General features: G+C 43.2%; 73 protein-coding genes. 39 read left to right on the top strand and 34 right to left on the bottom strand.

The features are described 5' to 3' along the window. The coding region (locus OD355_RS10495) for a TlpA family protein disulfide reductase (protein WP_263038430.1) at positions 1-789 on the top strand (789 nt) is incomplete at its 5' end. A gap of 39 nt (positions 790-828) precedes the next feature. Here OD355_RS10495 and OD355_RS10490 read toward each other — a convergent pair. Beyond that, positions 829-1,104 (bottom strand): hypothetical protein, encoded by a 276-nt coding sequence (locus OD355_RS10490; RefSeq protein ID WP_263038429.1) that lies wholly within the window; start codon positions 1,102-1,104, stop codon positions 829-831. A gap of 214 nt (positions 1,105-1,318) precedes the next feature. Between OD355_RS10490 and OD355_RS10485 the strand changes: the two genes are divergently transcribed. The 3 genes from OD355_RS10485 to mdh all read left to right on the top strand — a co-directional run bounded on the left by OD355_RS10485 (position 1,319) and on the right by mdh (position 3,212). Further along, on the top strand, positions 1,319-1,525 hold the full coding sequence (locus OD355_RS10485; RefSeq protein ID WP_263038428.1) for a hypothetical protein: 207 nt from the start codon (positions 1,319-1,321) through the stop codon (positions 1,523-1,525). A 90-nt stretch (positions 1,526-1,615) separates the two neighbouring features. Further along, positions 1,616-2,077: a DUF4268 domain-containing protein gene (locus tag OD355_RS10480; protein ID WP_263038427.1), complete on the top strand. Its 462-nt coding sequence runs from the start codon at positions 1,616-1,618 to the stop codon at positions 2,075-2,077. Positions 2,078-2,264: 187 nt separating this feature from the next. Then, positions 2,265-3,212 carry a malate dehydrogenase gene (gene mdh / locus OD355_RS10475; protein ID WP_263038426.1) on the top strand — a complete coding sequence of 316 codons (948 nt, stop codon included), beginning with the start codon at positions 2,265-2,267 and terminating at the stop codon, positions 3,210-3,212. Between the two features lie 68 nt (positions 3,213-3,280). Here mdh and OD355_RS10470 read toward each other — a convergent pair whose 3' ends face one another. From OD355_RS10470 to OD355_RS10430, 9 genes are all read right to left on the bottom strand, one after another. Further along, positions 3,281-3,607: a cupin domain-containing protein gene (locus tag OD355_RS10470; RefSeq protein WP_263038425.1), complete on the bottom strand. Its 327-nt coding sequence runs from the start codon at positions 3,605-3,607 to the stop codon at positions 3,281-3,283. A gap of 5 nt (positions 3,608-3,612) precedes the next feature. Continuing rightward, entirely contained in the window at positions 3,613-4,926 is a 1,314-nt protein-coding gene (locus OD355_RS10465) for a PSP1 domain-containing protein (RefSeq protein ID WP_263038424.1), read from the bottom strand. A 74-nt stretch (positions 4,927-5,000) separates the two neighbouring features. Then, entirely contained in the window at positions 5,001-6,200 is a 1,200-nt protein-coding gene (locus tag OD355_RS10460) for a DNA polymerase III subunit (protein ID WP_263038423.1), read from the bottom strand. 2 nt (positions 6,201-6,202) lie between these two features. Then, the gene (locus OD355_RS10455) at positions 6,203-6,784 is read right to left on the bottom strand and encodes a glutathione peroxidase (RefSeq protein WP_263038422.1); all 582 of its coding nucleotides are present in this window, start codon (positions 6,782-6,784) and stop codon (positions 6,203-6,205) included. 172 nt (positions 6,785-6,956) lie between these two features. Then, positions 6,957-7,655 (bottom strand): ComF family protein, encoded by a 699-nt coding sequence (locus OD355_RS10450; protein ID WP_263038421.1) that lies wholly within the window; start codon positions 7,653-7,655, stop codon positions 6,957-6,959. Continuing rightward, on the bottom strand, positions 7,639-7,959 hold the full coding sequence (locus OD355_RS10445) for a hypothetical protein (RefSeq protein WP_263038420.1): 321 nt from the start codon (positions 7,957-7,959) through the stop codon (positions 7,639-7,641). Before OD355_RS10445 ends, OD355_RS10450 begins: the two co-directional genes overlap by 17 nt. Further along, positions 7,952-8,482, bottom strand: a complete 531-nt coding sequence (locus tag OD355_RS10440; protein WP_263038419.1) for an NADPH-dependent FMN reductase — start codon at positions 8,480-8,482, stop codon at positions 7,952-7,954. The genes OD355_RS10445 and OD355_RS10440 overlap by 8 nt, the downstream gene beginning before the upstream one ends. A gap of 29 nt (positions 8,483-8,511) precedes the next feature. After that, on the bottom strand, positions 8,512-9,234 hold the full coding sequence (locus OD355_RS10435) for a pirin family protein (protein ID WP_263038418.1): 723 nt from the start codon (positions 9,232-9,234) through the stop codon (positions 8,512-8,514). Between the two features lie 71 nt (positions 9,235-9,305). Further along, entirely contained in the window at positions 9,306-9,899 is a 594-nt protein-coding gene (locus tag OD355_RS10430) for a Crp/Fnr family transcriptional regulator (protein ID WP_263038417.1), read from the bottom strand. 80 nt (positions 9,900-9,979) lie between these two features. Here OD355_RS10430 and OD355_RS10425 point away from each other — a divergent pair, with 80 nt between their 5' ends. Together OD355_RS10425 and OD355_RS10420 are read left to right on the top strand one after the other, a co-directional pair. Then, the gene (locus tag OD355_RS10425; RefSeq protein ID WP_263038416.1) at positions 9,980-10,702 is read left to right on the top strand and encodes a pyridoxine 5'-phosphate synthase; all 723 of its coding nucleotides are present in this window, start codon (positions 9,980-9,982) and stop codon (positions 10,700-10,702) included. Between the two features lie 2 nt (positions 10,703-10,704). Beyond that, positions 10,705-11,067 (top strand): ArsC family reductase, encoded by a 363-nt coding sequence (locus OD355_RS10420; protein ID WP_263038415.1) that lies wholly within the window; start codon positions 10,705-10,707, stop codon positions 11,065-11,067. Positions 11,068-11,203: 136 nt separating this feature from the next. On the opposite strand, the gene OD355_RS10415 is transcribed toward OD355_RS10420, so the two are convergent. Beyond that, positions 11,204-12,097: a class I SAM-dependent methyltransferase gene (locus tag OD355_RS10415; protein ID WP_263038414.1), complete on the bottom strand. Its 894-nt coding sequence runs from the start codon at positions 12,095-12,097 to the stop codon at positions 11,204-11,206. A 121-nt stretch (positions 12,098-12,218) separates the two neighbouring features. Here OD355_RS10415 and OD355_RS10410 point away from each other — a divergent pair, with 121 nt between their 5' ends. Genes OD355_RS10410 through OD355_RS10395 form a run of 4 tightly spaced genes read left to right on the top strand, consistent with a single transcriptional unit; the run spans position 12,219 to position 19,170 of the window. After that, the gene (locus tag OD355_RS10410; RefSeq protein ID WP_263038413.1) at positions 12,219-13,562 is read left to right on the top strand and encodes a DUF58 domain-containing protein; all 1,344 of its coding nucleotides are present in this window, start codon (positions 12,219-12,221) and stop codon (positions 13,560-13,562) included. Position 13,563: 1 nt separating this feature from the next. Next, positions 13,564-16,158, top strand: coding sequence for a transglutaminase-like domain-containing protein (locus OD355_RS10405; protein ID WP_263038412.1), 2,595 nt, complete (start codon positions 13,564-13,566; stop codon positions 16,156-16,158). A gap of 4 nt (positions 16,159-16,162) precedes the next feature. Further along, on the top strand, positions 16,163-17,152 hold the full coding sequence (locus OD355_RS10400) for an AAA family ATPase (protein WP_263038411.1): 990 nt from the start codon (positions 16,163-16,165) through the stop codon (positions 17,150-17,152). Beyond that, a complete protein-coding gene (locus tag OD355_RS10395; protein WP_263038410.1) occupies positions 17,149-19,170 on the top strand; it encodes a hypothetical protein in 2,022 nt (673 codons plus the stop codon). Before OD355_RS10400 ends, OD355_RS10395 begins: the two co-directional genes overlap by 4 nt. Here the strand turns inward: OD355_RS10395 and OD355_RS10390 are convergent. Then, positions 19,167-20,114 (bottom strand): endonuclease/exonuclease/phosphatase family protein, encoded by a 948-nt coding sequence (locus OD355_RS10390; protein ID WP_263038409.1) that lies wholly within the window; start codon positions 20,112-20,114, stop codon positions 19,167-19,169. The genes OD355_RS10395 and OD355_RS10390 overlap by 4 nt on opposite strands. Positions 20,115-20,552: 438 nt before the next feature. On the opposite strand from OD355_RS10390, the gene htpG reads away from it, so the two are divergent. Then, on the top strand, positions 20,553-22,361 hold the full coding sequence (gene htpG, locus OD355_RS10385) for a molecular chaperone HtpG (protein ID WP_263038408.1): 1,809 nt from the start codon (positions 20,553-20,555) through the stop codon (positions 22,359-22,361). 78 nt (positions 22,362-22,439) lie between these two features. Here htpG and guaB read toward each other — a convergent pair whose 3' ends face one another. Together guaB and OD355_RS10375 are read right to left on the bottom strand one after the other, a co-directional pair. Further along, positions 22,440-23,927 (bottom strand): IMP dehydrogenase, encoded by a 1,488-nt coding sequence (gene guaB, locus OD355_RS10380; RefSeq protein ID WP_263038407.1) that lies wholly within the window; start codon positions 23,925-23,927, stop codon positions 22,440-22,442. A 269-nt stretch (positions 23,928-24,196) separates the two neighbouring features. Next, positions 24,197-24,634, bottom strand: coding sequence for a hypothetical protein (locus OD355_RS10375; protein WP_263038406.1), 438 nt, complete (start codon positions 24,632-24,634; stop codon positions 24,197-24,199). Positions 24,635-24,935: 301 nt separating this feature from the next. Between OD355_RS10375 and dnaK the strand changes: the two genes are divergently transcribed. The 3 genes from dnaK (at position 24,936) to OD355_RS10360 (ending at position 27,694) form a co-directional block, all read left to right on the top strand. Next, the gene (gene dnaK / locus OD355_RS10370) at positions 24,936-26,846 is read left to right on the top strand and encodes a molecular chaperone DnaK (RefSeq protein WP_263038405.1); all 1,911 of its coding nucleotides are present in this window, start codon (positions 24,936-24,938) and stop codon (positions 26,844-26,846) included. 88 nt (positions 26,847-26,934) lie between these two features. Further along, positions 26,935-27,342: a nucleotidyltransferase substrate binding protein gene (locus OD355_RS10365; protein ID WP_263038404.1), complete on the top strand. Its 408-nt coding sequence runs from the start codon at positions 26,935-26,937 to the stop codon at positions 27,340-27,342. Positions 27,343-27,367: 25 nt separating this feature from the next. Continuing rightward, on the top strand, positions 27,368-27,694 hold the full coding sequence (locus tag OD355_RS10360; RefSeq protein WP_263038403.1) for a nucleotidyltransferase domain-containing protein: 327 nt from the start codon (positions 27,368-27,370) through the stop codon (positions 27,692-27,694). 291 nt (positions 27,695-27,985) lie between these two features. On the opposite strand, the gene OD355_RS10355 is transcribed toward OD355_RS10360, so the two are convergent. Beyond that, entirely contained in the window at positions 27,986-28,384 is a 399-nt protein-coding gene (locus OD355_RS10355; RefSeq protein WP_263038402.1) for a cupin domain-containing protein, read from the bottom strand. 239 nt (positions 28,385-28,623) lie between these two features. On the opposite strand from OD355_RS10355, the gene OD355_RS10350 reads away from it, so the two are divergent. Genes OD355_RS10350 through OD355_RS10340 form a run of 3 tightly spaced genes read left to right on the top strand, consistent with a single transcriptional unit; the run spans position 28,624 to position 31,172 of the window. Further along, positions 28,624-29,805, top strand: coding sequence for an aspartate aminotransferase family protein (locus OD355_RS10350; RefSeq protein WP_263038401.1), 1,182 nt, complete (start codon positions 28,624-28,626; stop codon positions 29,803-29,805). Between the two features lie 3 nt (positions 29,806-29,808). Next, positions 29,809-30,330, top strand: a complete 522-nt coding sequence (locus tag OD355_RS10345) for a GNAT family N-acetyltransferase (RefSeq protein ID WP_263038400.1) — start codon at positions 29,809-29,811, stop codon at positions 30,328-30,330. A 47-nt stretch (positions 30,331-30,377) separates the two neighbouring features. Then, a complete protein-coding gene (locus OD355_RS10340) occupies positions 30,378-31,172 on the top strand; it encodes a thymidylate synthase (protein ID WP_263038399.1) in 795 nt (264 codons plus the stop codon). Position 31,173: 1 nt separating this feature from the next. On the opposite strand, the gene folB is transcribed toward OD355_RS10340, so the two are convergent. From folB to arfB, 3 genes are all read right to left on the bottom strand, one after another. Beyond that, positions 31,174-31,527, bottom strand: coding sequence for a dihydroneopterin aldolase (folB, locus tag OD355_RS10335; protein WP_263038398.1), 354 nt, complete (start codon positions 31,525-31,527; stop codon positions 31,174-31,176). Between the two features lies 1 nt (position 31,528). After that, positions 31,529-32,479 carry a thioredoxin-disulfide reductase gene (gene trxB, locus OD355_RS10330; RefSeq protein ID WP_263038397.1) on the bottom strand — a complete coding sequence of 317 codons (951 nt, stop codon included), beginning with the start codon at positions 32,477-32,479 and terminating at the stop codon, positions 31,529-31,531. A 69-nt stretch (positions 32,480-32,548) separates the two neighbouring features. Then, positions 32,549-32,944: an alternative ribosome rescue aminoacyl-tRNA hydrolase ArfB gene (arfB, locus tag OD355_RS10325; protein WP_263038396.1), complete on the bottom strand. Its 396-nt coding sequence runs from the start codon at positions 32,942-32,944 to the stop codon at positions 32,549-32,551. Between the two features lie 30 nt (positions 32,945-32,974). Between arfB and dtd the strand changes: the two genes are divergently transcribed. Genes dtd through OD355_RS10310 form a run of 3 tightly spaced genes read left to right on the top strand, consistent with a single transcriptional unit; the run spans position 32,975 to position 34,725 of the window. Continuing rightward, on the top strand, positions 32,975-33,427 hold the full coding sequence (dtd, locus tag OD355_RS10320; RefSeq protein WP_263038395.1) for a D-aminoacyl-tRNA deacylase: 453 nt from the start codon (positions 32,975-32,977) through the stop codon (positions 33,425-33,427). A gap of 13 nt (positions 33,428-33,440) precedes the next feature. Then, positions 33,441-33,767, top strand: a complete 327-nt coding sequence (locus OD355_RS10315; protein WP_263038394.1) for a nucleotide pyrophosphohydrolase — start codon at positions 33,441-33,443, stop codon at positions 33,765-33,767. Next, on the top strand, positions 33,751-34,725 hold the full coding sequence (locus OD355_RS10310) for a YihY/virulence factor BrkB family protein (protein WP_263038393.1): 975 nt from the start codon (positions 33,751-33,753) through the stop codon (positions 34,723-34,725). The genes OD355_RS10315 and OD355_RS10310 overlap by 17 nt, the downstream gene beginning before the upstream one ends. Here OD355_RS10310 and OD355_RS10305 read toward each other — a convergent pair whose 3' ends face one another. The 3 genes from OD355_RS10305 to dnaB form a co-directional block, all read right to left on the bottom strand. Continuing rightward, on the bottom strand, positions 34,726-35,487 hold the full coding sequence (locus tag OD355_RS10305; RefSeq protein WP_263038392.1) for an ABC transporter ATP-binding protein: 762 nt from the start codon (positions 35,485-35,487) through the stop codon (positions 34,726-34,728). 35 nt (positions 35,488-35,522) lie between these two features. Then, positions 35,523-37,949 carry a hypothetical protein gene (locus OD355_RS10300; protein WP_263038391.1) on the bottom strand — a complete coding sequence of 809 codons (2,427 nt, stop codon included), beginning with the start codon at positions 37,947-37,949 and terminating at the stop codon, positions 35,523-35,525. Positions 37,950-38,019: 70 nt separating this feature from the next. Beyond that, positions 38,020-39,567, bottom strand: a complete 1,548-nt coding sequence (gene dnaB / locus OD355_RS10295) for a replicative DNA helicase (protein ID WP_263038390.1) — start codon at positions 39,565-39,567, stop codon at positions 38,020-38,022. 577 nt (positions 39,568-40,144) lie between these two features. Here dnaB and gyrB point away from each other — a divergent pair. After that, positions 40,145-42,127, top strand: coding sequence for a DNA topoisomerase (ATP-hydrolyzing) subunit B (gene gyrB / locus OD355_RS10290; RefSeq protein ID WP_263038389.1), 1,983 nt, complete (start codon positions 40,145-40,147; stop codon positions 42,125-42,127). A 326-nt stretch (positions 42,128-42,453) separates the two neighbouring features. Here gyrB and OD355_RS10285 read toward each other — a convergent pair whose 3' ends face one another. Both OD355_RS10285 and OD355_RS10280 read right to left on the bottom strand, forming a co-directional pair. Continuing rightward, positions 42,454-42,618 carry a S41 family peptidase gene (locus OD355_RS10285; protein WP_263038388.1) on the bottom strand — a complete coding sequence of 55 codons (165 nt, stop codon included), beginning with the start codon at positions 42,616-42,618 and terminating at the stop codon, positions 42,454-42,456. Between the two features lie 85 nt (positions 42,619-42,703). Continuing rightward, positions 42,704-43,078 (bottom strand): hypothetical protein, encoded by a 375-nt coding sequence (locus OD355_RS10280; RefSeq protein ID WP_263038387.1) that lies wholly within the window; start codon positions 43,076-43,078, stop codon positions 42,704-42,706. Positions 43,079-43,222: 144 nt separating this feature from the next. Between OD355_RS10280 and queG the strand changes: the two genes are divergently transcribed. After that, on the top strand, positions 43,223-44,149 hold the full coding sequence (gene queG, locus OD355_RS10275; RefSeq protein ID WP_263038386.1) for a tRNA epoxyqueuosine(34) reductase QueG: 927 nt from the start codon (positions 43,223-43,225) through the stop codon (positions 44,147-44,149). On the opposite strand, the gene OD355_RS10270 is transcribed toward queG, so the two are convergent. Next, complete coding sequence (locus OD355_RS10270) at positions 44,146-44,814, bottom strand: phosphatase PAP2 family protein (RefSeq protein WP_263038385.1); 669 nt, start codon at positions 44,812-44,814, stop codon at positions 44,146-44,148. The two genes, queG and OD355_RS10270, sit on opposite strands and share 4 nt — an antisense overlap. A gap of 11 nt (positions 44,815-44,825) precedes the next feature. After that, a complete protein-coding gene (gene mutS, locus OD355_RS10265; protein ID WP_263038384.1) occupies positions 44,826-47,453 on the bottom strand; it encodes a DNA mismatch repair protein MutS in 2,628 nt (875 codons plus the stop codon). Between the two features lie 150 nt (positions 47,454-47,603). Here mutS and OD355_RS10260 point away from each other — a divergent pair, with 150 nt between their 5' ends. Both OD355_RS10260 and fusA read left to right on the top strand, forming a co-directional pair. Beyond that, positions 47,604-50,249 carry a family 20 glycosylhydrolase gene (locus OD355_RS10260; protein WP_263038383.1) on the top strand — a complete coding sequence of 882 codons (2,646 nt, stop codon included), beginning with the start codon at positions 47,604-47,606 and terminating at the stop codon, positions 50,247-50,249. A 296-nt stretch (positions 50,250-50,545) separates the two neighbouring features. Next, positions 50,546-52,702, top strand: a complete 2,157-nt coding sequence (gene fusA / locus OD355_RS10255) for an elongation factor G (protein ID WP_263038382.1) — start codon at positions 50,546-50,548, stop codon at positions 52,700-52,702. Between the two features lie 360 nt (positions 52,703-53,062). Here fusA and OD355_RS10250 read toward each other — a convergent pair whose 3' ends face one another. Then, positions 53,063-53,605 (bottom strand): thioredoxin family protein, encoded by a 543-nt coding sequence (locus tag OD355_RS10250; protein ID WP_263038381.1) that lies wholly within the window; start codon positions 53,603-53,605, stop codon positions 53,063-53,065. A 5-nt stretch (positions 53,606-53,610) separates the two neighbouring features. Continuing rightward, positions 53,611-55,944, bottom strand: a complete 2,334-nt coding sequence (locus tag OD355_RS10245) for a TonB-dependent receptor plug domain-containing protein (protein WP_263038380.1) — start codon at positions 55,942-55,944, stop codon at positions 53,611-53,613. Between the two features lie 127 nt (positions 55,945-56,071). Between OD355_RS10245 and OD355_RS10240 the strand changes: the two genes are divergently transcribed. The 5 genes from OD355_RS10240 (at position 56,072) to OD355_RS10220 (ending at position 61,360) form a co-directional block, all read left to right on the top strand. Further along, positions 56,072-56,734: a metal-dependent transcriptional regulator gene (locus OD355_RS10240; RefSeq protein ID WP_263038379.1), complete on the top strand. Its 663-nt coding sequence runs from the start codon at positions 56,072-56,074 to the stop codon at positions 56,732-56,734. A 469-nt stretch (positions 56,735-57,203) separates the two neighbouring features. After that, positions 57,204-59,525 carry a TonB-dependent receptor gene (locus OD355_RS10235; protein ID WP_263038378.1) on the top strand — a complete coding sequence of 774 codons (2,322 nt, stop codon included), beginning with the start codon at positions 57,204-57,206 and terminating at the stop codon, positions 59,523-59,525. Between the two features lie 206 nt (positions 59,526-59,731). Further along, positions 59,732-60,394, top strand: coding sequence for a metal-dependent transcriptional regulator (locus OD355_RS10230; RefSeq protein WP_263038377.1), 663 nt, complete (start codon positions 59,732-59,734; stop codon positions 60,392-60,394). Between the two features lie 406 nt (positions 60,395-60,800). Continuing rightward, a complete protein-coding gene (locus OD355_RS10225; protein WP_263038376.1) occupies positions 60,801-61,046 on the top strand; it encodes an AbrB/MazE/SpoVT family DNA-binding domain-containing protein in 246 nt (81 codons plus the stop codon). Further along, the gene (locus OD355_RS10220; protein WP_263038375.1) at positions 61,037-61,360 is read left to right on the top strand and encodes a type II toxin-antitoxin system PemK/MazF family toxin; all 324 of its coding nucleotides are present in this window, start codon (positions 61,037-61,039) and stop codon (positions 61,358-61,360) included. Before OD355_RS10225 ends, OD355_RS10220 begins: the two co-directional genes overlap by 10 nt. Positions 61,361-61,762: 402 nt before the next feature. Here the strand turns inward: OD355_RS10220 and OD355_RS10215 are convergent, their stop codons facing one another. Beyond that, positions 61,763-62,962, bottom strand: coding sequence for a bifunctional 3,4-dihydroxy-2-butanone-4-phosphate synthase/GTP cyclohydrolase II (locus OD355_RS10215; RefSeq protein ID WP_263038374.1), 1,200 nt, complete (start codon positions 62,960-62,962; stop codon positions 61,763-61,765). A 72-nt stretch (positions 62,963-63,034) separates the two neighbouring features. Beyond that, a complete protein-coding gene (locus OD355_RS10210) occupies positions 63,035-65,833 on the bottom strand; it encodes a TolB family protein (RefSeq protein WP_263038373.1) in 2,799 nt (932 codons plus the stop codon). 124 nt (positions 65,834-65,957) lie between these two features. Between OD355_RS10210 and OD355_RS10205 the strand changes: the two genes are divergently transcribed. Then, positions 65,958-67,415: an NADP-dependent isocitrate dehydrogenase gene (locus tag OD355_RS10205; RefSeq protein ID WP_263038372.1), complete on the top strand. Its 1,458-nt coding sequence runs from the start codon at positions 65,958-65,960 to the stop codon at positions 67,413-67,415. Between the two features lie 128 nt (positions 67,416-67,543). Here the strand turns inward: OD355_RS10205 and rpe are convergent, their stop codons facing one another. Next, positions 67,544-68,206 carry a ribulose-phosphate 3-epimerase gene (rpe, locus tag OD355_RS10200; protein WP_263038371.1) on the bottom strand — a complete coding sequence of 221 codons (663 nt, stop codon included), beginning with the start codon at positions 68,204-68,206 and terminating at the stop codon, positions 67,544-67,546. Between the two features lie 74 nt (positions 68,207-68,280). Between rpe and OD355_RS10195 the strand changes: the two genes are divergently transcribed. Genes OD355_RS10195 through metH form a run of 4 tightly spaced genes read left to right on the top strand, consistent with a single transcriptional unit; the run spans position 68,281 to position 72,994 of the window. Next, the gene (locus OD355_RS10195) at positions 68,281-68,874 is read left to right on the top strand and encodes a MarC family protein (protein WP_263038370.1); all 594 of its coding nucleotides are present in this window, start codon (positions 68,281-68,283) and stop codon (positions 68,872-68,874) included. A gap of 2 nt (positions 68,875-68,876) precedes the next feature. Continuing rightward, positions 68,877-69,875, top strand: a complete 999-nt coding sequence (locus OD355_RS10190) for a homocysteine S-methyltransferase family protein (RefSeq protein ID WP_263038369.1) — start codon at positions 68,877-68,879, stop codon at positions 69,873-69,875. Between the two features lie 30 nt (positions 69,876-69,905). Next, a complete protein-coding gene (locus tag OD355_RS10185) occupies positions 69,906-70,286 on the top strand; it encodes a GxxExxY protein (protein ID WP_263038368.1) in 381 nt (126 codons plus the stop codon). Positions 70,287-70,324: 38 nt separating this feature from the next. Beyond that, positions 70,325-72,994 (top strand): methionine synthase, encoded by a 2,670-nt coding sequence (gene metH, locus OD355_RS10180; protein ID WP_263038367.1) that lies wholly within the window; start codon positions 70,325-70,327, stop codon positions 72,992-72,994. Between the two features lie 73 nt (positions 72,995-73,067). Here metH and OD355_RS10175 read toward each other — a convergent pair whose 3' ends face one another. Together OD355_RS10175 and OD355_RS13970 are read right to left on the bottom strand one after the other, a co-directional pair. After that, positions 73,068-73,748 carry a YceI family protein gene (locus tag OD355_RS10175; RefSeq protein WP_263038366.1) on the bottom strand — a complete coding sequence of 227 codons (681 nt, stop codon included), beginning with the start codon at positions 73,746-73,748 and terminating at the stop codon, positions 73,068-73,070. A gap of 515 nt (positions 73,749-74,263) precedes the next feature. After that, positions 74,264-74,359, bottom strand: coding sequence for a sortase B protein-sorting domain-containing protein (locus OD355_RS13970; RefSeq protein ID WP_382303484.1), 96 nt, complete (start codon positions 74,357-74,359; stop codon positions 74,264-74,266). Between the two features lie 49 nt (positions 74,360-74,408). Here OD355_RS13970 and OD355_RS10170 point away from each other — a divergent pair, with 49 nt between their 5' ends. The 3 genes from OD355_RS10170 (at position 74,409) to OD355_RS10160 (ending at position 76,917) form a co-directional block, all read left to right on the top strand. Then, positions 74,409-74,996, top strand: coding sequence for a porin family protein (locus OD355_RS10170; protein WP_263038365.1), 588 nt, complete (start codon positions 74,409-74,411; stop codon positions 74,994-74,996). 106 nt (positions 74,997-75,102) lie between these two features. Continuing rightward, entirely contained in the window at positions 75,103-75,513 is a 411-nt protein-coding gene (locus tag OD355_RS10165) for a single-stranded DNA-binding protein (protein ID WP_263038364.1), read from the top strand. A gap of 111 nt (positions 75,514-75,624) precedes the next feature. Further along, the gene (locus OD355_RS10160; protein ID WP_263038363.1) at positions 75,625-76,917 is read left to right on the top strand and encodes a hemolysin family protein; all 1,293 of its coding nucleotides are present in this window, start codon (positions 75,625-75,627) and stop codon (positions 76,915-76,917) included. A gap of 45 nt (positions 76,918-76,962) precedes the next feature. On the opposite strand, the gene OD355_RS10155 is transcribed toward OD355_RS10160, so the two are convergent. Together OD355_RS10155 and OD355_RS10150 are read right to left on the bottom strand one after the other, a co-directional pair. After that, positions 76,963-78,630: a putative transporter gene (locus OD355_RS10155; RefSeq protein WP_263038362.1), complete on the bottom strand. Its 1,668-nt coding sequence runs from the start codon at positions 78,628-78,630 to the stop codon at positions 76,963-76,965. Positions 78,631-78,711: 81 nt separating this feature from the next. After that, positions 78,712-79,482, bottom strand: a complete 771-nt coding sequence (locus OD355_RS10150) for a TIGR02757 family protein (protein WP_263038361.1) — start codon at positions 79,480-79,482, stop codon at positions 78,712-78,714. 76 nt (positions 79,483-79,558) lie between these two features. Here OD355_RS10150 and OD355_RS10145 point away from each other — a divergent pair, with 76 nt between their 5' ends. Together OD355_RS10145 and OD355_RS10140 are read left to right on the top strand one after the other, a co-directional pair. Then, a complete protein-coding gene (locus tag OD355_RS10145) occupies positions 79,559-81,064 on the top strand; it encodes a lipopolysaccharide biosynthesis protein (RefSeq protein WP_263038360.1) in 1,506 nt (501 codons plus the stop codon). Positions 81,065-81,164: 100 nt separating this feature from the next. Then, positions 81,165-82,361 carry a nucleoside permease gene (locus OD355_RS10140; RefSeq protein ID WP_317619115.1) on the top strand — a complete coding sequence of 399 codons (1,197 nt, stop codon included), beginning with the start codon at positions 81,165-81,167 and terminating at the stop codon, positions 82,359-82,361. Positions 82,362-82,552: the final 191 nt, after the last annotated feature.

The raw sequence follows: 82,552 nt of genomic DNA, 5'->3' as shown, positions 1-82,552 counted from the left end.
AAAGCAGTTCACTATTTTTTGTTTGCCATATTGATTGCCTGTAATAGTACAGGCGAACAGCATTATGCCTTAAAGCCACCACAGGCACAAGCTGTATTTACTGATACTGACAGTATCCTGAAAGATTTCAGCAGCTGGTATAATTATACCTATTATAATATACTGCTTACAAGCGATTTTATTGCTTTGAACAGTGATTCTGTACAAATATCAAAACCGGATTTCTTAACAACAATGCAAACCGGGAATTTTGTTGCCATCAAATTAAAAAACGATGATATTCCGCCTGTTTATAAACTTGTAGAAAAAAATATTGATGATCAAATGATTATAGCCACTATGCGTCAAATGGCGAAAGATGCTTTAAATAATTATCAGCAGGAAGGAACTGATCTGCCTTCTTTCAGTTTTACAGATATAGACAACAATCATTTCACAACCAACAATACCAAAGGAAAAGCAATATTACTGAAGGCCTGGTTTATCAAATGCACGGCTTGTGTAAAAGAATTTCCTGAACTCAATAAACTGGCTGATCAATACAGCAACCGAACAGACATACTTTTCATCAGTATTGCCTTAGATAAAAGAGAAGATTTAAAAAAGTTTCTGGCTACCAATGAATTTAAATACAAAGTAGTTCCTGAGCAGGAAGATTATTTGCAAAATCGGCTTCATATACAATCTTATCCTACGCACATACTGGTAAATACCCGGGGAAAAATAGTAAAAATAGCAAACCGGATTGAAGAAGTTGCTCCGTTTATAGAGATAGCTTTGAAAAATTAAACAAGCACTCCATACTTCCAGAGTGCTTGTGAACGAAGCTTATCCGGCAGAATCCGGCTCTTCTAATTTATTGTCTTTGGCAAATTTATCCCGCACTTCCGTAAACTCCTGGAACAAGGCATCCATCTTTTCTACAGCATCGTCCATTTCGGCAAATACATCAGGGATCTTTTCTTCCAGCAGTTTATTGCCAAGCTCAATATTATCTACCTCTATTTGCGCAACTTTCTTCAGCACCGAAGTCTGGCTGTTCTTTAAATCATCCAGTTGACGCAAAATCTTGTCCATTAAGTCCAGCTTTCCTCTGTTGTTCATAATCTATATTTTTGTTGACTATAACTATAGCCACAAATAACATGCAAAGTTTTTTATACTACACATTTCAAACTTATCTAATGATATATGTAAATGAAAATATTATGCATTATATAATTAATACATACATTTAAAATACTAAATTTTAATTATTTCTTCATTACCTTGCGGCGGTTTGGCATAATCTTAGTTTTAAAGAATTTAAACAACTAACATGAACAGAACTAAAAAAATATATCAACTGCTAATGGTTACACTGCCGCTATTATCACTGGCACTGACTTTTTTGATTATACAGCCCGCCAGCATTATAGGTTATGTACTGTGCGCGCTGATAGGGTTTACGGTATACTTTTTCCTATGGCTGATAGTGGGAAAAATAATTCCTGACTATGTAAAGAACCTAAGAAAAAATAAATAACCATTTTAAATCAAAGAGTTTCACGGAAGCTCTTTTTTTATGCTCTTTAATGGGTAATAGCTATTTTTACGGGAACTAAAGCACCACATTTTGTACAGCAAAGAAGAAGCAGCACAGATCAAAAAAGAGTTCTGGACCAGTTACGGCCGCTATATGGCGCCTGTACTTTCGGCTGAAGGCATTACTCAAAACTGGATCAACTACAGCACAGGTATTAAACATGTATTTTTCAGAACGCAATTTGAAAGAAAGTATGCCTACGCGGGCATCCATATAATGCACCCGGATGCATCCCTGAGGTCTCTGCTGTTTCTGCAATTTACCCGGCTCAAAAACATATTAGATGAGGCGCTCCAGGAAGAATGGGTTTGGGAAGAACAAGCTATTGATGGTTTCGGGAAGCCTTACAGCAGGATATACATTGAACTGAAAAATGTAAGCCTTTACCGTAAAGATGATTGGCCTGCCGTGATCTCCTTTTTGAAATCGCGCATCATAGCCCTCGATACATTCTGGAATGAGGTAAAGGATAGTTTTGATGCTTTCAGGTGATAATTAATCTCTTTCCGTTGAATTATTTTATTGTAATGCAAGCATTAATACTATTGCATTTCTACAAAATATGACTTTTGTCATTATTGCAGATTTTACACATATTTTAGAGCCGGTTACAAGCGGATTTTATTAACTTTGAACGGATAGACCTCATCATATTTGAAATCTTAAAACTAAAAATTTTATGTCAAAAGTAACAGTTGTAGGCGCCGGAAACGTAGGTGCCAGTTGTGCAGAATATATTGCAATTAAGAACTTCGCCTCTGAAGTTGTATTAATTGATATCAAAGAAGGTTTTGCAGAAGGTAAAGCTATGGATTTGATGCAAACCGCCTCCCTAAACGGTTTCGATACAAGAATAACAGGCGTAACCAATGATTATAGTAAAACAGCCGGTTCTAAAGTAGCTGTTATTACTTCGGGTGTTCCCCGCAAACCAGGCATGACAAGAGAAGATCTGATTGGTATAAATGCAGGCATTGTAAAAGACGTGACCACAAAAATTTTAGAGCACTCTCCCGAGGCTATTATTATAGTAGTAAGCAACCCGATGGATACCATGACTTACCTGTCTCATAAAGCATCTGGCTTACCTAAAAACAGGATCATAGGTATGGGCGGCGCGTTGGATAGCGCTCGCTTTAAATACAGGCTGGCAGAAGCTTTGGAATGCCCTGCTTCCGATATTGACGGCATGGTAATAGGCGCACACTCAGATACGGGAATGGTGCCTTTAATGAGCAAAGCCACCAGGAACGGTGTACCTGTTGTAAATTTTATTGACGAGGAAAAACAAAGTTATGTAATTGAAGAAACTAAAATTGGCGGTGCTACACTTACCAAACTTTTAGGCACTTCCGCCTGGTATGCTCCCGGGGCTGCAGTAAGTGTACTGGTACACTCCATCCTGGCTGATCAAAAGAAAATGGTTCCCTGCTCGCTGATGCTTGACGGTGAGTACGGCCTCAGCGATATCTGCTTTGGCGTGCCTGCGATCATTGGTAAAAACGGCGTAGAGAAAATTGTGGAAGTAGAATTAACTGAAGACGAAAAAGCTAAGTTTAATGAGGCTGCCGATGCAGTACGCAAAACAAACGATGTGTTGTACGAAATTAACGTGCTGAATAAATAAAGTGGATACAGATAAAAAAAACCGGTTGGCAAATACTGTCAACCGGTTTTTTATTAATACTGCTATCGCTATCCTTTGATCATGGTAAGCAGCATTTTAAATTTTTCTATTGCCAGCAACGCATGTGGTATATTGGCCGGAAGTATAATGGATTCACCTGCTTTCACAAGATGCTTCTCGTCTTTTATAGCTATTTCTGCCACCCCGTCGATCACTGAAACCAAGGCATCATAGGGAGAAGTATGTTCAGTAAGGCCTTGTTCTTTATCAAAAGAAAATAAGGTAATATTGCCTGCATCGTTTTTTAATACCTGCTTGCTTACAACTCCGTCGGCAGAATAATCTACCAGTGCATCAAAATTCAGCACGACTCCTTTATCGAATGTTTTTGCCATAATAATTAGTTTTTGGTGGGCGGATTGTTTTTCTTTTGTTTAAAATTGTTTCTTCCGTTGTTGCGTTGTTGCTGGTTATTGACTGCAGCCTGCCTGTTATTGTTTTTGTTGCTGTTATTACTATTACTGTTATTGCTTTTATTAGTATTATTGCTATCATTGCTTCTGGCTTCGTTGCGGTTGCCTGCATTGCTTTTATTCTTCTGTTTGTGTTTTTTATTTTTATTCCTGTCGGGCCTTTCGAGCGACTTCAGCGTGATCTGACCTACCACATCTACAAATGAGGGTTCCACGTCTTTAAGTTTTCCCTCAAGTTCAATGGGTTGCAAGCTTTCCGGCTTTTCGCCTTTTTTGTTTTGTTGTTGTATTTCTTTTACACGGTCAATCGTCAGCGGGTATTGCTTGCTGCTGTCTGGCAATGTGTACCACATCAGGTCTCTGAAAATATCTTTTTTTACCAGGATGGCCCTGCCTCGCTGCACTTCCAGGCTTTCTGCATTGGTAGGAAAATGCTGCAAAGCATCGAGGTAGGTATCTAATTCATAGTTAAGGCAGCATTTCAGCCTTCCACACTGCCCGCTAAGTTTTGTCTGGTTAATGCTCAGGTTCTGATAACGTGCAGCCGTTGTGTTCACGCTCTTGAAGTCGGTAAGCCAGGTACTGCAACACAATTCCCGGCCGCAGCTTCCGAGGCCGCCAACTTTTCCGGCTTCCTGCCGTATGCCTATCTGGCGCATCTCTACTTTTACCCTGAACTCTGCTGCAAATATGCGGATCATTTCGCGGAAATCCACCCGGTCTTCCGCAGAATAAAAGAAGGTAGCCTTTTTACCATCGGCTTGCAGCTCAATTTCAGAAAGCTTCATATTGAGCCTGAGATCACGGGCTACCTCACGCGAACGCATCAGCATGCCTGCCTCCCGCGCCTTGCTTGCATGGTAGGCTTCTATATCCCTGTCAGAACTTTTGCGGAGAATACTCTTCATGTCAGCGCTCGTTTCGGATACACCTTTTTTCTTCATTTGCAATCGCACCAACTCGCCTGTAAGGCTCACCTCGCCTACATCGTAGCCGCTGACGCCTTCCAGCGTAACGTAGTCTCCTTTCTCAAAAAAATGCAGCGTCCTGTTTTTGAAAAAGTCTTTTCGCGAGCCGTTCTTAAAGCTCACTTCTACAATATCGCAGGCAGCAGAAGTGTCTGCCATTGGCATATTTAAAAGCCAGTCGTGTACATTCAGCCTGTTGCAGCTTCCTGTACTACATCCGCCATTACTTTTACATCCTTTTACACTTCCTGTGCCACAATTTCCACAACCCATCTTTATAACAGAGATTAAAAAAATTAAAAATTAAATACAACCCGGATCCTTATCCGCAACGCTTACCCTGCGGGTTATTCTGCCAAAATTAATGTTTTATTTTTAATTATATATTTCAGCTTGATCGTAAGTGCATGGAAGAGCATCTTTGCATTGGCATTGCGCTCAATGTAATAAATAGCATTATCCAGCTCTTTGGAGATCACTTCCTGCTGTCCAAACGAAGCAATTTTATTAAGACGCAGCACAAAATCTTTTTCATTATCCGGCATCAGCACGTTTGCTGCGCCCAGCACGCTCAGCCTGAGGCTTTGCTCCAGCAGGTGGGAAAAATAGTGCAGGAATTTCTTCTGCTTTTCACGGCCCAGCTTATTTACCTCTTCTATCCAGTCGATTTGTTTAGCCGGCAAATTCTGCAAAGTCACATTCAGCCAGTTGCGCAGCAGTTCTTCCCAATCATCATCGGCATTATTGAGCAACTCAATAGCCTTGCGGTAATTGCCTTCAGACAGGCTTGCCAACTGCAGGGCTTTTTGTGGCTCCAGCCCGTTTTGCTGCAATGCTGCAGAAATAGTTTCCGTTTTTAAAGCCGGTATTTTTATAAGCTGGCAACGGCTTAAAATGGTGGGCAGTATCTGGTCTTCATTTTCTGCCACAAGAATAAACAGTGTTTTGGCAGGAGGCTCTTCTATCAGCTTCAGCAGCTTATTGCCTTCCTTGCGCAGGTATTCAGGCATCCATACAATAAGGATCTTATATTCGCTTTCAAAGCTTTTTAAGCTCAGCTTCCTGATGATGTCATTACACTCTTCGGCAGTGATATTACCCTGTTTATTTTCTGCGCCGATGGACTGCAGCCAGTCAAATACATTGCCATAAGGAAAGTTGGTAATAAATTCCCGGAAATCTTTGATGTACTCGCTGCTGAGTGGCTTATCACCGCTTTTCTTAGGGATCACGGGGAATGAGAAATGAATGTCGGGATGGATCAGCTGCTGCGACTTGATACAGGCAGCGCATACACCGCATGCATCTTCCGGAGATACAGCCTGTGCAGGTTCCGGGTCGCCAAACAATGATGCGCCGGCATCCGGTTGTGACTGCTGTTGAATTTTTTCACAGGTAATGTACTGCGCAAATGCTATGGCTAACTGCAAGGCACCGCTACCCTCTTTTCCTAAAAACAATAAAGCATGGCTCAGCCGGTTCTGCGCAACCATGTCAAGCAGGCGGTTTTTGACTTCCTGCTGGCCTACAACTTCTGAAAACCGCATGGCTATTGAATATATTTTAAAACTTCAGGATCATTTGGTTTCACTTTACTGGGGAAATAGGCAAGCAGCCTGCCTTCTTTATCCAGCAGGAATTTATTGAAATTCCATTTGATCTCTGCATCAAGCACGCCGTTTTGAGACTTTTGGGTAAGGAACTGATAAACCGGTGTGGTATTGTTGCCTTTCACATCAACCTTGATCGTAAGGGGGAAAGTAACACCATAGTTTTTTTCGCAGAAGCTGGCAATCTCTGCATTGCTGCCAAACTCCTGGCCGGCAAAATTATCTGAAGGGAAGCCAACCACCACAAGCTTGTCTCCATAAGTTTTATACATTTCTTCCAGGTCTTTATATTGCGGCGTAAAACCACATTTGGAAGCGGTGTTTACCACCAGTATATATTTTCCTTTGTATTGGGAAAAATCAATGGTTTCACCGGAAAGTGATTCTACGCTAAAACGGTGGATCGAAGGCGTAGTATCATTGATAAGTTCTTTAGGTGCATGCTTTTGCTTACCCTGCGCACAGCCTGTGAATAAAAACAGCAAGGCAGAGGAAAATATGGATATAATTTTGATCTTCATAGTAGAATAGTTTTTTATGAATGGCCGCAATACCGCAGCCTGACAATCAAAAATAAGAAAACAAAAATAAAGTAGGAGAATAAAATATTATTCAACTTGAATAGCACTGCTACTTAAATTATGGCGGTATCCATCATATATATTGTGTGTGTTACATAGTACAAGGTCAAAATCACATAGCACAGGCAAAAGTAGCTACGCTTACCTGTACACGCGGTACACGCAAAATGGTATTGCACAAAACTTCCATGGTGGCGCCTGTGGTCAGCACATCGTCAATTACTAGTACATGTTTGTCTTTTAGCTTGTCTGCATCTGTAACCCGGAAGATGTTTTGCATGGAATTCCAGCGTTCTTCTCGGCTTTTGTGGGTTTGGGTTTCTGTATTCACTGTTCTTACCACCACCTCTTCATCAATGGGCACGCCCGTTTTTTGGCTCATTGGCTCTGCAAGCAGGGTTGACTGGTTGTAGCCCCGCTGAAACTTTCTTTCTTTGCTTAATGGCAGAGGTATCAGCAGGTCAATATCGGCCAGCCACTCCGATTGCAGCATTTGATTGAGCAATAAACTCCCCAGGTATCTGCCGCAATGCTTGTCTTGCTTATATTTCAGAGCAGCCAGCAATCTTTGTATCAGGGAATCTTTGCTGTAAAAGTAGGCGCTGGCAGCATGTACTATTTTCTCCCGGCCGTAAAATTTCTGGGCAACAGGATTATCTTCCATGCCAAAGAAACCCGTGGCAGGAAGGCTGTGAAAGCATTGTGCACACAGCAGCTGCTCGCCGGAGACCTCGTCGGAACCGCATCCCATACACACTTCAGGGTATACCAGGTGCAAAAAATCTTTCAGGTAATTATGGAATTTTATCATGAGCATCATTGAATGAAACGCCTCCCTTTGCATGCCTGTAATTGTTCAGCATAAATTTTGATTGCGCCAGCGTGAACTTTAAGGGCTCTGCCTGCTGGTTTACCACCAAAATCTCATAGTTCTGCATGGACAGGATCTTCCTGAATTTATTTTCATCTGCTTTACGTACATCATTGCCTATGATCACAATATCAAATGTAGAGGCATACAATTTCTCAATTGCCGCTTCCACATCGTGTACATGTATTACAGGCAGGTCTTCTGCGCTTTGCTGTGTAATCACCAGGACATGCATATCATCCAAAAACTTTTTCTATAATTTTCATCAGCTCCTTCTTCTTTGTTTCATCGCTAATTTCATCAGCCACTTCATCAAATGTAAGTTTGTACGACGGCAGCGAGAAAACCTCTTGTATGTCTGCGCTCATAATGGTAAAGCGGAGTTTGGCCGCGTCCAAAACGCTTTTACCGCCGCCAGCACTGGTTGTGGCACACATCAACAGCATTGGCTTGTGGGCAAACACTTCTTTTTTAATGCGCGAACACCAGTCTAAAACATTTTTAAAAGCCGATGTATAGGAACCGTTGTATTCTGCTAATGATGCGATAATAATATCAGCGGTAGACAGCCTGTCTATGAACTTTTGTGCAAGCTCATGCTTACCTAACTCCTGCTCTCTTTCCAGACTGAATATCGGCATTTCATAATCGTTCAGGTCCAGCACTTCTGTTTCATAACCTTCTACGTTTTTTACAACATAATCTATCAGTTTCCTGTTAATTGATTTTTTACTGTTACTTCCGGCAAAAGCCACAATTTTTCTCATGCTTATTTTATACTTTATTTATTGTTTACTTAGTCAAATTCCATCGGCACTTCCATCAGCAAAATCTGCGAATCTGCCTTATTGGTTTGTATTGAAATCTTATTTGTATCCCAGAGGCCCAATGCGTCCCTATCATCAAGATTCACGCCATTTACCGTGAATGAGCCGTTGATCACGAAAACATAAACGCCGTTGCCCTGCTTCCTGAAAGCATATTCTTTCTCAACATGTTCATCAAACCTGCCCATAAAGAACCATGCATGCTGGTGTATCCATAAACCCTCATCTTCCGGGTAGGGGGAAACAAGTTGCAACAGGTTGTTGTGCATTTGTGCAAGGTCTATTTCAAGCTGGCCGTAGCGTGGTGTTACATTCTTTTTATCAGGAAACACCCATATCTGCAGCAGCTTAACCGTAGCATCTTCATTGGCATTAAACTCACTGTGGGTGATGCCGCTGCCTGCACTCATTACCTGGATCTCCCCATGCCGGATGATACTGGCATTGCCCATGCTGTCTTTATGTGCCAGTGCGCCTTCCAAAGGTATGGTAATGATCTCCATATTGTCATGCGGGTGTGTGCCGAAGCCCATGCCTGCGGCAATAATATCTTCATTCAACACTCTCAATGCACCGAAATGTATTTTTTGAGGATCGTAATAATCAGAAAAGCTGAAGGAATATTTTGTCTTCAGCCAGCCATGATCCCGGCTGCCTCTTTCATTTGCTTTATGTAATATTGTTTGTGCCATAATGTAATGCTCCTTTTTTTTGTTTAAAACACAAAATTAAGGCAACCGGCTACCCTTTCCATTGAACCAGATTAAGAAATGTAGCGTCCTGTAGCAGCCAGCTCTTTACGAATTTTACTTAAAAACTCCGGCGAAATACCAATGTACGAAGCAATAAGATGCTGCGGCACTCTTTGCGGTAAATCCGGGTATTTTTCAATAAAATCCAGGTATCGCGTCTTGGCAGGTGCAGAAATATTTTTAAAAAGCCTCTCCTGGTACGTAACCAGGTGCCTCTGTACCATTAACCTGAACACCCGCTCAAAGCGCGGATATTTTGCCAGCAATGTTTCCTTCTTTTCATAGGTAAGGTACAGCAGTTCGCTATCTTCAATGGTTTCTATGAACATATTGCTGGGCACGCGTTCCGTAAAGCTTTTCATATCACTGGCCCACCAGTTTTCCACGGCAAAAGTAAGTATTACCTCGAAACCGTTATCATCAATAAAATAAGATTTAAGGCAACCTTTCAGTACAAATATCTCTGCATGGCATACTTCACCATCGCGCAGCAGCAACGTTTTTTTAGGCACTACATGCCTGGAAAGGCTTTGCTGGAAAAATAAAATTTCTTCTTCTGAAAATACTTCGCATTTATTGATATAATTTTTTATCTGTTCAAACATAAGCCTGTATGGTTTCTGACTTCCAAATTACATATAAATCTTTTCAAAAATTTATCTTTGCAGTAATTATTTGAAAAAACATGACTACACTTAGCGTAAACATCAATAAGATAGCCACTTTGCGCAACAGCCGCGGGGGAAACATCCCCAATGTGCTCCAAGCAGCTTTAGACATAGAAAGATTTGGCGCCGATGGCATAACTGTTCATCCCCGGCCGGATGAACGCCATATCCGATACAACGACGTGCGTGAACTTAAACAAAATTTACACGTAGAACTGAACATTGAAGGGAATTGCCGCGAGCAAAAGTTCGTAGAGCTTGTACTGGAAACAAAGCCTGCCCAGGTAACGCTGGTACCTGATGCGCTCAACCAGATAACCAGCAACCACGGCTGGAACACTATTGAACACAAAGCATATCTTACGGAGATGGTAAACCTGTTTAAAGAAGCGGGCATTCGTGTAAGCATTTTTGTAGATCCCGATGAGGAAATGGTAAAGCATGCCAAAGATACAGGTACAGACCGCGTGGAGCTGTATACAGAAAGCTATGCAAAAAATTTCGGAAAGGATAAAGAAAAGGCAGTAAAAGCATACATCAAAGCTGCGGAAACCGCACAGAATATAGGTTTAGGGCTAAATGCAGGCCATGACCTTGACTTGGAGAACCTTTGCTATTTTAACCAGTGCATCCCTTTCCTGGATGAAGTTTCTATCGGACATGCATTGATATCCGATGCTCTTTACTACGGCCTGGAAAATACGGTGCAGATGTATAAACGGCAATTAAATAAACAATAAGTATGGTAACTGTTTACGGCATCAGGAATTGTAATACTGTGAAGAAAGCACTGGCTTTCTTAGACAGCAACGGCATTGAATATACGTTCCACGATTATAAAAAAAGCGGCATAGGCAAACAGAAATTAAGAGCATGGGCAGGCCAGACCGGTTACGAAAACCTCATCAACCGGAAAGGTACTACCTGGCGCTTGCTTGACGATGCAACCAAATCGTCTGTTTCAGACCAACAAAAAGTATTGGAACTGTTAACGGAAAAGACATCGCTGATCAAAAGGCCGCTGGTAGAAAAAGACGGTGAAATAATTGCACTTGGCTTTGATGAAAAAGAGTACGGGAAAGCATTTGTTATGCAGGATTCATGAAATACGGCGTAAAAAGCTAGATGACATCATCACCCTTCACTTTTTGCCGCAGTGCACGGCATCCGTATTTACAGATGACTTTCTGCAAAACGTCCCGCCTTTAGCAATAGAAAACCATCCGGGACCGAATAGCAGTCTACGGTTTTCTCCTGATGATATAAATAACAGAACTGAACTTTTCCGGATCACCTTTGGCCATAGCATTTGATTTCAGCCCCATCCGGAATGCATCCAGGAAGCTGTCGTACCCTCGCTTGTACTTCTCACTCAGCATGCTTACATAATAGCTGTCGTACTTCATGGGGTAAGTTTTTACTACTTCCATTTGATAAGCGCTCATCAGTTGCTTTATGCTCAATGGCGAGAAATGGTAGAGATGCCTGGGCACGTCATACGCCGCCCAAAGCTCCCGGTAAGTTTCAGCATCGTAGCTGGTGTAATTAGGTACCGCTATCACCAGTACACCGCGCTGCTTTAAGATCTTTTGCAATCCCTGCATGTAGCCATGCAGGTCATGTACATGTTCCAGCACATGCCACATGCTGATCACATCCATGCTCTCCGGCGGAAGAGCGTACAACTCTTCTGAAGCTTGCAATGTGATGCCAAACTTGTCTTTGGCTACAACCCTCGCGTCTGCATCAGGCTCCAGCCCGGTAACCTGCCAGCCTGCCCTTGCTGCCCGGGAGGCGAAAGCGCCTGTGCCCGCGCCAATGTCCAGCAGAGATCCTTTCTTCAGTGCAGATTCCTTACGGATCAGCCGCAGCTTTTGTTTCAGTGTGCGCTCGCGCACCAAATGATACAGTTTATTGATAAGGCCTTTACGGGTATCTGTATGAGACACATACTGCTCGGCTTTGTAATACCTGCCGATGTTAGCGGCATTCGGTACATGTTGCGTAAAGCGCAGGGTGCAAGCTTTACATTCCCAAATTTCGTATATTTCCTTGCTTACCGTGTAGTCTTTTGCGCTTAAAACATAGCGTATATCATGGCTCGCACAGGCCGGACACTTGCTGTAATGTATCATTTCTTGGCTCATACTTTGCAAAGAAAACAAGGATTGGTGAATAAACAAGCAGAAAGTACTGCAAGCCGAATGATTTTTTTTAATAAGACAATTAGTTTAAATAATTTTGCATCAATCCATTATGCAAAGAAAAGCAAATATCACAAAACTACTGCCGCAAATAGCATTCTTGTTTCCGTTCACACCTTACTTTTTGCTTTTTGCCTTCGGTTCTTTCCTGGCTTACGGCTGGCTTAAAAGCAAGCCGCTGATACCTGATACGCCTGTTTTCGAGATATTTACATTATTGCTCAAAGTGACAGTGGTATTCGGTTTCATGATACTTGGCTTTGCCTTCATTACTGCACTCATATCGTGGATATACCTGCTCATACAAAAGAAACGCAACGAGGTGGTTTTTAAAATACGTTCTTCCGTTAAATATGATAATTATCTTGAAATAGAACTTAAGCCGGTGTTGCGGCCGCTGTTTGGCTTTATCAAATTCAGGCTTATCTACAATGAAGAGGAGTATTCGCCGAAATTCCAGCTTACAGAACTGGAAAAAGAACGGCCGTTGCTAAATACCTCGTTGAAAGGAAATTATAAATGGGACCTGCCCGAAATAAAAGAATATAAGATTGATAAAGCCATTGTTTTCGTAGAAGATATTTTCCAGTTTTTTTCCTTTGCTTTATACCTGGATACTTTTGAGCGGTTTAGTTCCGTGCCTAAAAATCTGGATGTGGAAGTGCAGAAAGTTTCTCCCAAAAAAACGGAAAATATTATCAGCAGGATTGATGTGATCAAAAAAGTAGAAGGCGAATATATGAATTATAAAACCTTTGAAAACGATGATATACGCCGCATTGTATGGAAGATCTATGCCAAAAACAAGGAACTGGTGGTAAGAACGCCGGAAGGCGTGGACCCCTACTCCTCGCACATATATTTATTCGCTTCTTTCTTTGCGGGCTTTGACATCAGCAACAATGAAACCGTGCAGGTACCATTTCTGAACCATTACAAAACTATGGTATGGAGCATTTATACAGAATTGAAAAAATTTAATCCAAACGTTCGATTCATTTCAGACCAAAGTGATAAATATATCCTTTCTTCCGATATAGACAGCGATGCCAAGCTCAAACACCTGATCAGCGTGAGCGACTGGCAGAAACACACCAATTTAAAAAGCTACCTGCATGACAGCCATCCTTCTATCGTGATCATCAGCTCGCTGAACAATGCACATGTAATTGAAGAGATCATGGCGAAGGCTGATAGAGATACCATATTTATCTTTGTGCCGCTTAGCGAAGCGCTGCAGACACAGAAAGCCCTGGATTGGCTGGAGTTTATTTTTGTGAAAGGAGATAAGAACAAAACATCAAAATATAAAACACAATGGGCATTGTCGCCATTGAAAAACAGGATACTGGACAACGAAAAGAAAATAAAATCAATACTGGGTACTAAAGATTAAGATGAGACTGGAAAGAGTACATACTAAACGCGCTGTGATTCTGCAACTGTTGCTGTATGCATTACCGACCATTGCACTCATCTTCCTGGTGCTCTACAACTTTAATGCTTTTTTTGACCTGCTGGAGAATGACTATATTATCCAGGGTGTTTATTTTGCCGCAGGCATTATCTTATCCATCATTTTTTATGCGCGTAATTTTCGCATCAGCACAACCTTTATACTGCTATTGATCATTTATGCCCTTGCATTTATGATACTGGGCAATATTTCTTTTAAGGATTTTGACATTTTCTCCAGCTCCATACAATTCATATCGTTCTCATTCCTTTTCAGCCTGGGATGGTTAGTAGGTTACGGCTTCAGCCGTTGGAACGGCTTTACCATCACCTGGGTAATACTTTTGCTCGCTACACAGATCTATGTGATCAGCCGCACAGACAATATCAGCGTGCAGAACATTCTTACCAATTTCCTGCCTTCTATCTTTTATTGTTTTTATATCATCTATATTACCGAACTCATCAAGAATACAGACGATCAGCAATCCCGCTACACCTGGACCATTATCAGGAAAGTGATCAGCTTTTTTTTCCTGTTCCTGTTGATTTTTGTACCGTTGATCTATTTCTTTAATGATGAATTTACAAGAATAGAAAAAGAATGGCAGAAGGCACAACCTCAGTACAATGAAAAGAAAAAAGATACTGAGAACATGACCAGGCAAAACAAGGACGGCACCATTGAAAATAAAGAAAGCACGCAGCTTGCAGGCAACTTGAGCAAAGGAAAAAGACTGGTGTTTGTTGCATACCTGGATAATTTCCTGGAAGACGGCATACCCAATCCGCTATACTTTACTTCGCTTTATTACACAAAATTTGATACGCTTACACAGACTTTTGAAATAGATAAAAACATGCCTTTGAATGATCTGTACAAACCGGATCCTTCTAAAATACCCTTGTATTTTATTGATACCGATAGCGGAGTTATCAGGAACGGGATGTCATCCCTTGGAAGAAAGGTAGTAACAACCAATGTGTACAAAGCTATTCTCTCACCGGATGAATACATTGCGCCTGCAACTGCTTTTTATTGCCAGCCCATTTCTATACCCAAAGATTACAAGGAGCAGTTCAAAAGCGCCTATACCGCTAAAATGTGGGTGAGCGAACTCAACAGCGCTTACTTTGTTTACAACCCTGCGGGCGATGAAAATGCAGAAGCATTCCAGCAGAGAAGATTCAATATCCTGCATACCGACACCAACTATACCGGCATAGATAAAAATTTCCTTGATTATTACACAACCATGCCAACTAAAGGCAGCTATGAAAAAATAGTAGCGCTTGCCAACCAGATAGCCATACAGGCAAATGCAAGAACCAATGCCGAAAAAATGCTGGCCATCAGGAATTATTTCTTAAGTCTTGATGAATTCGGGCAGCCGCTCTTTAAATATTCAGACAATCCCGGTGTGCCGGGCATCCCGAGCGCCAATAAGCTCACTTATTTTTTGCTCGATAACCGTAAAGGCTACTGCTCTTACTTTGCAGGAAGCACCTTATTGCTCCTGCGTGCCTTGGGCATTCCTTCGCGGATTGCAGCAGGATTTTTAACAGTTGACAGAAGCAGTAAAAACCAGGGTTGGTATTGGTTTTACGAAGATCAGGCGCATGCATGGGTGCAGGTATTTTTCCCGAACTACGGATGGATAGACTTCGATACTACTATTCCCAATACATCGGCTACGCAATCCTCACAGCCTGATGGCACACCACCCATCGGCCTGCCGGACGCCACATTCATTGCAGACGGGAATATAAAATCTATTGATACGCTCAGCAAACAGGCGGAGCTGGAAGTATCACGGATCATTGTAAAAGATAAAAATTATGAAGGCGAAAGCCATTCCCTGCTTGCAGATATTTCTACGGCTACCTTGTCTGCAGATACCGGAACCATTGCACTGCAACTGCTGAAGCCCGGCATGCATGTAACTGCCGTTTCCTATCATGAAGATTTTAAAAAATTAGATACCGGTAATAAGAATTTCCACGCCATAGTGCAGGAACTGCCCGCATTAACCCCCGTGGACGAAATAAAAGTGATAGAACAAAGCACTGAAGAGGAAAAAAAACCTGCAGAAGAAGCTCCGCAAGAAACATTTAACTGGCTGAAAGTGTTATCTTATGCCCTTTTCAGCATGCTGTTCCTGCTATTGTTCCTGGCAGCATTGCCTTATATCACCTGGTTGTATTTTATGGCTACAGCCGGCAAAAGCCTGCACAATCAAAACAGGGCTATTAACTATTACCTGAACCAACTGGGCTTTTACAGAAACAAAATCAGCCCGTTGCAATTTGCAGAAAACATAGACGATAAATTTGGAACATCATTTGCTCGCTTTACTGCTGTCTATCAAAAAAATAAATACAGTAAGTCGGGATTATCAGATGAAGAAAAAGTATTTGCACAGCAGCATTTTAAAGATTTTATGAAAAGAATCAGGAAAAATATTCCTTTTAAGACACGCTTGCTACATTTTTTAAACCTATATTCCACTACGCACTATTTTGTAAAAAATAACTGATATTATGCAGAACAATACACCAGAGTTTAATATACAGGATACCCAGGAAAAAATTAAAAAGCTCATAAGAAACATTGAAAAAGCTATCAAGGGCAACAGGCTGCAAACAGAACTGATTCTGACCACCCTGTTTGCCAAAGGCCACATTCTTATTGAAGACAACCCGGGAACCGGCAAAACCATATTATCTAAAACTCTTGCCAGAAGCATTACCGGTGCAGACCACCATGCAGCAGATTTTAAACGCATACAATTTACACCCGACCTGCTGCCGATGGACCTGATAGGCTCCTATATTTTTAATGACCAGACCAAGGAGTTTATCTTTAAAAAAGGCCCGCTGTTTTGCAATGTACTGCTGGCAGATGAGATAAACCGCGCATCGCCGAAGGTACAGTCTGCCTTGCTGGAGTGTATGGCCGAAAACCAGATTACGATCGGGGATATGACTTTCCCGCTGGAAAAAATGTTTTTCACCATCGCCACACAAAACCCCGTGGAGATGGAAGGCACCTACCCTTTGCCAACCGCACAGCTTGACCGGTTTTTTATGAAAATTCATTTCGGCTATGTAGATGAAGAAACTGAGCTAAGCATTTACAACGAATATCTTGCTATTGAGGAAAGCCAGGCGCACGTGGATGAAGTACTTACCATGAACGAAATACTCCAACTCCAGGAGTATGCAAAAAACATTTTTATACATCCTGAAATTGTAAGGAGTGTAAAAAACATGATCGTGGCTACCAGGAACAACCCCGACATTGTTTTAGGCGCATCCACACGTAGCGGTATCACGCTGATCAAATGCCTGAAAGCGTATGCTATGATCAAAGGAAGGGATTTTGTAAATGAAGACGACCTGCAGCAAATATCAAGCTATGTGCTGAACCACAGAATCATCTACAGGAGCAAGGAGCTTTCAAAAATATTGTCTGATAAATTCCTGGAAATAGAGTTGGAAAGGCTCGGAAAACTTTCCATCAATGCATGATAAAAAGGGCTTTACATATCTTTTGCCTCAGAGGAAGCATCCTTACCTTATTACTGCTCCTGCTTGCCTGCTGTGTATATGCACAACGCCGCACTAAGGAAAATGCCCGCTACGAGATAGATGCGAAACGCTACGGCGTGGACCTGAAGTCTGAAGAAGCACTGCCGCGCGGTAAAGAATTTATCAGGCTGGATAGCACGTACTACGTGGGCTGGATGATGGAAGGCCTGTACAAACATGAGCGCAGTGCAGATGCGCTGGGTTTTAAAAATGCGGTGATACCGCTCAGGAAAGCCTATGATCTGCTGACAACGGAATTTGATGAAAACTTTCATCGCGTATTCCTCAACTATTCTTCACTGCAAAAAAACTTTACCAGGTTCTACGATCTGCTGCTGATCACTGGCGCGCTGATAGGAGCATATGACAACATCAACATGCCGGACTCAAGCATGCGCATTTTAAACGACATCGGCAGGTATAAGTTTAAAGTAGACAATCTGGAAGAACTTGCATTCGGCCAATACTTTCATAAAGCATGGCTGTATCACCGCAACAGGTTTTTAACAGGTAAACAATTTTCTTTTTTAAAAAATTCCATAGAAGCCAACGAGAAAGCCGCTTTTGACCTTTGCTACAGCGGCCTGCGCTACGCCGATGAACACAAGGAACTTTCAGATGAATGGTTTGGCGAGAATGTAAATATCATTGAGCGCCTGCGCATATACCACAACCTTGCCATACTGCACTCTTACAACAAAAACTATGACAGCAGTGCGTATTATTATTCCCAACTGAATGATTACGGGGTAATGTCGCAAAACAACTATGCAGGGCTACAGTTGGAATTAGGGAATTTTGCCGATGCTGAACATTATTTTTCACTCGCCAAAGAAGAAAAAGATGAAGGATATAGTTTACGCGAACCTTTCTACTTCCTCCCGCAACTGCTGGTATTCTCCGGCAAAACCAAAGAAGCGATTGAAATGGACAATAGAATTATCTATGAAAACGGCTCTACACCCGGCTTTGGCTGGTACAATATTGCGCTGGCACGCTCTTACCTGTATGATGGCCAGCTTGACAGTTGCGAGATAGCTTTAAAGAAAGCCCTCAACTTTAAAGAACTGCATATAGGCACTACGCTTACCCAATCGCAATATGACTTTACCATCAACCTGCTGAAGCTGCAGTTAACTGATAAAAAAGTAGAGCAGATAAAGTTTGCCAACAGGGGGTGGTGGTATTCTTTTAAAACCTTGTGGAAAATTTTGTCGCTGAAGATTGAAAAATATGTTACCGAATACAATACAGCATTTCAGCTTACAAAAAACCCGGAGAAAGACCGCATGGTCTACGACCTTTTTTGTTCAGAATCCACAACTACTTACGATGAGGCGTGGTACCTGCTGAAAGATTTCAGCTCCACCTACTTCGAAAGAAAATACCGTGAATACCAGCATACCGACAAACGGGAAAATATACACAGGTACTTCAAACTTTTCGAGGCTAAATTTCAATTGCAGGGCGGCAGGGTAAAAACCGCCAGGCAAAGCTTTAATGCCATTATTCAAAACGTAACACTGGATACTACGTATGAAAAATTGTACATGGGCAGGCTGTATGAAGGCGCTATAAAATCAAACAAAATTTTCACGGAAGAGTACAACCATTACTGCAACTCGCTTTATACCACATACCCGCAACTGATACCTTTCTCAGACATACGCATTCCCATGAAACTGGTAATTGCAGGCGAGGAAAATGAAAATATCAGGGCTGTAATAAAAGAATTGCGCAAGGCCAACATTGCGTGGACAGACAAAGACAATATTCCCAAAGCAGAGATACGTTTTGAGCAGCGCGGCAATAAATACCATGCACGCATCAACACCTACAATGCTGCCGGCAAGCAGGTTGTAGTGAATGAAAATGTGTTCTTTTCAAAAACCGCAGGCACGGGCACCGAGATAGCACTGAGATTATTCGGCAAAGGCGGCGCACAGATCATAGATTAATGGGTAACGCGGTATTGCGAACTCACCGGATAATGATCGGAAGTATTTCGCTTGTCAAAATCACTTACTACCGTTTTTACATCGGTCCTGATCTTCGCTGAGGAACTTACATACCATATAGCAAACGGCGAGCTGGCAACCTGCTGATCAATTACAGAATTTTCATAGTTAATCGTAGACTTGTAGCCCGGCACATTTAGCGCGTAAGTAACACCAAAGTACCGCGCCTGGTCATCTATAAAATTCTTGTAGGGCGAGGGCTTGCCATAAGTAATGCTCCCGTTGAGATGATCGTTGAAATCACCGATGATGATAAACTTTTTCCCCGCTAAAAGGTCAAGGGAATCTTTCATTTCATCAGAGCCGTTAAACCTGCTGTTGTAGCTGTTCTGGTCACTGCCCGCCTTGGCATGCAGCAGGTATACAGACACCGGGTGCCTGGCACCATTCACCACCACATCAGCATCCAGCTGGAAAGGAAACCTTCCGTAGGCAAAGCTAACCCTGGCAGAGGAGCTCAGCCCTAAAAACACACGGGTTTTTACCTTCCTGAAAATATGCCTGTTGTACACCACGGCCATTTTCTGGGCAACTGTAGGATACGGCGAAATGACATACCTGTATTCATCACCCAGCACATTACGTATCATTCTCCCAAAACGTGCCGTGTCTACTACTTCACAAATGCCATACAGATCCGCGTTCAGGTATTTAAGAATTTTCCCGGCATTGGTTTCCTGCACATCAAGGTTGCCGTTGAAAGTAGATGAACCGAACCATTCAATATTCCAGTTTACAATAGTTATGTCTTTATTGTAATTTTTCAGGTTAGCCGTATCATTTACCGGCGGGTCAGGCTCAGGGGGTACAGGTTCCTGGATTTTTTTCTTACAGGAAACAATAAAAAATGCCAGCGCAGCAAGTACTAAAAATATTTTTTGCAATGTATAGTATTCAAATGTGAAGTTAGCTAAAAAATACAACTAATTTTCATTGTTTGCCTTTGTTTTAAATGCTTTATTTAACCAGAATAGGCACGAACAAAAACAATGTGCACAAGTAGCCTCTGCGCCTTGCCGCTTTTGGAGTAACCCTCCTGGCCTTTGTTTCAGATGTTTTACTATAACCACAAGGCAGATGCAACCTTCACAAAGAAATCTCCGCGCCTTAAAGCCTTAGTGGCAAAACCGGTGTTCCTTGCGCAAACCCTCGTGACGATTGTGTTTCAGAAGTTTATTTAACCACAATATTTCTAAACAAACTTTCATGCCACGGCGTGTGACTACCCAATTTTTCAGCCGTTGTTTCACTTTCCGGCCACTCTGTCAGTTTGCTGATCATTGGTATTTTGTTTGATGATGAGCTCGAAAAATGTATATACAATGGCTAAAGGACAAATAAGAGTTGAATCGGAAAACATTTTTCCCATCATTAAAAAATTTCTTTACAGCGATCATGAGATTTTCCTCCGCGAACTGATCAGTAATGCAGTAGACGCTACCCAGAAAGTAAAAACGCTTGCCTCCAAAGGTGAAGTGAAAGGCGAGCTTGGCGAACTGCGTATTGACATCAAACTCGACAAGGAAAATAAAACAATCACCATTGCCGACCGCGGCATCGGCATGACTGCCGAAGAAGTAGATAAATACCTGAACCAGGTAGCATTCAGCAGCGCTGAAGAATTTTTGGAAAAATATAAAGATGCCAATATTATCGGGCATTTCGGGCTTGGCTTTTACAGCGGTTTCATGGTCAGCGACCGTGTAGACGTAATCACCAAAAGCTATAAAGATGAGCCTGCAACATTCTGGACTTGTGACGGCAACCCTGAATTTGAAATCCGCGAAGCTGAAAAAGCCGAACGCGGTACTGACATTGTTTTACACATCAACGCAGAAAGCGAAGAATTCCTGGAAGAGGAAAGAATAAAAAATATATTGAACAAATTCTGCCGGTTCCTGCCGGTGCCTATCTTCTTTAAAGATGAACAAATAAACAATCCCGAGCCAATCTGGATAAAAAAACCTTCTGAACTTACAGACGAAGATTACAGGAAGTTTTACAATGAATTGTACCCGTACAGCGAAACGCCGTTGTTCTGGATACACCTGAATGTAGACTATCCCTTTAACCTTACGGGCGTACTTTATTTCCCTAAGATCAAACAATCTTACGAAATACAAAAAGATAAGATACAACTCTACAGCAACCAGGTATTTGTAACCGATGAAGTAAAAGACATTGTGCCTGAATTCCTGATGCTGCTTCATGGTGTGATCGACAGCCCCGACATACCGCTGAATGTGAGCAGAAGCTATTTACAGGGCGACCCGAACGTAAGAAAGATCAACGCTTACATCACCAAAAAAGTAGCAGACAAGCTGGAAGAAATTTTCAAAAAGGACAGGACAGCTTTTGAAGAAAAATGGGAGAATATCGGCTTGTTTGTGAAGTATGGCATGATGACGGAAGACAAGTTCCTGGACAAGGCAGATAAATTTTTTGTAATGCAGGATGCCGGCGATGACAAGAAATATTACACGCTGGAAGAATACAAAAGCCAAACAGAAGCCCTTCAAAAAAACAAAGACAATAAATACATCATCCTCTATACAACAGACCCTGTGCACCAGGATGCATACATCAAAGCGGCGCAGGCTAAAGGCTACAAGATAGTCCGTTTTGAAACCATCGTGGATGCAGCCTTTATCAATCACATGGAAATGAAGTGGAATGATGTTTCATTCACCCGTGTGGATGCTGATATTACTGACAATTTAATTGATAAAAATGATGCAGCCGAAAGTGTATTATCACAGGAAGAAACCGATAAACTAAAAGAATTGTTCAAGTTGGACATCCCGGAGATCACGGCAAATGTAGAAGTGAAAGGCCTGAGCCCCGATACCGCGCCGGTGGTAGCCACACGCCCGGAAATGATGCGCAGGATGAAAGACATGGGTGCAGCCGGGGGCCCGATGACAGCATTCTATGCAAACATGCCCGACGAGATCACGCTTACGGTAAACGGCAACCATCCTATATTCCAGCATATTTTGAAGAATACGGATACAACCATGCAACAAAACCAGGTGCGCAACCTGGCAGACCTGGCGCTGCTTTCACAAGGTTTATTGAAAGGCAAAAGCTTAACGGATTTTATCAGCAGAAGCGTGGAGATGATGAAATAATACTATTAAACCTATACAAAAAAAGTACCCGGATCTTTTCTACGGGTACTTTTTTTATTGTAGTAAAACTTTTGAAATTTACTTGCGGCTGTAGTTAGGCGATTCCTTGGTGATCTCCACGTCGTGCGCATGGCTCTCACGCATGCCCGCATTGGTGATCTGTACAAAGGTAGCCTGTTGCAAAGCACGGATATCTTTAGATCCTGTAAGCCCCATACCGGCACGCAAGCCGCCAACAAACTGGGCCACAATCTCACTTACGTAACCTTTGTAAGCTACGCGTCCTTCTATACCTTCCGGCACCAGCTTCTTTGCTTCCACTTCGTCCTGGAAATAACGGTCGCCACTACCCTGCTGCATGGCGCCAATGCTGCCCATGCCACGGTATTGTTTGAATTTTCTTCCTTCGTAAATAATGGTTTCTCCGGGGCTTTCCTCGGTTCCTGCAAAAATGCTTCCCATCATGACCACATCGCCACCTGCAGCCAGTGCTTTAACCAGGTCTCCGGTGTAGCGTATACCACCGTCTGCAATCACCGGAATGTTTCTCGGTTTCAATGCACCGGCCACATCCATAATAGCCGAAAGCTGCGGTACGCCTGCGCCTGCAATGATCCGCGTGGTACAGATAGATCCTGGGCCGATACCTACTTTTACCGCATCAGCGCCTGCATCTGCCAGCATTTTAGCGCCCGCTGCCGTTGCTACATTTCCCGCAATTACCTGCAATTCTTTAAAATTCGATTTGAGTTTTTTCAATGCGTCTACTACGCCCTTGCTGTGCCCGTGCGAGCTGTCGAGCGTTACCACATCCACGCCTACGTGCATCAGCGCTTCAGCGCGTTCCAGCAGGTCGTTGGTAATGCCCAGCGCCCCGCCCACAACCAGCCTGCCGAATTCATCTTTCACAGCATTGGGATTGTTCTGCACCTGTAAAATATCCCGATAAGTGATCAGGCCTGTAAGCTTGCCTTTTTTATCTACCACCGGTAGCTTTTCTACTTTATTCTGGCGGAAGATTTTCTCAGCTTTCCTCAGATCAGTGCCTTCCGGCGCCACAACCAGGTTATCTTTTGTCATGATCTCACTGACCTTTTTCTTCATATTCGTCTCAAAACGAAGATCGCGGTTGGTGAGAATGCCTACCAGGAGAAAATTTTCATCCACAACAGGAATACCCCCGATCTTATTTTCCTTCATCATGCGCAAAGCCTCGCCAATAGTGGCATCCGGGCCCATAGTCACCGGATCGAGTATCAGGCCGCTTTCACTTCTCTTTACCTTGCGCGCCTGCTCTGCCTGCCGCTCAATAGACATGCTTTTATGCAAAATACCCACGCCGCCTTCTCTGGCCAGGGCAATGGCCATCTGCGCTTCAGTAACTGTATCCATAGCTGCAGAGAGCATGGGAATATTGAGCCTGATGTTTTTGGTAAGTTGTGTCTGAATGTTTACATCTTTGGGTAAGACATCGCTGTAATTCGGCATCATCAGTACATCATCGAATGTGAGGCCGGTGCCGTAAAACCTTTTTTGTGCTGTAGAATCGGGATTTATTGTTGCCATGCGCAAAGGTAAAGCAATTTTATAAAAAATGAAATTTTTGCTGCGATGCAAAAGGGCTGGTTGCAAAATTCCATGCATCCAGGTATATCTTCAGAAAAACTGATTGTTGGTAATTGTCAATTAGCAGTTTATAGCGGGAAAGCTGCAAAACACTGTTACCCGGAAATAATTTCTTTTGGGTATCGTTTACGGAATAAACTGAAAAAACGTAATAAAAAGAGGCTGCCGCAGTTATTGCTTCAGCCTCTTAAAACTAAATAAAACAAAAACTATTTTGTATGGATCACCTTATCGATCTTTTCATTGGCTTTTTGAATTTGATCGCCTATTTTTCCCCAATCAATGGAATTGATGGTTTTCTGAGCTTCATTGATGGCAACAGTAAGTTGATTGCCTACGTCATTCCAGTCGATTTTTTTAAGCTCGCTTTGTGCATCTTTCAGTTCCTGCACGGTTTCCTGTTTTATATTGTTCCAGTCAATGGAAGATATGGCGTCTTTGGTTACCACCACTGCTTTGTCGGCAACGGCTTCCACAGGAATATTTTTTAAAACCCTGGTAATCTGGTTCATCACATTGACAATCTCGCCCACATTTAGCTGTGGGTTATTACTATGCGCCATGGTATCTTTTGCCTGTGCTGATGTGGTGTTCACCGAAAACAGGAAAATAAAGCATGCTGTAAAAGATATTATTGTTGACTTCATCTGAAAGCTTTTTAGGTTTTTAATCAGGTTGCTGTTAATCAAAATGAGCATATTTTAACACACTCAATTTATCATTTATTCACTGTATACTGCCTGTTAGACGTTCATAAATGCGGTAGGATTAAAAACAATTCTCCTCTGGTCAAACTGGCAATCAATCATTTAACGAATCTGCCAAAATATATTTATTTAAAAGATTTATAAACAATACACTGACATTATTTCCATACATGCCGCTATGGCACAAAGATTGAACAAAATGAACTGTAATATTTAAACAATAAAAATACAATTTAAGAATATGGGAAAGATTATAGGAATAGACTTAGGTACAACTAACAGTTGCGTTTCCGTAATGGAAGGTAACGAACCTGTTGTAATTGCCAATGAAGAAGGCCGCCGTACCACGCCTTCCATCGTTGCTTTTTTAAAGAACGGCGAACGTAAAGTGGGTGATCCTGCAAAACGCCAGGCCATTACTAACCCTGAAAATACGATCATGAGTATCAAAAGATTCATGGGCCGTAAGTACGATGAAATTGGTTCTGAAAAAGAACACGAAAGTTATAAAATAGTAAAAGGCGACAATGATACTGTGCGCGTGGAAATCGAAGGCCGGCATTACACTCCGCAGGAAATTTCTGCTATGATCCTGCAGAAGATGAAAAAAACTGCAGAAGACTATCTTGGACAGGAAGTGAACGAAGCTGTGATCACTGTACCTGCATATTTCAACGATTCTCAGCGCCAGGCTACCAAAGAAGCCGGCGAGATCGCAGGGCTGAACGTGCGCCGTATTGTAAATGAACCCACAGCAGCAGCGTTAGCCTATGGCCTGGACAAAGGTGGCAGGGAACACAAGATCGCAGTATTTGACCTGGGTGGCGGTACTTTTGATATCTCCATTCTTGACCTCGGTGATGGTGTTTTTGAAGTAAAATCTACCAACGGGGACACACACCTGGGTGGTGACGACTTTGATAAAGTGATCATGGACTGGCTGGCAAATGAATTTAAAAATGATGAAGCCATTGATCTGCGCAAAGACCCTATGGCATGGCAGCGTTTGAAAGAAGCAGCTGAAAAAGCTAAGATTGAATTGTCTTCTTCCACAGAAACAGAAATAAACCTGCCTTACATCACTGCTGTTGACGGTGTGCCTAAACACCTGGTAAGAAAATTATCAAGGGCAAAATTTGAGCAGTTATCAGACAGCTTGTTTGAAAGATGCCTGAAACCTTGTGAAGTGGCTCTGAAAGATGCAGGCTATTCAAAATCTGAAATTGATGAAATAATCCTGGTGGGCGGTTCTACACGTATCCCTAAAGTGCAGGAACTGGTTGAACAGTTCTTCGGAAAGAAACCGCACAAAGGTGTAAACCCTGATGAAGTAGTTGCCATTGGTGCAGCAATCCAGGGCGCGGTATTAACGGGTGAAGTGAAAGATGTATTGCTGCTCGACGTTACCCCGCTGACCTTAGGTATAGAAACTATGGGAAGCGTTATGACGCCAATGATACCTGCCAACACTACCATCCCTACCCAGAAGAAAGAAGTGTTCTCTACGGCAAGCGACAACCAGCCCGGCGTGCAGATCCATGTATTACAGGGTGAGCGCTCCATGGCTAAGGACAACAAGAGCCTGGGTGTGTTTAACTTAGACGGTATTCCACCGGCTCCGCGCGGTGTACCTCAGATTGAAGTTACTTTCGACATTGATGCCAACGGCATCCTTAACGTAACTGCCAAGGATAAAGGTACAGGCAAGGAACAGAAAATACGTATTGAAGCAGGAAGCGGCCTGAACAAAGAAGAGATCGAAAAAATGAAAGCTGAGGCTAAAGCCAACGAGGCTTCCGATAAAGCAGAAAGAGAGAAAGTTGATAAACTGAACCAGGCAGACGCTTTGATATTCCAGACTGAAAAACAGGTCAAGGAATTCGGAGATAAAATCCCTGCCGATAAAAAAGAACCGATCGACAGCGCTCTGACCAAACTGAAAGAAGCACACAAACTGCAGGACATTGCTGCAATAGATAAGGCTATTGAAGAGATGAATACAGCATGGACTGCTGCAAGTGAAGACATCTATAAAACACAGCAGCCGCAGGACGGCCAGCCAAATGCAGGCGCACAACAAGGGCCTGAACAGGGCAATACTGCCGGCGGCGGCGATAATGTACAGGACGCAGAATTTGAGGAAGTGAAGTAGTGAGTATTGAAAATTTAATAAAAAGCAGCTGATCGCCCAGCTGCTTTTTTTATTTATAAACTAAATGTATTTTTGATAAAATGCTCTTATGGAAACAGATATACGCTGGCAACAAAGATTTCATAGTTTTAAAAAAGCGCTCAAAAAACTGTTGGAAGTTGTAGAGAATAAGTCACTTGAAGATTTAAGTGAACTGGAGGCAGAAGGGCTTATTCAGCGATTTGAATACACTTATGAATTAGCCTGGAAAACTTTGCAGGATCTGCTACGATACAAAGGCTATACCGACATTGCAGGCCCTAATCCTGTATTGCAGCAGGCGCTCCAGGATGGGTATATCAATGACGAAGATGGATGGAGAGGCATAAAAAGATCGCGTGAACGTACTTCGCAAATATACGATGAAGCAACTGCTGAAGAGATTGCAAAAGCTATTTTCAGCAATTACCATATTTTATTTCAACAGCTTGAGACAAGACTGGAAAAAGAAATATAAAAAACTTCTCAATAAATTCCAAACAATGTACGGCTTAGACCAAAATATTATTAAAGAAATTCAGCGCGTTTTTTCGCAAAACAATTTTGTGGAAGAGGCTATTCTATATGGCTCAAGAGCCAAAGGGAATTATAGAAACGGCTCTGATATTGACCTTGTAGTTGCCGGAAAAAATCTGTCAACAGACAGCATATATTTACTTGAAGAGCAACTGGAAGCATTAGGTTTTTTGTATAAATTCGATGTACAGCATATCGCTACCATAAACAACATTGCCCTTCTAAAACATATTCGCGAAGAGGGCATATTGTTTTATAAAAAAGATAATGAAAACCAACCGGATGAAGGCTAACTGCCTTAAAAATTTCTTATTTCATGTAGGTTTTTATTTGTTTTCCAGCTTTCCCGGTAGTTATCGGCAGAATACGCATTCCCGCCTGGTATAAATATTTTAATCATTAAGGGTTATTGCATGTGCATTATTATTGACGTTCTTGTCAGGAATAGCCTTTGAGGAAGCTTTCACGTAAACTCAGGCGTAGCAATAAATAATGCCATCGTATGTCTAAATCAAATGATAGCAACAACCCTATACAAAAAAGCAGGCAGAAAAATCCACCTGCTTCCATTGATAGTTTTATAGCTATTCAGTAGTCTGTCCGTCAAAATCTTCTTCATTAGCCTCTGCGTCTTCCTTTGTGCTGCGCACAATACCGTCTTTGTGGTGTGGAGGAGAATAAAGTGTATACAGTTTCAGCGCCTCAGAGCTTGATTTGTTTACAACGTTGTGTTCTGCCCCTGCAGGAACAATCACCGCATCGCCATCTGAAACATCATATTGGTTACCATCTATCAAAACATAGCCTTCTCCAGCCTCAAAACGAAAGAACTGGTCGTTTTCCTTGTGTGTTTCTATACCGATCTCGCTGCCTGGTGCAATACTCATCAGCACAAGCTGTGAATGTTTGCCTGTGTACAATACCTGGCGGAAATTTTCATTTGCTAAAGTGTCTTTTTCGATGTTTGATTTAAACCCTTCCATAATATTTATCTTTAGTAATTATCTTGCAAAAAGCGTACCTGATTTATTTAAATCCTTAATAATAAACTGTTTTGGTTTTAAAAAAGTATCTTCAAATATAGGCAGTAAGTTCTGTAAATTTGCTGCAGGAAGCGAATGCGAAGTTCGCACTATTCCAAATTATTAAACACCAGGATAAAGTAGCGGACGCAAAGTTTCCCGATAATTATCGGGATTATTAAAACATTAAATATTCACGGATGCATAACAGACAATTGTTCCTTCAGCATGTAGGCCAGACTTCGCCCGAACCAATGGGCATTGAGATCAGGAAAGCTGAAGGCATTTACCAATATGATACCAATGGCAAACAGTACATAGATTTAATTTCAGGTTTCAGTGTCTGCAACATCGGCCATTCTCACCCAAAGGTGATTGATGCCATCAACAGGCAAATCTCTGATTACATGCATGTGATCGTTTACGGCGAATTTATTGAAGCGCCACAGGTACAGTACGCAAAAATGCTGGCAGATCTATTGCCCGGAAATCTGAATTGTGTGTATTACACCAATAGTGGCGCCGAGGCTACGGAAGGCGCCATGAAGCTGGCCAAGCGCTTTACAGGCAGGCCGAATATAGTGGCATTCAATAAAAGCTATCACGGTTCTACCCAGGGCGCGCTTAGCATTATAGGCGATGAATACTTCCGGAGTGCATTCCGGCCATTGTTACCCGGCATTATACACGCTGAATATAATGATGAAGCCATGGCTGGCCTGATAGATCATAGCACGGCCTGTGTAATTATGGAAACGGTGCAGGCAGAGGCAGGCATCATTAAACCGGATATAGAATGGATAAAAAAGATCCGCGAAAAATGTACACAAACAGGCACACTGCTGATCTTCGATGAAATACAGGCCGGCTTCGGCAGAACCGGCACGCTGTGGGCATTTGAGCAATACCAGGTAGTGCCCGACATACTGCTGCTGGGCAAGGCATTGGGCGGCGGTATGCCGATTGGCGCTTTCATTGCCGATAAAAAGATCATGGACACACTGATGGCAGCCCCCGTGCTGGGCCATATGAGCACTTTCGGCGGGCACCCTGTATCTTGCGTAGCAGGAAAGGCGGCGCTGGAAGTATTGCTATACGGGAAGTTCATGGATGAAATAGCAGAGAAAGAAATCATTATCAAAGAAAAACTAAAACATTCCAGGATAAAGAAACTGCATACTGCCGGCCTCTGGGCAGCAGTGTATTTCGACAGCTTTGAAACCAATAAAAAAGTTATTCATGCCTGTATAGAAAACGGGCTGATCACCGACTGGTTCTTATTCCGCTCCGAGGCCCTGCGTTTTGCGCCCCCGCTGACCATTTCCAAAGAAGAACTCATCCGTGCCTGCGAAATAATTATTTCCTGCTGCGATAAAATATAAGTTATGGCCATAGAAAATTTACAATTCAGGAAAGCTGCTGAAGCAGACATCAACAGCATCTGGAAAATCATACAACAGGCCATTGAACGCAGAAAGCTTGACGGCAGCAGCCAATGGCAGGATGGCTACCCCAACCCTGAAACCATCAGGCAGGATATTGAAAACGCGCATGGATACGTGCTTTCAGCAGGTGAAAATATCATTGCTTACTGTGCAGTCTTGTTCAATAATGAACCTGCCTATGATCATATTAAAGGTGAATGGCTCACAAATGGCGACTTCCTGGTGGTACACCGCGTAGCAGTATCCGGTGAAGTTGCAGGCCAGGGAATTGCCACCGGACTGTTTAAATTAGTGGAAGATCATGCTGTAGCCAACAACATTTTCAGCATTAAAGTAGATACGAATTTTGACAACGTGCCCATGCTGAAAATTCTTGAAAAACTGGGCTATACTTATTGCGGGGAAGTGTATTTCCGCGGCAGTGCACGCAAAGCTTTTGAGAAAGTATTGAAACCAGGTTAATCAAGTTCTGGCATTGGCCGAATAAATAATTTTGCTACTTTTGAAGAATGCAGCAATACCTCAATCTGTTACAACACATTATAGACAATGGCGTAAAAAAAGAAGACCGCACCGGAACCGGTACCACAAGTGTATTTGGCTACCAGATGCGCTTTAACCTTCACGAAGGTTTTCCTATGGTTACCACCAAGAAACTTCACCTCAGGAGCATTATACACGAACTGTTGTGGTTCCTCAAAGGCGATACCAATATTCAATACCTGAAAGACAATAAAGTCTCTATCTGGGATGAATGGGCAGATGCCCATGGTGATCTGGGGCCGGTATACGGGAAGCAGTGGCGCAGCTGGCAGGGCGCTGACGGCAAAACCTATGACCAGATCAAGGATGTGCTGCAACAGATACAAACAAATCCAGACAGCCGCCGGATGATCGTAAGCGCCTGGAACGTAGGCGAGCTGAAAGATATGGCGCTAATGCCCTGCCACACGATGTTCCAGTTTTACGTGGCAGATAACAAGCTCAGCTGCCAGCTATACCAGCGTAGCGCAGACGTGTTCTTAGGCGTACCTTTCAACATTGCTTCTTATGCATTGCTCACCATGATGATGGCGCAGGTCTGTGATCTTGGTGTGGGAGATTTTATACATACATTCGGAGACGTACATTTGTACAACAACCATATTGATCAGGCGAAACTGCAATTGAGCAGGCAACCCTACCCCTTGCCTGTGATGAAGCTGAATAAAGATATCCGCGATATTTTTGAATTTACCTATGAAGATTTCACCCTGGAAAACTACCAGTGCCATCCGGGTATTAAGGCTCCGGTAGCAGTATAGCTTACCTTCTCTTACTATACGCAGCTTCTGTACTGCCTATGTAATTCGCAATGGGAGGCTTAACTTTCCGCACAGAAACTTCCACGTTTTCAGCCAGCGGACAGGCTTCCAGTATATCGTTGACCATTTGCATAGCCAGTGTTTCCAACAGTGGTGTGGGCTGTTGCATCTTTTGTTTTACGAGTTGGTAAACAGCGGCATAATCAATGGTATCTTCCAGACGGTAAACGACCGGCGCCTGCGGTGCATATTCAATAAGCACATTTACTACAAATTCACCACCAATGATCTTTTCCTCTTCGTAAAGGCCGTGCCGGGCAAAAAATTGCAGGTCGTTTAAACGAATGGACAGCATATTAAGATTCTTTTGCGGCTAAATATCTTTCGGCATCCAGCGCGGCCATACAACCGCTGCCTGCCGCTGTTACTGCCTGGCGGTATATCTTATCCTGCACATCACCTGCAGCAAATACGCCCGGTACATTTGTTTTGGAAGTTCCCGGCTGTGTATTGATATAGCCCGTTTCATCGGTATCTATGAATTCTTTAAAAATGTCACTGTTCGGGTGATGGCCTATAGCTACGAACATAGCGCTCACATCCAGGTCTTTGGTTTCGCCGCTCTGGTTGTCTTTGATTCGCACGCCTGTTACAGTCTTTTCGCCCAGAACCTCTACCGGCTCTGAGTTCCAGTGGATCTGTATTTTAGGGTTGTCCTTTACCCTTTGCTGCATGATCTTGCTTGCCCGCATGCCGCCCTCACCTTTACGCACGATCATATGCACTTTAGTGGCGATGTTAGAAAGATAGATGGCTTCCTCACACGCTGTATCTCCCGCACCCACGATGGATACGTCTTTGCCGCGGAAGAAAAATCCGTCGCACACAGCACAGGCGCTTACGCCGTAGCCGTTAAGCCTTTGCTCGCTGGGCAATCCCAGCCATTTGGCAGATGCTCCTGTAGAGATGATGACTGTTTCCGCTTCAATCCATGTATGATCATCTATCTGTACTTTATGAATATCTCCCGAGAAATCAACTTTAGTGGCAAGGCCATAGCGGATGTCGGCACCCATCCTGGCAGCTTGTTTTTCAAAATCCACCATGATCTCCGGACCCATTTTTCCTTCAGGATAGCCGGGATAGTTTTCCACATGGGTAGTGATGGTCAGTTGCCCCCCCGGCTGTATTCCCTGGTAAAGCAGGGGCTTCAGGTTGGCTCTGGCTGCATAAATCGCAGCGGTGTAGCCTGCAGGGCCGGATCCTATAATTAAACATTTAACCCTTTCCATAGCTTGTTGCTCCATAATCAATTTTTGTGATGCAAATTTAACTTATTTTGTCCACATATTTACCGCCCTGTTAAATACTCCGGATTAATACAGATCTTTTCTTCTTTGCTGTTTCTTTAAAGATTCAATCTTCTTGCTTTTCAGCCTTCTTTCAATGGAAGCCTTGCCTGGGTTGGTTTTCAGCCGTTTTTTCTTTTTGATCAAAGCATTGTTTACCAACAGGTTTATTTTTCTTATAGCTGCTTCTTTATTTAACAGCTGTGATCTTTCTGACTGTGACTTTACCAGCAGTTCTCCGTTTGCATTGACATTGTTTTTTAATTTTTCAAACAGTATTGCCTTGTCGTCATCACCGAAAAACACCGAGCGCTGTACGTGCCACCTTGCGATGACCATAGTTTCTACCTTGTTTACGTTTTGTCCGCCTTTGCCGCCGCTCCTCGCTGTTTGAAATACTAATTCAGCGGAAATATCTGTCATAGTTCGTTATTTTTGTAAAAATAAGATTTTATGCGTGTGCTGATACAAAGAGTGAGTGAAGCAAAAGTAGCAGTAAATAAAGACATTGCAGGAATAATTCATACCGGGCTGCTGGTTTTTATCGGTATTGAAGATGCAGACACCACTGATGACATACAATGGCTCAGCAATAAGATCTGCAACCTGAGGATTTTTGATGATGCGGAAGGCATAATGAATATGAGCGTTAAAGAAATGAACGGCGATATCTTACTTATCAGCCAGTTTACGCTGCATGCAAATACAAAGAAAGGCAACCGGCCATCCTATATCAGGGCGAGCAAGCCGGAAACGGCAATACCGCTCTATGAAAAAATGATCGGCCAGTTGCAAACCGATCTCGGCAAACCTATACAGACAGGCATTTTTGGGGCCGATATGAAAGTAACGCTCACCAACGACGGGCCTGTAACCATCTGGATAGATTCTAAAAACAAAGAATAAAAAACGCTGACCTATGACCATACAACAAGCCCAGGAGAAAGTAGATGAATGGATCAGAACCCTTGGTGTGCGCTATTTCAATGAGATGACCAACCTGGGTATTTTAATGGAAGAGGTAGGCGAACTCTCAAGGATAATGGTGCGCACGTATGGTGAACAATCTTTCAAGGAAAGCGATAAAAATAAAAACATCGCGGATGAAATGGCAGACGTATTGTGGGTGCTGCTCTGCCTCGCAAACCAGACAGGCGTTGACCTCACCAAGGCATTGGAGGATAATTTTAAAAAGAAAACCAACAGGGATAGCAACAGACATGCGAATAATGAAAAACTTGTATAAAAAAATAATTCCGCTGAAGATCAGGGAGAATATTTCCATGTTCGGAAGCGCATGGAAACAAACCTTTGCCGATTTCTTCGACTACAAGCTCCTGCGTATGAGCGCAGCACTGGCGTACTATGCCATTTTTGCGCTGGTGCCCATGCTGGTGATCATCATCTCCATTGCAACTATTATGACTGTTGATAAGCCTATCGGTACTATTTATTTACACATGCGCTCCTTCGTGGGCGACGGCGCTGCCAAACAAATAGAAACCATGCTCACCAGCGCACTAAACTCTAAAAACTCAGGCCTGGCGCAGATTGCCAGCATTATTGCGCTGATATTCTCTGCAACCGGCGTATTTACCGAGATACAGGATTCCATCAACGTGATCTGGCGCTTAAAAGCCAAACCCAAGAAAGGCTGGCTGAAACTGCTGATAAACAGGCTGCTGAGTTTTTCAATCGTCATAAGCCTGGGATTTATATTGTTGGTATCACTGATCTTAAACGCTGTGCTCGACAGCATCTCAGAACAACTGTACCGGGTGCTGCCGCAGATTGAAGTCTATAATGCCTATATGCTAAACCTGCTGCTGACATTTGTAACCACCGGCTTACTTTTCGGCATCATCTTTAAAGTACTGCCCGATGCAAAGATCATGTGGCGCGACGTGTTTAACGGCGCCATCATTACCTCATTAATGTTCATGCTGGGTAAGTTCGGTATCAGCTATTACCTGCAGAAAAGCCCTGTGGCCTCTACTTACGGCGCTGCCGGATCCATTGTGGTGATCTTATTGTTTGTGTATTATTCAGCCATCATCCTGTACCTGGGTGCGGCTTTTACGCGGGCTTATGCAAAGATCAAAGGCAGGGAGATCTACCCCAATAAATACGCCGTATGGGTAGAGCGTGTAGAGAAAAACTATGCTGTACAGCCAGATGTGCCATTGACAGAAACCAACACCTGATCATTCTTCCCGGAGTTGTTTACCGGTAAGGTGTATAAATACATCTTCCAGGTTGGCGCGCTTGGTCTCTTTTGCTTTTTCAAAGCCGCTTAGCAACAGCTCATCTATCATCTGCTCCGGAGAAGCTATGGAAATTATTTTTCCTGAATCAATAATGGCTACTCTGTCGCATAGCATCTCTGCCTCGTCCATGTAATGCGTGGTAATGATCACTGTTGTTCCATTATCACGGATACGTTTTATCAGTTGCCAGAGATTGCGCCTGGCCTGCGGGTCCAGACCGGTGGTAGGCTCATCCAAAAAAATAATTTTCGGATGGTTAATGAGTGTAATGGCGAGGGAGAACCGCTGCTGCTGGCCGCCGCTTAATTCTTTGTAAAGGCTGTTTGCCTTATCTTCAAGCTGCATACTCTTCAGTAATGCCAGGGCATCTGTTTTTTGATTGTACAGTCCCGCAAACATTTCTACCAGCTCAATAAGTTTCAATTGTGGATAATAGCCTGAGTTCTGCAGTTGCACACCAATGATCTGTTTAATTTCTGCGGGGTGCTTTTCCAGGTCGAAACCGTGAATGGTTACTTCCCCGGAAGTCTTGCTGCGCAAGGTCTCCAGGATTTCCAGCGTGGTGGATTTACCGGCTCCGTTGGGTCCGAGCAATCCGAATATCTCTCCCGCATACACATCAAAGCTGATGCCTTTTACAGCTTCAAAGTTTCCATACTTTTTCACCAGGTCTTTAACCGAAATAATTATTTTCTGCATAATACTATTAAATTCTTTCGCTGTGCTGATGCAAATTATTTGATTACTTTTTCTATGTGGATCAACTTACCATCTGCATTGATGCCTTCCATTACAATGCGGAATGCACCGGTCACATCGTTGTTATAGAATTTAAATTTATGCGTTGGGGTTTTCTCATCCAGCAATATCATGGGGTTCCAGTAAAGCGTGCTTCTCAGGTCCTGTTTTTCATGTTCAGGATTAAGAACTGCATAGTCAGGGTGGTAAAATTCTTTGATAACCGTATAAGCTTCTATCACTTTGGATGGAATGGCAGGGCCGGAAGAACCACTTGTAACATCGCCGCCTTTTTTGGTATAAACGGCTATGCCGCCGCCTGAACCGCCGCCCGGCGCACCAAAGAACGGAGGGCGGAAAACTTTTACGTAAGCTATATCATTCACATTGAGGTTGGCAACAAACTCCGGGTCTACCTGCATCTCATCCAGGAATAATGTGGGCGTTGCACCGCGCCATGAAAGGCTCGGAGAGCTTGCCTGCGCGTTACTTATCTGCAAACCGGGTACCCTGCTCTGGAGGTATTGAAAGATATTCTGCGCACTCATAGCCGAAATATCATTGGTCAGGTCAAACTGGTAGGCGTCGCCTTTAAAAAATCCGGAGGCATACCTTTCATCCAGTTTTTCCAGTGCGGTTTTTGTCTTGGCTTCCACGACCACGTCTTTCAGATCGCCTTCTTCCCAGTTGGAAAAATTCATGGTGGCAAAATACCTGTCGCGCCAGAACCCTGATGAATCAATGCTTTTAGTCGCAAGCACATCGGCAGCATCCATAGGTATTTTCACCGGCGGCACCAGTTTGCCTTCCAGGAACCTTACTTCCGCATAGCGCAGTGGGCTGTTCTTGTTAGAGAATGTATAATAGACCGAAACAGAGTCCATGAAAGAGATGCTATTATCGTTGAAAGTACCGTCTTTTCTTATGGGCACTACAATAAAATTCTGCCCGGTGGTGCTTACATCACCCTTCATTTTAAGTATGGCTACCAGATCTCCGCCGCTGGCAATCTGCTCCTGGGTAGCATATATTTTTCCTCCGAAAGACATGTATGCAGTATCAGGCCGGTATTTAATTTCGGGGCCCGCACCCTTGGAAATGTACTCCCAGTTGTATTTGCGCCAGCCATGTGTAAGCATTACCAGGTCAAGCTCACCATTCACTTTTTTACTATTTTCCGAAAAATAGTATGCGGGATTGTACACCCTGCCCTTTATTTGTGTGGTAAGCAACAGGCCTGAATAAATGTTTTCCGAATTATCATAGTTAATGCCCGCATCTGTTACAGAGAGGGATATATTGGTGAGTAATTTATCCGGTATGTGCACCGATACTTCATTTTCCTGCCGCTTTCCCGTGCCAAGTTTTGACAAGCCTACTTCTGCGTTAAACCTGTAATCTTCTGTTTTTACAAAAACTATCCTTTCTGCCAAAGGTTTCTTATTTTCATCCAGCACCGTCAATTGCAAAATACCGGCAGGCAATTGCAAAAACGGTATGGAGCCTTCCACCTGTGTTTTTTCTGCCAGGTTAATGTTTGCCATATAAACCAGCCTGTTGTACATCATCCCCACAATAATTACGCGCTTCATAGTTTCAGGCACGCCGGGGGTACGCTGTATTTTATAGGCAATGCTGCCGTCTTTGGGAATGGCAGACAGCGTTATACCGTTTGCCAGCGCCGTTGGCAGTGTTGCCTGTCCTTCATTACCTTCATTTCCTGACCATTGTGCCTGGTAGCGCTCGCCGGCCGTGGGTTTCAGCGCAAAATAACCCATACCGTTGTGTTGTGTATTTATCTCTGCAACCTTACTGCCTTTACTGTCTTTTACCGTACCTGAAACCACCGCAGGCTTGCCATACTGATCGGTAGCCAGAAATGCCACTTTACTTTCAATACCGCTAACCAGCTCCCCGCCTTCCGGGAACATCGTAAAGCTGATCTTAGTTTTCTGAGGCCTGATAAAAATATTCTGGTTTCCTTTGGGAATGATCCTGATGGTTTTTTTATAGAGAAATGCTGTATCAAAATTCAGCATCCATTTCGTATAGGCTTTTACCTGCAGTACTGTGCCGGAAAAATCTTTCGGTATCATAAACTGTCCGCGTGAGGAAGATTCCCCGATCGGGAACATGGAATGCGCCAGCACTTTACCGCTCTCATCAGAGAAATCTACGTAGAGGTTTTTACTTAACGTGGCAGCTTCGTAACCATCACGCAGGTAGGCTTTGAACCAGATAGTTTCACCGGCAGTATAGATGGTTTTATCATAGTGCAGGTATACGCGCTCCAACGGATACTTTTGGGTGTAGTTGTCAACAACCTCATTGAATTTCTGAGACAACGCAGCGTTTGAGAAAAGCAGCAGCCATGCAACAGCAATAGCCATAACACGTTGGATGCTTGCGGAAAAATATATCATAAAGAAATACCGGTTTTAAGATTAATATTTCCCTAAGATAATTAAGTTTTAAAAACTGTAATAAAATTTTTTAGAAAGGAGCATCGTCAAAGCCCGAATCATCGTAATTATCGTTCATCTTGCTGGGCAATTGCGTATACGTACTACCATCTCCGGTGTTGATATTGCGGAATTTCCTGAATGTGTTGTCTGTGGAGTATTCCTCAAATTTCTGTATCTCCAGGTGAGCGATCAGTTTTACATCGCCTAATGACCCGTTGCGGTGCTTGGCTATTTTGATCTCGGTAAGCCCCTTGGTACTTTCGCCGAATTCGTTGTTTTCAATATCGTGGTATTCCGGACGGTAGATAAACATTACCATATCGGCATCCTGCTCAATGGCTCCGGACTCACGCAGGTCACTCAGTTGCGGCACCTTATTGCTCTCTCTCCTGGATTCTACGGCACGGCTCAACTGGCTCAGCGCAATGATGGGTATGTTCAGCTCTTTCGCCAATACTTTCAGGTTTCGGGAGATGCTGCTTATTTCCTGTTCCCTGTTGCCGTTCCTTTCCTTGTTGCCCGTCATCAGTTGGAGGTAATCTATTACAATCAACCCTACACCCTCTTTGCTTACCAGCCTTCTTGCTTTGGCTCTCAGCTCAAAAATGTTCAGCGCTGCCGTATCGTCAATAAATATTTTAGAATTTTCCAGCCTCCTGATGCCTGCCCGCTGTAGCTGCTGGTATTCATATTCTTCCATACGGCCGCGGGAAATTTTCTCTAAGAGAATACCACTTTCCGCAGAAAGTATACGGTTTACCAACTGCGAAGAACTCATCTCCAGTGAGAAGAACGCCACCGGTGTTGGTTTGGTCGGATGCAAAGCCGCATTGCGTATAAGGTTCAGCGCAAACGCCGTTTTACCCACAGCAGGACGCGCCGCCAGGATAATGAGATCGCTTGGCTGCCATCCGTACGTCAACTGGTCTAATGCTGTGAAGCCGCTGGGCACACCGGAGATTTCTTCCTTTTGCAACCTCAGCTTATCAATGCGCTCCATAGAGCTGGTCATAGCGCCTACGATATCGTCATAATCGCTGCGGAGGTAGTTGTTGGTGATGTTGAACAGTTTCTGCTCTGCATCGTCCAGTAATTCAAATACATCGGTTGTATCCTCAAAGGCATCGGAAATCACATCGCCGCTCATCCTGATCAGTTCACGCTGCACGTATTTCTGTAGAACTATTTTGGCATGCGCCTCGGTATTAGCGGTAGAAGCTACAATGTTGGTGAGCTTAGATACGTAAAATGCGCCACCTACCAGGTCGAGTTCACCTCGAAGCCTCAGCTCCTGTACTACCGTAAGTATGTCTAAAGGCGAGTTCTTATCGGCAAGCGCCATGCAGGCTGCAAATATTTTCTGGTGCGCCTCTATGTAAAAACATTCCGGTTTTTTAATCACTTCCACTACCACATCGAAAGCGCCTTTTTCCAGCATGATGGCGCCCAGGATGGCCTCTTCCAGTTCTTTTGCCTGGGGAGGTACTTTGCCGTACATCATGGAGTTCAGGTCTACACTCTGCTTTCTTCTTGGTAATATTCCTTCTTTCTTTATATTTGGTAGGTTACTACTCATTTTAACATTTCAATTTTTTAAACCCGGCCATACGCCTCTTTCTCAACTGCCGTAAAAAAAGTTTATCGGGACGGCGAATATAAGTCTACTTTTTTCAAAAGAACGCATAAAAATTTTATTATTTTATGCTTTTTTAAATAACATCTCATCCACAACAATACAATGCTTATCCACAGCAAAATCGCGGTTATACACCAGATTTTTCGTTTTCCACAGTTTATTAAGGTCCCTGCAGCAAAATTAAGTGAATAAATTTTCTTTATTAAAAAAGAAGTTCATTGCCGGTTTTATTCGTATTTTTTATAGCAATTTTCAGGATCATGTTGCAGCCTTTATAAACCCCTGTATCACTGATGTTTATTAGATTTAGGGGCAAATGTTAAATTAATGCACCATACTTTTTGATCATTTTGGGATAAAAAACTAAAGAAAATCCGCATGATTTATCTCCCCGCTTTTACCGGTACTTCCAATGATTGCAGTAGCTGCAGAACCTTATTTTTAGCACTAAAGCTGATTTAATTTTTGTATATTTGTAGCTTATAAAAACAAATAAAAAGTAGTTTTTTAAATTTATATGATTCAGGAAAATAACAATCAAAATGGCGCTTCAAACCCGTCATATGGTGCAGATAGTATACAGGTTTTAGAAGGACTGGAAGCTGTGAGGAAACGCCCTGCAATGTACATCGGCGATATCGGCGAAAAAGGTTTACATCATTTGGTTTACGAGGTGGTTGACAATTCTATTGACGAAGCACTGGCAGGCTACTGTAAGCACATCGGCGTTACCATTCATGAAGATAATTCTATTACGGTAAAAGACGACGGCCGAGGCATCCCTACAGAGATCAACAGTAAAATGCAGAAAAGCGCATTGGAAGTGGTGATGACCGTATTGCACGCCGGCGGTAAGTTTGATAAGGATTCCTACAAAGTTTCGGGCGGCCTGCACGGCGTAGGTGTGAGCTGTGTAAACGCACTGAGCTCCACCCTGAATGTAAAAGTACAGCGAGAAGGAAAAATATTTGAACAGACGTACCACAAAGGCATACCCGAATTTGAGGTACGTGAAATAGGCGTATCAAACGAAACAGGCACCACCGTACGCTTCTGGCCCGACGATACAATTTTCCAGACAACGCTTTACCAGAAAGATATCCTGGAAGCACGCTTAAGAGAACTCGCTTACCTTAACCGTGGCATTACCATACAGTTCAAAGATCTCAGGGAAATAGATGAAGAAACCAACAGCCCCTACGAGCAGATATTTTTCAGCGAAGGTGGCATCGTGGATTTCCTGGAAATGCTCGACAGCCATGCCAAACGCACTCCTATTATTCCAAATACCCTTTTTGTTGAAGGGCTGGATGCAGCTACCAACACCTCTATAGAAGTGGCGCTCACCTACAACAATGATTTTAAAGAACACATTTTTTCGTATGTCAACAACATCAATACCATTGAAGGCGGTACGCATGTCACCGGTTTCAGGCAGGCGCTTACCAGGGTCTTTAAAAGCTACGGCGATAAGAACGGGCTGTTTGAAAAAGCTAAAGTACAGGTAGAAGGCGATGATTTCCGTGAAGGCCTCAGCGCCATCATTTCTGTAAAGGTGCCTGAGCCGCAGTTCGAAGGGCAGACAAAAACCAAGCTGGGCAACAGCGAGGTCAGCGGCGTAGTTCAGACAACCGTATCCCGGTCCTTAGAATCTTTCCTGGAGGAAAATCCCAAGGAAGCCAAGAACATCATACAAAAAATTGTGCTTGCGGCACAGGCCCGCGTGGCCGCGCGCAAAGCACGTGATATGGTACAGCGCAAATCCGTTCTGAGCGGCAGCGGCCTGCCCGGCAAGCTTGCAGATTGCAGTGAACGCGACGCCGAAAAATGTGAACTGTACCTGGTGGAAGGAGACTCCGCGGGAGGCACTGCCAAGCAAGGCAGGGACAGGACTTACCAGGCTATACTGCCATTGAGGGGTAAGATCCTGAACGTGGAGAAAGCTATGGAACACAAGATCTATGAGAACGAAGAGATAAGAAATATTTTCACCGCCATGGGTGTAACTATCGGTACACCCGAAGACCCTAAGGCGCTGAACCTCTCAAAGCTACGCTACCACAAGCTCATTATTATGACCGATGCCGATGTGGACGGAAGCCACATTGCCACGCTGATACTTACCTTTGTATTCCGCTATATGAAAGAGCTGGTTGAAAACGGGTATGTATATATTGCCCAGCCTCCCCTTTATTTATTGAAGAAAGGAAAAGAACAGGAATATGCTTACAACGAAGCACAGCGAAAAGAGCTGATTGCTAAACTCGGGGGTGGCAACGACAGTTCCGTAAACACACAACGGTACAAAGGTCTGGGCGAAATGAACGCAGAACAGCTTTGGGAAACAACTATGGACCCAAATACACGCACACTAAAAAAAGTGACCATAGAAAGCGCTGCAGAGGCCGACAGGGTGTTCAGCATGCTGATGGGCGACGAAGTGCCTCCGCGCAGGGAGTTTATAGAAAAGAACGCCAAATATGCAAAAATAGATGTGTAATAACATCCTATATTTTTTAAAGGCTGCCGTTTGCGCAGCCTTTTTATTTTTAAGTGCCGTCTTGGGTAAAATCCCTTAAATCTGAATTCCTGGATTTTACTAAATTACCGGTGAATCCCCGCTCTTCGTGATTTACAATCATGAAGCCATATCGGGAGATTTCAAATCTCTGATATCTAATGCTACATTTCAGATGTAAAATAGCATTGATGTTTCTGAATGATAAATGTATATTTTTCCAATTCGTATAATATTGTATTGTTTAGTATATTTAATTTGAGAAAAAGGAGTTATTCGAAATTGCAAATTTCGAATAGCAGGGCGGGCTATTTATTTAAAGTATTTATTGCTGCATTTAATAGTTCATCTTCATTTGCAGCAATACCATTACTTGTTGGTTCTATTAATATATCTGGATTAATCCCTAAGCTTCCAATATCAGGCTCAATTATGCCTGTAACTGTTAACCAGGTTTTGAGATTCCCTGGCAAGATGAATGATATAGCTTGTCCAATTGCCCCTGCTCTTCACATTTGCAAATCATAAATAGCAGGGATAAGCCAATGGCCTGTACAATCATTCCAGATCTACCAACCATGTGCCCTGCGTATTCCGTACTTTGAGGCTATCTGCCGTCCCATCGAAAGAATTTTTATAATAGATCACCGATTCATTTTCGGCAACAGGTCTTTCCTTAAGTATGATGAGGCTGGCAGCACGATAATCCTGGCGCTGTTGGTCGTTGTAACTGTAATATTTTTGTTTGATGCTTTCCAATGCGTCCTTATGCTTATCATCCTGGGGCAGGTAAGCAGCCGACTTCCTGAAATTGCCTTTCAGCGTACCATCCAGGAATTCGCGCGCGGCATCCAAGGCATTCTCTGCTTTGGGAAATTCATTATCGCTACAAGAAAACAGCAATAAAAACAATAGCGGTAGGAGATGCTTCATAAGCGTATTTTTTAGTCCAAGGCCATTCGGCCAATACATATCCGAGTATTTTAAATCGCAGCACACAAATGATCTTTACAGCGCCGCCCTTAACAAAAGTAAGGAATAATAAAAGCTTATAGATATTTTTGCAAAAACCAAGGCTTGGATATTTCAGAAAAAACATACAAAGTAAAGCAACTGGCTAAAGCCTGCGGTTTCGATTTTTGCGGAATTGCCAGGGCCGAAAAGCTGGATGAGGAAGCGCGCAGGCTGGAAAAGTGGCTGAGCCAGGGCATGCATGCTTCCATGCAGTACATGGAGCGCTACTTTGACCTGCGTAGAGACCCTACGCTGCTGGTGCCCGGCGCCAAGTCAGTGGTCACTTTGCTTAAAAACTATTATCCATCGGCCACACAGCAACATGAGGCGCCGAAAATCTCCAAGTACGCCTATGGCAAAGATTATCATGAAATAATCAGGGGCGACCTGACGATTTTCCTGGAGCAGATCAGGTTGTTTGCCGGAGATGTACAGGGACGCGGCTTTGTAGACAGTGCGCCCGTGCTTGAACGTGCCTGGGCCAACAAAAGCGGCCTCGGCTGGATCGGGAAAAATGCCATGATGATCAATAAATCTGCAGGCTCGTTTTATTTTATTGCCACACTGATCATAGACCTGGAACTGGAATATGATACGCCGCTTGCCAAAGATTTTTGCGGCACTTGCACCAAATGCATTGACGCCTGCCCTACAGAGGCCATCTTGCCCGGCAAAGTGGTTGACGCCCGCAAATGCATCAGCTATTTTACCATTGAGCTTAAAGACCTGGCGATACCACCGTCTTACAAAAACAAATTTGATAACTGGCTGTTTGGCTGCGATATCTGTAATGATGTATGCCCGTGGAACAAGTTCTCTTCACCACACCAGGAAGAAAGTTTCTCACCCATGGTTGAAATAATTGACTTTACTAAAAAAGACTGGGAAGCATTGACTGAGGATGCCTTCAGAAAAATATTCAAACACTCTCCTTTAAAAAGAAGCAAGTTCGCAGGCATTATGCGCAACCTGAAATTCTTGAGAGATTAACCTGGGAACCAACGGGGCTTTGCAGCAAATATTTTCAGGGAAATAATATAGCAGATAAAAGCACTGAAAACGCCTGTGGAGGCGCCTGCCAGTACATCATCGAGGAAGTGGGAAGCTACATACATACGCGAGTAGCCTGCCAGGAATGCCAGAAGTATCCAGAGCAGGTTCCATTTACTTTTTGGGAAAAACAGCAACAACATAGTCAGCAAAGCAAATGCAGTGGCGCTATGCCCTGATGGAAAACTGGTATCGCCCCAGTTGGTTACGGGTAAGGTATGCACGGGCTGATGCACAATATCTGTAAAGTATTTCGAAGGCCTCGGAGCCACGGTTAATTTCTTGCCTATTTGCGCAAACAAACCCGACAACAGGAAGCTGAAGACAATCGCAAAAGCTATTCTCCTGTATTTTAAAAGAAAAAGAATGAGCGCCAATGCTATGGCAAACAAACCATCACCCACATGGGTGAAATAAGTAAAAAAATTATCCAGCAACGCGGAGTTAAACGGTACCAGTTTAGTAAATGAATGGTAGCTACCATGCACACATAAGATACAAAAACCAGTCAGCCACATGCCTGTAACCAGCCACCAGTATGGCTTTGCTGCCGTGAGCACATCGGGAAACGGGTATAATTTTCTTTGATTTGGATTAAAATTCATTTGCAAACATATTATTTCAGCATGCCTTTAATTTCATTCAATTTCATCAGCGCTTCTACCGGTGTAAGGCGGTTGATGTCTATGGCATTGAGCATATGGCGCATTTCTTCGAATACTTCTGTCTGTGCATCGAAGATAGACAACTGCACCTGCGGCGTGCTTATGTTTTTCAGGTTTTCTTTCAGTTTTTTTACGCTCGGATTTTTCTGATCAGTTTCCGCATTGTCCGTTACACGCAGGTCCTCCAGTTGTTTCAGTATCTCATTGGCGCGTTGTATGAGTTCTATGGGCATGCCCGCCATTCTGGCTACATGTATACCGAAGCTATGTGTGCTGCCGCCTGCGGCCAGTTTGCGCAGGAAAATTATTTTACCGTTGATCTCTTTATTGGTGATGTGGTAATTTTTTACACGTGGCAATTTTTCTTCCAGGTCATTCAGCTCATGATAGTGGGTAGCAAACAGTGTCTTGGGCTTTGATTTGCAGGCATGCAGGTATTCCACAATACTCCACGCTATAGAGATGCCATCGTAGGTAGAAGTGCCACGACCGATCTCGTCTAACAGCACCAGGCTGCGTTGCGACAGGTTGTTGATAATACTTGCAGTTTCATTCATTTCCACCATAAAAGTACTCTCTCCCCCGCTTAAATTATCACTGGCGCCCACTCGTGTAAAGATTTTATCTGTCAGCGGAATGTTGGCTTGTTTGGCAGGCACAAAGCTGCCGATATGCGCCATAAGCGTAATTAACGCGATCTGCCGCAACAAAGCGCTTTTGCCAGACATGTTTGGCCCGGTAAGAATGATCACCTGTATATCGTCAGGATCTAAAGTGATGTTGTTGGCAATGTAGCTCTCACCCGGCGCAAGGTTGCGCTCAATCACGGGGTGGCGGCTATCCTGCATCTCCAAAGCCAAACCCTCATGAATATTGGGTTTGGTGTAGTTGTATTGTTTGGCATTGCCTGCAAAACAAATCAGCACATCCATGATTGCCAGCGCATTCCCGTTTACCTGTATCGGCGCAAGGTAATCCTGTAATTCATTCAGCAGTCGTTCATAAATATCAAGCTCTATGGAAAGAATTTTCTCTTCTGCACCGGTAATTTTTTCTTCATATTCTTTCAGTTCGTTTGTAATGTAGCGCTCAGCATTTGCCAGCGTTTGTTTGCGCACCCACCCTGCCGGCACCTTATCTTTGTGTATATTAGTCACCTCGAGGTAGTAGCCGAATACATTATTAAATCCTATTTTCAGGGAGCTGATGCCGGTACGTTGTATTTCGCGTTGCTGTATCTCTATCAGGTATTCCTTTCCGCCGGAAGCTATTTTTCTTAGCTCATCCAGCTCTTCATGCACGCCGCTTTGCACCATGTTGCCTTTAATGGCCAGTGCAGGCGGATCGTTTTTTATCTCGCTAAGAATTTTATCTACTATATATTTACAAGGGTTAATGGCGTCTGTAAGCCGCTTCAGGTAAGGGTTTGCCACCTGCTCGCCCAGGGTTTTGATCTGGCAGGCTACCTGCAGGCTTTTGGCCAGGTGCAGCACCTCACGCGGTGAAATTTTCTTCAGCGGTATTTTACTTACCAGCCGTTCCAGGTCGCCTGCCTGCCGCAGCAGTTGTTTTAGTTGCAATTGCAGGTCGTGGTGCAGTATCAGGAACTCAACAGCATCCAGCCGTTCATTGATTTTGACCTTATCTTTCAAAGGCAATATCAGCCAGCGTTTCAGTAGCCTGGCGCCCATAGGTGTGGATGTATTGTCCAGCACTTTCAATAAGTTGATGCCGTCATTCGGTGCATGCAATATTTCCAGGTTGCGTACGGTGAACCTGTCCATCCAAAGATGTTCTTCCTGCTCTATGCGTTGTATATTGGTAATGTGTTGCAGGTTGGGATGCTCGGTATCTTTCAGGTAATGGAGCACAGCGCCCGCAGCCACAATGGCACAGGGCATATTCTCTACCCCGAATCCTTTGAGGGAATGCGTCTGGAAATGTTTTAACAGGCTTTCAGTAGCATAACCGGCTTCAAAAATCCATGACTCCAGTGTGTAGGTATAAAACTTATTGCCGTATAATTCCTTAAAATGTTTCTGGAAGCTGCGCTGGAAGATCACTTCCGCAGGCTTTAGTGTCTGCAACAATTTTTCTGTATATTCTGTATTGCCCTCTGCCACAAAGAACTCACCGGTAGAAATATCCATCAGTGCAATGCCTGAATTGCCATTATCAAAGTGAATGGCTGCTAAAAAATTATTGCTGTTGTGCTCCAGCAGTTTATCGCTGGTAGCTACACCGGGCGTAACAAGCTCCGTAACACCGCGCTTCACAATGCCCTTGGCTGTTTTAGGGTCTTCCAGCTGATCACAGACAGCCACGCGGTAGCCCGCTTTGACCAGCTTATGCAGGTAAGTATCCAATGCATGATGAGGAAAGCCCGCCAGCTCTGCATCGGCTGTGCCATTGTTTCTTTTAGTAAGTGTGATGCCCAGTATCTGAGCGGTTTTAATGGCATCCGCACCAAAAGTCTCGTAAAAATCGCCTACCCGAAACAGTAAAATGGCATCCGGATATTTTTGTTTAATAGCCGCGTGCTGCTTCATCAACGGGGTTTCCTTAAACGCTTTTGCCATTGGGCAAATGTAGGAAAAACAGCCGGAATGTAATGTATTTCAAAGCTCAGGATTCAACTTATTTTGTATAGATCAAATCATAAACACCTCTTTATGTAAGACTTATTATTATTTCTTCGTAATTTTCTCCCCTCTATATAAACAATGATTATGCATAAGATTTTTAGTGTTATAGCGACACTTTGTTTTTACGCTTCGGCAGCTTGGCCGCAGTCGGTTCCGACTCATTTAAGTGATACGCTTTTCTCCACCTATTATCAGCAAAGGGTTTCCCATTTTAAAAGTTTGCCGGTTAAACAGGATGCCATTGTCTTTTTAGGCAACAGCATTAGTGATGGTGCAGAATGGAACGAACTATTTGACAACGATCGTATACTCAACAGGGGTATTAGCGGCGATGTTACCGCGGGCATACTCAACCGCATAGAGGAAATTACCCGCCATCAACCCCAAAAAGTTTTTCTGCTGATCGGCACCAACGACTTATCTAAAAACATCGCTGTAGACAGTGTATTGAAAAATATTTACCTTATTGCGCAAATTATCCGTAAGCAAAGCCCCGCCACACAACTGTATGTGCAGAGTATACTACCGGTCAATAATACATTTGACCGTTTTAAAAACCATTATAAAAATCAGGCTGAAATAAACCGTGTAAACCAGGCTCTTGAAAAAAACGCATCGAGATATAATTATCATTATCTTGACATTGCCACTCCATTGACAGATGATGACAAAAGACTTGCCAGAACATTTACCAACGACGGACTACATCTTAACGGGCATGCATACCAGGTTTGGAAAAATGTCATTTACCCGCATGTATTTGATTTACAGCCCAGCCCAGCGCTTATTCCCTACCCTCAGCAAATAGAGTGGCACAAAGGGTCTTTTTTGATAAATGAGCATACGGCTATTATTTTAAGCCATGACAGCTTGCTGCCCGCAGCAAAAGCTTTGCAGGCCGTAATAGAACACAGGGGTTATAAAGTTGCGATCAGTAACCGTGCTCAGACAACGGGTAAGCATATTATTTTAAAAACCGGCAGGGTTATTTCACCGGTTAACAGCAGGGAAGCATACCATTTGAAATCTGCCGGTGAAAACATTATCCTTGAAGCCAATACAATGCACGGCTTGCACAATGGCATACAAACCATCCGACAGCTGATGCGCAACACCAATACTGTTGCGGCTTGTGATATTGTTGATTATCCTGCATTTGCCTGGCGCGGCTATATGGTAGATGTGGGAAGGAACTATCAGTCGATGGAATTGTTGAAGCAACAGCTTGATGTAATGGCCTCATTGAAGTACAATGTTTTTCATTTCCACCTCACTGAAGATGTAGCCTGGCGGCTGCAGATGAAGAAATTTCCCCAACTGACCGATGCGGCACACATGACCCGCAACAAAGGAAAATTTTATACGGTAGAGGAAATGCATGAATTAAGAGATTATTGTAAAGACCGGAATATATTAATGGTTCCGGAAATTGACATGCCCGGCCATAGTAAAGCTTTTGAGCGCGCCATGGGTTTTGATATGCAGAGTGATGCAGGCTTATTGACAGTGAAGGAGATCCTCTCAGAATTTTGCGATACTTACAATTTCCCATACATACACATCGGCGCAGATGAAGTAAAAATTACCAACCCCAATTTTTTACCTGAAGTAATCCGGCTGATAGAAGCGCGGGGCAGAACAGTTGTAGGCTGGGAACCGGGAGGCAACTTTACCCCATCGGTTATCCGCCAGTTGTGGATGGAAAACGCTGCACACCTGGCAAAGCTCGGCAAGGTGAGAAAACTGGATTCACGCAATTTATACATCAACCACATGGATGCAGAAGAAAGCGTAGTATCTATATTCAATCACCAGATATTGAATGTAGACAAGGGCGACAGCTTAAACCTTGGCGGCATCCTTTGCCTGTGGAACGACCGCAACCTGGACAAGGATGAACACAACCTTACCCACAACCCGGTGTATCCTTCGTTGGCAGCCTTTGCAGAAAGGTCCTGGAAAGGCGGAGGCATTCCAGGAAATTACGCGGTAATGCTTCAGCAAAATAAGTCGGCATTTTCAGCGTTTGAAAACCGGCTGCTTGATCTAAAGGAAACTTTGTTTAGCCGTTTGCCTTTCCCTTACGTGAAACAATCCAATATAGCCTGGCAACTCATTGGGCCCTATGACAACGGGGGCGACCTTTCCAGGAAATTTGCGCCCGAGTCGGCAGATTTCAACATCCATAAGGTAAAGAACAGACAAACCGTTTATGGCGGAACAATTATACCCCGTCACTTCTGGCATCCTATTGTGAAAGGCATATTTGAAGATGCGCGTGAAAACACTACGTACTACGGTTACCAGCAATACTGGTCAGACAAAGATACCACAGCCGGAATGTGGATAGGGTTTTATGATTTTTCACGTTCTACCATGACCAATACACCGGATGCAAACACCTGGAATCATTTACAAAGTAAAATCTGGCTGAATGGGCAAGAAATTACACCACCGCTATGGAAAAGAGCCGGGCAACAAGGTGATCTTGAAATACCGTATATTGATGAGAATTATATTATGCGCGAACCGGTGAAAGTTCATCTGAAAAAAGGCTGGAACCAGATCCTTACTAAGATACCTGTGGGCTCGTTCACTGCTAAAGTGTGGCATACACCCAATAAGTGGATGTTTACGGCAATAATAGTAGACAAACAACCCGGCAGTATTCATTACTCTCAGCGTAAAGGTTACAGCAGGAGCGCGGTTGCAGAAAAACCTCACCGCTAAATCAAAAGTTATCAAGCGCAAGCTTTTACAATTACTGCGAATACAATTTTATGCACCAGAGTAGTGAAACGTTTTGCGCGCATGTAAAGCTATGTACTAACTGGTGCCATCCCAACCAGTGAAATAATCCTATCATTTGCAACAACAGCCTTCCACAACTACACAAATAATCCAACACTCCCCTCTCTCCGGCAAAAAATACAGCAACTTTTTTTCATTATGGATAAATATTCCTAATTTTGCGCGCGAATATGTAAAAACTACATATTGCCATTCATCACAAACTCAATTCTTATATGTCCGATTTAAAATTAAGACGCAATTTCGGTATAGCTGCACACATTGATGCAGGTAAAACTACAACTACCGAACGTATACTTCGTTACACTGGTATGATTCACCGTACAGGTGAAGTACACGATGGCGGTGCAACAACTGACTGGATGGAGCAGGAAAAAGAAAGAGGTATTACCATTACTTCTGCTGCTGTTAGTTGCCAGTGGCCTTTCCCTACACAACAGGGTAAAGCTTTACCGGATACTAAAAAATATTCTTTCAATATCATTGATACTCCGGGACACGTTGACTTCACCGTTGAAGTAGAACGTTCCATGCGTGTATTGGACGGACTGATCGCTTTGTTCTCTGCTGTTGACGGTGTTGAACCTCAATCAGAAACAGTATGGCGCCAGGCTAACCGCTATAAAGTACCACGCATTGGTTTTGTGAACAAAATGGACCGCTCCGGCGCTGACTTCCTAAACGTTGTAGCCCAGATCAAAGAAATGCTGGGCGCTAAAGCCGTACCCCTTCAATTGCCTATCGGCGCTGAAGACAACTTCAAAGGCGTGGTAGACCTTATTACCAATAAAGGTATTATCTGGGAAGATTCTACAGAAGGTATGACCTACAGTGAAGTTCCCATCCCTGAAGATATGGTGGAAGATGTGGAATACTGGAGAGGACAATTGATTGAAGCTGTGGCTGAATATGATGATACGTTGATGGAGAAATTCTTCGACGACCCGAACAGTATTTCTGAAGATGAAGTGCACGAGGCTATCCGCAAAGCATGTATAGACCTGAGCATCATCCCGATGATGTGCGGCTCTTCTTTTAAAAATAAAGGTGTACAAACTGCATTGGATGCCGTTTGCCGCTACCTGCCTTCACCCGTAGATATCGAAGCTATTGAAGGCAGCGATGTAAACGATCCTGAAAAGAAATTGTACCGCAAGCCCGATGCAAAAGAACCTTTCTCTGCGCTGGCTTTCAAAATCATGACCGACCCGTTTGTAGGCCGCCTGGCATTCTTCCGTTGCTACAGCGGACACCTGGATGCAGGCTCTTACGTACTGAACGTACGTTCCGGCAAAAACGAGCGTATCTCCCGCATCATGAAAATGTTTGCCAACAAACAAAACCCTGTAGAATTTATTGAAGCAGGTGATATCGGTGCAGCAGTTGGTTTTAAAGACATCAAAACCGGTGATACCCTTTGCGATGAAAAGAACCCGATCGTTCTGGAAAACATGTTTATCCCTGAACCGGTTATCGCTATCGCCATCGAGCCCAAGACACAGGCAGACGTTGATAAAATGGGTATGGCTATCTCTAAACTGGTAGAAGAAGACCCGACATTGCGTGTAAATACAGATGAAGATACAGGCCAGACCATCCTGCAAGGTATGGGAGAGCTTCACCTTGAAATTATCATTGACCGCTTAAAGCGCGAGTTTAAAGTTGAGATAAACCAGGGTAATCCTCAGGTGGCTTACAAAGAAACATTCCAGTCTACTATTGCTCACCGCGAAGTGTTGAAAAAACAAACCGGTGGACGTGGTAAATTCGCTGATATTGAATTTGAAATAGGCCCTGCAGACCAGGATTGGCTAAAGGAAAACGAAGGAAAAGCATTCCAGTTTGTAAACAACGTGGTAGGTGGCTCTATCCCTCGCGAGTTCTTCCCGGCTATCCAGAAAGGCTTTGAAACAGCTATGACCACAGGTGTTCTGGCAGGCTATCCTGTTGACAACATGAAGATCCGCGTGTACGATGGTTCATTCCACAACGTAGACTCTGATGCTATGTCGTTTGAGCTTTGCGCCAAGTCAGGCTTCCGTACTGCCGGTAAAAAAGCAAAACCCGTATTACTTGAGCCCATTATGAAAGTAGAAGTAACAACTCCTGACCAGTACATGGGTGATGTGAGTGGCGACCTTAACCGCCGCCGCGGCATGATGGAAGGTATGGATACCAGAGGCAATGCACAGGTGGTAAAAGCAAAAGTACCGATGAGCGAAATGTTCGGCTATGTAACACAGTTACGTTCCCTGACTTCCGGTCGAGCAGCTTCTACCATGGAGTTTTCTCACTACTACCCTGCGCCAACCAATATTGCAGAAGAAGTAATAGCCAAAAACAAAGGAAAAGTGAAAGAGGAAGAAGAATAGTATTTATTCTCCTGTTGATATACGAAAGCCGCTGTAAATACAGCGGCTTTTTTTGGGTGTATTAGAAATTACTGTTGTTTACACCATTAGTATTTATGCAATCAAAGCAGCGCTTTCTACACCCTGTTTAGAAAAATGGCAAGCAATAAAGACATACAAAATACTTTTGCAGGTAATTGATCCGTAATGTATCCATGAAGATAAGGAGCATGAAATAACCATAAAGATTGAGCATCTATACCAACCGCGAATGCGTATTGAATCTAAAAAAATGGTTATTCCATGTGGCAACTCAAAAAACAAATAACTATATACACAGGAAACGATTTTAAAAATAATGTACTTTTAGAAATTATATCTTTATGGAACTTTAGCTGCTTTTTCTATCTCATTCAGCACTTTGAGGATATTCTTAGGAGGCATAAGCCCATAAAAACGCAGCATCAGCTTATAATCTTTATCAAAATACAGCCACAACGGATAGCCTACATTCCCTGCTTCATTTTTTCCATATACATTTACAAAATCATTCATCTGGTAAGGATCCTCAGGCTTGGGATTTACATATACCTTCCCGTTAAACACTATTGCCGAATCGCTTTCAGCTATTACTTTTACAAAATAAAAATCATTGTTCAATCTTTGTTGCAATTGCCTGTTTTTCCTGATCTGTGCATCCTGCATCAGGCAATAGGTACAGTTTTTAGAGGTGATATAGACCACTATCTCTTTTTTCTCTTCAGACATCAACTTTTGCAGTTCGCCGAAGTTTATCTGTGCATTTACTGCATGAGCAGAGAAAAATATCAGCAATAGAGACCGTATGCACCTCCTGAAAGAGGGCAATAAACTGTTTTTTTTACGGGTGCATTGCTTATATATTTTTCTCTGCTTGGAATACATATCTGTTAAAAATTGTAACGTATGCCCACTAATCCGGTACGTCCCTGTTGAGGCGTGTAGTTGTACTCTGTATCAAACTGCAAGCCGCCGTATACATCCGGATTTGAGAGGTCGTTAAACGGATCTTTTACATTCACTAAAAGGTTCTTAGGTACATAATCAAAAATGTTGCGTACGCCTGCATAAAACTGCAGGCCGTTATTTAATCTGTAAGCCAGTTGCAGATTCATTTTAGTAAACCAGGGTGAGCGCTCCGGGCGCGGGTCTGTCACGCTACCTGTTTCATTGCCGCTGCCGTCGTAAGTCTTTATATTTCCCTGTGTTGGCAGCAGCATTGGGCCTTTCCATTCTCCTGTCAGGTCCACTGTAAATTTTTCTGTAAGATCATAACCGGCCGAGTAAACGCCCATCCATCTTGGTGAAAATTCAAAATCATTCCTTTCAGTGTTTTTCCCGGTTTTGTTTCCCTGTTCGTCTCTTTCATATTCAATCAACTGTGCCTTGTTATAAGATGCGCCTGCGGTGATCCGCAACGGGAATCGGAAATTTAACGCTATATCCAGCGAGGCGCCTATATTTTCTGCGTATTCGTCGCCGTCAACATTAAAATACGTCAATGTTCGTGCGGTCTCGTTCCTTACGGGGTATATTTTATTGAAGAAGTGCGTGTAGTAAGCGCCTAGCGAGTAGGTAAGGCCGATGTTTTCGGTTGCTACCCTTCCTTCATAATCCAGCGTGCCGCTCAGAGATTTTTCAGGCTTCAGGCTTTCACCGAAAACCGCCTTGTACTGGCCGCTCAAAGCTCTGTGATCTTCACTGAAAATATTTACAACACGGTAGCCTGTGCCCACACTTGCCCGGAAGGTGTTGTTGGTATTGGGTATATACTTAAAGGCTGCCCTTGGCGAATGCACCACATTTTTATGGCTTCCATTGGCTGACTCGGTTACATCATAATCGAAACGGTATCCCAACAGCAGGCTGGTTTTTTTCCCGGTTTTCCAAAGATCCTGAATAAAAACTCCCGGCATTTTTGTTACCAACGGAAAACTGCCGTTGGCGGAAGCAATGGTGTTATCTTTGAACCAGATATAGCGGTACGAGGCGCCGGCCAGCAGACTGTGATTACCAAATTCTCTATCCCAGTAGCCCTGCCCGAACAATGTTTTCTGATCTGCCACAAAGATCTCCGTACCGTAAGTGGAGTTCTGGTTGTGCTGGTTGTAAGATGCGTCAAAGGTTATGTTTTCTTCTATCGGGAGCCTGTATCTGCCCACTCCTTCGAAACGGCTGGTATATATAGATTCCTGGTACTTCATATCATCTGCAAAGGCAGCGCCGGGGTTAGCGCTCCTGACGTTGGCTTTCCATGCTTCTTTTTCAGCATCCTTTTCAAAACGAGGTACCCTAAAGCCTTTCGCGTATTTTGAATTGTAGATGGTATAGCCGTTGGGCAGCACAAAATCTGCGTTATAGCCCTCTGAAGTTGCATCATCGTCCAATTCATTAAAATCTACAAAACCTCTGTGTGCTTTATTCCAGCCCAGTTCACCTCCATAGCGGTCTTCATTATAATAGCGCAGCGAAATGCTGGCGTCTTTGTTGTATTTCTGTTTAAAATCCCATTTATTAAAAAGAGATATCCTTTTTTGCAGCGTTTTATCCATAAATCCGTCCTTGTCCTGGTCTTTGGGCGTATTGTAATAATAGCCGTCCACATTGAACAGCGTGGATACTTTATTGCTAAATTTCGTGCTGAAGCCTGTATTGCCCGTCAGCTCGCCCCAGGTAGAACCATTGTAGTCCAGGAAAAAGCGTGGCGACTGATCAGATTTCCTGGTAATAATATTGATAACTCCACCGATAGCCTCTGATCCGTAGAGCGAAGAGGCAGGCCCTTTTACAATTTCCACACGTTCTATAATCGTGTTGGGTATGCCGCTCAAGCCGTATACTGTGGAAAGAGAGCTTACGATTGGCATACCATCTATCAGCACCATTGAGTACGGGCCCTGCATGCCATTGATGCCTATATCGGATGTGTTGCACATATTGCAGTTCACCTGCGGATTAAGTCCGTTTACCAGGTAAAGAGCATCTAATACGTTGGGTGTTGAAGTTCTCCTGAAAAATTTTGAGGAAACAATGGTTACGGGTACAGGACTCTCCGATTTTCTTACTTCTTTAAGCGTTCCTGTAACCACCACTTCATCCAGCTGCGACTCTAAACCTGCCCGCAGGCTATCAGCACGCTGGTTGCCTGTCCTCTGCTGAGCCGGGCAGAAAAAAACAATAAAACTCATGCAAACTGTTAGCACACATATTTTTATATTTCTCATACTTATATTTTTTATTAGATCTGGTTTTTATTTTAATGCGCAAAAATATAAAGTTAGATTATTCTAACAAAATTAATTAGGCGTTATTTTGCTAAATACCACTACTATTTTTTTGTAAATTTGCTTGATGATCTCACAGACAGAAGAAAACTACCTGAAGGCATTATTCGCTTTAGTCAATACCAAAGGTGAAGCAAGCGTAAACGAACTGAGCAAGCAGTTGGGCATTAAAATGCCTACTGTAAACAGCATGATGAGGCGCATGGCAGGGAAAGGGCTTGTTCTCTACGAAAGTTATAAACCGCCTAAACTCACTGATAAAGGCAGGAAAGAAGCCGCATTGATCATACGCAAACACCGGCTTACGGAAATGTATCTTGTAGAAAAAATGGGGTTTGGCTGGGAAGAGGTGCATGATATTGCCGAACAGATAGAACATATACAATCTCCCCTGTTTTTTGAAAAGATGGATGAGCTTTTGGGATATCCTACAGTAGACCCGCATGGTTCACCAATCCCGGATTCGAGTGGAAATATGGTTTTTGAGCATTATATCAAGCTAAGCGATTGTAAGGCGGGTGACCGCGCCACCTTTATGGCAGTAGAGCATTCCTCTGAAGAGCTGCTACGTTTTTTGAATAGCCGAAAATTATTATTGGGAGCAGTTATCTCTGTGAAGTCTGTAGAACCCTTTGATAAAAGCATGACCGTATCGTATGCAAACAGGAAGATGGAAACATTCAGCCATAAGGTATGCGAAAAACTTCTTGTAGAACCTGAAAAAAAATAACTTTCCACGAGCATTGCCGCTATTGAAGTTTGCAGAATATAGCTGTAAAAAATGCGATATCTCTACAACAAAGGACGAGAAGAATAGTATTTTATTCTCTGCTGATATACGAAAGCCGTTGCAATTGCAGCGGCTTTTTTGGGTGGGTTAGAATTACTGGTTGTTTACAACATTAGTATTTTATGCAACCAAGCCAGCGCTTTCTACACCCTGTTTAGAAAAATGGCAAGCAATAAAGACATACACAATATTGTTTGAAGGCAACTGAGTAGTCTTACTTACGGCAATTCTCCGCCTAAATCTGCAAAGAAAATCACCTCCTTTTTAATGTAAGTACAACAAAGCCTTGATATAATTCTATTTTGTGTAAGAAACCATCTGATGAATTTTTATCAAAAAAAAAATAAATATACAACTATTTTGTTAGACAAGCAAAACTAATTAGTTTTGCGCAACTAAATTAAATGGAATGAATATAAAAATTGCACTTTTTACACTAATATTTACCTTGGTATTTCAAAATATAAATGCACAAACAGGTACGATAAAAGGAATTGTTACCAGAGATGGACAACCGGCTGAATTTGCCCAACTTTCTATTGCTACAACTAAGTACGGAGCAATTGCGAACAATCAAGGAAAATTTACCATTGATAAAATACCGTTTGGGAGTTATCAAATAACGGCTTATTATATTGGTTATGAAAAAATTACAAAAGAATTTACCATTGACGAAAATAAACCCGAAATCAATCTTGACTTCAATCTTACAGAACAAACAATGGAACTGGAAACTGTTGTTGTTACAGCAACAAAAACACCAAAACGTCAAACAAATTCTGCCATAATTGTCAATGTTATCAACAGCCAAACGCTTACTAATGTTCAAGCCTGTAATCTGTCGGAAGGATTAAAATTTCAACCCGGTTTAAGGGTTGAAACCGATTGTCAAACCTGTAATTATACACAATTGCGCATGAATGGTTTAGCAGGTGGTTATTCACAAATTTTAATCAATGGCCGGCCAATTTTCAGTCCGCTTACTGGTTTGTACGGTATGGAGCAATTGCCTGCCAATATGATTGACCGAATTGAAGTTGTTCGTGGTGGAGGGTCTTCGCTTTATGGTTCAAGCGCCATTGGCGGAACTGTGAATGTAATTACCAAAGTGCCAAAAAATAACAGTTATGAATTGGACTATACCTATCAGAATATTGACGGACAAACCAATGATAATACGGTTAGCGGAAACGCAACTTTAGTTTCTGAAAACAAAAATTCGGGCGTTTCATTTTTTATGAATCACCGGGAGCGTGGATTTTATGATGCTAATGGTGACAATTTCTCTGAAATCCCCACTATTAAAAATACTTCTATTGGAGCGAATCTATTTTTTCTTCCGAAGGAAAATCAAAAGGTAGAATTGAATATTAGCAACATTCACGAATATAGATTTGGTGGCGAAATGGTTAAGGACAAACCCGCTTATCTTGCCCAACAATCTGAAGAACGAACCCACGATGTCTGGATGGCAAGTGCAGATTATCAAATTAATTTCAACAATAACAACAGTTCATTAATTACCTATTTGGCTTGGCAAAATACCGACCGAAAACATTACACAGGCATTCAACCAGATCAAGGAACAACAGAATATGCCGAATTTGTAGCCAATCCGCCTTATGGTATATCTGCTGTAAGTACATATAACATTGGTACACAACTCAATCATAAAGTCAATAATTTTTTGAACGGGAAAAATGTGTTTACACTCGGGGCTGAATATGTATATGATGATGTGTTGGATGAAATTGCGGCTTATGAATATTTAATTGACCAAACTACTAAAGATTTTGGTATATTTCTCCAAAGTGATTGGGAGATTATTCCACAACTCAACTTACTTTCAGGAGTAAGAATGGACAAACATAATTTGGTGGATAAGGCTATTTTTAGTCCAAGAGCTTCCTTATTGTATAAATTAAAGGAAAATACACAATTTCGCTTTAGTTACGGCACAGGGTTTAGAGCACCACAAGCTTTTGACACTGATTTGCACATTGCTTTTGCAGGTGGTGGTGTTTCGAGAATTTCATTGTCGCCCGACCTTAAGCAAGAAAAATCACAAAGTTTAAGTACTTCCATTAATTACGACAAGCCTATGGAAAAATGGATAGCAGGTTTTACCATTGAAGGGTTCTACAATCGACTAAGAAATACTTTTCATTTACAACCCATCGGGCAAGACAAACACGGAGAGCTGTTTGAAAAACAAAATGGCGATGGAGCAACCGTACAAGGAATTACAGTAGAATTAAGAGCCAATTACAACCGAAAAATGCAGTTGGAGAGTGGCTTCACCATTCAATCCAGCAAATTCGACAGTCCCGTTGAATACATAGACGGTTTGGAAGGAATACGAGAATTTACCCGAGCACCAAACGACTATGGTTATGCGATTCTAACATTCACACCTAATAAAAAATGGAATGCTACGCTGAATTACCTTTACACAGGAAAAATGAAAATTCCACATTTTGCAGGGGCACCCAACCAAACTATAGACGAAATAATTACTTCTGATGCCTTTTCGGAAGTAAGTGCAAAAATTGGCTATACGTTGCCAATCGAAAAACTTGGAAATAACCTTGAACTTTATGGTGGAATAAAAAATATATTCAATGCTTACCAAGATAATTTTGATATTGGCAAAAATAGAGACAGTGGTTTCATATATGGTTCTGCTCAACCAAGAACATTTTATTTTGGAATAAAAATAAAATCGAAGTAAAAAGCACTGGCTACAACATGCGGCATATGCAATAGCGGGCTAAGTGTATTTTGAAGCACAAATATTTTATATCTCTCATGCTTATATTTTTTATTAGATCTGGTTTTTAATTTAATGCGGAAAAATATAAAGTTAGATTATTCTAACAAAATTAATTAGGCGTTATTTTGCTAAATACCACTACTATTTTTTTGTAAATTTGTTTGATGATCTCACAGACAGAAGAAAACTACCTGAAGGCATTATTCGCTTTAGTCAATACCAAAGGTGAAGCAAGCGTAAACGAACTGAGCAAGCAGTTAGGCATTAAAATGCCTACTGTAAACAGCATGATGAGGCGCATGGCAGGGAAAGGGCTTGTTCTCTACGAAAGTTACAAACCGCCTAAACTCACTGATAAAGGCAAGAAAGAAGCCGCATTGATCATACGCAAACACCGGCTTACGGAAATGTATCTTGTAGAAAAAATGGGGTTTGGCTGGGAAGAGGTGCATGATATTGCCGAACAGATAGAACATATACAATCTCCCCTGTTTTTTGAAAAGATGGATGAGCTTTTGGGATATCCTACAGTAGACCCGCATGGTTCACCAATCCCGGATTCGAGTGGAAATATGGTTTTTGAGCATTATATCAAGCTAAGCGATTGTAAGGCGGGTGAGCGCGCCACCTTTATGGCAGTAGAGCATTCCTCTGAAGAGCTGCTACGTTTTTTGAATAGCCGAAAATTATTATTGGGAGCAGTTATCTCTGTGAAGTCTGTAGAACCCTTTGATAAAAGCATGACCGTATCGTATGCAAACAGGAAGATGGAAATATTCAGCCATAAGGTATGCGAAAAACTTCTTGTAGAACCTGAAAAAAAATAACCTTCCACGAGCATTGCCGCTATTGAAGTTTGCAGAATATAGCTATGTAAAAAATGCGATATCTCTAAAACAAAGGACGAGAAGAATAGTATTTTATTCTCTGCTGATATACGAAAGCCGTTGCAATTGCAGCGGCTTTTTTGAGTGGGTACAGTATTACAGATCATCCAACGGACTTTTGATTTTCGATTTGGAAATATCGGTAATATGAGTATATATCGCTGTAGTTCTAACTGAACACTTCGTGCAGAATATGTACCGTCAAATTGCCTTTCAAAAAGAAATTCAGAGGGTTATATTTTGAATAATACTGCCGCAGCAACGGCAGCAACTTTTCCAATAAAATAAAAATTTGGATATTTTAAAAATAAAGTAATTACTTTGTAATAACTATTACACAAAGATTATGGAATTATCTGTTATAAATATCGGAAACTCTAAAGGGATCCGGCTTTCAAAAACAATTCTTGAAAAATATAATATTCAAGATAAAATAGAATTGATCCTGGAAAAGGACTTTATTGTTCTTAAACCAAAAACAGAGCCGAGAAAAGGTTGGGAAAAAGCATTCAAAAAAATGCACGAAAATAACGACGACCTGCTTTTGATTGATGATGTTTTTGAGGATGAAAATTTTGAAGAATGGAACTAAGCCAATATCAGGTCGTTTTAGTCAATCTCGATCCTACAATCGGCAGCGAGGTTAAGAAAACTCGCCCATGTGTAATTCTATCACCTGATGAAATGAACAAATTTCTGCGGACTGTTATTATTGCGCCCATTACGGGCACTTCCAAGAAATACCCGACACGAATAGAAATCAAAGGAAAAACCACGAAAGGATGGATCATGATTGACCAAATACGAACTGTTGATCGTAGAAGAATAACCAGGATTTTCGGCAGCTTATCTGAAAATGAAGTTTTGGAAGTAAAAAAAGTAATTCAAGAAGCTTTCATAGATTGAAAAACTTCGCATAAAATAATAGTATTTGCACAAGCAGGGTTGAGAGCAAAATAAGGCCTCTCCTATTTTATCGCTACTGCTTTTCCACTTCACCAGTTTTTGTAATTTAGGTTCGTGAAAAAAGCATCGCTACCTGCTGTTTAAGTTGAATTCTAACACCAGTTTGGCCTGCCTTCGCAAAGCCCTTTCCGTTTAGCTTCAATTATTTTGAAAGCAGAAATCACCCAAATAAAATTCAGCGGCAATACTTTAATTTGAAACTAAAAGAGAATAATATCTTTTCCCGGTTAATTTTTCAAAACCTTTCAAGGCACAACTAATATTACTTTTAATATGGCATCTTTTTCATGCAATACATAAAATGGCAAACCTGGAATTGCAAAAGCGAAATAAAGAATAGGTTTACTTCAGAATGTTATGCCCCAGCTTATCGCGTTTGGCGGCCAGGTACTTTTCGTTGTGGGGGTTTGGGCAAACTTCTACCGGCACAATTTCCAGAATTTCAATACCGTAGCCAAACAGGCCGGCACGTTTCCGCGGGTTATTGCTCATCAAGCGAAGCTTTGTAGCGCCTAACTGGCGTAGTATCTGCGCACCCACACCATAATCTCTTTCATCAGCTTTAAAGCCAAGTTGCAGGTTGGCATCCACGGTATCCAACCCTTCTTCCTGCAGTTTATAAGCGCGCAGTTTATTGAACAGGCCTATGCCCCTGCCTTCCTGGTTCATGTAAAGCACTATGCCCTTCCCTTCTCTTTCTACCTGCTCCATGGCGGCATGCAACTGGTCGCCGCAATCGCAGCGCAGGCTGCCGAGGATATCGCCGGTAAAACAACTGGAATGCACTCTTGTTAACACTGGTTCGCCTTCTTCCCACTCGCCCTTGATCAAAGCCATGTGTTCATTGCCCGTATTTTTTTCTTTAAAAGCAGCCAGTGTGAAATTTCCGTATTTAGTAGGCATCTGCACGCGGATGATTTCTTCCACCAGCGTTTCTTTCTTTAAACGATAGGCGATCAGGTCTTTGATGGAAATTATACGCAGATCGTATTTTTTAGCGATCTCCAGCAACTGTGGCAATCGAGCCATCGTACCGTCTTCATTCATGATCTCTACCAGTATGCCTGCAGGTGAAAAACCTGCCAGCCTTGCAAGGTCAACGGTGGCTTCTGTATGCCCCGCCCTTCTCAGAACGCCGCCCTTCTTGGCTTTCAGGGGGAAGATATGACCCGGCCTGCCAAAATCATAAGCTGTAATATTTTCATCCGTCAGCGCGCGGATGGTCATGGCGCGGTCGTAAGCAGAAATGCCCGTAGTACAGCCGTGGCCCAGGAGGTCAATGCTTACGGTAAACGGGGTTTCATGCAAAGCAGTATTGTCGGTTACCATCAGTGGCAGGTGCAATCTTTCCGCAATATCTTCAGTAATCGGTGCGCAGATCAGGCCGCGCCCTATTTTGCTCATAAAGTTTATCAGTTCAGGGGTTGCGTTCGCAGCAGCAGTAATAAAATCGCCTTCATTCTCACGGTCTTCATCATCTACCACAATTACCAGTTTGCCTTTTTGTATATCTTCTAAAGCAGCTTCTATTGTATCGAGCATTTCTCAGGTTTTAGGTTGCAAAATTAGGCTTTATTTTGCTTACAAAAAAGCAGCTGAAATACACGCGGCAAATCAATTGTAAAGATTTACAGGCAAAATTATTTCCCAGCGGTAATGATTTTTATTATTTGAAAAATGATGCAGCAAATAGCTGAAACGTACGCCAAAGCTCACAGGCAATTGATTCCACCAGTTCGTATCAAAGAAAAGTTCTGTACCAACCGACGCAAAGTTTTGCTGCACATTGTCTTTGTTAAAGGCAAGCGTATGATCGAAAAACAGATTATTGCGCAGCCTTTTCAGGTAGGCGATATTGCCAAAACCCAGTTCAGGATAGGCTATGGGAAAATGATAGTTCAGTCCATACTTTACCATTCCAGGGTAATGAAATGCAGGGTACCCCCTGGAAAAAGGAAACGTATTGCTGAAGGTATAGTTCCTGAGTGTATCCGATCGCTGTGCTGCGCCCGCAACCATGAAACTATGGCTGGCAGAGAGTCCCGGGAAGTACAGGCTTGCAGCCGCTGTCATTTGATAGGCATTGAAGCTGAGGATGGCTTTCCTGAAGTTCACCGAAAAGGCCTGTGCATAAGCCGGATAGATTTGTTGTAACCCCTTCTGTACCTGCTGTGTGTAGGCGATCCTGCCGGAAAAATAAATGATATTCTTATTTTGATAAAGGCCTTCGCCAGGTGTACGTGTATAAAAAACATGGTTGTTGTTAACGGATGAAGAAAGCGTGAGATAACGGTACATATTGCCGACCGAAAAATTCAGCGGAAGCTGCAGACCCGCACCAACATTGGCTTCGTTCCAGTTCAAGGGATGATAACTTGAATCTTTCAGTTGCAACATCATTTCTCTTTTGTATGTTCCCGAAGCGCTCAGGAAAGGTTGCAGGTACCAGCCGCCGTATATGGCATAGAGAGAAGCACGGTGAAACCTTTCCACACGGTTAAATGTATAACTTAGTTCTGCCAGAAAAGTATTTAACAGATTGCTGCTTAAAAATGTAAGTGTATAATCAGGATCAGTAAAGTACGGCTGCATACTGTGGAAATTTACCAGCCCGCCAGATGCTTTATAATCTTTTATGGTATAAGCATGGGCAGTGTCAGCAACCTTTGAAAGCATTGCCGATACAACGTTTGAATGTGGTTGATTGTACAGAAGCCGGAGCGTATCAGCGCTTGCATCATACACTTTCTGCCACTTGGGCGCAAATGTAGCCAGCCTGTACCCCTCGGCCGTGAATACCGAGGCGGTAAGGTTTTTATTGTTTACAAACGACTGGTAAATGCCTGTATGGTATGTTGCTAATTTATAGGTTTGTTTTTGAGAGAATACATACGCCATTGCTTCATCATATTGTGCAGAAGACCGGCTGTAGTACAGCGTATCGCCGGAAGCCACCGGATTGCCAATGAGTGTATTGGCAAATGGCGTAAGCGGTTCAAGCTTATCCGTATCCACATCAATCTGCACCAGGCGCATCCCGCCTTTTTTATTCCGCTCAATAGCAGCAATGGTGCTGTTGTTGATAAATTTGGGATAAGTGAAAATGTGATGTCTATTGGCCTGCAGCTTCTTGATCAGCTCCCCTTCGCCATCCAGCAAGACCAATGTGCCGTACTGAGCTGAAGATAATTCGGCAGCTACAATATTTTTTCCATCTGCGGAAATATCGGGCGTATAATACCTTTTTTTGCCGGTAATCTTTCTTTGTTTTTGAGAAGCAATATCCAGCAGCGTTATATCGCTGTATTCCCGTGATCCCCAGCGTTTGTCCGGGGTGTAAGAAGCATAGATGATCCTGCCGTTGTTGTAAGAAAAATAATCATCTACTGGTAAATGCTTCGCTGCAATTTTCTTATCAATACCATTTCTGCGTAAATAAAAAGCAGGCGCAGTTCGGTAGCTTTCTTTCAAAAACACTATACCGCCCTCGTTAGCCGGATATGGATATTTATAACTAACCACATTTTTTGGTGCAACGCTTGTTTCAAATACCGCACTGTCGCTATTGTCAACTTTCCATTGCTGTTGGTAAAAATCAAAAGCATCCTGCACAAACCGGGTAAATTTTACCCCGGCATATTTTTCAATATTTTTTTGCAACGGGTAGAGCAAAGGGTCAAACGCAGCAGCATGCCGGGTTACGTTTTGCCAGAAATCTTCACCGTATTTTTCATAGCCGTATGCCACCAGTAAATATCCCAAAGCATAATGATCAGGTACATAATCTTTGTATGAACCGTTGCGCAGTTTCATGTAGCTATACCTTTTTCCTCCATAATACAGCGACTTGAAACGGTTGTGGAATGCAGGTATCCGCCCCCTGCCCTGGGTGCTTAACCTTGTTTCGGCGTACACTGCATCTCCTTCAAAAAACCAGTCGGGAATCGATATTGCATTCGCCAAAGCCCTGCCGTTTTCACCAAACAAAAGCGACATGGCACGCGCGAGCCCTGTGTTGAAATAATTGTATTGCTGCACATGCCTGTACTCGTGCACCGTAAGCGTCTGCTCCCAGGGCAATGCCCCCAGGCTAAATACATCCACGGGAGGGGCCAGGTACAACTCACTCCTGAAAGGTCCTAAAGCCACGTAGCCATTGGAGTTGATGACTTCATCATGCAGGATCATACTGATCTTCTGACCTGCATGACCAAAGTTTTTACTAATGCTTTGCTGGTAATTTGCAATCGTGGCGATGCGTGCTGCAAGGCTGTCATGTTGCCCCGGGAATATCACCCGTACAATGCCGGTATCAATTTGTTTCCACTCCTTGCGCGCCGGGACAGCGCCGAATCGCTGGGCATGCACCAACTGCGCAAGCATTAAGCATATAAACAGCATGTAGTTTCTCATTCCCCGCAATTATTTTTTAAAGATAACAAAAGATTTTCTGTATGCATTTATTTAATACCTTCATAAAGCAGCTAAACATGAATAATTGATTAGATTTGTCTTACACCAAAATCAAAATTGAATAATGATAAAAATTGCAGTTGCCAATGGCGATGGTATTGGCCCTGAAATTATGGAAGCCGTTCTCACAATTTTCAAGGCGGCAGATGTACCGCTGTCTTACGAGTATGTAGATATGGGCAAATGGGTATTTGACAAAGGCTTCAGCAACGGCATGACCGATGAGGCAAAAGCAACCATTGAGGCACTGGGCATACTCTTCAAGGGCCCGATGGAAACGCCCAAAGGCAAAGGTGTAAAAAGCATCAACGTTACTGCAAGAAAAACCTGGAATACTTATGCCAACAAAAGAACCTTTCAGACATTGCACGGAGTTGATACCGTTTTCAGCAAGGCAGGCATACCGATAGACCTTACCATTGTACGCGAAAATATTGAAGATACCTATGGAGGCGTGGAACACATGCTGAGCAATGATGTGGCTATCAGCCGCAGGTTCATCACCCGGCCCGGCAGTGAACAGGTAATACGTTATGCGTTTGAAATGGCCAGGGAAAAGAAAGCAAAAAAAATTACCTGTGGGCATAAGGCAAACATCATGAAGCTAACCGATGGCATTTTCCTGAACACTTTTTATGAAATTGCCAAACAATACCCCGAACTGGAAGCCAATGATATCATTGTTGATGATTTGTGCATGAAGCTGGTGATGCGCCCGGGCATGTTTGATGTAATTGTGCTTACCAACCTGCAGGGCGATATTGTCAGCGACCTTTGTGCCGGGCTCGTGGGCGGGCTTGGCTTTGCGCCTTCTGCCAACATCGGCGATAACATCTGCATTTTTGAAGCCGTACACGGCACTGCGCCCGATATAGCGGGTAAAAATATTGCAAACCCTACCGCGCTGCTATTGAGCGGACTGGCTATGCTGCAACATTTGGGTTTGTATGGTAAAGCGGCACTTATTGAAAATGCTTTACTCTATACGCTTGAGCAGGGAAACCATACCGGCGATTTCGGCGATAAATCCATACCTGCCCTGAATACAACTCAATTTGCAGATGCCATTATTGCTAACTTCGGCAAGCAGCCTGCTTCGGGCGCGAGGCCGGAACTTGCAGATGTGCCGAAGGAACATAAAGTGGCTAAGATGGATATCAACCTGATGATGGACAATCCGGCTAAAGAAGAAGAAAAAATAGCCGGTGTTGATTTTTTCCTGATTACCAACCAGTTTCCCAACACCGTTGCGGAAAAATGCAAACAGGCGCTGGGTGAAAATAAACTGCATTTGATCAATATCAGCAACCGCGGCACACAGGTATGGCCTACAGGGTCTGTGTACACCAACCTGGTGGATTTGTATAATGTGCGCTTTGAAGCCGGCGATGGCGTGGAAGTAAAACAAGCAGACATTGTAGCCTTGTATGAAAAGATGACCTGCTATTTTGATGTGGCCACAGTAGAAGTGCTGCAGAAACACGGCGGTGAAAAAGCTTACAGCCTGGCACAAGGACAGTAATGGCTAAGAACTACAGTGGATACAGACAAAGCGGTGTCTTGATCAACAGGCAGCCCAGAGCCTGTTGTAAACGTATATTTTTAAAAACATTGCAAGTGACGCACCTCCGGCAACTTCAGTGCATTTCCTTAGATTATTTTTTCGCAGGCAGTTTTTAAATGATCAATGGCCTGTTGAGGATTTTTTGCATTAAACACACTGCTGCCTGCTACCAGCACATTTGCGCCTGCGGCTACGATCTGCGGGGCATTATCGAGGGTAACGCCGCCGTCAATTTCAATAAGGCAGGAAGGGTTCCTTTCTGCAATAAGCTGTTTAAGCTGTGCTATTTTATGAAGCGTATGCGCTATGAACTTCTGACCGCCAAAGCCGGGATTGACACTCATCAGGTTTACCAGGTCTACATCTGCAATGATATCTTCCAGGGAAGCAATAGGCGTATGCGGGTTTACGGCCACACCTGCCTTTATGCCCAGGTCTTTTATCTGCTGTATGTTCCTGTGCAGGTTTCTGCATGCTTCTATGTGCACGCTGATCACGTCTGCTCCTGCCTTGTGAAATGCAGCTACAAATTTTTCAGGTTCTTCTATCATCAGGTGCACATCACAGACCTTGGAAGTGGCCTTACGAATAAATTCCACAACCGGGATTCCGAAACTTATATTTGGCACGAACCTGCCGTCCATTACATCAAGGTGCAGCCATTCAGCTGCGCTGTTGTTTACCATATCTACTTCATCGGCAAGATGTAAAAAGTCTGAGGCCAGAAAGGACGGAGCTACAATTATCATTTCTACAAAATCATTTATGGCGCAAAGATAAACAACACAAAAAGATAATTGTATTTTTGCAAAAATTTTTATATATGAATTTCACTTTGGGGAACATGTTGTCTATTTCTTTTACACTTTTTGCCGTAATTGATGCTATGGGCTCCATACCGCTTTTCATTTCCATCAAAAGAAAAAGCGGGGGCGAGCTTGATGTAAAAAGGATTATATTTTTTTCCGGGCTGATCATGATCGCCTTTCTTTTCCTGGGATCTCAAATACTGAAAATGCTGGGCGTAGACGTGAAATCATTTGCCGTAGCCGGTTCTATAGTTTTATTTTTATTTGGCTTCGAAATGATTTCCGGCCATGAAGTATTCAAAGGCGACGGAGATAAAAGATTGGGCGCTATTGTGCCTATTGCCTTCCCGCTGATCGCCGGAAGCGCTACCCTTACTACCATCATTTCATTTAAAGCTATTTACAGCGAGCTGGAAATATTGGGCGGTATACTCATTAACCTCATCTTCGCCTACCTGGTACTCACCTCCCTTAAATGGTTTGAGAAAATGCTGGGACCGGGAGGCATTAACGCAGTCAGGAAGTTTTTTGGGGTGATACTGATCGCCATTGCCGTAAAGATGTTCGGCGAAAATATAGATGTTTTCAGCGCTTCATTCAATAAATAATTATGACAATACAAGATAGTTTACAAGAGCGGATACTTGTGATAGACGGCGCTATGGGCACCATGATACAACGATACAGGTTGACCGAAGAAGATTACCGCGGGGAAAGATTCAAAGACTGGGCTTACGACCTGAAAGGCAATAACGACCTGCTTTCCATAACCCAGCCGCAAATTATACAAAACATACATTTCGAATACCTGGAAGCAGGGGCAGACATTATTGAAACCAACACTTTCAGCAGCACATCCATTGCTCAGGCAGATTATCACATGGAAAGCCTGGCTTACGAACTCAATGTAGCAGCAGCAAGGAATGCAGCAAAGGCCATAGAAAAATATTATGCTGAGCATCCGGGATCGCCTAAAAAATTCATTGCCGGCTCTATAGGCCCGCTGAATAAAACCTTGTCGCTCTCCCCGGATGTAAACAACCCCGGCTTTCGGGCAGTAACGTTTGACGAGGTGGTAGATGCTTACTATGAACAGATACACGGCTTGTCTGACGGCGGTGTTGATCTGCTTTTAATAGAAACAATTTTTGATACGCTGAATGCCAAAGCGGCCATCTACGCAGTAAAAAAATATTTTGCCGACAACAATAAACCAGAATTGCCGGTAATGATCTCGGGCACCATCACAGATGCCAGCGGCAGAACACTGAGCGGGCAGACACTGGAAGCTTTCTATATTTCCATAGAACATGCCAACCCGTTGAGCGTGGGGTTGAACTGTGCACTTGGCGCAGCGGAAATGCGCCCGCATATAAAAGAACTGAGCAGTATAGCCGGCTGCTATACCTCGGCCTATCCGAATGCAGGCTTGCCGAATGCAATGGGTGAATATGATGAGCAGCCGGAAGAAACAGCGCATTTTATGGAAGACTGGGCAAAAGAAGGTTATGTAAACATCGTAGGCGGATGCTGCGGCACCACCCCCGAACACATCAGGAAAATGGCGGATGCTGTGAAGAATGTCTCTCCGCGTGTTATAAACCACTAGCACACAAAGTAAGCACAAAGAGCACTAATTATGAATGAAAATGAATTAGCGAAGGTTGTTTTTAATACCGGGTTAAAAATTCATAAACATTTAGGTCCCGGATTATTAGAGAGCGCATATGAAGAGTGCTTATATTATGAGCTTATGAAGTCCGGTTTAAATATCGCAGGTCAAAAAACGTTGCCATTGATATATGAAGAAATCAAACTTGAAATCGGATACAGAGTTGATTTCCTGATTGAGAATAAGTTAGTTGTTGAAATTAAGTCAGTAGAATCTTTAAATGATATTCATTTGGCACAAATACTAACTTATCTAAGATTATCACACTGTAAATTAGGATTACTAATAAATTTTAATACATTACTTTTTAAAGATGGAGTCAGAAGAGTTATAAATGGCACCTTGTGAGCCTTGTGTAATTCTTAGTGAACTTAGTGGTTATAAAAATGAAAAGAACAAAATCTTATCTGTCATTATCCGGCCTGGAGCCGCTGATCATTCGCCCGGAAAGCAATTTTATCAATATCGGTGAGCGCACAAATGTTACAGGTTCAAAGCGGTTCGCGCGGCTCATCAGGGAAAACAAGTTTGAACAGGCGCTGGATGTGGCCCGCCAGCAGGTAGAGAACGGCGCACAGATCATTGACGTAAACATGGACGATGCCCTGCTCGACGGGGAGAAAGCTATGACCACTTTCCTGAACTTCCTGCAAAGCGAACCAGACATCGCCAAGATCCCGGTAATGATAGACTCCTCTAAGTTCAACATAATCCAGGCAGGGTTAAAATGTGTGCAGGGAAAATGCGTAGTCAACTCCATCTCCATGAAAGAAGGCATTGACAGCTTTATAGAACATGCCAGGATATGCAGGAGGTACGGGGCCGCCGTAGTAGTTATGGCATTTGACGAGGAAGGCCAGGCCGATACGCTGCAACGAAGGGTAGATATATGTTCCAGGGCATACACTATTCTTACGGAACAGATCGGCTTCCCGCCGCAGGATATTATTTTCGACCTGAATGTGTTTGCCATTGCCACCGGGCTTGAGGAGCATAATAACTATGCCGTAGACTTTATCGAAGCCGCCCGCATTATTAAACAAAAATATCCTTTAGCCAATATCAGTGGCGGCGTCAGCAACCTCTCTTTTTCTTTCCGCGGAAATGAGACCGTGCGTGAGGCCATGCACAGCGTATTCCTCCTGCACGCCGTCAAAGCAGGTATGAATATGGGCATAGTAAACGCCGGGCAGTTGATTGTGTATGATGAAATTGAACCTGAGCTGCGGGCGCTTTGCGAAGATGTGATACTCAATCGCAATAACGAAAACAATGAAGCTACAGAAAAACTCATCACTTACGCCGAAACCGTCAAGGCCAAAGGCAAGGTGCAGAAAAAAGATGATGCCTGGAGAAACACACCTGTGGAAGAAAGGCTGAAACACGCACTGGTAAACGGCATCACCGAATTTATTGATGCAGATACAGAAGAAGCCAGGCAGAAGTACCCCAAACCGCTGCATGTGATAGAAGGCCCGTTAATGGACGGCATGAACGTGGTAGGCGACTTGTTCGGCGCAGGAAAAATGTTCCTGCCACAGGTAGTAAAAAGCGCCCGGGTAATGAAAAAGAGCGTAGCCTATTTGCTGCCTTTTATTGAAGAAGAAAAAGAAGAAGACACAGCCGGAAGAGGCACTATTTTACTGGCCACTGTAAAAGGCGATGTGCACGACATAGGTAAAAATATTGTGGGCGTAGTATTGGGCTGCAATGGCTATAAGATCATTGACCTTGGCGTAATGGTACCGGCAGATAAAATTTTAGACGAAGCCCAAAAGCAAAATGCAAATATCGTAGGGTTAAGCGGCCTCATCACCCCGTCACTGGATGAAATGGTGAATGTAGCTAAAGAAATGAAACGCCGAAATATGACGCAGCCGCTGATGATCGGTGGCGCCACTACCTCAAGGATGCATACGGCAGTAAAGATTGCGCCTGAATACGACAATGGTGTAATACACGTACTGGATGCATCACGGTCGGTAACTGTTGCAGGTAAACTGCTAAGCGATGAAACCAGAACAGCTTTCGTTGAAGATATCCAAAAAGAATACGCCGGACTGCGCGAAGACTTTGCCAATAAGCAACCGGTAAAAAAATATATACCGTTTAAAGAAGCCCAAAACAATCCTGCAAAAATAGACTGGAACGCTTACACTCCTGTTGAGCCCGCGTTTATCGGTACCCGCAATTTCACAGATCATGACCTGAATGAAATAAGAAATTACATAGACTGGAAACCATTCTTCATTTCATGGGAACTACATGGCAACTATCCCGACATTCTTACAGACGAAGTTGTAGGCACCGAAGCAACCAGGCTCTTTAAAGATGCCAACCAGATGCTCGACCGCATTATTGAAGAAAAGTGGCTATCGGCTTCCGGCGTTGTTGGATTCATGCATGCATCAAGAACTTCCCCGGATACCATTCACGTAGCAATGGGCGATAAAGTTTTTAACCTGGAATGCCTGAGGCAGCAGGTAAAAAAAGCAGCAGGCCAGCCCAACAACTCGCTGGCAGATTTTATAAAGCCTGCAGAATATGGGAGTGATTACCTCGGCGCATTTGCAGTGACCATCCACGGTATTGAGCCGCACCTGCAAAGATTTATAGATGATCATGATGACTACAACAAGATTATGCTGCAGGCATTGTCTGACAGGCTGGTGGAATCTTTTGCGGAAATGCTGCACCGCAAAGTGCGTACAAACCTTTGGGGATATGTAAAAGATGAAACACTCACTAATGAAGATCTGATCAAAGAAAAATATACCGGCATTCGCCCCGCGCCCGGCTACCCTGCCTGCCCGGAGCATACGGAGAAATACAAACTGTTTGACCTGCTGGACGTAACCGCGAACACAGGCATTCAGCTTACCGAAAACCTGGCCATGTACCCTGCATCCAGCGTCTGCGGCTGGTACATAGCACACCCCCAAAGCAAATACTTTGGCATAGGGAAAATTAAAAGAGACCAGTACGAAGATTATAAAAACAGGAAAGGATGGAGCGAGGAAGAAGCAGAAAAATGGTTGGGCGGCATTACCGAATAAAGATCTAAAGCTGTGATTACAACAAAAGAGGTTGCATCAACATGATACAACCTCTCTTTATTCTATGGGAAAATTATTTTTTCTTACCCCTCAGCCTGATCTCAAGCTCAATGTCTTTGCTGATCATCCAGTTTTGCGGATCGCCTTCAGCTTTATAGTTCAGCCCCCATTTGGACCTGTCGAAACTAAACTTGGCATCAACAGTTACCACGCTGTCTGTAATGGCAATTTTAGCAGGGAATGTAACGTTGATAATGCTGTCTTTCAACTTCAGGTTGCCGCTAACCATGTTAGTAGCGCCGTTGAGCAACGCACGCGCCTGTGCGCTGTCATAAGGCGCCACAGTGGTGATCTCAAATGTTGATGCAGCATATTTTTCTATTCCGAAGAAGTCATTGCTCTTTAAATGATTCTGAAGATCCATATAGTTTTTCCCCGGTTCGGTTACAGAAGTTGGGTCTACTGTAAGCGTGTTCATATTGATGTTGAATGAACCACCGCTAACATTAGCGCTGTCAGTAATAGACACAGACCCGTCTTTCAGTCTCAGCGTGCCCCAGCGCGGCGCAAGCCCGCCGGCATGTGTAGCTCTCCAACTGATAACACTAAAAGAGGTATCCACTTCGTAAACGGTACCTGTAGGCACAGCAACGGCCTGGGCTTCTGACACAGTAGCCTGTGGAGAATCGCTGCCGCCACAAGATGCAAGCAGCCCGGCTGCTATAATAAAACTTCCGATGAAAACTTTCTTCATATAATGCTGGTTTATTGTATATAAATAATATCTCTGACAACAAATTTAATGGAAATAATCTTTTTAATGAGCAGAGACTGAAATAATATTGATATTTTAATATTAAAATATCACATATGTGAATAAGTCCGGGACACGACAGCAAGTAATGCAGATAGCAGCATTTTAACAATCCTAAGAAATAAATTTGCTTATCATTGATCGTAGAAATAACCGGTAATCCCGATAGGAATAGTTTTTATTGTGAAATAAAAAGTATATGAAATAACCATGAAGATTAGCCGTCTATACCAACCGGGAATGAGTATGGGATCTAAAAGCTGGTTATTCCATGTGACCATAAAGAAAAATAAAATCGACATGAAATAACCATAAAGATTAGGAATCTTTACCAACCGAGGATGATAATAAAGATTAAGGTTTTGGTTATTCCATGTGGCAAACAGAAAAAATTAAATATTAACACATGAAATAGCCATAAGCAAAGTTGCATACCAACCGTTGATGAATAAAGGCTATTCCATGTGACCATTAAAAACAGCCGCAAAGCGGCGAACTAACAAATATACACATGAAATAACCATAAACAAAGTTGCATACCAACCGCGAATGAATAAAGGCTATTCCATGTGACCATAAAGAAAAATAAAATATATACACATGAAAAAAATACTCTTTGCCTCTGCGCTGCTTTTTGCATGCAGCATCGGCGTTTCAAAGGCACAGCTTGAAGAAGGAAATGTGCTCATCGGCGCACAACTTGCCAACATTGATTTTGGTTTTGGCAGTGGTAATTCTTTCAGCATCAACCTTTCTCCGCAGGTGGGCTACTTTATTGAAGATAATATAGCCATCGGCGGCCTGTTCAATCTCGGCTATCAAACTGCACGCGTTTCAGGCAGCAGTAAAGGCAATAATATTTTTAATTATGCCATCAACGGGTTCGGAAGGTACTATTTTAACCCCGGTGAAAAAGGCATCAACAATTTATTGAACCACGGCAGGTTTTTCGCGGAAGCCAACGCAGGTATTGCAGGCTCTACCGGCAATGCAATTGGCTTGAATATTGGCTTTGGGCCCGGTTATGCTTATTTCATCACACCAAATGTAGCCTTGGAAACTTTGGTAAAATACAATGGCAATTTTGGCGATGGCGCCAAAAGCGGGCTCGGCCTGAACCTGGGCTTTAAAATTCATCTGCCTTCCGGCAAGCTGAAACAAATGCGCGACAATCCCGGGTCACTATAATTAACCGTGTAAGACAGAAACTTACATGCAGCAAAAAAAGTTAAGTTTTTTTTGAATTTTAATTTTTTATATGTAATTTGCTGTAAACATTACAAAACTAAGCATTATGATTAAGCTACAAGTCATTGGAAACCTGGGCCGCGATGCTGTTGTAAACAACGTCAATGGCCGCAATGTAATAAATTTCAGCGTTGCACATACAGAAAGATTTAAAGATAGTACAGGCGAACAAAAAGAGAGAACAGTGTGGGTGGATTGCGCCTATTGGTCAGACAAGACCGCCATTGCTCCTTACCTGAAAAAGGGTACGCAGGTGTACGTAGAAGGCGGGCCCGATGTGCGGGTGTATCAAAACCAGGAAGGCAAGCAGGGCGCTTCCCTTTCGCTTCGCGTACAGAATGTGCAGTTGCTGGGGTCGAAGAGTGGTTCCGGGAATGAGAGTACACCGCCCAACGGAGGCAATATGGCCGGATCTATCTCCAACGGTGATCCGGTGGAAGATGATCTGCCCTTCTAAAAACTTACCAGAAGTATGTATACAGGCTGTTCCCGCGGAGCAGCTTTTTTTATTTTTATTGAGGAATGATTTTTGAAATGGTTGGTTGTACTTGAAAGTAAACCTATACTTATGGAATTCATTATCATATTTTTATTGATCTTACTGAATGGCATATTTTCTATGAGCGAAGTAGCGCTTATATCTTCCAGGAAATTTAAACTGGAGAGCAAGGCAAAAAAGGGAAGTGTAAAATCCAGGAAAGCGCTGGAGCTGGCAGCTAACCCCAACAGCTTTTTATCTACGGTGCAAATTGGCATTACACTCATCGGCCTGCTTACAGGTATGCTGAGTGGTGAGAAACTGTCGCGCTATGTGCAGCCGGTGATTGAGCGTATAGATGCACTCAGGCCTTATGCAGCCAGTGTCTCATCAGTATTAATACTAATCATGGTTACCTACCTGAGCATTGTGTTTGGAGAACTGCTGCCCAAAAGAATAGGTATGCTGTTCCCGGAGAAAATATCTGCAGTGGTAGCGTTTCCCATGAACTTCATAGCCAAAGCCGCCAAACCTTTTATCTGGTTGCTGACCGGCACCAATGAGGTGATGCTGAAGATCCTGGGGCTGAAAAACAAGCAAGACAACAGTGTGAGCGAGGAAGAAGTAAAGGCTATGATCAAACTCGGCGCAGAGCATGGCGACATACAGGAAATAGAACAAAGCATTATTGACCGCGTGTTTTTCCTGGGCGACAGGAAAGTAAGCGAGCTGATGACGCCGAAGAAAGATATCGTTTGGGTAGATATCAATGACAGCCTGGATTCCATTAAACAAAAAGCAAGAGAAAAACTGCATTCCGTATACCCGGTTAGTGATAAAGAGTTAGACGATCTCAAAGGCATTGTACGCCTGAAAGATATTTTCCCGAAAAGCATCAGCAATGAAAGCTTTAACCTGGCTGAATACATCAGGCCCGCCCTGATCGTGGCAGAAACATTGCCCGTGTATAAAGTATTGGATAAGTTTAAAGAGAAGAAAACACACCATGCCATTGTTGCCGATGAGTATGGCTCCATCCAGGGAATGATTAGTATTGACGATGCGCTCGATACGCTGATAAATACCGATACGGAAGAAGATATGGACGAATACAAAATCGTTCAGCGCAAGGACGGCAGCTGGCTGGCAGACGGACAACTTCCCTTCTTTGTATTCCTTCAAGAGTTTGATATACCTGAGCAAAGAGCGCCGAAAGGTTCTTTCAATACGCTGGGCGGCTTTATCCTGGAACAACTGAACTACCTGCCGCAGGCCGGCGAAAAGATCAGCTGGGACAATTACGACTTTGAAGTACTTGACCTTGACGGGCTGCGTATTGATAAAATACTGGTGTCTTTAAAAGAAGCGGAAGAGCAAGAATAAAATTGCCGGCATAAGCCGGCAGATTCAACCTATATTTATATGACTTTAAATAAACAACAATATCAGTAGCTGGGCCATCAGAATACGCATAAGTGTTGTAAAAGGATAAACTGCAGCGTAAGTAAGCGCAGGGCTGTCTGAATTCGTTGTCTGGTGTGCAAATGCCAGTGCAGGCGGATCAGTAGAAGCTCCTGCCAACACACCGCATATCTCCAGGAAGTCGAGCTTGTAAACGATACGTGCAATCAACCCGCCAGTAAGTAAAGGAATCAGGGTAATGCCAATGCCCATCAGCAGCCAGATAAGCCCGTCTCCTTCCGTAAGGGTTCTTACGAAATTGGCGCCCGCCCCCAATCCTACAGCAGCCAGGAAGAGCACAATACCGATCTCGCGCACCATTAAGTTAGCGCTTTGAGATACATAATGCGTTACAGAGAACTTGCCTCCAAAACGGCTGATAAGTATCGCCACGATCAACGGGCCGCCGGCCAGGCCTAACTTTATGGGTACGGGTACACCCGGTATGCTTAATGGTATGCTTCCTACCAGTACACCCAATGTGATGCCCAGGAATAATTCGGCAATATGCGGCGTACGCAGGCTCTTTTTATTGCCAAAGTCTGCAGCAAGTGCATCAATATTTTTTTCTTCGCCAATGACAGTAAGCGTATCACCGAATTGCAGCTTGGTATTCGCATTCGGGATAAACTCAATGCCTGCCCTGTATACCCTTGATATGGTTACGTTGTAGCGCGGTATGATGTGTAGGTTGCCCAATGTACGGCTGTAAGCTTTTGGCTGGGAAACGTTTATTCTTCTTGAAACAACGTTTTTGGAATTGTGCTTATCACCCAGCATTTCAAAATCGCTTTCGGTACCTACCAGGTTTTTTACCTTTTCAATATTTTCAGAACTGGCAATCACAAGGAGTATATCGCCTTCATTCATGATCATCTCTTTGCGCGCCGTGCGGATCTCTTCTCCCTGGAAAATACGGGAGACTATAAAGTTAAAATCCAATGTTTTCCACAATACACCGAGTTCTTTACCAAACAGGTTGGGGTTCTTCACTTCCAAAGTTATTCTTTTAAAAGAAGATGTATTGGCAGCTCTTTTCCAGGCATTCAGCCTTGCTTCGGCATTTACATTTACCCTGAACACAGTTCTGAACAGCAACATTACCAGTATAATGCCTACCACGCCAAAGGGGTAAGCGATGGCATAACCTGTAGGCAGGTTCACGCCCAGCTCCGGCCTGATCTCGGCAACTGTCTGCTGTGCAGCGCCCAGCCCCGGTGTATTGGTAACCGCTCCCGACATGATGCCTACCAGCGTTACAATGTCTGTATTGGCAAAATAGTGCAGGCAGATAACAACAGTTACACCTGTAAGGATGATGATAAGCGCTATGAAGTTCAGCTTAAGGCCTTCTCTCTTAAACGAGGCAAAAAAACCCGGCCCTACCTGTAACCCGATGGTATACACAAATAATATTAAGCCAAATTCTTTTATAAAATGCTGAACTTCCGGATTTACCGTGAAACCAAAGTGCGATATGGCAATGCCGGTGAACAAAACGAAGGTAATTCCCAGAGAAACGCCGAATATTTTCACCTTGCCCAATGCCACCCCAATGGCAATGGTGATAGCAAAAATAATAACCGTGTACGCCACACTTTCATGGTTGTTGAAGAGATCAATTATCCAGTTCATTTGATGTTTAAATTTGAACCGCAAAGGTATACCCTAAAAAACTAACAAAATATGATATTTATCGTGTTTTGGACTAAAACATCAATAATACTTCTCCACCACACCCAGCCCGAACAGTGCATAGTCGTATTTGGCAGGGTCTTCCGGATCAAAGGTGCGCAGGTGTTGCGTAAGCTCCAGGCAGGCATTGAAATCGGTCTGTTTCCTGTGCAGCAGGCCCAGTTTTTTGGCAACCCTGGCTACGTGCAGGTCTATCGGGCAGAGCAGGTCTCCGGGGGCAATGTTTTGCCAGATGCCAAAGTCTACGCCGCAGTTATCCTTTCTTACCATCCACCGCAGAAACATGTTAAGCCGTTTGCAGGTAGAGTTATTCAGCGGCGTGGAAATATGCTTCCTGGTGCGCTGAGGGGCATCTTCCAGGGAGAAAAAATAATGGTGAAAGTAAATAAGCCCCTCCCTGGCGCTGAAATCTTCTTTGCTGTAATCCGGCGGCAGAAATGCGGCTTCCAGGGATGAATGCCTTGTATAATGCTGTTGCAGCAACGCAATAAAGTACAGCAGGTCTGTAGGGTTGAATGTGCGGTGCTTGAAATGCAGCATGCGCGCCAGGTCCCTTTCCTGGTGGTTTACAATAAAATCGTAAGGCGCATGGTCCATCAGTTGCATCAGCTCTTTTGACTTATTGATGATGATGGTGCGGTTGCCCCAGGCAAATACCGCAGCAAACAGGCCTGCAATTTCTATATCCTGCTTTTGAGAAAACAGGTGCGGGATGCAGACGGGGTCTTGCTCAATAAAAGCGGGCTGGTTGTACTGCGCCGTTTTCCTGTCCAGGAAATCCTTAATATCCATCTGTCAAAAATATAAATTATTGGCAGGTAATAACTATTTGTTCTTACATTTGTTTCTACGAAAGCAACAGGCACTCATGGGCATTATCAGAAAGCAAAGTATTTACTCCAGCATTTTTACTTATATCGGCTTTGCTATCGGCGCATTGAATCTCCTGGTTTTGCTTACGCCCAAATTCGGTTTTTTTACTTTAGATGAATCAGGGCTTACCAGGCTTTTCCTGGACTTTGGCAATTTATTCGCAGTGATAGCTGCCATGGGTTCGCTCACCACGTTTATAAAGTTCTACCCGTTTCATCATACCTATTTAAAAAAAGAGCAGAATGATCTGCCGTTTATTGTCATCCTGGTTTGCACTGCCGGCGCTGTACTGCTAACGATTTGTATTTTTGTTTTTGAAGATTTTTTTGCCAGAAAATTTTCCAGGAACTCCGCGCTGTTCATCCAGCATTTCCGGCTGGTGATACCGCTCACCATCTCCATGATCTTCTTCAACCTGTTTGAAGCATTTGCTTGGATGCTGCAGAAAACGGTGGTTTCAAACTTTGTAAAGGAGGTAATGTTGCGGGTTTTTGCCTTAATTGCCATCGTTATTTTTTACCTCGGCTGGATCAGCATTGACACATTTTTTATACTCTACACGCTTATTTATTTTCCCGCGGCGGCTTACCTGGCTTATGTTGTTTTCAAAGACGGCAGGATAAAGATACAGACACGGATAAGCAGTGTTACCAGGAAGCTGTATTCCAAGATGCTGACCTTTACCGTGTATCATTTCACGGGCGGTGTTTTCCAGATATTACCCCGGACAATGGACCTGCTGATGATAGCCAGCGTAGTGGAAGGGGGCCTGGGCAAAGCATTGATCTACTCTATCCCAACCTATCTGGTGACAGTGATGGAAGTGCCGCAAAGAAGCATGATGGGCATTGGCTCATCTACCATTTCTGAGTCTTGGAAGCGGAACGATGTAAAAAACATCAGGACTATTTACCGGAAAAGCTCCATTAACTTACTGGCAGCAGGCCTCTTTATTTTCGGGCTGATATTTCCAAACCTGGACAACCTTGTTCGCTTTATGGGCGAAGAGTTTATGCCGGTAAAATTATTATTCCTCATCCTCGGCATCGGCAAGCTGCTTGACCTGATGATGGGCCTGAATAATCTTATCCTTGGTTTTTCAAAATACTGGAAAACAGATTTCTATACCAATATCATCTTCATCATTTTTTCCGTTGGCATCACTTATTTACTCACTAAGAAGTTCGGGATGACGGGCACCGCGCTGGGCAGCGCGCTTACCATGTTTGGCTACAACCTTTTGCGGTTTATATTTATCTACAGGTTCCTGAAGATGCAGCCATTCACCCCAAAGACGCTGATAGTGCTGGCCCTGGGCATTGCAGCCCTGCTGATAACCTGTAACATACCTTATGCAGGCAATCTTTATATGGACACATTTATCAGGTCGATTACTTTTCTTATACTTTTTGCACCCGGGCTGATCTACTTCAACATTTCGCCGGACATCAACGAGCTGTACAGGATGAGCATGTGTAAAATATTTAAAAGAAATCAATAGAAAATATTAAATTGCTTCACATTTAAATGCGTGTATATGAACATTAAACTGCGTCTTACCGTAATGAGTTTTTTCCAGCTTTTCGTTTGGGGGGGCATGGCTGATAACAATTGGTGTTTACTGGTTTCAGCATAAGCAGTGGGACGTGGCTGAGTTCGGGCTGGTTTTCTCTACAATGGGTATTGCTTCTATTTTCATGCCCGCGCTTACGGGCATTATTGCCGACCGCTTTATCAATGCAGAGAAACTATACGGTATTCTTCATATACTCTATGGCACAATGCTTATCTGGATCATGCGCATTGATGATCCGCAAATGTTCTTCTACGCCATGCTTGCTGCCATGATCTTTTACATGCCTACGATCGCGCTTTCCAATTCCATTTCATACTCTGTTTTAAAGAGCAGGGATTATGACCTGGTAAAAGTTTTCCCGCGCATCCGCGTGTGGGGCACTGTCGGGTTTATCATAGCGATGGTGTTTACCAATCTTACAGACAATAAGGCTACGGCTAACCAGTTCCTGATAGGCGGTGTAGCAGCCATAGGCTTAGGCCTCTATGCATTTACCCTGCCCAAATGCCCGCCACAAAATAAAAACACCGGGCAAACTTCATTTGCAGAAGCTATGGGGCTGAATGCTTTTAAACTGTTTGGCAATTACAAAATGGCATTGTTCTTTCTGTTCTCCATGCTGCTGGGCGCTGCGTTGCAACTGACAAATATGTATGGCGATACATTCCTGTCAGACTTTGCCAAAGATCCGCAATATGCCAATTCAGTGATCGTTGAACGCTCAACGGTGATACTGGCTATTTCACAGATATCGGAAACACTCTTTATCCTGGCGATACCGTTTTTCCTGAAAAGATTCGGCATTAAGAAAGTAATGCTCATCAGCATGATCGCATGGGTATTGCGCTTTGGTTTGTTTGCTTACGGCGATCCTGCAGGTGGTTTGTGGATGATCATTTTATCGTGCATTGTATACGGTATGGCGTTTGACTTCTTTAATATTTCCGGTTCCTTATTCGTAGAAACCAGCGTGGATGCTAAGATCCGCTCTTCCGCGCAGGGATTGTTTATGATGATGACAAACGGCTTCGGCGCTGTGCTCGGCAGCTGGCTCAGCGGTGTGATCATTCAAAAATATTACACATTGCCGGGAGGTGATAAAATGTGGCAGGAAATATGGTTGTTGTTCGCGGCCTATGCTTTGGTAGTAACCGTTTTATTTGCGGTATTCTTCAGGCACAAACATCAGCCGGAACAAGTTGCGGCATTGAATCATCATTAAACATACATCATGAAATAACCATAAGCAAAGTTGCATACCAACCGCAAATGAATAAAGGCTATTCCATGTGACCATAAAGAAAAAATATACACATGAAATAGCCATAAGCAAGGTTGCATACCAACCGCGGATGAATAAGGCTATTCCATGCGACCATTAAAAACAGCCGCAAAGCGGCGAACTAAAAATAC

This window comes from Haoranjiania flava (assembly GCF_025631005.1).
Taxonomy (GTDB): Bacteria; Bacteroidota; Bacteroidia; order Chitinophagales; family Chitinophagaceae; genus Haoranjiania; species Haoranjiania flava.
The sequence above is the reverse complement of the archived record's forward strand: the minus strand, read 5'-3'. Positions and strand labels throughout refer to the sequence as shown.

Bases quoted from the DNA above. Each gene is read 5' to 3' on its own strand.
- OD355_RS10220 (WP_263038375.1), top strand. From the start codon at position 61,037: ATGGAACTAAGCCAATATCAGGTCGTTTTAGTCAATCTCGATCCTACA.
- OD355_RS10205 (WP_263038372.1), top strand. From the start codon at position 65,958: ATGATAAAAATTGCAGTTGCCAATGGCGATGGTATTGGCCCTGAAATT.
- OD355_RS10405 (WP_263038412.1), top strand. From the start codon at position 13,564: ATGAGACTGGAAAGAGTACATACTAAACGCGCTGTGATTCTGCAACTG.
- OD355_RS10310 (WP_263038393.1), top strand. From the start codon at position 33,751: ATGAAAAACTTGTATAAAAAAATAATTCCGCTGAAGATCAGGGAGAAT.
- fusA (WP_263038382.1), top strand. From the start codon at position 50,546: ATGTCCGATTTAAAATTAAGACGCAATTTCGGTATAGCTGCACACATT.
- OD355_RS10340 (WP_263038399.1), top strand. From the start codon at position 30,378: ATGCAGCAATACCTCAATCTGTTACAACACATTATAGACAATGGCGTA.
- OD355_RS10230 (WP_263038377.1), top strand. From the start codon at position 59,732: ATGATCTCACAGACAGAAGAAAACTACCTGAAGGCATTATTCGCTTTA.
- OD355_RS10160 (WP_263038363.1), top strand. From the start codon at position 75,625: ATGGAATTCATTATCATATTTTTATTGATCTTACTGAATGGCATATTT.
- OD355_RS10250 (WP_263038381.1), bottom strand. From the start codon at position 53,605: ATGTATTCCAAGCAGAGAAAAATATATAAGCAATGCACCCGTAAAAAA.
- OD355_RS10485 (WP_263038428.1), top strand. From the start codon at position 1,319: ATGAACAGAACTAAAAAAATATATCAACTGCTAATGGTTACACTGCCG.
- OD355_RS10185 (WP_263038368.1), top strand. From the start codon at position 69,906: ATGAATGAAAATGAATTAGCGAAGGTTGTTTTTAATACCGGGTTAAAA.
- OD355_RS10270 (WP_263038385.1), bottom strand. From the start codon at position 44,814: ATGAATTTTAATCCAAATCAAAGAAAATTATACCCGTTTCCCGATGTG.
- guaB (WP_263038407.1), bottom strand. From the start codon at position 23,927: ATGGCAACAATAAATCCCGATTCTACAGCACAAAAAAGGTTTTACGGC.
- OD355_RS10395 (WP_263038410.1), top strand. From the start codon at position 17,149: ATGATAAAAAGGGCTTTACATATCTTTTGCCTCAGAGGAAGCATCCTT.
- OD355_RS10225 (WP_263038376.1), top strand. From the start codon at position 60,801: ATGGAATTATCTGTTATAAATATCGGAAACTCTAAAGGGATCCGGCTT.
- OD355_RS10170 (WP_263038365.1), top strand. From the start codon at position 74,409: ATGAAAAAAATACTCTTTGCCTCTGCGCTGCTTTTTGCATGCAGCATC.
- folB (WP_263038398.1), bottom strand. From the start codon at position 31,527: ATGCTGTCCATTCGTTTAAACGACCTGCAATTTTTTGCCCGGCACGGC.
- OD355_RS10350 (WP_263038401.1), top strand. From the start codon at position 28,624: ATGCATAACAGACAATTGTTCCTTCAGCATGTAGGCCAGACTTCGCCC.
- OD355_RS10215 (WP_263038374.1), bottom strand. From the start codon at position 62,962: ATGCTCGATACAATAGAAGCTGCTTTAGAAGATATACAAAAAGGCAAA.
- OD355_RS10425 (WP_263038416.1), top strand. From the start codon at position 9,980: ATGACTACACTTAGCGTAAACATCAATAAGATAGCCACTTTGCGCAAC.
- OD355_RS10360 (WP_263038403.1), top strand. From the start codon at position 27,368: ATGTACGGCTTAGACCAAAATATTATTAAAGAAATTCAGCGCGTTTTT.
- mutS (WP_263038384.1), bottom strand. From the start codon at position 47,453: ATGGCAAAAGCGTTTAAGGAAACCCCGTTGATGAAGCAGCACGCGGCT.
- OD355_RS10365 (WP_263038404.1), top strand. From the start codon at position 26,935: ATGGAAACAGATATACGCTGGCAACAAAGATTTCATAGTTTTAAAAAA.
- OD355_RS10345 (WP_263038400.1), top strand. From the start codon at position 29,809: ATGGCCATAGAAAATTTACAATTCAGGAAAGCTGCTGAAGCAGACATC.
- OD355_RS10460 (WP_263038423.1), bottom strand. From the start codon at position 6,200: ATGCGGTTTTCAGAAGTTGTAGGCCAGCAGGAAGTCAAAAACCGCCTG.
- OD355_RS10435 (WP_263038418.1), bottom strand. From the start codon at position 9,234: ATGGCACAAACAATATTACATAAAGCAAATGAAAGAGGCAGCCGGGAT.
- OD355_RS10415 (WP_263038414.1), bottom strand. From the start codon at position 12,097: ATGATACATTACAGCAAGTGTCCGGCCTGTGCGAGCCATGATATACGC.
- OD355_RS10240 (WP_263038379.1), top strand. From the start codon at position 56,072: ATGATCTCACAGACAGAAGAAAACTACCTGAAGGCATTATTCGCTTTA.
- OD355_RS10150 (WP_263038361.1), bottom strand. From the start codon at position 79,482: ATGGATATTAAGGATTTCCTGGACAGGAAAACGGCGCAGTACAACCAG.
- OD355_RS10355 (WP_263038402.1), bottom strand. From the start codon at position 28,384: ATGGAAGGGTTTAAATCAAACATCGAAAAAGACACTTTAGCAAATGAA.
- arfB (WP_263038396.1), bottom strand. From the start codon at position 32,944: ATGACAGATATTTCCGCTGAATTAGTATTTCAAACAGCGAGGAGCGGC.
- OD355_RS10400 (WP_263038411.1), top strand. From the start codon at position 16,163: ATGCAGAACAATACACCAGAGTTTAATATACAGGATACCCAGGAAAAA.
- OD355_RS10375 (WP_263038406.1), bottom strand. From the start codon at position 24,634: ATGAAGTCAACAATAATATCTTTTACAGCATGCTTTATTTTCCTGTTT.
- OD355_RS10440 (WP_263038419.1), bottom strand. From the start codon at position 8,482: ATGAGAAAAATTGTGGCTTTTGCCGGAAGTAACAGTAAAAAATCAATT.
- OD355_RS10315 (WP_263038394.1), top strand. From the start codon at position 33,441: ATGACCATACAACAAGCCCAGGAGAAAGTAGATGAATGGATCAGAACC.
- OD355_RS10300 (WP_263038391.1), bottom strand. From the start codon at position 37,949: ATGATATATTTTTCCGCAAGCATCCAACGTGTTATGGCTATTGCTGTT.
- dtd (WP_263038395.1), top strand. From the start codon at position 32,975: ATGCGTGTGCTGATACAAAGAGTGAGTGAAGCAAAAGTAGCAGTAAAT.
- OD355_RS10430 (WP_263038417.1), bottom strand. From the start codon at position 9,899: ATGTTTGAACAGATAAAAAATTATATCAATAAATGCGAAGTATTTTCA.
- OD355_RS10210 (WP_263038373.1), bottom strand. From the start codon at position 65,833: ATGAGAAACTACATGCTGTTTATATGCTTAATGCTTGCGCAGTTGGTG.
- OD355_RS10305 (WP_263038392.1), bottom strand. From the start codon at position 35,487: ATGCAGAAAATAATTATTTCGGTTAAAGACCTGGTGAAAAAGTATGGA.
- mdh (WP_263038426.1), top strand. From the start codon at position 2,265: ATGTCAAAAGTAACAGTTGTAGGCGCCGGAAACGTAGGTGCCAGTTGT.
- OD355_RS10490 (WP_263038429.1), bottom strand. From the start codon at position 1,104: ATGAACAACAGAGGAAAGCTGGACTTAATGGACAAGATTTTGCGTCAA.
- OD355_RS10420 (WP_263038415.1), top strand. From the start codon at position 10,705: ATGGTAACTGTTTACGGCATCAGGAATTGTAATACTGTGAAGAAAGCA.
- OD355_RS10465 (WP_263038424.1), bottom strand. From the start codon at position 4,926: ATGGGTTGTGGAAATTGTGGCACAGGAAGTGTAAAAGGATGTAAAAGT.
- OD355_RS10280 (WP_263038387.1), bottom strand. From the start codon at position 43,078: ATGAAGCATCTCCTACCGCTATTGTTTTTATTGCTGTTTTCTTGTAGC.
- htpG (WP_263038408.1), top strand. From the start codon at position 20,553: ATGGCTAAAGGACAAATAAGAGTTGAATCGGAAAACATTTTTCCCATC.
- OD355_RS10450 (WP_263038421.1), bottom strand. From the start codon at position 7,655: ATGATAAAATTCCATAATTACCTGAAAGATTTTTTGCACCTGGTATAC.
- OD355_RS10260 (WP_263038383.1), top strand. From the start codon at position 47,604: ATGCATAAGATTTTTAGTGTTATAGCGACACTTTGTTTTTACGCTTCG.
- OD355_RS10155 (WP_263038362.1), bottom strand. From the start codon at position 78,630: ATGAACTGGATAATTGATCTCTTCAACAACCATGAAAGTGTGGCGTAC.
- OD355_RS10145 (WP_263038360.1), top strand. From the start codon at position 79,559: ATGGGCATTATCAGAAAGCAAAGTATTTACTCCAGCATTTTTACTTAT.
- rpe (WP_263038371.1), bottom strand. From the start codon at position 68,206: ATGATAATTGTAGCTCCGTCCTTTCTGGCCTCAGACTTTTTACATCTT.
- metH (WP_263038367.1), top strand. From the start codon at position 70,325: ATGAAAAGAACAAAATCTTATCTGTCATTATCCGGCCTGGAGCCGCTG.
- OD355_RS10455 (WP_263038422.1), bottom strand. From the start codon at position 6,784: ATGAAGATCAAAATTATATCCATATTTTCCTCTGCCTTGCTGTTTTTA.
- OD355_RS10470 (WP_263038425.1), bottom strand. From the start codon at position 3,607: ATGGCAAAAACATTCGATAAAGGAGTCGTGCTGAATTTTGATGCACTG.
- OD355_RS10245 (WP_263038380.1), bottom strand. From the start codon at position 55,944: ATGAGAAATATAAAAATATGTGTGCTAACAGTTTGCATGAGTTTTATT.
- dnaB (WP_263038390.1), bottom strand. From the start codon at position 39,567: ATGAGTAGTAACCTACCAAATATAAAGAAAGAAGGAATATTACCAAGA.
- OD355_RS10175 (WP_263038366.1), bottom strand. From the start codon at position 73,748: ATGAAGAAAGTTTTCATCGGAAGTTTTATTATAGCAGCCGGGCTGCTT.
- OD355_RS10190 (WP_263038369.1), top strand. From the start codon at position 68,877: ATGACAATACAAGATAGTTTACAAGAGCGGATACTTGTGATAGACGGC.
- OD355_RS10165 (WP_263038364.1), top strand. From the start codon at position 75,103: ATGATTAAGCTACAAGTCATTGGAAACCTGGGCCGCGATGCTGTTGTA.
- gyrB (WP_263038389.1), top strand. From the start codon at position 40,145: ATGATTCAGGAAAATAACAATCAAAATGGCGCTTCAAACCCGTCATAT.
- OD355_RS10410 (WP_263038413.1), top strand. From the start codon at position 12,219: ATGCAAAGAAAAGCAAATATCACAAAACTACTGCCGCAAATAGCATTC.
- trxB (WP_263038397.1), bottom strand. From the start codon at position 32,479: ATGGAGCAACAAGCTATGGAAAGGGTTAAATGTTTAATTATAGGATCC.
- dnaK (WP_263038405.1), top strand. From the start codon at position 24,936: ATGGGAAAGATTATAGGAATAGACTTAGGTACAACTAACAGTTGCGTT.
- OD355_RS10195 (WP_263038370.1), top strand. From the start codon at position 68,281: ATGAATTTCACTTTGGGGAACATGTTGTCTATTTCTTTTACACTTTTT.
- OD355_RS10235 (WP_263038378.1), top strand. From the start codon at position 57,204: ATGAATATAAAAATTGCACTTTTTACACTAATATTTACCTTGGTATTT.